General features: G+C 68.0%; 91 protein-coding genes, 1 tRNA gene and 3 pseudogenes (2 of these 95 cut by a window edge). 45 read left to right on the top strand and 50 right to left on the bottom strand.

The features are described from left to right. The 9 genes from MEU52_RS02140 to coxB all read right to left on the bottom strand — a co-directional run. Positions 1-92, bottom strand: the beginning of a protein-coding gene (locus MEU52_RS02140; RefSeq protein WP_238121602.1) for an NAD(P)/FAD-dependent oxidoreductase. The gene continues 1,153 nt to the left of window position 1, outside the view; the window shows 92 of its 1,245 coding nt (coding positions 1-92); its start codon is at positions 90-92; its stop codon lies beyond the left edge, outside the window. Between the two features lie 85 nt (positions 93-177). Next, positions 178-1,014, bottom strand: a complete 837-nt coding sequence (locus MEU52_RS02145) for an SURF1 family protein (protein ID WP_238121601.1) — start codon at positions 1,012-1,014, stop codon at positions 178-180. Further along, on the bottom strand, positions 1,011-1,397 hold the full coding sequence (locus MEU52_RS02150) for a DUF983 domain-containing protein (RefSeq protein ID WP_238121600.1): 387 nt from the start codon (positions 1,395-1,397) through the stop codon (positions 1,011-1,013). The genes MEU52_RS02145 and MEU52_RS02150 overlap by 4 nt, the downstream gene beginning before the upstream one ends. Before the next feature lie 45 nt (positions 1,398-1,442). Continuing rightward, a complete protein-coding gene (locus tag MEU52_RS02155) occupies positions 1,443-2,276 on the bottom strand; it encodes a cytochrome c oxidase subunit 3 (RefSeq protein WP_238121599.1) in 834 nt (277 codons plus the stop codon). A 110-nt stretch (positions 2,277-2,386) separates the two neighbouring features. Further along, entirely contained in the window at positions 2,387-2,983 is a 597-nt protein-coding gene (locus tag MEU52_RS02160) for a cytochrome c oxidase assembly protein (RefSeq protein ID WP_238121598.1), read from the bottom strand. 10 nt (positions 2,984-2,993) lie between these two features. After that, complete coding sequence (locus tag MEU52_RS02165; RefSeq protein WP_238122043.1) at positions 2,994-3,272, bottom strand: hypothetical protein; 279 nt, start codon at positions 3,270-3,272, stop codon at positions 2,994-2,996. Continuing rightward, entirely contained in the window at positions 3,269-4,174 is a 906-nt protein-coding gene (locus MEU52_RS02170) for a heme o synthase (protein WP_238122017.1), read from the bottom strand. The genes MEU52_RS02165 and MEU52_RS02170 overlap by 4 nt, the downstream gene beginning before the upstream one ends. Positions 4,175-4,306: 132 nt before the next feature. Then, the gene (gene ctaD, locus MEU52_RS02175; protein ID WP_238121597.1) at positions 4,307-5,911 is read right to left on the bottom strand and encodes a cytochrome c oxidase subunit I; all 1,605 of its coding nucleotides are present in this window, start codon (positions 5,909-5,911) and stop codon (positions 4,307-4,309) included. A 152-nt stretch (positions 5,912-6,063) separates the two neighbouring features. Beyond that, complete coding sequence (gene coxB / locus MEU52_RS02180) at positions 6,064-6,900, bottom strand: cytochrome c oxidase subunit II (protein WP_273546224.1); 837 nt, start codon at positions 6,898-6,900, stop codon at positions 6,064-6,066. Between the two features lie 537 nt (positions 6,901-7,437). Between coxB and MEU52_RS02185 the strand changes: the two genes are divergently transcribed. From MEU52_RS02185 to MEU52_RS02195, 3 genes are all read left to right on the top strand, one after another. After that, positions 7,438-8,025, top strand: a complete 588-nt coding sequence (locus MEU52_RS02185) for an invasion associated locus B family protein (protein ID WP_238121595.1) — start codon at positions 7,438-7,440, stop codon at positions 8,023-8,025. A gap of 165 nt (positions 8,026-8,190) precedes the next feature. After that, a complete protein-coding gene (locus MEU52_RS02190) occupies positions 8,191-10,032 on the top strand; it encodes a monovalent cation:proton antiporter-2 (CPA2) family protein (protein ID WP_238121593.1) in 1,842 nt (613 codons plus the stop codon). Positions 10,033-10,299: 267 nt separating this feature from the next. Beyond that, complete coding sequence (locus MEU52_RS02195) at positions 10,300-11,412, top strand: DUF937 domain-containing protein (RefSeq protein WP_238121591.1); 1,113 nt, start codon at positions 10,300-10,302, stop codon at positions 11,410-11,412. A 111-nt stretch (positions 11,413-11,523) separates the two neighbouring features. Here the strand turns inward: MEU52_RS02195 and MEU52_RS02200 are convergent, their stop codons facing one another. After that, on the bottom strand, positions 11,524-11,850 hold the full coding sequence (locus tag MEU52_RS02200) for a DUF1127 domain-containing protein (RefSeq protein ID WP_238121590.1): 327 nt from the start codon (positions 11,848-11,850) through the stop codon (positions 11,524-11,526). A gap of 223 nt (positions 11,851-12,073) precedes the next feature. On the opposite strand from MEU52_RS02200, the gene MEU52_RS02205 reads away from it, so the two are divergent. The 4 genes from MEU52_RS02205 to sseA all read left to right on the top strand — a co-directional run bounded on the left by MEU52_RS02205 (position 12,074) and on the right by sseA (position 16,635). After that, the gene (locus tag MEU52_RS02205) at positions 12,074-12,955 is read left to right on the top strand and encodes a LysR substrate-binding domain-containing protein (RefSeq protein ID WP_238121589.1); all 882 of its coding nucleotides are present in this window, start codon (positions 12,074-12,076) and stop codon (positions 12,953-12,955) included. Positions 12,956-13,136: 181 nt separating this feature from the next. Further along, a complete protein-coding gene (locus MEU52_RS02210; protein ID WP_238121588.1) occupies positions 13,137-14,603 on the top strand; it encodes a cryptochrome/photolyase family protein in 1,467 nt (488 codons plus the stop codon). 72 nt (positions 14,604-14,675) lie between these two features. After that, positions 14,676-15,707 carry a cysteine synthase A gene (locus tag MEU52_RS02215; RefSeq protein WP_238122015.1) on the top strand — a complete coding sequence of 344 codons (1,032 nt, stop codon included), beginning with the start codon at positions 14,676-14,678 and terminating at the stop codon, positions 15,705-15,707. A gap of 88 nt (positions 15,708-15,795) precedes the next feature. After that, positions 15,796-16,635, top strand: coding sequence for a 3-mercaptopyruvate sulfurtransferase (gene sseA, locus MEU52_RS02220; RefSeq protein ID WP_238121587.1), 840 nt, complete (start codon positions 15,796-15,798; stop codon positions 16,633-16,635). A gap of 12 nt (positions 16,636-16,647) precedes the next feature. On the opposite strand, the gene MEU52_RS02225 is transcribed toward sseA, so the two are convergent. After that, positions 16,648-18,507 (bottom strand): capsular polysaccharide export protein, LipB/KpsS family, encoded by a 1,860-nt coding sequence (locus tag MEU52_RS02225; RefSeq protein WP_238121586.1) that lies wholly within the window; start codon positions 18,505-18,507, stop codon positions 16,648-16,650. Positions 18,508-18,742: 235 nt separating this feature from the next. On the opposite strand from MEU52_RS02225, the gene MEU52_RS02230 reads away from it, so the two are divergent. From MEU52_RS02230 to MEU52_RS21915, 5 genes are all read left to right on the top strand, one after another. Further along, positions 18,743-19,897, top strand: a complete 1,155-nt coding sequence (locus tag MEU52_RS02230) for a polysaccharide pyruvyl transferase family protein (protein ID WP_238121585.1) — start codon at positions 18,743-18,745, stop codon at positions 19,895-19,897. After that, positions 19,894-21,219 carry a glycosyltransferase family 4 protein gene (locus MEU52_RS02235; RefSeq protein WP_238121584.1) on the top strand — a complete coding sequence of 442 codons (1,326 nt, stop codon included), beginning with the start codon at positions 19,894-19,896 and terminating at the stop codon, positions 21,217-21,219. Before MEU52_RS02230 ends, MEU52_RS02235 begins: the two co-directional genes overlap by 4 nt. 594 nt (positions 21,220-21,813) lie before the next feature. Next, positions 21,814-29,280 (top strand): type I polyketide synthase, encoded by a 7,467-nt coding sequence (locus MEU52_RS02240; RefSeq protein WP_238121583.1) that lies wholly within the window; start codon positions 21,814-21,816, stop codon positions 29,278-29,280. Positions 29,281-29,303: 23 nt separating this feature from the next. After that, on the top strand, positions 29,304-30,659 hold the full coding sequence (locus MEU52_RS02245) for an aminotransferase class I/II-fold pyridoxal phosphate-dependent enzyme (protein ID WP_273546223.1): 1,356 nt from the start codon (positions 29,304-29,306) through the stop codon (positions 30,657-30,659). A 138-nt stretch (positions 30,660-30,797) separates the two neighbouring features. Continuing rightward, positions 30,798-32,243: a glycosyltransferase gene (locus MEU52_RS21915; protein ID WP_238121581.1), complete on the top strand. Its 1,446-nt coding sequence runs from the start codon at positions 30,798-30,800 to the stop codon at positions 32,241-32,243. A gap of 26 nt (positions 32,244-32,269) precedes the next feature. Here the strand turns inward: MEU52_RS21915 and MEU52_RS02255 are convergent. Next, positions 32,270-33,637, bottom strand: a pseudogene (locus tag MEU52_RS02255) (LTA synthase family protein); the annotation flags it as partial. A gap of 337 nt (positions 33,638-33,974) precedes the next feature. Between MEU52_RS02255 and MEU52_RS02260 the strand changes: the two are divergent. From MEU52_RS02260 to MEU52_RS02295, 8 genes are all read left to right on the top strand, one after another. Next, on the top strand, positions 33,975-35,294 hold the full coding sequence (locus MEU52_RS02260) for a cytochrome P450 (RefSeq protein ID WP_238122014.1): 1,320 nt from the start codon (positions 33,975-33,977) through the stop codon (positions 35,292-35,294). 90 nt (positions 35,295-35,384) lie between these two features. Then, the gene (locus MEU52_RS02265) at positions 35,385-36,566 is read left to right on the top strand and encodes a glycosyltransferase (RefSeq protein WP_238121580.1); all 1,182 of its coding nucleotides are present in this window, start codon (positions 35,385-35,387) and stop codon (positions 36,564-36,566) included. Continuing rightward, entirely contained in the window at positions 36,563-37,942 is a 1,380-nt protein-coding gene (locus MEU52_RS02270; RefSeq protein ID WP_238121579.1) for a cytochrome P450, read from the top strand. Before MEU52_RS02265 ends, MEU52_RS02270 begins: the two co-directional genes overlap by 4 nt. A gap of 7 nt (positions 37,943-37,949) precedes the next feature. Then, a complete protein-coding gene (locus tag MEU52_RS02275; RefSeq protein WP_238121578.1) occupies positions 37,950-38,915 on the top strand; it encodes a class I SAM-dependent methyltransferase in 966 nt (321 codons plus the stop codon). A 72-nt stretch (positions 38,916-38,987) separates the two neighbouring features. Further along, entirely contained in the window at positions 38,988-40,049 is a 1,062-nt protein-coding gene (gene rfbB, locus MEU52_RS02280) for a dTDP-glucose 4,6-dehydratase (RefSeq protein WP_238121577.1), read from the top strand. Next, complete coding sequence (gene rfbD, locus MEU52_RS02285) at positions 40,049-40,939, top strand: dTDP-4-dehydrorhamnose reductase (RefSeq protein WP_337927119.1); 891 nt, start codon at positions 40,049-40,051, stop codon at positions 40,937-40,939. The genes rfbB and rfbD overlap by 1 nt, the downstream gene beginning before the upstream one ends. A gap of 178 nt (positions 40,940-41,117) precedes the next feature. Next, positions 41,118-41,894, top strand: coding sequence for a ferredoxin--NADP reductase (locus MEU52_RS02290; RefSeq protein WP_238121576.1), 777 nt, complete (start codon positions 41,118-41,120; stop codon positions 41,892-41,894). Between the two features lie 151 nt (positions 41,895-42,045). After that, positions 42,046-42,954 carry an NAD(P)/FAD-dependent oxidoreductase gene (locus MEU52_RS02295; RefSeq protein ID WP_238121575.1) on the top strand — a complete coding sequence of 303 codons (909 nt, stop codon included), beginning with the start codon at positions 42,046-42,048 and terminating at the stop codon, positions 42,952-42,954. A gap of 18 nt (positions 42,955-42,972) precedes the next feature. Here MEU52_RS02295 and MEU52_RS02300 read toward each other — a convergent pair whose 3' ends face one another. From MEU52_RS02300 to MEU52_RS02310, 3 genes are read right to left on the bottom strand one after another with little or no spacing between them, the layout of a single operon-like run. Then, positions 42,973-43,758, bottom strand: a complete 786-nt coding sequence (locus MEU52_RS02300; protein WP_238121573.1) for an ABC transporter ATP-binding protein — start codon at positions 43,756-43,758, stop codon at positions 42,973-42,975. A 2-nt stretch (positions 43,759-43,760) separates the two neighbouring features. Next, a complete protein-coding gene (locus MEU52_RS02305; protein WP_238121572.1) occupies positions 43,761-44,552 on the bottom strand; it encodes an ABC transporter permease in 792 nt (263 codons plus the stop codon). Between the two features lie 10 nt (positions 44,553-44,562). Beyond that, positions 44,563-45,561 (bottom strand): ABC transporter substrate-binding protein, encoded by a 999-nt coding sequence (locus MEU52_RS02310; RefSeq protein WP_238121571.1) that lies wholly within the window; start codon positions 45,559-45,561, stop codon positions 44,563-44,565. 215 nt (positions 45,562-45,776) lie between these two features. On the opposite strand from MEU52_RS02310, the gene MEU52_RS02315 reads away from it, so the two are divergent. Both MEU52_RS02315 and MEU52_RS02320 read left to right on the top strand, forming a co-directional pair. Beyond that, complete coding sequence (locus tag MEU52_RS02315) at positions 45,777-46,640, top strand: amino acid ABC transporter substrate-binding protein (protein WP_238121570.1); 864 nt, start codon at positions 45,777-45,779, stop codon at positions 46,638-46,640. Positions 46,641-46,731: 91 nt separating this feature from the next. Beyond that, positions 46,732-47,715 (top strand): zinc transporter ZntB, encoded by a 984-nt coding sequence (locus tag MEU52_RS02320; RefSeq protein ID WP_238121569.1) that lies wholly within the window; start codon positions 46,732-46,734, stop codon positions 47,713-47,715. 30 nt (positions 47,716-47,745) lie between these two features. Here MEU52_RS02320 and MEU52_RS02325 read toward each other — a convergent pair whose 3' ends face one another. Both MEU52_RS02325 and MEU52_RS02330 read right to left on the bottom strand, forming a co-directional pair. Next, a complete protein-coding gene (locus MEU52_RS02325) occupies positions 47,746-49,416 on the bottom strand; it encodes an ArnT family glycosyltransferase (RefSeq protein WP_238121568.1) in 1,671 nt (556 codons plus the stop codon). 380 nt (positions 49,417-49,796) lie between these two features. Then, positions 49,797-50,393 carry a superoxide dismutase gene (locus tag MEU52_RS02330; RefSeq protein WP_238121567.1) on the bottom strand — a complete coding sequence of 199 codons (597 nt, stop codon included), beginning with the start codon at positions 50,391-50,393 and terminating at the stop codon, positions 49,797-49,799. A gap of 244 nt (positions 50,394-50,637) precedes the next feature. Here MEU52_RS02330 and MEU52_RS02335 point away from each other — a divergent pair, with 244 nt between their 5' ends. After that, a complete protein-coding gene (locus MEU52_RS02335) occupies positions 50,638-51,441 on the top strand; it encodes a hypothetical protein (protein WP_238121566.1) in 804 nt (267 codons plus the stop codon). 178 nt (positions 51,442-51,619) lie between these two features. On the opposite strand, the gene MEU52_RS02340 is transcribed toward MEU52_RS02335, so the two are convergent. Both MEU52_RS02340 and MEU52_RS02345 read right to left on the bottom strand, forming a co-directional pair. Then, positions 51,620-51,704, bottom strand: a tRNA-Leu gene (locus MEU52_RS02340). Between the two features lie 78 nt (positions 51,705-51,782). After that, the gene (locus MEU52_RS02345) at positions 51,783-52,184 is read right to left on the bottom strand and encodes a HesB/IscA family protein (protein ID WP_238121565.1); all 402 of its coding nucleotides are present in this window, start codon (positions 52,182-52,184) and stop codon (positions 51,783-51,785) included. 235 nt (positions 52,185-52,419) lie between these two features. On the opposite strand from MEU52_RS02345, the gene MEU52_RS02350 reads away from it, so the two are divergent. Continuing rightward, complete coding sequence (locus tag MEU52_RS02350) at positions 52,420-56,082, top strand: sensor domain-containing protein (protein WP_238121563.1); 3,663 nt, start codon at positions 52,420-52,422, stop codon at positions 56,080-56,082. A 65-nt stretch (positions 56,083-56,147) separates the two neighbouring features. Here the strand turns inward: MEU52_RS02350 and MEU52_RS02355 are convergent, their stop codons facing one another. The 6 genes from MEU52_RS02355 to MEU52_RS02380 form a co-directional block, all read right to left on the bottom strand. Then, positions 56,148-56,564: a VOC family protein gene (locus MEU52_RS02355; RefSeq protein WP_238121561.1), complete on the bottom strand. Its 417-nt coding sequence runs from the start codon at positions 56,562-56,564 to the stop codon at positions 56,148-56,150. A gap of 4 nt (positions 56,565-56,568) precedes the next feature. Beyond that, positions 56,569-56,946 carry an SUF system Fe-S cluster assembly protein gene (locus tag MEU52_RS02360; protein WP_238121559.1) on the bottom strand — a complete coding sequence of 126 codons (378 nt, stop codon included), beginning with the start codon at positions 56,944-56,946 and terminating at the stop codon, positions 56,569-56,571. A 327-nt stretch (positions 56,947-57,273) separates the two neighbouring features. Next, positions 57,274-58,578, bottom strand: a complete 1,305-nt coding sequence (gene sufD / locus MEU52_RS02365; RefSeq protein ID WP_238121558.1) for a Fe-S cluster assembly protein SufD — start codon at positions 58,576-58,578, stop codon at positions 57,274-57,276. Between the two features lie 10 nt (positions 58,579-58,588). Then, on the bottom strand, positions 58,589-59,338 hold the full coding sequence (sufC, locus tag MEU52_RS02370; RefSeq protein ID WP_238121557.1) for a Fe-S cluster assembly ATPase SufC: 750 nt from the start codon (positions 59,336-59,338) through the stop codon (positions 58,589-58,591). 84 nt (positions 59,339-59,422) lie between these two features. Beyond that, entirely contained in the window at positions 59,423-60,895 is a 1,473-nt protein-coding gene (sufB, locus tag MEU52_RS02375; RefSeq protein ID WP_238121556.1) for a Fe-S cluster assembly protein SufB, read from the bottom strand. Positions 60,896-60,943: 48 nt separating this feature from the next. After that, on the bottom strand, positions 60,944-62,122 hold the full coding sequence (locus MEU52_RS02380; protein WP_238121555.1) for a cysteine desulfurase family protein: 1,179 nt from the start codon (positions 62,120-62,122) through the stop codon (positions 60,944-60,946). Between the two features lie 386 nt (positions 62,123-62,508). Between MEU52_RS02380 and MEU52_RS02385 the strand changes: the two genes are divergently transcribed. Further along, positions 62,509-63,171 carry an alpha/beta hydrolase gene (locus MEU52_RS02385; RefSeq protein ID WP_238121554.1) on the top strand — a complete coding sequence of 221 codons (663 nt, stop codon included), beginning with the start codon at positions 62,509-62,511 and terminating at the stop codon, positions 63,169-63,171. A gap of 65 nt (positions 63,172-63,236) precedes the next feature. Here MEU52_RS02385 and MEU52_RS02390 read toward each other — a convergent pair whose 3' ends face one another. Further along, complete coding sequence (locus MEU52_RS02390; RefSeq protein WP_238121553.1) at positions 63,237-64,835, bottom strand: APC family permease; 1,599 nt, start codon at positions 64,833-64,835, stop codon at positions 63,237-63,239. A 97-nt stretch (positions 64,836-64,932) separates the two neighbouring features. Beyond that, on the bottom strand, positions 64,933-66,066 hold the full coding sequence (locus MEU52_RS02395) for an anhydro-N-acetylmuramic acid kinase (RefSeq protein WP_238121552.1): 1,134 nt from the start codon (positions 66,064-66,066) through the stop codon (positions 64,933-64,935). A 151-nt stretch (positions 66,067-66,217) separates the two neighbouring features. Between MEU52_RS02395 and tyrS the strand changes: the two genes are divergently transcribed. After that, positions 66,218-67,465: a tyrosine--tRNA ligase gene (gene tyrS, locus MEU52_RS02400; RefSeq protein WP_238121551.1), complete on the top strand. Its 1,248-nt coding sequence runs from the start codon at positions 66,218-66,220 to the stop codon at positions 67,463-67,465. 36 nt (positions 67,466-67,501) lie between these two features. On the opposite strand, the gene MEU52_RS02405 is transcribed toward tyrS, so the two are convergent. Continuing rightward, on the bottom strand, positions 67,502-71,068 hold the full coding sequence (locus tag MEU52_RS02405; protein ID WP_238121549.1) for a DUF3971 domain-containing protein: 3,567 nt from the start codon (positions 71,066-71,068) through the stop codon (positions 67,502-67,504). 261 nt (positions 71,069-71,329) lie between these two features. Here MEU52_RS02405 and MEU52_RS02410 point away from each other — a divergent pair. Then, positions 71,330-71,782: pseudogene (locus MEU52_RS02410) on the top strand (peroxiredoxin); the annotation flags it as partial. A 23-nt stretch (positions 71,783-71,805) separates the two neighbouring features. Here the strand turns inward: MEU52_RS02410 and MEU52_RS02415 are convergent. The 3 genes from MEU52_RS02415 to MEU52_RS02425 are packed head-to-tail and all read right to left on the bottom strand — an operon-like array spanning position 71,806 to position 74,595. Further along, positions 71,806-72,594, bottom strand: coding sequence for a heme ABC transporter ATP-binding protein (locus tag MEU52_RS02415; protein WP_238121548.1), 789 nt, complete (start codon positions 72,592-72,594; stop codon positions 71,806-71,808). A 4-nt stretch (positions 72,595-72,598) separates the two neighbouring features. Next, a complete protein-coding gene (locus MEU52_RS02420; protein WP_238121547.1) occupies positions 72,599-73,687 on the bottom strand; it encodes a FecCD family ABC transporter permease in 1,089 nt (362 codons plus the stop codon). After that, positions 73,684-74,595, bottom strand: a complete 912-nt coding sequence (locus MEU52_RS02425) for a heme/hemin ABC transporter substrate-binding protein (RefSeq protein ID WP_238121546.1) — start codon at positions 74,593-74,595, stop codon at positions 73,684-73,686. The genes MEU52_RS02420 and MEU52_RS02425 overlap by 4 nt, the downstream gene beginning before the upstream one ends. 359 nt (positions 74,596-74,954) lie before the next feature. Between MEU52_RS02425 and MEU52_RS02430 the strand changes: the two genes are divergently transcribed. The 3 genes from MEU52_RS02430 (at position 74,955) to MEU52_RS02440 (ending at position 79,109) form a co-directional block, all read left to right on the top strand. Continuing rightward, complete coding sequence (locus tag MEU52_RS02430) at positions 74,955-77,078, top strand: TonB-dependent hemoglobin/transferrin/lactoferrin family receptor (RefSeq protein WP_238121545.1); 2,124 nt, start codon at positions 74,955-74,957, stop codon at positions 77,076-77,078. Positions 77,079-77,122: 44 nt separating this feature from the next. Next, complete coding sequence (locus MEU52_RS02435; RefSeq protein ID WP_238121544.1) at positions 77,123-77,458, top strand: antibiotic biosynthesis monooxygenase family protein; 336 nt, start codon at positions 77,123-77,125, stop codon at positions 77,456-77,458. A 157-nt stretch (positions 77,459-77,615) separates the two neighbouring features. Next, positions 77,616-79,109 carry a carboxypeptidase M32 gene (locus tag MEU52_RS02440; protein ID WP_238121543.1) on the top strand — a complete coding sequence of 498 codons (1,494 nt, stop codon included), beginning with the start codon at positions 77,616-77,618 and terminating at the stop codon, positions 79,107-79,109. Between the two features lie 35 nt (positions 79,110-79,144). On the opposite strand, the gene MEU52_RS02445 is transcribed toward MEU52_RS02440, so the two are convergent. The 4 genes from MEU52_RS02445 to ccmI form a co-directional block, all read right to left on the bottom strand. Continuing rightward, complete coding sequence (locus MEU52_RS02445; RefSeq protein ID WP_238124997.1) at positions 79,145-79,645, bottom strand: cytochrome c-type biogenesis protein; 501 nt, start codon at positions 79,643-79,645, stop codon at positions 79,145-79,147. 5 nt (positions 79,646-79,650) lie between these two features. Beyond that, on the bottom strand, positions 79,651-81,633 hold the full coding sequence (locus MEU52_RS02450; RefSeq protein ID WP_238121541.1) for a heme lyase CcmF/NrfE family subunit: 1,983 nt from the start codon (positions 81,631-81,633) through the stop codon (positions 79,651-79,653). A 5-nt stretch (positions 81,634-81,638) separates the two neighbouring features. Next, on the bottom strand, positions 81,639-82,115 hold the full coding sequence (ccmE, locus tag MEU52_RS02455; RefSeq protein WP_238121540.1) for a cytochrome c maturation protein CcmE: 477 nt from the start codon (positions 82,113-82,115) through the stop codon (positions 81,639-81,641). 125 nt (positions 82,116-82,240) lie between these two features. Next, on the bottom strand, positions 82,241-83,398 hold the full coding sequence (gene ccmI / locus MEU52_RS02460; RefSeq protein ID WP_238121538.1) for a c-type cytochrome biogenesis protein CcmI: 1,158 nt from the start codon (positions 83,396-83,398) through the stop codon (positions 82,241-82,243). Between the two features lie 168 nt (positions 83,399-83,566). On the opposite strand from ccmI, the pseudogene MEU52_RS02465 reads away from it, so the two are divergent. After that, positions 83,567-84,025, top strand: a pseudogene (locus tag MEU52_RS02465) (YidB family protein); the annotation flags it as partial. Positions 84,026-84,277: 252 nt separating this feature from the next. After that, complete coding sequence (locus MEU52_RS02470; protein ID WP_238121535.1) at positions 84,278-86,491, top strand: transglycosylase domain-containing protein; 2,214 nt, start codon at positions 84,278-84,280, stop codon at positions 86,489-86,491. Between the two features lie 28 nt (positions 86,492-86,519). On the opposite strand, the gene MEU52_RS02475 is transcribed toward MEU52_RS02470, so the two are convergent. The 5 genes from MEU52_RS02475 to MEU52_RS02495 form a co-directional block, all read right to left on the bottom strand. Continuing rightward, positions 86,520-87,386: an efflux RND transporter periplasmic adaptor subunit gene (locus MEU52_RS02475; protein ID WP_238121533.1), complete on the bottom strand. Its 867-nt coding sequence runs from the start codon at positions 87,384-87,386 to the stop codon at positions 86,520-86,522. 2 nt (positions 87,387-87,388) lie between these two features. Then, on the bottom strand, positions 87,389-87,592 hold the full coding sequence (locus MEU52_RS02480; RefSeq protein WP_238121532.1) for a DUF1656 domain-containing protein: 204 nt from the start codon (positions 87,590-87,592) through the stop codon (positions 87,389-87,391). Then, positions 87,589-89,667 (bottom strand): FUSC family protein, encoded by a 2,079-nt coding sequence (locus MEU52_RS02485; protein ID WP_238121530.1) that lies wholly within the window; start codon positions 89,665-89,667, stop codon positions 87,589-87,591. The genes MEU52_RS02480 and MEU52_RS02485 overlap by 4 nt, the downstream gene beginning before the upstream one ends. After that, positions 89,664-90,110: a MarR family winged helix-turn-helix transcriptional regulator gene (locus MEU52_RS02490; protein ID WP_238121529.1), complete on the bottom strand. Its 447-nt coding sequence runs from the start codon at positions 90,108-90,110 to the stop codon at positions 89,664-89,666. The genes MEU52_RS02485 and MEU52_RS02490 overlap by 4 nt, the downstream gene beginning before the upstream one ends. A 104-nt stretch (positions 90,111-90,214) precedes the next feature. Next, the gene (locus MEU52_RS02495) at positions 90,215-91,267 is read right to left on the bottom strand and encodes a helix-turn-helix transcriptional regulator (protein ID WP_238121528.1); all 1,053 of its coding nucleotides are present in this window, start codon (positions 91,265-91,267) and stop codon (positions 90,215-90,217) included. 302 nt (positions 91,268-91,569) lie between these two features. Between MEU52_RS02495 and MEU52_RS02500 the strand changes: the two genes are divergently transcribed. The 3 genes from MEU52_RS02500 (at position 91,570) to MEU52_RS02510 (ending at position 95,679) form a co-directional block, all read left to right on the top strand. Then, the gene (locus MEU52_RS02500; protein WP_238121527.1) at positions 91,570-93,858 is read left to right on the top strand and encodes a TonB-dependent siderophore receptor; all 2,289 of its coding nucleotides are present in this window, start codon (positions 91,570-91,572) and stop codon (positions 93,856-93,858) included. Between the two features lie 130 nt (positions 93,859-93,988). Beyond that, the gene (locus MEU52_RS02505; RefSeq protein ID WP_238121526.1) at positions 93,989-94,819 is read left to right on the top strand and encodes an alpha/beta hydrolase; all 831 of its coding nucleotides are present in this window, start codon (positions 93,989-93,991) and stop codon (positions 94,817-94,819) included. Then, positions 94,816-95,679, top strand: coding sequence for a siderophore-interacting protein (locus tag MEU52_RS02510; protein ID WP_238121525.1), 864 nt, complete (start codon positions 94,816-94,818; stop codon positions 95,677-95,679). Before MEU52_RS02505 ends, MEU52_RS02510 begins: the two co-directional genes overlap by 4 nt. A 24-nt stretch (positions 95,680-95,703) precedes the next feature. Here the strand turns inward: MEU52_RS02510 and MEU52_RS02515 are convergent, their stop codons facing one another. Beyond that, positions 95,704-97,032, bottom strand: a complete 1,329-nt coding sequence (locus MEU52_RS02515; protein WP_238121523.1) for a hypothetical protein — start codon at positions 97,030-97,032, stop codon at positions 95,704-95,706. Positions 97,033-97,196: 164 nt separating this feature from the next. On the opposite strand from MEU52_RS02515, the gene MEU52_RS02520 reads away from it, so the two are divergent. Both MEU52_RS02520 and MEU52_RS02525 read left to right on the top strand, forming a co-directional pair. Further along, entirely contained in the window at positions 97,197-98,039 is an 843-nt protein-coding gene (locus MEU52_RS02520; protein WP_238121521.1) for an alpha/beta fold hydrolase, read from the top strand. Positions 98,040-98,208: 169 nt separating this feature from the next. Further along, complete coding sequence (locus MEU52_RS02525; RefSeq protein ID WP_238121519.1) at positions 98,209-98,838, top strand: L,D-transpeptidase; 630 nt, start codon at positions 98,209-98,211, stop codon at positions 98,836-98,838. Positions 98,839-98,912: 74 nt separating this feature from the next. Here the strand turns inward: MEU52_RS02525 and MEU52_RS02530 are convergent, their stop codons facing one another. From MEU52_RS02530 to MEU52_RS02560, 7 genes are all read right to left on the bottom strand, one after another. Beyond that, positions 98,913-99,119 carry a cold-shock protein gene (locus tag MEU52_RS02530; protein WP_238121517.1) on the bottom strand — a complete coding sequence of 69 codons (207 nt, stop codon included), beginning with the start codon at positions 99,117-99,119 and terminating at the stop codon, positions 98,913-98,915. A gap of 390 nt (positions 99,120-99,509) precedes the next feature. Further along, a complete protein-coding gene (locus MEU52_RS02535; RefSeq protein ID WP_238121514.1) occupies positions 99,510-100,532 on the bottom strand; it encodes an ABC transporter substrate-binding protein in 1,023 nt (340 codons plus the stop codon). 14 nt (positions 100,533-100,546) lie between these two features. Then, complete coding sequence (locus tag MEU52_RS02540) at positions 100,547-101,359, bottom strand: ABC transporter permease (RefSeq protein ID WP_238121513.1); 813 nt, start codon at positions 101,357-101,359, stop codon at positions 100,547-100,549. Further along, positions 101,356-102,138: an ABC transporter ATP-binding protein gene (locus MEU52_RS02545; protein WP_443266049.1), complete on the bottom strand. Its 783-nt coding sequence runs from the start codon at positions 102,136-102,138 to the stop codon at positions 101,356-101,358. The genes MEU52_RS02540 and MEU52_RS02545 overlap by 4 nt, the downstream gene beginning before the upstream one ends. A gap of 273 nt (positions 102,139-102,411) precedes the next feature. Beyond that, complete coding sequence (locus MEU52_RS02550; protein WP_238121509.1) at positions 102,412-102,906, bottom strand: DUF2165 family protein; 495 nt, start codon at positions 102,904-102,906, stop codon at positions 102,412-102,414. A 140-nt stretch (positions 102,907-103,046) separates the two neighbouring features. Further along, entirely contained in the window at positions 103,047-103,322 is a 276-nt protein-coding gene (infA, locus tag MEU52_RS02555) for a translation initiation factor IF-1 (RefSeq protein ID WP_238121507.1), read from the bottom strand. 123 nt (positions 103,323-103,445) lie between these two features. Continuing rightward, positions 103,446-105,110 (bottom strand): DEAD/DEAH box helicase, encoded by a 1,665-nt coding sequence (locus tag MEU52_RS02560; RefSeq protein ID WP_443265847.1) that lies wholly within the window; start codon positions 105,108-105,110, stop codon positions 103,446-103,448. A gap of 401 nt (positions 105,111-105,511) precedes the next feature. Between MEU52_RS02560 and MEU52_RS02565 the strand changes: the two genes are divergently transcribed. The 4 genes from MEU52_RS02565 to modC all read left to right on the top strand — a co-directional run bounded on the left by MEU52_RS02565 (position 105,512) and on the right by modC (position 109,124). Then, complete coding sequence (locus MEU52_RS02565) at positions 105,512-106,039, top strand: DedA family protein (RefSeq protein WP_238121504.1); 528 nt, start codon at positions 105,512-105,514, stop codon at positions 106,037-106,039. Positions 106,040-106,275: 236 nt separating this feature from the next. Beyond that, complete coding sequence (gene modA, locus MEU52_RS02570; RefSeq protein WP_238121503.1) at positions 106,276-107,085, top strand: molybdate ABC transporter substrate-binding protein; 810 nt, start codon at positions 106,276-106,278, stop codon at positions 107,083-107,085. Positions 107,086-107,250: 165 nt separating this feature from the next. Then, positions 107,251-107,943, top strand: coding sequence for a molybdate ABC transporter permease subunit (gene modB / locus MEU52_RS02575; RefSeq protein WP_443265849.1), 693 nt, complete (start codon positions 107,251-107,253; stop codon positions 107,941-107,943). Then, positions 107,940-109,124, top strand: a complete 1,185-nt coding sequence (modC, locus tag MEU52_RS02580; RefSeq protein ID WP_238121502.1) for a molybdenum ABC transporter ATP-binding protein — start codon at positions 107,940-107,942, stop codon at positions 109,122-109,124. The genes modB and modC overlap by 4 nt, the downstream gene beginning before the upstream one ends. Here the strand turns inward: modC and MEU52_RS02585 are convergent. Together MEU52_RS02585 and MEU52_RS02590 are read right to left on the bottom strand one after the other, a co-directional pair. Next, positions 109,048-109,452: a winged helix-turn-helix domain-containing protein gene (locus tag MEU52_RS02585; RefSeq protein WP_238121501.1), complete on the bottom strand. Its 405-nt coding sequence runs from the start codon at positions 109,450-109,452 to the stop codon at positions 109,048-109,050. The two genes, modC and MEU52_RS02585, sit on opposite strands and share 77 nt — an antisense overlap. Before the next feature lie 239 nt (positions 109,453-109,691). Beyond that, on the bottom strand, positions 109,692-110,534 hold the full coding sequence (locus tag MEU52_RS02590; RefSeq protein ID WP_238121499.1) for an FTR1 family iron permease: 843 nt from the start codon (positions 110,532-110,534) through the stop codon (positions 109,692-109,694). A gap of 546 nt (positions 110,535-111,080) precedes the next feature. Between MEU52_RS02590 and MEU52_RS02595 the strand changes: the two genes are divergently transcribed. The 4 genes in view from MEU52_RS02595 to MEU52_RS02610 are tightly spaced (at most 36 nt apart) and all read left to right on the top strand, a layout consistent with a single transcriptional unit that may run on beyond the window. Continuing rightward, positions 111,081-112,355, top strand: a complete 1,275-nt coding sequence (locus tag MEU52_RS02595; protein ID WP_238121497.1) for an imelysin family protein — start codon at positions 111,081-111,083, stop codon at positions 112,353-112,355. A 36-nt stretch (positions 112,356-112,391) separates the two neighbouring features. Beyond that, entirely contained in the window at positions 112,392-113,888 is a 1,497-nt protein-coding gene (locus MEU52_RS02600; RefSeq protein WP_238121496.1) for a multicopper oxidase family protein, read from the top strand. Further along, positions 113,888-115,150 (top strand): di-heme oxidoredictase family protein, encoded by a 1,263-nt coding sequence (locus MEU52_RS02605; RefSeq protein ID WP_238121494.1) that lies wholly within the window; start codon positions 113,888-113,890, stop codon positions 115,148-115,150. Before MEU52_RS02600 ends, MEU52_RS02605 begins: the two co-directional genes overlap by 1 nt. A 20-nt stretch (positions 115,151-115,170) precedes the next feature. Beyond that, positions 115,171-115,343, top strand: partial view of an imelysin family protein gene (locus tag MEU52_RS02610; RefSeq protein WP_238121492.1) — the 5' end (the start) only. 943 nt of this gene lie beyond the right edge of the window; only the first 173 of its 1,116 coding nucleotides appear in the window; it begins with the start codon at positions 115,171-115,173; its stop codon lies off the right edge, out of view.

Here is a 115,343-nt window from a genome sequence, read left to right on the forward strand (position 1 = left end):
AGCACCGCCGACAATCCCCGCGCCTGCAGATGCAGGGCGACGCTGACCCCGATGATTCCCGCGCCCAGGACGACCACATCGCAACGCGCCATGTTCGGTGGCTCCTCTCGCCGACACCACCGATCTTACATCATTCCCCCCAATCTTCGACCGCGCGCGCCGCCAGCGCGGCGCCCCTCACCGGCGCCCGCGGCGTCGCGACCACGCCACGGCCAGGCTGACCGCCACCAGCGTCGTCGCCAACCCATACCAAGTAAGGGCATATTCCAGATGGCGGTTGGGAAAGACGAGGCGCGTCGCGCCCCCGCGCGGCCACCCCCCGGGCGCAACTGGGGCGTCCTGATCAATGATGAAGGGGGCGGCATCGATGAGCCCGCGGGCAGCGGCGATGGAACCGGGATCGCGCCGATAGAAGGCATTGCCGGCCTCGTCATTGGCCGGCACGAACCAGCTGGCGGCCTCGGGCATGCGCAGCAGCCCGACCACTTCCGCCTCACCCGCGATCTGGCCATCGGCGCGCGCATGCGGATCACGCAGAGCCAAAGGAACGAAGCCGCGATTGATGAGAAGCGGAGGACCATCGGCGCGCATCAGGGGAGTGATCACCAGATACCCGGCGCCGCGCGGCTCCGGCTCGTCCGAGCCGCGCACGGTATAGACGAGGGCTTCGCGGGCGTGATCGAACACGCCGCGCGCCCGAACGTGGCGATATTCATCCCGCTCCCGGGTCAATTGCGGCCATTCCCGTGGCGCCGGAACGGGAGCGGGTTCGGCATGGGCGCGGGCCTCCACCTGCGCCAGCAGGTCCTCCTTCCAGGCCCGCCGCTGCAATTGCCAGGTGCCGAGACCGATCAGCACGGCGAGCGCCACCCCCACCGCCAGCAGCGCCACCAGTGCGCGCCCTGTGGCCCACGGGGCGGACAGCGTGGCGAGGCGCAACGGCAGCCCCCCCGGGTGGCCCGTCCCCTCGCCCCGATCCAGCCGATCCAGCGGTAGCGACGACCGACGGCTCATGGCACGCGACGGTCGAGCTGCCCCTCGGCCGCCTTGTTGCGATACTGCAGCGCCACCATGAGCCCCTTCAGCGGGCGCAACAGGCCGAGGGTGAGCACGAGGATGGCGGGTATCCAAAGTGCCGCGTGCACCCAAAGGGGCGGCTCGAACGCCGCCTCCACCCAGAAGGCCAGCGCCACCACCACGAAACCGCCGATGAGGATGACGAACACCGCCGGCCCGTCGCCGGCATCGGCGAAACCATAGTCGAGCCCGCACACGTCGCATCGGGGCGCCAGATCCAGGAAGCCGCGGAAGAGGTGGCCCCGACCACAACGCGGGCAATGACCCATGAGCCCCGCGCCGAGCGGGGAGATGACGTCATGGGGAGAATGGCGCGCCATGGTCTAGCCTCCGCTTCGTGCCCGCGCTTCCTGCCTCCGGCTCCGTCAGTGGGCGGACGCGCCCACCGACCCCCACACATAGATGAACACGAACAGGAACAGCCACACCACGTCGACGAAGTGCCAGTACCAAGCCGCCGCCTCCAGGCCGAAATGCCGCTCCGGCCGAAAATCTCCCAGATAGGCGCGCAGCAGGCACACCGCCAGGAACACGGTGCCGACGATCACATGGAAACCATGGAAGCCGGTGGCCATGAAGAAGGTGGAACCATAGATGTTTCCGGCGAAGGCGAAGTGTGCGTGCCAATATTCGTAGACCTGGCAAAAAGTGAACAGCACACCCAGCCCCACCGTGGACCACAGGCCCAGCCGCAACCCGTCACGGTCGCCTTCGATCAGCGCATGGTGCGCCCAGGTGAGGGTGGTGGCGGAGGTCAGCAGGATCAGTGTGTTGAGCAGCGGCAGGTGCCAGGGGTCCAGCGTCTCGATGCCCTGCGGCGGCCAGACCCCGCCGGTGACCTCCGCGCGCTGGAAATTGATCGCCTCCCCGGCGAACAGGGAGGCATCGAAGAAGGCCCAGAACCAGGCGACGAAGAACATCACCTCCGAGGCGATGAAGAGAATGGTGCCATAGCGCAGGCCCAGATCCACCACCTGAGTGTGGAAGCCCCGGTAGCCTTCCAGGATCACGTCCCGCCACCAGCCGAACATGGTGTAGAGCACGCCCAGCAACCCGGCCAGCATGACAAGGCTGGTGCCCCCGTGCAGCCACACCACCGCGCCGCCGGTGAGCAGCAGGGCCGAGACCGAGCCGATGATCGGCCACGGGCTCGGAGGAACCATATGGTAATCGTGCGTCTTGACGTGTGCCTCGGCCATGGTGGCGGCCTCCTTCTTGTGCCGTCAACGGCATCGATCTTGGCGTTCTCTCTCCCGTCCCATCCAAGAACGGCGCCGACCCGGGACGGGGATCGGCGCCCTGCGGGCGGCTAAAGCTGCGCCGCTCCCGCCGTCCGGCCCGCCGCCCGCTGGGCCTGCGGCTTGGCCGGGAAAAAGGTGTAGGACAAGGTGATGGCGGGCAGCGCCTTCAGGTCAGGATCGTCCAGAATGGACGGGTCCACATAGAAGACCACCGGCATGTCGGCGCGCTCGCCAGCTCCCAGATGCTGCTCCTCGAAACAGAAGCACTGCAGCTTCACGAAATAGGCCCCCGCCTGGGGTGGGGAGACGTTGTAGGTGGCATTGGCGGCGGTCGCGGCCGTAGAGGTGTTGCGGGTGGTGTAATGGGCCAGGCTGGTGGCGCCGATCTTCACCGACATCTCCCGCTGATCCGGGGTGAACGACCAGGGCAGGCCCGCTGCCACGTTGGCATCGAAGCGGATGACGATCTGCCGCTCGCTCACGGCCGCCGGCGCCGCGACCCCGACCCGGGTGCTGCCGCCGAAACCGGTCAGGGAGCAGAACGCCGCGTAAAGCGGGACCGAGGCATAGGTGACCCCGACCATGGCACCGATGAATGCCAGGCAGCACAGCGCCACGAGCCGCCGCCGGCCCCGATCCCCCGATATTGGCGCCTGCCGAGCCATCGCTCTCTCCTTACAAGGGGCGGACCAGCACGCCGGGGCCGAGCTTCACCAGGGTGACCACGTAGAACAGCACCGCCAGCAGCCCCAGGGTGAGAGCGATGGCCAGACTGCGCGCGCGGCGGCTGCGCAATTGCTCCGGCGTCAGCACCACCCCCGGCTCGGCACCGGTGGGGCGCAGCGGCACCACCGGTGCGACCGTCCGGGCGGCGGGGAGGCCCCGCGCGCGGCTGCGATCGACCGCCGGCGGCGGCATGGCACGGTTGCCCTTGGTGTGTCCGCGTCGCGTCACCACAAACCTCCCGTCGAGACCGGCCCCATGAGCGCCTCCGCCAGCAAGGTGGCGAACAGCGCGAAGAGGTAGAGAATGGAAAAGCCGAACAGGCCCTTGGCCGCCTTCACCGCTGCCTCGCCCTCGCGCAGGCGGAACACCCGCAGCGCCCGCGTCACCATCAGCCCGCCGCACAGCAGTGCCACCGCGCCATAAAGGGGGCCGGCAAAGCCCAGCACCGCGGGGCTGGCCGCCAGCGGCACCAGGAACAGGGTGTAAAGCAGGATCTGCAGCCGGGTCTGGTCCGGCCCGGCCACCACGGGCAGCATGGGAACGCCGGCCCGGGCGTAGTCATCGGCGCGAAACAGCGCCAGCGACCAGAAATGCGGCGGTGTCCAGAAGAAGATGATGGCCACCAGCAACACCGGCTCCAGGGAGACGCTGTCCGCCGCAGCCGCCCAGGCCACCAGTGGCGGCAACGCCCCCGCCGCGCCGCCAATGACGATGTTCTGCGGCGTGGTCCGCTTCAGCCACATGCTGTAGATGACCACATAGAAGAAGATGGTGAAGGCCAGAAGGCCGGCGGCAAGGGCATTGACCACCAGCCCCAGCACCCCCACCGAAAAGGCGGAGAGGGTGAGGCCGAACGCCAGAGCCTCGCGCGGTGCGATCCGGCCGGCGGGAATGGGGCGGCCAGCGGTGCGCGCCATCACCGCATCGATATCCGCATCCCACCACATGTTGAGCGCGCCGGCCGCGCCCGCCCCCACCGCGATGCACAGCAGCGCCGTGAAACCGAGCACCGGATGTAAGTCACCCGGCGCCCGCAGCAGCCCCACCAGGGCGGTGAACACCACCAGCGACATGACCCGTGGCTTGAGCAGAGCGATGAAGTCGCGCGGCGTCGCCACGCCCTGCCCCATCTCCCCGGTGAATCCGGAGCGGGTCACATGTCCCAGGCTCGCATCCACGTCGCTCATGATGGCGCCCTTTCGCGTTCGACACCCTTAAGCCGGAGGCAACCCGAAGGCGGCGCTCGCCGCCCTCGGCCGCCCTCACTTGATCCGCGGCAGCACCTCGAACTGGTGGAATGGCGGCGGTGACGACAAGGTCCATTCCAGGGTGGTCGCGCCCACGCCCCAGGGGTTGTTGCCCGCCTTCTCCTTGCGCAGGAAAGCCAGTGTGGTGCCGGTGAGGAAGATCAGCACCGCGCATCCCGAGATGTAGGAGCCGATGGACGAGACGAAGTTCCAGGGCGCGAAGGCGTCGGGATAATCCGCATAGCGGCGCGGCATGCCGGCGAGCCCGAGGAAATGTTGCGGAAAGAAGACCAGGTTGACGCCGACGAACGTCACCCAGAAATGCAGCTTGCCCCAGAATTCCGGGATCATGTAGCCAAACATCTTCGGGAACCAATAGTACCAGCCGGCGAAGATGGCGAACACCGCCCCCAGCGACAGCACATAATGGAAGTGGGCCACCACATAATAGGTGTCGTGCAGCGACCGGTCGATGCCCGCATTGGACAGAACGACACCGGTCACGCCCCCTACGGTGAACAGGAAGATGAAGCCGATCGCCCACAGCATGGGGGTGCGGAACTGGATGGATCCGCCCCACATGGTGGCGATCCACGAGAAGATCTTCACGCCAGTAGGCACCGCGATGATCATGGTCGCGGCCACGAAATACGATTGGGTTCCGGCGGACAGGCCCACCGTATACATGTGGTGCGCCCACACCACGAACCCGACCACGCCGATGGCCACCATGGCGTAGGCCATGCCCAGATAGCCGAACACCGGCTTGCGGGCGAAAGTCGCCACGATATGGGAGACGATGCCGAAGCCCGGCAGGATGAGGATGTAGACTTCCGGATGGCCGAAGAACCAGAACAGATGCTGGAACAGGATGGGATCACCCCCGCCCGCCGGATCGAAGAAGGTGGTGCCGAAGTTGCGGTCGGTGAGCAGCATGGTGATGGCGCCCGCCAGCACCGGCAGCGACAGCAGCAGCAGGAAGCCGGTGACCAGCTGCGACCACACGAACAGCGGCATCTTGTGCAGCGTCATGCCGGGTGCGCGCATGTTGAAGATGGTGGTGATGAGGTTGATGGCGCCGAGCAACGACGACACGCCGGCCAGATGCAGGGCGAAGATCAGCAGATCCATGGCCGGCCCGGGGTGTCCGACCTTGGATGACAAAGGCGGATAGATGGTCCAGCCGCCGCCGAAGCCGTTGGAGCCCGGGGCCCCCTCCACGAACAGGGAGGAAATGGCCAGGATGAAGGCCGGCGGCAGCAGCCAGAAGGCGATGTTGTTGATGCGCGGAAAGGCGGTATCCGGCGCGCCGATCATCAGCGGAACGAAATAATTGCCATAGCCGCCAATCAGCGCCGGCATCACCATGAAAAAGATCATGATGAGGCCATGGGCCGTGGTGAAGACATTGAAAATCTGCGGATCGGCAAAGATCTGCATGCCCGGCTGCTGCAGTTCCATGCGGATGGCGATGGAAAGCGCGCCGCCCATGACCCCCGCCACGATGGCGAAGATCAGGTACATGAGGCCGATGTCCTTGTGATTGGTCGAGAACAGCCAACGCCGCCATCCGGTGGGGATGGGCGCGTGATCGACGGCGGAAACGGCCTCGCTAACCATGCCCGTGGTCCTTTTCTTGGATCCGTCTCTCTCACCGGCTTCAACGCCGGTGGTGGCAAGGGCTGTCGGAGTTCTGCCGCCCCGATCAAGCCCCTGCTCCCTCTGGTCCGGGCCGCCGGCGGCCGCCCGGGAAACGTGTCGAACCGGCGAGCCTAGCGCGCGTCGGCGAGCTGCCCGACGGCATCCTCGGCGGAGGCGAAGCGCCCCTTGGCGCTGGCCAGCCACGCCTCGTAATCCTGCGCGTTGAGGGCGCGGACGGCGATCGGCATGAAGGCGTGATCCCGCCCGCACAATTCCGAACACTGGCCGTAATAGACGCCCTCTTTGGTGACCTTGAACCAGGTCTCGTTCAGCCGCCCGGGCAGGGCATCGATCTTGATGCCGAACGATGGCACGGCGAACGAATGGATCACGTCGGCGGCGGTCACCTGAACGCGGATCACCTTGTCGACGGGAACCACCAGCTCATTGTCGACGGTCAGCAGCCGGGGCTGCCCGGGCTTCAGGTCCTTGTCGGCCACCAGCATGGAGTCGAAGCCGAAGCCGCCATCATCCGGATATTCGTAGGACCAATACCATTGGTGCCCCACCGCCTTCACAGTGAGATCCGCCGTCGGCACCTTGAGTTCCAGATGCAGCAGGCGGAACGAGGGGATGGCGATGGCCACCAGGATCATCACCGGCACCACGGTCCAGGCCACCTCGATCAAGGTATTGTGGCTGGTGCGCGAGGGCGTGGGATTGGCCTTCTCGTTGAAGCGCAGCACCACGATGGCGAGCAGCACCAGAACGAACAGCACGATGGATGTGATGATCACCAGCAAGAAGCTGTTGAACGACCGGATACTCTCCATGACGGGCGTGGCTGCGCCCTGCAGATTCATCTGCCACGGAGAGGGTTGACCCGTCCCGGCGAAAGCCGCCGGAGCGGCGAACAGCACCGCGGAAAAACTCGACGCGGCGCAGACGGCTGTGCCGATGCGCGACATCATCTCGAACGCCTCTTCCCTGGCTCGGCTCGTCAGTGCCGATGTCCGTTCCGGCTTTCACCGCAATTCGTCGGCTTTTGCCGATCTGAGGTCAGGCTGCCACGTTCCCCGGCGATCATCAAACACAATCACCTCCACGCGGCCCAGAACTGGAGCGTCGCTGCAATGCGACACTCTGCCCCTCTCTCCCGCGGCCCTCCGTCGCCATTTCCGCTGGCAGGCGCAGCCTCGTAAAAATTGTTCCAGATCAATTCTATGCCGCCGCCGCGCCCCCGCGCCGGTTCGCCGACCACGGTCCGGGGGCCGCGGCCACATGAGACAATTCACCGCAGGTTAGGCGGATATCCGCCCGTATCGCCATGGCGGCGTCCATGGGCGATCCCGGAGACGCCGGCGGGGGCGAAGGGCGGAACGGCACCGGAATCGCCCCATTGTTGACAGGAACGCCTGAGCATTAAGGCAATCGTTGCGAAATCCCGCTATTCGAGAGGAGCCCGGCCCCCGGGCGCGCTGCTCGTCGCTTCCGGAGTCGTGTTGATGGTCGTGTCGTCCCGTGGTGTCCTCCTTTTTCCGGCCCTCATTGGCGGCGCCGGACGGCCGGGGACGCCGGCGCGTCTCCAGCGCCTGCTCGGACTGGCCCTTCTGGCCATCGCCGCGCTCGGCGCCACATGCCTCGCGCCCCGCTCGGCTGCGGCGCAGGGCGTGGTGAAGTCCGTGCACGGCGAGTGGCAGATCCGCTGCGATACGCCGCCCGGCGCCCAGAGCGAGCAATGCGTGCTGCTGCAGTCGGTGCAGGCCGAGGATCGGCCGAATGTCGGCCTCACGGTGATCGTGCTGAAGACCGCTGACCAGAAGAACCGGCTGCTCCGCGTGCTGGCGCCGCTCGGCGTGCTGCTGCCGGCGGGGCTCGGCCTCAAGGTCGACGACCAGGACGTGGGCCGCACCCCGTTCGTGCGCTGCCTGCCCAATGGCTGCGTGGCCGAGGTGGTGATGGATGACACCCTCATCTCGCGCCTCAAGAGCGGCAAACAGGCCACCTTCATCATCTTCCAGACCCCGGAAGAAGGCATCGGCGTGCCGCTGAGCCTCGACGGCTTCGGCCCGGGCTTCGACACGCTGAAGTGATCTGCAGCGTGGCCGTTGTGCCGCACTGCTCCGCGGATTGCTCCCTGCCCTGCACATGCCGCACCGTCGGCACGGTTTGAACACGCTTTGATGGACAAAACGCCCCTCATAGAGCGGGGCGTTTCGTGAAGGCGTCGCTGGACGGGTGACGCAGGAGATCTGGGGATGCACGGCGAAGATCATGCGCTGTTCATGGCAGCGCTCGCGTTTCTCACCGCCGCCGTGATCTCGGTTCCCCTCGCCAAGCGCCTCGGCTTCTCCCCGGTGGTCGGCTATCTCCTGGTGGGCATCGCCATCGGCCCGGTCGGGCTCAATGTGGCCGACCCCACGGTGGTCTCCACCGTCGCCGAACTCGGCGTGGTGATGCTGCTGTTTCTGATCGGCCTGGAATTGAAGCCCTCACGGCTCTTGTCCATGGGCCGCTATATTTTCGGCCTCGGCACCGCGCAATTGCTGCTGAGCGCGCTCGGCTTCTCGCTCCTCGCCTATTTCGAATTCGGATTCGGACTGGCCGCAGCGGTGGTCAGCGGCCTCGCCCTATCGGTGTCCGGGACCGCCATCGCCCTCCAACTCCTCAATGAGCGCGGCGATTTCAACACGCCCTACGGACAGCGTACCTTCTCCATCCTGCTGTTCCAGGACATCGCGGTGGTGCCGCTGCTCGCCCTTGTGCCGCTGCTCGCGCCGGGGGAAAGCAAGCTCGCCCAGGACCCGCTGATCGCGCTCATGCGCGCCGGCACCGCCATCGCCGCCATCGCCGTCATCGTGGTGGCGGGGCGCTATCTGCTCAATCCTCTGTTCCGGGTGCTGGCCCGCTCCGGCGCCCGGGAGGCGATGACGGCGGCGGCGCTGCTGGTGGTGCTGGGGGCGGCGGGCCTGATGCAGGCGGCCGGCATGTCCATGGCGCTGGGCGCGTTCCTCGCCGGGCTGCTGCTGTCGGAAAGCACCTTCCGTCATGAGCTCGAAGCCAATGTGGATGCCTTCCGCGGCCTGCTGCTGGCCATGTTCTTCATGAGCGTCGGCATGTCGCTCAACGTGGCGGTGGTGGTGCAGAACGTGGGGCTGCTGCTGTTCGGCACCGCGCTGGTGGCGGTGGTGAAGTGCGTCGTGGTGTTCAGCGTGTTCCGCGCCGATGCCATCGGCGGCCAGCAATCGCTGCTGGCCTCAGTGGCGCTGCTGCCGGCCGGCGAGTTCGCCTTCGTGCTGTTTCCTCTCAGCCTGTCCAACGGCATATTGACGCCGGCCCAAGCCGATCTGCTGATCGCCCTGGCCGCCTTGTCCATGATCCTTGGTCCGCTGCTGTTCGCCGGCATCAGCCTGATGTTGCCCCGCTTCGGCACCCCGGCCCCCGAGCCGGAACCCGACGACTTTTCCGATGCCGACGGCTCGGTGCTGGTAATCGGCTTCGGCCGGTTCGGCCAGATCGTGTCCCAATGTCTGCTGGCGGAAGGGATCGGCGTGACCATCATCGACAACGACGTGGAGATGATCCAGAGCGCCGGCCGCTTCGGCGTGCACATCTATTATGGCGACGGCACCCGGCCCGAAGTGCTGCGCGCCGCCGGCGCCGACACCTGCAAGGTGATCTGCGTGTGCGTGGACGACAAGGGAGACGCCAACCGAATCGTCGAGGTGGTGAAGGCCACCATGCCCGGCGCCAAGCTGTTCGTGCGCAGCTTCGATCGCATCCATTCCATGGAGCTGCTGCGGATGGGGGTGGCGTTCGAGATCCGCGAGACGCTCGAATCGGCCCTCACCTTCGGCAATCGCACCTTGCGCGCGCTGGGCGTCGCCGCCGAGGCAGCGAGCGCCCGCATCGATGATGTGCGCACCCGCGATCGCGCCCGGCTGGAGCGGCAGATGCAGGAAGGCATTTTTGCCGCACCGGAGCTGGTGCGGGGCCACAAGGTGGAGCCCGAGCCGCTGACCACCCCCGGCAAGCCGGCCCGGCCGCTCAATGCCGAGGCGCAGGACATCCTCACCCACGAGACCGAATTCTCCGGCTGACGGCCCCCTTTCCGATCCTGTCGTGATTTCGGTGACATGATGGCTTAAGCTCCCTCACAAGCGCCTAACGGGTAAGTGACGCACGCCGCACCTTGTGGTCCTCTGCACGGGTCGCATGAGCGGTGGCGAACCGGCGGCAGCGCGCGACAAGAGCCCGCGGCAGACGGGCCGAACGGAGCCCATGGCTCCGCGCATCTGAGGAAACGGACGACTGGCGGGTCCAGGAGGGTGGCGCAGCCGACCCACCGAACCCGGGCGGAGGTGGCGATGGATCATTTTGTGGAGCTGCTGCGCGCCGCTCAGGGGGGACACGGGATGGAGAACCTGGCACGGGTCTACGGGCTGTCCACACAGCAGGCGCAGGCCATCGCGGACGCGATGATGCCGGCCTTCGCGGACGGCTTCCGCCACATCACCCAGTCGCCCGAGGCCATGGCATCGCTGATGGCGCTGATGCTCAGCGGCCCCTACGGCACCTATTACAACCAGGGGGCGCCGACGCCTTCGGCGCCGTTTCCCGGCACCAGCTACACGCCGCCGCCGACACCGGATCTCAACCAGGCCGGCACCGATGCGCTCAACACGGTGTTCGGCTCATCCGAGGTGAGCCGCGCCGTGGCCAGCCATGTGGCGGCCACCACCGGCCTCGGCATCGCCATGGTGCGGCAGATCATGCCGGCCTACGCCAGCCTCGTGGTGGGTGGACTGGCCAAGTCCCTCGCCGCCTCCGGCGCGCTGCAATCCATGACCGCCGCCATGCTGAGCCGGCTGCCCATCGGCGAGCCGGCCACGCGGCCGGCGCCCATCTCCTCGGGCAACCCCTGGATCGACGCCTTCATGGCATTCTCCACCACCAGCGCCAACACCCGGCCGCAGAGCAGCGGCAACCCGTGGGCCGACGCCTTCGCGCAGATGATGTTCCAGCAGGCGCAGCCCCCCGCCGCGGCGCGGCCCGCGTCATCGGGCAACGCCTGGCAGGATGTGGTGAATGCCATGGCCAACACCATGGCCCAGGCCGGTGGGCAGGCCGCCAACGCCATGAGCCAGCAGTTCGGGCAGCAGCTTGGACAGCAGATGAACCCGCAGCCGGCACCGGCCATGGCACAACCGGCCCATGCCGGTGGGACCCCGCGCATGGGCACCGCGCCGGACCTGATGAACAATCCGCTGCAGCCCTTCCAGGAATTCTTCGCCCGCATGTTCGCCCAGGGCTTTCCCCCGGCGTTTCCCGGCCTGACGGCGGGCGAGCGCCCGCCCTACTCCTTCCCCGAATTCTGGCTCGACCTCATCAACCGGACCCCCTCCGCCCGCGCCCCAGAAGCGGAAATCCTGCCGCCCGAGAAGCCGCGCCTCGTGAAAGGCAAGGATGGTGGGCAGTAGCCGCCGGGCGAGCATCAGCAGAGCCCACATAAAAGGACCCGCGCCGGTTGCGGTCGGCGCGGGTCCAGGAGCGGCGGGTTCGAGGGGTCTACCCGCCGAAGAGGATCGGGTTCAGCGGCCCGCGCGGGCCCACTGGCTCAGGCGCTGGGCCACGCGGCGCTCGGTGCTGCGCAGCACCAGAACCCGGGTGGGGTCTGCACCGAGGGGCTCCGCCGCAGCGTCGCGCAGGTCGGCGCGGGTGATGCCGATGTCGCGCAGCATATGATCGTCCAGCCCCGCGAGTTGCGAGATCACGCGGCGATGCTCGAGCGTCCGGCGCAGATTGACCACAGCTTTGGCCCCCTGACGCACGCCGGCCACCGCCAGCATGACGAGGGTGGCCAGCGCCCCTCCCACGGGGGCGGTCATGATCCTGCGGGTTTCGCCATAAACGCTCATGTTCATCTCCGTTGCCGGGACTGCGGATGGGCCTCCTTTCCTGGGCCTGCAGGTGGCGTTTCAACCACCCGATTTCGCATCGCATCACGTCGGCGCGCTCTTTGTGGCGCGCCCCGATAAATCACGCTAGCGAATGTTATTCATTCCTCATATCATTCTGCGTGATGAATGAGCGCCCCGAAGAGACGCCATAACAGCCGTTGAAACGCCCGGTGAAATCGCCATGACCGTCCTGCTCGATCCCGACCAGTTGCGCACCTTCGTCGCCATCGCCGAAACCGGCAGCTTCACCCGCGCGGCAGAGGTGGTGCACAAGACCCAGTCGGCGGTGTCCATGCAGATGAAGCGGCTGGAAGACCGGGTGGGCCGGCCCATCTTCACCCGCGACGGCCGCGCCTCGCGCCTCACGGAAGATGGCGAGCGCCTGCTCGATTATGCGCGGCGGATCGTGAAGCTGAATCTCGAAGCCATCGGCTCGTTCACTGATACCGCCCTCTCCGGCCGCGTGTGCCTGGGCGTGCCGGACGATTACGCCGACCGCTACCTGCCGGACATCATGGCCCGCTTCTGGCGCACCCATCCTTCGGTGGAGCTCACCGTGCTGTGCGAGCCCTCCAGCGATCTGGTGCAGCGCATCGCCACCGGCGCCGTCGACATCGCCATCATCACCGCCACCGAGATCACCGCGCGCAATGCCCATGTGATCCGCCGCGAGCGGCTGCTGTGGGTGTCCTCGGCGCGCCATGCCATCCACCTGGAAACGCCGGTGCCCCTGGCGCTGGGCCGGCCCACCTGCCAGTGGCGCGACATTGCGGTGGCCCGCCTCGCCGCCGCCGGGCGGCCCCATCGCATTCTCTATACCAGCCCCAATTCCGGCGCCGTGGCGGCGGCGGTGCTGGCGGGGCTGGCGGTCTCGGTGTTCCCCGAATCGGCGCTGCGGCCAGGCATGCGGGTGCTGGGCACCGCCGATGGCTACCCGCCCCTGCCGCCCTGCGACATCGGCCTGCTCCGCAACCGCCACGAGCCCTCGCCCCTGGCCGATGCGCTGGCCCAGCACGTCATTCAGGGCCTCGACAATCTGAATGAGGCGGAAGCCGCCCAATAGAGCATTTTCGAGCGAAGTGGATACCGGTTCGCGTGAAGAAAATGCGAGAGGTCAATGGGAGAGAGCATGTCATCGTTTCCATGAAGCGATGACATGCTCTCGCGGCGAGCCGCGACCCCGCTTGCGCGCCGCGACAAACGGCGGGAGTGTCGCTCCCCGCCCTGACGTGCGCGAGACAACGATGACGAACGCTCCGGCCCTGATCTGGTTTCGCGACGATCTGCGCCTGTCGGACAATCCCGCCCTTAACCACGCTTGCGCCGAAGGCCGGCCGGTGGCGGCGCTGTTCGTGCTTGACGAGGACAGCCCGGGCCTGCGCCCGCTCGGTGGCGCGGCCCGCTGGTGGCTGGCCGGCGCCCTGCGCCAGCTGGCCCATGATCTCCACCAGATGGGCCTGCCCCTGATCCTGCGGCGCGGCCCGGCGGCGGAAGTGGTGCCCCAGGTGGCGGGCGCCCTGGACGCCGGGCTCATCACCCTCAACCAGCGACCCGGAGCCGCAGCCGCTGCCGTGGATGCGGAGGTGGCCGCCCGGCTGCGGACCGCCGGGCGCAAGGTGCAGATGTTCAACGGGCGGCTGCTGCATCCGCCCGGCACGGTGCATGGCACCAGCGGCCGGCTGCCCCGCACCTTCGCCGCCTTCCAGCGGGCGGCCCGCCAGCTGCCGGCGCCGGGCCAGCCGCTGCCGGCACCGCCCCATCCCGTCGCTGCCGACCTTTCCGGTGCGGCGGATACGCTGGACACTGATCTCCTCGCCACATTGGACAGCTGGGGCCTCGAGCCGGAGCATCCGGACTGGGCCGGGGGCCTGCGGCGCACCTGGCGGCCCGGCGCCGCGGCGGCGGAGACCCGCCTCGCCGATTTCATCGCCGAAGGGCTGCGCGGCTATGGCGAAGGCCGGGACCGGCCGGCAGCGCCGCACATCTCGCGCCTCTCCCCCTATCTCAGGTTCGGCGAGATCTCGCCACGCCAGATCCTGGCGGCGGTGACCCATGCGCAGGCCGCCGGCGATGTGCCCGGCGCCGACGCGGAGAAATTCATCAGCGAGCTCTATTGGCGCGAGTTCAGCCACCATCTGCTGGAGGCCGAGCCGGACATCACTTTGCGCAACATCCAGCCGGCGCTCGACCATTTCCCCTGGCGCGAGGCCCCCGGCGAGCTGAAGGCCTGGCAGCGCGGCCGCACCGGCTATCCGCTGGTGGATGCCGGCATGCGCGAATTGTGGCAGACCGGCTTCATGCACAATCGGGTGCGCATGGTGGTGGCCTCGTTCCTCGCCAAGCACCTGTTGATCGACTGGCGGGCCGGCGAAGCCTGGTTCTGGGACACGCTGGTGGACGCCTGCCCCGCCAACAATCCGGCGAGCTGGCAATGGGTGGCGGGCACCGGGCTTGATGCTGCGCCGTATTTCCGCATCTTCAATCCGGTGCTGCAGGGCGAGAAATTCGACCCGGACGGCGCCTATGTGCGCCGCTTCGTGCCCGAGCTCGCCGATCTGCCCGCGAGCGTGCTGCACAAGCCCTGGGCCGCCGACGCCGCCACCCTCCGCCGGGCCGGCGTCACCCTCGGCACCACCTATCCCAAGCCCATCGTGGACCACGCGGCAGCACGGGAGCGCGCATTGCGCGCGCTTAAATCCACACAAAATTGATGGATCTTATTTCTTGATATACATCCGATTTGCGGATTATATGAAACCCACGTTTGATTGAAGGATTTATCCATCATGATCCGCAATGGCCTCGTGGAATCCATTGGCAACACCCCGTTGATCCGCTTGAAGCGTGCCTCCGAGGCAACCGGCTGCGACATTCTTGCCAAGGCCGAATTCCTCAATCCCGGCCAGTCGGTGAAGGACCGCGCGGCGCTCGGCATCATCACCGATGCCATCGCCAAGGGCACCCTGCGGCCCGGCGGCGTCATCGTCGAGGGCACCGCCGGCAATACCGGCATCGGCCTTGCCCTGGTGGCGGCGCCGTTCGGCTTTCGCACCGTCATCGTCATTCCCGAGACCCAGTCCCAGGAAAAGAAGGACATGCTGAAGCTCGCCGGCGCCACCTTGGTGGAAGTGCCGGCGGCCCCCTATTCCAGCCCCAACAATTACGTGAAATATTCCGGCCGCCTCGCCGAGGCCCTGGCCAAGACCGAGCCCAATGGCGCCATCTGGGCCAACCAGTTCGACAATGTGGCCAACCGCCAGGCCCATATCGACACCACCGGCCCGGAAATCTTTGCCCAGACCGATGGCAAGGTGGACGGCTTCATCTGCGCGGTGGGCTCCGGCGGCACTCTCGCCGGTATCGCCATCGCCCTGAAGGAGCGCAACACAGCCATCCAGATCGGCCTCGCTGATCCGCCCGGGGCAGCGCTCTATTCCTATTACACCACCGGCACCCTTCACGCCGAAGGCTCGTCCATCACCGAGGGCATCGGCCAGGGCCGCATCACGGCCAATCTGGAGGGCGCGCCCATCGACACCGCTTTCCAGATCCCCGACACGGAATCCGTGCCGATCGTGTTCGACCTTCTGGAACACGAGGGCCTGTGCGTGGGCGGCTCGTCCGGCGTCAACGTGGCCGGGGCCATCCGCCTCGCCCGTGAGATGGGGCCGGGGCACACCATCGTCACCATCCTCGCCGATTACGGCACCCGCTATCAGTCCAAGCTGTTCAACCCGGAGTTCCTGCGCAGCAAGGCGCTGCCGGTGCCGGCCTGGCTGGAGCGCAAGATCGAGGTGCCCGACGTCACACTGTGACGCGCCACCGCCCGCTTGTGGATGACGCGCCCGGCCCCCTCCGCTCCGACGGCGGATGGGGCATAACGGGGCGACAGGAGGATCCGCCATGCCCGATAGCCCGACGTTCGTTTCCACGGAGTGGCTCGCCGCCAACCTGAGCTCGCCGGACCTGGTGGTGGTGGACGCCTCCTGGTTCATGCCGGATGCCGGCCGCAGCGGCGCCAGCGAATTCCTCGAACGGCACATTCCCGGCGCGGTGTTCTTCGACATCGACGCCATCGCTGATCATTCCACCGATCTGCCCCACATGCTGCCGGACCCGCACGCCTTCGCCCAGGCGGTGGGGGCGCTGGGCATCGGCGACGGCCATCGCATCGTCGTCTATGACAGCCTCGGCCTGTTCTCGGCGCCGCGGGTGTGGTGGACCTTCCGGGTGTTCGGCGCCGCCGACGTCGCCATCCTCGACGGCGGCCTTGCCAAATGGCTGGCCGAGGATCGGCCCACCGCGCAGGGCCCCGCCACCCGCCCGCCAGCGACCTTCACCGCCCGCCTCGACCATTCCATGGTGGCCGACATCAACAGCGTCGACCGGGCCCTCACCAGCGGCTCCGCCCAGCTGCTGGACGCCCGCCAGGACACCCGCTTCCGCGGCGAGGTGCCGGAGCCCCGTGCCGGCCTGCGCTCCGGCCACATGCCCGGCGCCTTCAACCTGCCCTGGGGCCAACTGGTGGACAACGGCCGCCTGAAGCCGGCGGACGAGGTGCGCGCCATCGTCGCCGAGACCGGGCTCGACCTGTCGAAGCCGGTGATCACCACCTGCGGCTCGGGCGTCTCGGCGGCCATCCTGTGGGTAGCGCTGGAGCGCATCGGCAAGCGGCCCCAGGCGCTTTACGACGGCTCCTGGACCGAATGGGGCGCCAGCGACAAGCCCGTCGCCGTCGGCTGACGCCGGCCAGATTCAGCGCTCAGGATCCTGTGGCGCTGCGCCGGCGCGGCCGCGGTGCCAGGGGGCGTTCGCACGACGCAGTTGGCCGGTGAGCCATACCTCATCCTCCGCCGACACCGGCTGCGCCCCTTGCGGGCGCAGCAGCAGTACGGTGGCCGGCGCAGGGGTGGATGCAGCCCCGGCTCCAGGGAAGGCCTCGACCCTGAGCCGCCAGGCAGCAGCCAATTCCCGGACCTCAGCAACCGTCAGGCGCTGCATCGCATGGCGATCGGCCCCTGCCGCCGGCAGTACCGCCACCACCGGGCGCCGACGGGCCATCGCCGCCAGACGCCGCAGCGCCACGCGCGGATCGGCCATGGCCTGCAGATTGACCGGACTGACCACCACCCGCAGCCCCAGCCGGCGGCGGAACAGACGCGCCAGCAGAAGCCGCCGCACCAAGCCGTGCTGTGCGACAGCCCACCCTCGCAGATGCCACATGGCCCGTGCACCGAACCGACGTTCCAGCAACCGGCGCTCATCCCGCGACAGCTGGGCCAAGGCCCGCTGCATCCCCAGATTTCGGGCCAAAGCCGCATCCAGGCGGTAGCCCACCGCCAGCAACCTCTGCAAAGGCGCCCCATACCAGGATGCACGGGCCGGCGGGGGCGCAGCGCTGGCCTCAGCGATCCGCGTGGCCATCTCCGCGCCGTCGTCCTGGCGCACCAGGCCACGCTCGAGCACATGGGCCACCAGCCCCCGCACCCGGAGCGGATCGGGAGCCGGCGGCACACCCGCCGCCAGCACCCGCGCCACATCGGCCGCATCGTCGAGGTCGATGGTGAGGCCCTTGCGGCCGTAATAGGGCTCTCCCCAAGCGATCACCGGCAAACCGACCATCAACGCTTCCAGGCCCACATTGGACGAATGCAGCGCCACCGCCTGGCAATGGGGAAAGATATCGTGGATGGACAGGCCGGCCGCGAGAAACACCCGTTCCGAGCCGGACACCTCCGGAATCGGATCCGGATTGCGCGGATGCGGCTTGAAAATCACCCGCCAGGGGGCCGGCAGCCCGGCGAGGACCGCCCGATAGATGGCGCCAAGGTCGTCGTATTCACGCAGGCTCACCGCAATGGTGGCATCGAACGGCACCTGCCCCGGAACGAACACCACCGGTCCCGGCTCCTGCCCCAGCCAGGTGCTGAGGGCGGCCAGCGCCCGCGGATCGGTGGTCTGCGCATATTTGGAGAGGCGTTGGGCGCGCCAGGCGCGCACGAAATCATCGGCCCGCGCAAGCGCGGCCGCATCCGCCGGCACCCCCAGCTCCCGCCAGCTGCGATCAATGCGGCAGGCGCCACGAAAGAAGTGTGGCGCGAAGGCATCCACGAAATGGTAGCCGGGAAAGAAGGGACTTTCCCAATAGACATACGGCAGCTGCAGATGGGCCGCCATGACGGCCAGCAGCCGCGAGACCACTTCGCCCCCATGGGGCACGAACACAACGTCCGGCGCGAGTTCGGCCATCAGCGCGGCGGCGCGGGCAGCGGTGCCGCGCATCTGCTGGTTCCAGGCCGACTCCGTGATGAGGTTATCGATTCGGGCATCGCCAATGGCGAGGTTGTGGGCGGAAAGATCGATGAGATCCGGCGCGAATCCAAAGCGCCGCGCAAAGGCAAAGGCCGACACTCTTGGCGCCCGATCGAAGCCGCCGTCCAACAGCGCCCGCGCTCCTGGGGAGTCCGCCGGTTGCTGGAGATCCGGCCAGAACGGGACCAGCATCGGCTGGAAGCCCGCCCGCTCCACCGTGCGGGCCAGTTGCACCCCATTGGTGTAGGATTCCTCTCCCGCCATCCGGAAGATGAGCGCTCGCCGTGCCCCGTCCTCGACCATCCTCACGCTCTCACCAGCCGCCGCCATCCGCCCATGCGCGGAAGAAGATGCTCAGCATATAGGCGGTTCACGCGCGCATGCCCAATGCCTTGCACGCGCCCCTTGTGCTTTTGCAGTGCGGGATGGGGATGCCGCGACCGCCAAATCAGGCTATCACCGGCAGGATGGACCCACGGGTTCGCCCGCGCGGGAGATGGGGCTGCCGGCAAGGGTGGGAAGGTCGTATAGGGACGTGATGCAGTCATCTCCTCTTCGCGAACGTGCACGGGCGCTCGGCGCCATCCCGCTGGTGTGGGCAGCGGCGACACGCGAGCAGAGCGCAGTGAACCTCGGCGACGCCTTGAGCCCGGTCATGGTGGCGCTGCTCTCCAGCCTGCCGGTGGCGCATACCGGCCATGATGCCAAGGTGCCGCGCATGGCGGCGGTGGGCACCATCGGCCACATGCTGCGCAATGGAGACGTGACCGTGTGGGGCACCGGATGCTCGCCGCACGCCAATCCCCACCGCGCCGCCGGCGAAGCCCACGAAGCCTTCCAGCCCGCTGCCAACACGCGCTACCGGGTGCACGCCACCCGCGGTCCCGTTTCGCGCGCCCTGTTCGGGGAGGCCGCCGCGGTCAGCCCCGCGGTGTTCGGGGATCCGGTGTGGCTGCTGCCGCAATTCTACCGGCCGCCGATCGAGAAAAAATGGGATCTGGGAGTCATCGTCCACCTCTCCGAGCTCAAGGACAAGGGGCTGAACGCCCCGGTGCGGCGCGAACTGACGCGCTACCATCTCCCCGATGAACTGGTGGAGCACGTCCACATCATCCGCACCCGCACGCCGATCTCCGCCGACAGCCTCAAGGCCCGGCTCGACGAGATCCTGGCCTGCCGGCGCATCGTCTCCACCAGCCTGCACGGCATGGTGTTCGCGGAGAGCTACGGTATTCCCTGTCTGTATTTCGCGCCCCGCGGCCGCCAGCAGGGCCTCATCGAACGCCCGCTCGACCCCGAAGACGGCAACGACCTGCGCATCACGGATCTGTATCAGGGCCTCGGCCTCAGCCGCCTGCCGGTCTATGTGCAGGCGCGGAACCGCGCCACCGACTGGAGGGCGCTGATGGCTGCCATCGATCGCGCGTGGACCCCAAAAGCCTTCAACTATGAACCGCTGCTTTCGGCCTTTCCGTTCGACGTGACACCCCTGCACCCCCGGCCGGGCGAGACCATTTTCGAGCACCCGCTGATCCGCGACCTGCCGTTCCGACCGGCCGATGCCGCCGCGAGCGCCCGAACCGGGACGCCACGCCTGCGCCAACTGGCGGCACGGCTGCTCAAGCCCGCCACCCGCGGCCGCACAGCCCGCCCGGCCGGGGCCGACCGTCCTCCCTCCACGGGTGAGCCATGACCATGCAAGAGCGCACCGGGAGCACCGGGCAGAACCGCACCGTGATGCTCGACGGCTATAACCTGGCCATCGAGAAGGGCACCGGCGTCGCCACCTATGCCCGCAACCTCAGCTATGCGTGCGGCACCTCGGGCTACCGCACCGAGATTCTCTACGGCAAACCCATCGCGCCGACGCAGGACCCGTTCTTTCGCGAGGTCGCCTTTTTCGCCAACCAGGGCGAGAAGCCACGGCCGCTCACGGCCCTGCGGCGCGACATCGAAAGCCTCACCACCTTTTTCCTCAATCCGAAGGCGCTTGAGATCCCGATCACCGGCAAAGTGATCATCGACCAGTTCGCCAACCAGATGCCGCACTTCGACACCATCTGGAACGCGCCCAACCTGTTCGATCGCGCCTTCACCCTCTATTACGCCTACCGGATGTTCAGCACCGTGGCCGGCACCACCACGCCGGACATCATGCATTGGACCTATCCCCTACCCATCCGGCTGAAGGGGACGAAGAACATCTACACCTTTCACGATCTGGTTCCGCTGCGCCTGCCGTACACGACGTTGGATAACCGCGCCTACTACTTTAGCCTGATGAAGCGGCTACTGAAGCAGGCGGACCATATCGTCACAGTTTCCGAATCGTCCAAGCGCGATATTGTCGATATATTCGGATACCCGGAAGAGAAGATCACGAACACCTATCAATCTGTCTTCCTACCGAAATCCATTACGGAGAAAACAGACGATGCGGTGCGCCAGGAGGTCGAGGGCATCTTCAACCTCCCCTACAAGGGCTATTTCCTGTTTTTCGGGGCCATCGAGCCGAAGAAGAATGTGGGGCGCCTCATCGAAGGATACCTGTCGAGCCAGGTGCAGGAGCCACTTGTTCTTGTGGGCAAGCCGGCCTGGAAGGCGGAGCGGGAACTGCAGGTGCTCGGCGAAACCTCCCACGGCGATCGGGTAAGACGGTTCGCGTACACGTCGTTCCCGTTTCTCACCAGCCTGATCCGCGGCGCCAAGGCCGTGCTGTTTCCCTCGCTCTACGAGGGCTTCGGCCTGCCGGTTCTCGAATCGATGCTGCTGGGCACCCCGGTGCTGAGCTCCAATTGCGCCTCCATCCCGGAGATCACCGCCGGGGCCGCCCTGCTGGTCGACCCCTATGATACCCGCGCCATCGCGGAAGGCATCCAGACCCTGTCCAGCAACGCGGACCTGCTGCGCGATCTTGGTGTCCGCGGCCGCCAGCAAGCCGGGAACTTCTCGCCGGAGCGCTACCGCGATCGTGTGTCCGCGCTCTACGACCGCTTGCTGGAGCCCACGATGTGAGGTTTCTTGATACCACAAAAGGGTGCAGTGCAGCGGACACTATGTGCCGGAGGGGCTGTTTGTGTTACCAAAGGTCCGCAGACTGATGTGAAATGAGCATTCCTCGGCGTCGGCAGCTGCACGGTTGCATGCCTTGAAACCGGGCTGCGCGGGTTGTACGAGAGGAATCGCTGGGCAAGGTGTTTCGGCAAGGGGGCGACGGATCATAGAGGGGGCCCACGTCATGGAGTGGCCAGCAGACGTCTGGTTGCTGCATTCGAACGCCTTCTCGCGGTCCCCGTACCCCAGAACGCAAGGGAGGGCGGGCGCAGTCAGTCGACCGGAACATTGGGCGATATCCGGTTGCATGTCGCATTCGACGAACGGCGCGCGCCGTGTCGGACGTCGATCTCCTCGCACATCTACGGAGCCGTTCGCTGAATGCGCGCCGTGATGGCCGGCCCTGGAGGGGCCGGGCGTGAAACGGCAGCATGGCGCCACCGCCAGCACCAGGGACAGTTGAAGACCACAGTGTTCGCAGGCCAGACCGGCGGACGGGTGGATCTTGGGACCATGAGCGTCGGGCCTGACGGATCCGGGCCGAAGAGGGAATGAATGACGAACCGCATCAGCCGCGTTCAGACGCCGATGCCTGAGACCGGATTGAACCACGCCGCCGCCATCATGGGCTACGCTTGCCGGTTGCCGGGTGCCCCGACGGTGGACGCTTTCTGGTCCTTGCTGCGTGCACGGCAATGTGCGGTCACCGAGATCGACCCGGATCGCTGGGCCAAAGAGCGGTTCCTTCATCCCCATCCCGGCGAGCCCGGGCGCACCTATACCTTCGCGGCCGGCGTGCTGCCGGATATCTACGCCTTCGATCCCGGCGCCTTCGGCCTGTCGCCGCGCGAGGTGGAGCAGGTGGACCCTCAGCAGCGCATTCTGCTGGAGTTGACGCGCGAGGCGTTCGAGAACGCCAACATGCCGCTGTCGGAGCTCGAGGGCGAACGGGTCGGCGTGTTCGTGGGAGCGTCCTCGCTTGATTATTCCGTGCGGTTCGCGGCGGACGTGAGTTCCGTCGATCCGCATTTCGTGACCGGCAATGCCCTGTCGATCATCTCCAACCGCATCTCGTTCGCCTTCGGCTTCACCGGGCCGAGCCTGACCATCGACACCGCCTGTTCGTCCTCGCTCGTCGCATTCGATCGCGCGGTGCGCGCCATCGAGAGCGGGGAAGTGGACGTCGCGGTGGTCGCCGGCGTCAACATCCTGGCTGCGCCTTACAATTTCGTCGGCTTCGCGCGGGCCGGCATGCTTTCGCCCACCGGTCGCTGTCGCCCCTTCTCCGCCCAGGCGGATGGCTATGTGCGCTCGGAAGGGGCGGTGGTGATGGTGCTGCGGCGCCTCGCCTCGGCCACCCAGGCGCTGCAGGCGCCGCGCGCGGTGGTGATGGGCACGGGCACCAATTCCGACGGGCGGACGGTCGGCATCGCCCTGCCCAATTCCGACGCCCAGCGGGCCCTCATCGAAACCGTCTATGCCGCGCGTGGCATCGATCCGGAGCGCCTCGCCTTCGTGGAGGCGCACGGCACCGGCACGCGGGTGGGCGATCCGGCGGAAGCCAACGCCATCGGCAACGCCATCGGCCTGCGGCGCAGCACGCCGTTACCCATCGGCTCGGTCAAGTCCAACCTCGGCCATCTGGAGCCGGCCTCGGGCCTCGCCGGACTGCTCAAGGCTTTGCTCGCGCTGGAACATCGGCTGTTGCCCGCGTCGCTGCATCTGCACGAGCCCAACGAGACCATCCCCTTCGCCGCCCTGAACCTCGCGCCGGCGCAGGAGGAAGTGCCCCTCACCGTAGACACGGCCGACCTAGCTGCCGTCTCGTCGTTCGGCTTCGGCGGAACCAATGCCCATGCCGTGGTACGCCGTCCCCGCGCCGATGAGCTGCCGCCCGCGGCCGCTGCCGTTGGGGAAGAACCCGGACCGCAGGCGCTGCTGCTGTCCGCATCCAGCCGCCAGTCTCTGGTCGAGCTCGCCAGCGCCTATGCGCAGGCGCTCGCGCAGGGGGCCGATGGCGCCCGCCTCGCCCATGCCACCGCCTATGGCCGCTCCCTGCTGCCGCACCGGCTGGCGGTGCCGCTGAGCGGCGGTGTTCCGGCAGCGGAAGCGTTGCGCCGCTTTGCCGCCGAGCAGCCTGAGCCGGGCATCGCCAGCGGCATCGCCGACCGGCCCCAGAAGATCGCCTTCGTCTTCGCCGGCAACGGCGGCCAGCATGTGGGGATGGGCCGCGCGGCCTATCTCGCCAATGCGTCGTTCCGGGCCTCGATCCAGCGCATCGACGCGCTGTTCGCGCCGCTGGCGGGCTGGTCTCTTGCCGACGCCATCACCGCGCCGGCAAGCCAGGAGCGCCTGAATGCCACCGAGGTGGCGCAGCCGCTGCTGTTCGCCATCGGCGTCGGCATCGCCGAGGTGCTGATGGCGCATGGCTGCCAGCCCTGCGCCATTCTCGGCCACAGCGTGGGCGAGATCCCCGCCGCTTATGTGGCCGGCGCCCTCGACCTCAAGGAGGCCGTGGAGCTGATCTACTGGCGCTCGAAGCTGCAGGAGGCCACCCGCGGCTCCGGCAGCATGGCGGTGTTGATGGCCGCGCCGGATGACGCCGCGCCGCTGCTGACCAAGGATGTGGTCATCGCCGCCATCAACAGCCCAAGCGTGGTCACCATTGCCGGGCCGAGCGCCGAGGTGGACGCCATCCTGCGCCGCGCCCGCAAGGCCGGCATCGCCGGCAAGCGCATGGACCTGGATTATCCCTTCCATTCGCCGCTGATGGCACCGGTGGAAGCGCCCCTGAAGGAGGCCCTTGCGGGGCTTCACCCACGCACCGGCGCCCTGCCCTATTTCTCCACCGTTACCGGCGCCCGCTTCGACACCGCGGGCCTCGACGCCGACTATTGGTGGCACAATGTGCGCGAGCCGGTGCGCTTCGCCGAGGCGGTGACCCAGGCGGCGGAGCAGGAAAAGGCCGACATCTTCCTGGAAATCGGCCCGCGGCCGGTGCTGACCGGGCACATGCGCGAGACCCTGGAGCCCCTGCTGGGCGCGCAGGTGGTGCTGAGCACGCTGCAGGAAAAAGCCCCCGCCCATCGCGACCCGGTGCTGCACACGCTCCTGTCCTGCGCGGTGGAAGGTGCCCCGTTCGACCGCGGCAGCCTGTTCGGAGCGCGTCGCCCGCTCGGCGCCATCCAATTGCCGCTCACCCCATGGCAGCGCCAGACCATCGTTGTCCCACCGACCACCGAGGCGGTGGACACTGGCGGCAGCCGCCCGCTGCATCCGTTGCTCGGCGGTCGCCTGAAGGCAGATTCACGCGAGTGGAGCGGCCTGCTGGATGCCCAGCTTGTGCCCTATCTCGCCGATCACAAGGTCAATGACACCGTTGTCGTCCCCGGCACGGCCCTCGCCGAGATGGCGCTGGCCGCCGGCCGCGAACTGTTCGGCGAGGGTCCATTGGCGCTGGAGGAGTTCGATATCCTCCATGCCCTCACCCTCAATGACGAGGGCGCCCGGGAAACCCTGGTGCGGGTCAGCGCCGGCGGCGAGGTGGAAATCCTGAGCCGGCCGCGCTTCACGGTCGATTGGAGCCTCCACGCGCGCGGCCATATCGGCCCTTCCGCCTCTACGCGGGCGGCGAAAACCCTTGCCGCCCGGGCGGATGACCAGGGCATGCGCTGCCTCGCGGCCGAAGACCTCTACGCCGCCGCGGCGCTCATGGGGCTGAACTACGGCCCCCAGTTCCGCCTGGTCACCAGCGCCGAGGCGCGGCACGGGCGCATCTCCCTCACCCTGGCGCCGGAAGCGGCGGACCAGGGGGCCTACCGGCTGCCCCACGTGCTGCACCCCACGGTACTGGACGCCAGCCTGCACGGCCTGCTGCTGGCGGTGGACGAACAGGCGTTCGCCGAGCACCGGGTGTATCTGCCGGCGCGCTTCGGCGCGCTCCACGTGTTTGGCGGCGGACCGGTGGTGCGGGCGGAGCTCGAAGTGGTGCGCGCCAGCCGCCGCTCCCTGCTGCTCGACATTCAGCTGTTCGATGCCGACGACGTGCTTGTCGCCCGGCTGGATCATGCCCGCCTGCGGGCAGCGGTGTTGTCCAACCAGGCGGCGCTGGAGACCGATTACCGCCAGCATCTGGAGCGCCTGCCCCAGCCGATCGCGCAGGTGGCGGTGGTGGAGGCGGCCGAGGCCGCCTTCGCGGCGCTCGACCAGGATGACGTGGCAAGCAGCGATGATTTCATTCTGCTCTCCGCTTTCGCCACGGCACTCGCCCATGAGGCGGTGACCGCGGTCCAGAGCGCCGCGGGCGCCACGGGCGAGATCGATCCGGAGACGCTGGTCAGCGACGGGTACGTCGCCGACGAGAGCCGCGCGCTGCTGCTGACCCTGCTCCACATACTGGCCGCCGCCGGACTCGCCCAGCGGCAGGGGCAGATCTGGAGCGTCAACGCCGATTCCGGCCTGCCCGCCAGCGCCTCCATTCTCGGTGAGGTGCTTGCAGATTGTCCCGATCGCGCCGCCGAGGTCACCCTTGGCGCCCGTCTGGCCGAGGCCCTGGCCGATACCCTGCGCAGCGGCGCTCCGCTCGCCCTGACCGCCGCGCTGGTGGATCATTGGCAGACCGCATCCCCCGCTGCGCGCGCCCTGGAAACCGTGGCCCGGACGGTGGTGGACGCCATCGGCAACGACGCGGAGCCGCCGCGGGTGCTGGTGGTGGAACGCCACGGCGCCCTCGCGCTGTCGTTGCTGCCGCTCGCCGAACGCGGCCTCATTCGCCTTGCGGTGGACGGCGCCGACACGGCCACCCGCGAAGCCCTGGCCGCGCGCCATCCCGCCCTCGCCCCGCTTCTGGCAGCCTCCGGGGAGGCCGCCCCCGGGCATGACCTGGTGCTGTGCGCCGACCTCTATGGTCTCATTGCCGATAACGAGGCCCTGGCGACGCGGCTGGGGACGCTGGTGACGCCCGGTGGTGTGCTGTGCGCGCTGCAGATCCAGGCCAATCCCCTGGCCACCCTGCTGGCCGCCGCCGACCATGACGGGACCTCGCCCATCGCCCCCATCGCCGAGACCGCCCGGCGACTGGCCTCGCGGGGCTTCCTGGCCATCAAGACCAGCCGTGCCGGCACGCCGCGCGCGCCGGTGGAAGCCCTCATGGCCCGCGCGCCGCTGCCGGACGAGGAGGTTCCCGCCGCCGCGACAGCGCCGCTGGCCCGGAGCATCGAGGAGCTGCTCACCCTGTCCGGCGCAAGCCTGGCGGTGACGCTGCGGGGGCAGGATGCACAACCCCAGGCGCACCTGCTGGACGCGGCCACCGCACCGGCCGATTGGGAGGCGCCCCTGTCGCCGGCGGAAGGCACCCGCACCCTGATCGTGCATCCGCTGATGCCGGCACCGACCCCCGACGCCATGGCCGACGCCTTGCTGCGCGCCACCCAGCTGCTGGAACGGGTGCGGGCGGCCGGCGCCGGAGCCGAGGTCTGGTTCCTCACCCGTGGCGGCGCCCCGGTAGAGGGCAGCCCCGAGGCAAGCGCGGCGTGGGGCTTCGGCCGTGTCGCCATGAATGAGTTCGCCGACATCGACCTGCGCTTGCTCGACCTGGCACCCGCGCTTGACGCGGCCACCGCCGGCGCCAGCCTGGCGGCGCTGATGATCGCGCCGCCGGACGAGCGCGAGCTCAGCGCCGATGACACCGGCCTCCAGGCCGTGCGCACCACCATTGGCCCTGAGGCCGCGGCCACGCGCGCGTCGACGGCGTCCTCCGGCGCCGATCACATGGCGCTGCTGGAGGCGCGCCCTGGCTCCATGGATCGCCTGACCTGGATCGGCGTCCCCCGGCGCACCCTTGCCGCCGGCGAAGTCGAGATCGAGGTGGCGGCCAGCGCCCTCAATTTCCGCGACGTCATGTTCGCCCAAGGGGTGATCGGTGACGAGATGCTGGAGAATGGATTCACCGGCCCCTCCCTCGGCTTCGAGTGCGCCGGCACCATCTCCCGCGTGGGCCCCGAGGTGCACGGTGTGCGCGTCGGCGACCGGGTGATGGCCTTTGCCTCCGCCGCCTTCGCCTCCCATGTGGTCATCCGCGGCGACCTGGTGCTGCCGGTGCCGGAGCGGGTGGACCTGAAGGCCGCCGCCACCATTCCCGTGGCGTTCCTTACCGCTTGGTATGGGCTCGTCACCCAGGCACGCCTGCGCCGGGACGAGTGGGTGCTCATCCATGGCGCGGCTGGCGGTGTCGGCCTCGCGGCGCTGCAGATCGCCAAATGGCTCGGTGCCCGCATCGTGGCCACCGCCGGCACCCCCGAAAAGCGCGCGCTGGCGCGGCTGGCGGGGGCGGACCTGGTGTTTGACTCCCGCTCCCTGAGCTTCGTCGACGACATCCGCGCCAGCATCGGTGGGGTGGATGTGGTGCTCAATTCGCTGGCCGGCGAAGCCATGGCCCGCAGCATCACCGTGCTGAAGCCGTTCGGCCGGTTCGTGGAGCTGGGCAAGCGCGACTACATCGGCAACACCGAGATCGGCCTGCGCCCGTTCGCCCGCAACCTGTCCTATTTCGGCGTCGACACCGACCAGCTCATCGCCGCGCGCCCCGATGCCCTGAACGAGCTTTTCGCCGATCTCATCGGACGGTTTGCCGACGGCACTTTCACACCGCTGCCCTATCGCGAGTTCCCGGCGGTGGAAGCGCCGGAGGCGTTCCGCCTCATGCAGGGCGCGGGGCATGTGGGCAAGATTCTGCTGACGCCGCCACTGGCGCCACCGCCACTGGCGGCCCCGGCGCCCGCCTTCCGGGCGGCGGCGGATGGGGTGCACGTGGTGGTCGGCGGCACCGGCGGGTTTGGCTTCGAGACCGCCCTGTGGCTGGCGGAACATGGGGCCACCGCTCTGGTGGTGGCCTCCCGCTCCGGCGCGCTGGCCCCGGAGGCCGCCGCGCGGGTGGCGGCCCTGTCGGCGCGCGGCATCACCGTGGAGGTGGCCCGGCTCGACGTGCGCGATGCCGCCGCCTGCCAGGCCTTCATCGACGATCTCGTGGCCCGCTTCGGCCGGGTGGCCGGGCTCGTCCACACCGCCATGGTGCTGGACGACGGCCTGTTGCGCGATCTCGACCGCGCCCGCATGCTCAAGGTGCTGGAGCCGAAGATGGACGGCGCCAGCCATCTCGACGCCGCCACGCGCAATCTCGACCTCGATTATTTCGTGATGTTCTCCTCGGCCACCACCCTGGTGGGCAATCCCGGGCAGGGCAATTACGTGGCCGCCAACGCCTTCCTGGAGGGCGTGGCCCGGCGCCGTCGCGCGGCCGGCCGCGCAGGGCTGGCGGTGGCCTGGGGCGCCATCGCCGATGTGGGCGTGCTGGCGCGCGAGACCGCCATCAACGAAAAGCTCAAGCGGCGGATCGGGCGCCATGCCATGACCGCCGCCACCGCCCTCGGCCACCTGGGCCAATTGCTGGCCCTGCCGGCGGCCGAGCAGCCCGCGGTGGTCACCTGCTCCTATATCGACTGGGCCAGCGCCGGTGAGCTCCGCGTGGTGAAGGCGCCGACCTTCTCCGGGCTGATGACCGGTGGCGGCGAGCGCAGCATGGGGCAGACCTCCGACCTGGAGCACCTGATCGCCGGGCAGAGCGATCAGGCCGCCCGGCTCACCATCGCCCGCCTGCTGGCGGAGGAGATCGGCAAAATCCTGCGCCTGCCCCACGAGAGCATCGACCTCACCCGGCCGCTCACGGACATCGGCATGGATTCGCTGATGAGCCTGGAGCTCGACATGGAGGTGCAGCGGCGCTTCGGTGTGGAGCTGCCGGTGCTCGCCCTCGGCGCGGGCTCCACCCTCATGGACGTGGCCGAGAAGGTGCTCCAGCGGGTGCGTGGTGCCGAGGATATGGAGGGCGACGCCGCCGCCCAGGTGATCGCCGAGGCAGGCATCATGGAAAAACACGTCAATCTCGACCTCGACGCCGCCACCCTGGAGCGGTTGAGCGCCAAGGTCGTCAGTGAACGCGAGCACGCGGGAGAAGGCCTGCTGTGACGACGTCCCCTCCCTCCGGCCGGATGGCGGCCGATACCAAGGCGGCCCTGCTCTCGCGCATGCGCCAGACCGGCGCCCCCGCCGCTGCACCGGCCGAACGGCACTACGACACGGCCTTCTCCACCCTGCCGGGCTTCGAGCAATTGAAGCTCATGCGCGCCGCCACCGGTGCTTTCGGCATTCCCAGCCCGTTCTTCCGCAGCCATGACGGGCGCGCGGGCGCCACCAGCATCATCGACGGCAAGGAGGTGATCAACTTCGCCTCCTACGACTATCTCGGCCTCAACGGCGCCCCGGAAGTGCTGGCGGCGGCCCGGGAGGGAGTGGAGGCGTTCGGCTGCTCGGTATCGGCAAGCCGGGTGGTGGCGGGGGAGCGCGGTTTTCATCGGGAGTTCGAACAGGAACTCGCCGCGCTCTATGGCGCCGATGATGCCATTGTCTATGTCAGTGGCCACGCCGCCAACGTGGCCACCATCAGCACCCTGGTGGGCCCGCGCGACGTGGTGTTCCACGATGAGCTGATGCACAACAGCGCCATCGTCGGCGCCCAGCTGTCCCGCGCCCATCGGCGCTGGTTCCCCCACAACGACCTCGATGCACTCGAGACCCTGCTGGCGGCGGAGCGGGGGAACTTCGGCCGCGCGCTGATCGTGGTCGAGGGCAATTACTCCATGGACGGCGACACCGCCGACCTCGCCCGTCTGGTCGAGCTAAAGCGGCGCTTTGGCGCCTGGCTCATGGTGGATGAGGCGCACAGCCTCGGGGTCCTCGGCGCGCGCGGCCACGGCCTGTTCGAGAAGACCGGTGTCGACCCCAAGGCCGTGGACATCTGGATGGGCACCCTGTCCAAAACCCTGGCCAGCTGCGGCGGCTACATCGCCGGCGCCCAGGACTTGGTGGACTATCTCAAGCTGTCGGCCCCCGGCTTCGTCTATTCGGTGGGCCTGTCGGCCCCCGCGACACTGTCGGCGCTGAGCGCGCTGCGCCTGCTGCAGCGGGAGCCGGAACGGGTGGCGCGCCTCCAGGCCAATACCGCCCGCTTCATCGCCGGCGCCCAGGCGGCCGGCCTCGATACGGGACAGGCGGAAGGCTACGCCATCGTTCCGGTGATCGTCGGCGATTCGCTGAAAGCGGCGGTGCTGTCCAATCGGATGCTGGAGCGGGGGGTCAATGTGCTGCCCATCATCCACCCGGCGGTGCCGAACAAGGCGGCGCGCCTGCGCTTCTTCGTGACATCCGAGCACACGCAGGAGCAGATTGACGCCACTATTGCAATCTTGACGCAGGAATTGAACGAGACCGGCGCCTTCATCCAGAGGTTGGCCTCGTCAGGGCTCGGCGACATGCTAGAAAGCGCTGCCGAGCTCGGCAAAGTGTGACCGAATGGAAACAGACGCCAGCATCGTGCCCGAGGCGGTTGCGGAGCATTCGTTTCGCGGCGCAATATGGATCGGACCCACTTTAAGGGTTCGTTCATCAGGACGGGCGCAAGACACACGACCTCGGGGGTCGATGCGATGAAGATTCTGCTGGACATCACCCGCCTGTTGCGGCGCTCGGGTCAGATGACCCCCACGGGCATCGACCGGGTGGAGCTGGCCTATGCGAAGCACCTGATCGCGCATTACCCCGACAGCTCCACCTTTGTCGGGCGGTTTCGCTCGCGGGTGTGGCAGCTCAATCCCTCAGCCGTCCCCTATTTCGTGAACACCCTGGCCGCGCGCTGGGACCTCTCCAATGCCCTGGTGACGCGGAACGAGCTGCGCCGGCTGGAGGAGTTCCTGAACCTGCGCCGCGGCGCCATGGCCCATCCCCCGGGCCCGCACGTGCCGCGCAAGGAGATGCCGGAGATCCTCTCCGCCCTGCCCTCCCTGCTGTCGCCCATCAACATTCTGCCCGGGCTGTTCCGCCGTCCCATCGCCAAAGGCGCGGTCTATCTCAACGTCTCCCATGAAGGGCTGAATTCCCCCGGCCGGATTGAGCGGCTGGTACGGACCTTCGACTGGAAGCCCATCTACCTGGTGCACGACCTCATCCCCGTGACCCACCCCGAATATGTGCGCCCCGGAGACGAAGCCAAGCACACCCAGCGCATGAAGACGGTGCTGAACTCGGCCTCGGCGGTCATCTACAATTCCGCTCACACCGAGCGGATGATGAACAGCTTCGCCATGTCCACCGACATGAAGCCGGCGCGCGGCATCGTCAGCCTGCTGGGGGTGGAGGAGAAGTTCCAGAAGGGGCAGGAGCGCGCCGCCGACCTGCCGCCGGTGGGCGGCGACCCCTATTTCGTGGTGGTGGGCACCATCGAGCCGCGCAAGAACCATCTGCTGCTGCTCAACCTGTGGCGCCATCTGGTGGAGCGGCACGGGGCGAAGGCCCCCAAGCTGGTGATCGTCGGCCGGCGCGGCTGGGAAAACGAGAACATCATCGATGTCATCGACCGCTGCAGCAATCTCAAGCAGCACCTGATCGAATGCAATCGCCTACCCGACTGGCAGCTGACGCGGCTGCTGTCCGGGGCCCGGGCCGTGCTGTTCCCCTCCTTCGCCGAAGGCTATGGCCTGCCCCTGGCTGAGGCGCTGTCCCTGCGCGTACCGGTGATCTGTTCCAATCTCGAGGTGTTCCAGGACATCGCCGGGAACATTCCCTACTATCTCGACCCCATCGACGGCATGAGCTGGCTGAAGGTCATCGAGGACTTCGCCCTGCCGGACTCCTCGCTGCGCCAGGCGCAGATGGCCAAGATCGATCGCTTTGCGGCCCCCACCTGGCAGCAGCACTTCGATGCGGTCGATGAACTGATCGCCGATGTGGCCCAGCCCCGCCCGGCGCCCCATCAGCAGTTGCTGTCGACCATCCGGCGCAAGATCTCGTTGAGGCCGGCGGGCGAACACTCGCTCGAAGCGGCTGGAGCCGAGGATCTCATCGGCGCCCGGCTGCCGCACTCGACCACGATATAATCCGTGCGGGCATCGGCCGCGAGCTGTCCGAAACCAGGCAGCAGCGGCGCGTGGTCTCCGTAAAACACCAGCAGCGAATGCTCCGTGTGGGCGTCGAGCGACGCCGCCATGGACGCCAGCAGGGCATCCGCATTGGCGATGTGCTGGCAGTATTGCTCCACCGGATCATCGGTCGCCGTCAGCCGGCCGGGGCCATAGGGGTCGTGCGCCTCCATGGTCACCGTCATCATGTACAAAGGCTGTTTCCGCCGGCGCGCCTCCAGCAGTTCCGCCTCCATGCGCGCGCCCACCGCCCGATCCGCCACATAGGGACCGAAGCGTTCGGCCCCGGCGAAGTCCGCCTCCGAGAGGAAGCGGCCGTAGCCGAGTGCCGGAATGGCGCGGGCACGGCCGAAGAAGTGCCGATCGTAGGGGTGCATGAACACCGTATCCCACCCGGCCCGGGCCAAGTCCGCCGGCAAGGCATGACCGGCGAAGCGATGCGGTCGCAGATAAGGGTGGAAGCGATCCACCCCCTGGGCGGTGAACGGCAGGCCGGTGGCGAGGGCGAACTCCGGCCGCAGCGTATAGGCCCCGTAGCAGGGCACCAGCAGCCGGCCATGGGCGAGCGCACGGCCCTTCAGGCCATCGAAGGCGGGCAGCAGCACCCGGCCGCCATGGCGGCGCAGGTCATAAAAGGATTCCGACTGGATGACGACCACCGCATCCAGAGGCACCGACGCGGCGGGGCGAGGCGGGGACGCGGGGACGGCTGCGGCCCGAGGTGCGGGCGGCGGCAGGGCACGCAGCGCCACGGCGGACACCAGCAGGGAGGGCATCAGCCCCAGGCGCGCCACGAAATCGTGTGCCGGCTCGTGGGCCACCGCAGCCTGCGCGCGGGTCGCCAGCCCCAGGACCCACCGCGGCCACCCGTAGGCCGCCAGCACCAGCAGGGCGAGGCCTGCCGCCAGCGCCGCCTGCAGCGCTCCGCTTAAGGATCGCGGCTCGAGCTGCATCCAGGTGACGATCAGAGCGACGAGCCCCAACGCCACCGCCGCCACGCCCAACGTCTTGCGCCAGCCGAGGTAGAACAGCTCGGGATGGCGGACCAGATGGGTGATGAAGGCGAGATCTGTGATCACGAGGGGTTCGGTGAGGTGCCGCCGCTTCTCCCCGGAAATCACCAGGAACACCGCGGTGGTGATGGCGGCGGCGGTAGCGGCGAACGCGGCGCGCGCGGACAGCGCCAGCCAGAACAGGAACAGCAGCGAATAGGCGCAGCCGCGCAGCACCAGATGTGCATCGCGCCGGATCGCCACCGCGCCGCGCCCCACCGCCCAGCGATCGAGCCCCTCGCAGACCAACACGGCCATCACCCAGGCAACGCCCGTGATCGCCCCGCTCCCAGCCATCATATCCCCACCATCGTGGCCAGCCCCGGCCACCTTCGCACCAGGCCGGACCGACGACTCACCGAGACCACCATCATGCCGCACCCCTGCGTCTTCTTCACAAGCGCCCGGCGCGTCGGTCTCCACTGTTCACACGCGTGCGACCACGCCATAGCCTTATGCTGCACCGCCAAATGAAATTGAAGCTAGGCGTTTATATGGTATGCCTCGTGCAACCGCTCGGCATTCATGACTCGCTATTCAGTCGACCCGGCACGCTGGAAATGGAGAAAGGGCGTTCATGTCGGTTTTCATCCCGCCATTTCCCCCTCGGCCTGAGAAGGCCCTGTCCATTGTGGAGATGTTGCGCCGCGGATCGACAAACTTCATCAGCATTTTCGAAGAAAGTGCCTTCGTGCATCAGACCATGTCCCTGCAGGTCCTGACGCGCCAAGTGTTCATTTGCAATAGTCCCGAAAGCATCAACGAAGCCTTTGTCGAGAAGGCCGCAAATTTCGAGCGCAAGAGCCCACAGATCCGCTCCGGCCTTACACCGCTGATCGGCGATGCCCTCGCCATCAGCGATGGCCCGGCGTGGGCACAGCGGCGCGCGCTGGTGGAGGGCGTGCTGAGCGCCAGCCGCACACAGGCGCTGCTGCCCGAGGTACTCGCCATCCTCGACGCCGTAACCGCCGACTGGCCGCAGGGCCCGCAGGCGCAGGACATCGACATGCTGGACGCCACGGCGACGCTGTCCGCGCGCATCATCGGCGGGCTGCTGTTCGGCCCGAGCTTCGGCGCTGCCGAGGCGGCGGCCATCCGCGCCGCTATCGCCGACTATCAGAAGCATACCGACCGCAGCGACCTGCCCCTGCTGCTCGGGCTGCCCAGCTGGAAACCCTTCCGCCAGAACACGCCGATCCTCCGCAGCGCCGGCGCGGTCCACGCCCTGTTCGAGCGCCTGCTGGCGGCAAGCCTGGACAGTGGCAGCGGCCTTGCCTGCGTCCTACGCGACAGCGGGCAACTGGATCCCACAGCCCTGCGCAACGAACTGATCTCACTCTATCTCGGAGGCGACGACACCGTCGGTGCGCTGCTCGCCTGGGTGTTCTATCTGGTGTCTCAGGCGCGCGACGTGGAGGCGCGCCTGGAGGAAGAGCTTTACGCCTTCGTCGGCCCGCAGCTGAAGCCGGCGGAGGAGCTGGCCCGCTTGCCCTTCGTACGCGCCATCCTCTGCGAGGCGGCACGGCTTTATCCACCGGTGCCGATGTTCGCCCGCCAGGCACAGGCGGCCGACGAGATCAACAAGCGGAAGATCTCGGCCGGAGCGCTGGTGGTCGTCATCCCCTGGCTGCTGCACCGCCACCGCAACCTGTGGCACGAGCCGGATCTGTTTCAGCCGGAGCGCTTTCTGCCGAATGCCCGCCGGAAGCTGCGAGAGAATGCATTCGTGGCTTTTTCCATCGGCCCTCGGGCCTGCCCCGGTGCCGCCCTTGGCCTGGCCGAAGCCGCCGTCTGCGTTGCCGCGCTCAGCCACCGCTATCAGTTCCGGCTCAAGCCCGGCACCGTGGTCGAGCCGGTGTGCCACCACACCCTGCGACCGAGCCCGGGGCTGCCGATGCGGGTTCAGCGCCGCGTGCTGCCCACCGGAGTGCGCGTGCCGGCGCCGCGCGCCTCGTGAAGAGGCCGGCCACACCGCCCGCAGGTGGCGAAACTGCGCGACGAGAGCGACGCCGGTGCAGGGCGAGGGACAACAGGGGAGTGGGAAGCGATGGTTGGCGTGCTGATCGCGCTCGTCGTGCTGGGGGTGATCGTCAGCGTGCTGTCCGTGTTCACCGCGGCGCGCAAGCTGTTGTGGCTGCACCTGCCCACCGAGCCGGCGAGCGCGCGGGTCTCGGTGATCCTGCCGCTGACCGGGCCGGCGCCCCACCTGCCGCACCTGCTCGCCCGACTGGCAGCGCAGACGCTGCGTCCCCGCCGGCTGATCGTCGTGGTGGAATCACAGGATGACCCGGCCTGCGCCGCTGCTCGCGCCGCCGCGCCGGACGCAGGTTTTCCGGTGGAGATCGTGATTGCGGGACCCGCCGTCGACCAGGCCCAGAAATGCCATAACCAGCAGGCCGCGCTACGCCATATCGACGCGCATGACGAGATCATTGTCTGCATGGATGGCGACATCCGCCCCCATCCCACCTGGCTGTCAGCCCTGGTAGCCCCTATTCGCAACGAGGACTTCGACCTGGTCACCGGGCACCGATGGCAGCAGGTGGCGGCGCCGCGGCTTGGCGCACATCTCATCGCCGCTATCGACCGGGCCGTGACCCTGACCCCGCGCCTCGATCGCGACAGCACGCGGGTGGTGTGGGGCGGCAGCATGGCCATTTCCGTGGCGGCGGCGGCGCGCATGGATTTCGCGGGCAGTCTCGACCATACCTTGTCCGATGACCTGTCCATTGTCACCAGAGCAGCGGAAGCGGAGCTGCGCGTGGTCACCCGTGGCGCCCTGTTCATTGCCTCGCCGTCGGATGCGCGCCTGGGCCCGGCCTGGCGCTTCGCGCGCCGGCAATATCAGATCTGCCACATCTACCGACCCTGGCTCTGGCGGCTGGCCCTGACCCTGATTGGCACGCGCCTTCTGGCGTGGATCGCGGCGACGGCGCTGCTGGGTATGGGGCATCCGTTCGGCGTCGCGATCGTGCTGCTCTGCGGCCTGGGGCTTGCCAAGCAATATCTGGTTGCGCGGGTCGCCGACCGGGTCGGCATTGCCGATCCTGCGGCGGTTCGCCTCGGCCAACTGGCGCTTGGCGTGATACAACCCGTAACCGACGTGTTCCACGCCAGCGTCATCCTGGCGGCGGTATGGACGCGGCACGTGCGCTGGGGCCATGTGCTTTATGAAGTCCAGGCTCCCGACCGTATCCGGGTGAAGGAGAGGCGGCCATTCACACCTTGATCCGCGCCTGCGCCGGCGCCTTCGGGCGGATCCCCTTCGCGGCCAAGATCGCCGGGCGGTTCCTGGGCGATCCCATGCCGCTGCTCGGCAACAAGCCGCTGGAAGGCTGGCAGACGGTGTTCCGCCTGCCCTATCGCCAGCTGGCCGTGGTCAACGACAACGCCACCGCCGAAACGGTAATGCTCGACCGTGCCGGCACGTTCCCAAAGAGCGCCGTCGTCTACACCCTGCTGCGCCCGCTGATCGGCGAAGGGGTGTTCGGGCAGCCGGGCGGCGACACGGTGAAGGAAACGCGGCGGCTTCTGGCACGCGCACTGGCGGCCATTCCGCCCGAGCACATCGCCGAGGTTACCCGCGCCGTGACCCTCGAATATCTGGAGGGCTGGCTGCAGAACCCCGGCGCGCCGGCGCCGGTGGGGGTGGACCTGTCGCGCCTCACCGTGGATGTGGTCTCCATCTGCACCCTGGGCCGGCGCTTCTCGGCAGCGGAATCGCTGCGATTCACCGAGCTCTTCTCGCTCTATCACCAGCGTTCCAAGGCCACCTTGCTGATGCTGGCCCATGACGACCCGAAGGTGCGCGCGCGCATCATCGCCGAGCTGGAACTGGCGGAGATCGGCGCGGACATGCGCGCCCTCATCCGCCAGTGCTTCCTTGCGGCGCCCCTCGCCCATGGGCCGGGCGCCGCCCCGGGCATCTTCGCCAAGGCCCTGGCCGATTCCGGCTTCGCCGCTCCGGGCCAGGACGATCGGGCCCTCGACGAGATCGCGGTGATGCTGCTCGCCGGCCACGAAACCACCGCCTCGACCCTGAGCTGGCTGCTTCACACCCTGGCCCAGGATCCGCAGATGCAGGAGAGCGCCGCCGCCGCGCTCCGAGGCGAAACGGGCCGGCGCAAGCGCTTTTCCGGTCACAGCGGTGCGGAGGTGGGGTTTGCGCTCACCCAGGAGGCGCTGCGCCTTTATCCGCCCATCGGCTTCTTCCTGCGCGAGAACCGCAAGGACGTGGAGCTGGAAACGCGCACCCTGCCGAAGGACAATTTCGTCGTGGTGGCGCCACGCGCCCTGCATCGCCATCGCCGATACTGGAAGCGCCCGGACGATTTCTATCCCGAGCGCTGGCTGGACAAGCCGGAGCCACCGGCCCGTACCGCGTTCATCCCCTTCGGCATGGGGGCGCGGGTGTGTCCCGGGGCGCAGTTCGCCAATATCGAGATGGCGGAAATCACGCGGCTTCTGCTGACCCGCGCCCGCTTCGCCTTGACAGCGGGTCCCGCGCCACGTCCTCTCGGCAACCTGACGTCGCGGCCCGAGCCCGACATCGTGCTGACGGTGACCCCCCGCCCGCCGATTGCCGACCCAGCAGAACGGAGCTGAACGCCTCGTGTCCACCACGCCCGCATCCGATTCCAGCCTCGCCGGCGCCCTGCCCTGCCCGATCACCGGCGCGCCGCCGGTCCGTCGCATTCAGACCATGTCCAAAAGCCTGATGCAGGACATCTGGAAGTATGGCCAGGGCGTGGATGTCAGCGCCCTGTTCAAGGACGTCAAAGGCTTCAGCCTCTACGAATCGCCCACCGGCCTCGTCTATTTCGACCCCATGGTGGTGGGCGACGGCGCCTTCTACAGCAGCTATTACGACAAGTGGGAGGTGCACAAGGCGTTGACCTTCCGCTGGCAGACCCGGGTCGACTTCCTGCGCACCGCGACCTATGTGCCCGAGGGCGCCAAGGTCATCGACATCGGCTGCGGGCCCGGCATCTTCCGCAATCACGTGAAGCATGCCCGCTATACCGGTCTCGACCCCTATGCCAGCCCGGACGTGGACGACGTGGTCATCCGCGAGACGCTGGAGCATCACGCCTCCAGCAATCCCGGCGCCTATGACGTGGCGGTGTGCTTTCACGTGGTGGAGCACGTGCCCGATCCGCTGCGCCATGTGCAGCTGATGGCGCAGCTGGTGCGGCCCGGCGGCCTCGTCATCCTGGCGGCGCCGCTGTTCCCCTCGCCCCTGACCGAGATCCCCAACCTGCCCATCAACATGCCGCCCCACCACGTCACCTGGTGGAACCCGCGGGCCTTCTCGGCGCTGGCGCAGAAGGTGGGGCTTGAGGTGGTGGAGGCGTCCGAGCTGCCGCCCTCGCCGCATCAGATCTTTTTTTTCTGGCTGCACAAGCTGTTGTTCCGGCGCACCTCGGATTCTCCCGATGAGCGGTATTTCGCCCATCGCTGGGCGTGGCATGCCAGCATCGCGCTGGCCTATCTGGGCTCGCAGGCCGTCGGCCGGTTCATGCCCATGCCTTCCACCGCCCGTCCGGTAGACGCCTACCTTGTCGCACGAAAGGTCTAACCCATTGGCGGGAGACGGGACCACGCGCGATAGTGTATAGCAGCAGCGCTCAACGAAGAGGGACGCGGTGCCATGCGGGTTTTGGTGACGGGAGGCGCGGGCTTCATCGGCTCTGCCGTGGTGCGGCACGTGATGGGGCTGGGCCACGAGGTGCTCACCTTCGACAAGCTCACCTATGCCGGCAATCTCGCATCCCTCGCGCCGGTGGCGGACAATCCGCGCCACCGCTTTGTGCAGGCGGACATCTGCGATGCCGATGCGGTGCGCACCGCCCTTGAGAGCTTCAAGCCCGACCTGGTGATGCACCTCGCCGCGGAATCGCACGTGGATCGGTCCATCGATGGCCCCCGGGCGTTCGTCGACACCAACATCGTCGGCACTTTCATCCTCTTGCAGGAGGCCCTGGCCTATTGGCGCGGCCTGCAAGGCTCGGCCAAGGAGGCGTTCCGCTTCCACCACATCTCCACCGACGAGGTGTTCGGCAGCCTCGGGCCGGAGGGGCTGTTCCGGGAAGACACCCCCTATCAGCCCAACTCGCCCTATTCCGCGTCCAAGGCCGCTTCCGACCATCTGGTCCGCGCCTGGCACCACACCTATGGGCTGCCGGCGGTGATGTCCAACTGCTCCAACAATTACGGGCCTTACCACTTCCCGGAGAAGCTGATTCCGCTGGTCGTTCTCAATGCCCTGGATGGCGCGCCGCTGCCCATCTATGGCACTGGCGAGAACGTGCGCGACTGGCTTTACGTGGAGGACCACGCCGAGGCCCTGTTCCTCATCGCCACCCAGGGACGTCCCGGCGAGAGCTACAACGTGGGCGGCGCCAGCGAGCGCCGCAACATCGACGTGGTGCGCACCATCTGCGCCGCGCTGGATGAGCGGGTGCCGGATCCGCGCGGTCCCCGCGAGCGGTTGATCACCTTCGTCGCCGACCGCCCCGGCCATGACGCGCGCTACGCCATCGACTTCTCCAAGCTGAACCGCGAGCTCGGCTGGTCGCCCCGGCACACCTTCGAGAGCGGTATCGCCGACACGGTGCAGTGGTATCTCGACCATCGTCCCTGGTGGGAGCCGCTGCGCCAGCGCTACCAGGGCCAGCGGCTTGGCCTCGCCCCCGTGGAAAAGGCATCCTGATGCACATCCTGCTGCTCGGCGCCGGCGGCCAGCTCGGCCGCGAGATCTCCGACCATGCCGCCAAGCAGGGCCTGTCCCTGACCGGCCTCACCCATGCTGACCTCGACATCAGCGATCCGGTGGCCGTGGCCCGCGCGCTGGAATCCCACCGCCCCGATGTGGTGGTGAATGCCGCCGCCTACACCGCCGTCGACAAGGCGGAGAGCGAGCCGGAACTCGCCGCGCGCATCAACGCATTCGCGCCAGCCCACATCGCCGAGCGCTGCGCGCGCTATCGCACGCCGCTGATCCACGTCTCGACCGATTACGTGTTCGACGGCACCAAGCCCACGCCCTATGTGGAGCAGGACCCGGTGGCGCCCCTCGGCGTCTACGGGCGCACCAAGGCGGCCGGCGAGGCGGCGGTCCGCTCGGCGATGGAGCGGCACATCATCGTGCGCACCTCCTGGGTCTATGGCGCCTACGGCGCCAATTTCCTCAAGACCGTGCTGCGGCTTGCCCGCGAACGGGATCGCCTCACCATCGTCGCCGATCAGATCGGCTGCCCGACGGCCACGCACGATCTGGCCGAAGCGCTGCTCGCCGCCGCCCGGGCGGCGGCCACCGGCGGCGCCCGCTGGGGCACCTATCACTTCGCCGGCGACGGTGCGACCACCTGGCACGGCTTCGCCAGTGAGATCGTCCGCGTGGCGGCGCCGAAGCTCGGCCGCCATCCGGAGGTGGCGCCGATCACTACCGCCGACTATCCCACCCCCGCCCAGCGGCCGGCCAATTCCCAGCTCGCCAGCGACCTCTTCCATCGCAGCTTCGGCCTGCGCGCGGCGCCGTGGCAGCAGCGTGTTCAGGAGGTGGTGGAGCGGCTGCTGGCGGAGACCCCCGTTTCCGCCTGACGGACCTTCGGCTCCCCGCGCTGATCGACATCACCGTGGGCCCAACTGGTCCCGCCGTGCCGGCTGCGGCTGGTCCTTTTGTGCACTGCGCGCATCCTGTAGGGTGCCCCCGTTTCTGTCCGAGCCACGGCTGAGGTCCACCATGGACCCGTGCGGGCTCGCCGCGTCGGATTTCGAGATGAGCAGCAATTTCAACGAAGAGACCATCACCAGCGTCCATCATTGGACCGACAACCTCTTCACCTTCACCTGCACCCGTGATCCGGGCCTGCGCTTTCTGAACGGCCAGTTCACCATGATCGGCCTGATGCTGGACGGCCGCCCGCTGCTGCGCGCCTATTCCATGGCCAGCGCCAATTACGAGGAAGAGCTGCAGTTCTTCTCCATCAAGGTGCAGAACGGCCCCCTCACCTCGCGGCTGCAGCATCTGAAAGTGGGCGACAAGATCCTGGTCGGCCGCAAGCCCACCGGCACGCTCATTCAAGATAACCTGCTGCCCGGCAAGCGCCTTTACCTGCTCTCCACCGGCACCGGCCTCGCGCCGTTCCTCTCGGTGACCAAGGATCCGGACGCCTACGAGCGGTTCGAGAAGATCATTCTCATCCACGGCACCCGTACCGTGGCCGAGCTCGCCTATGAGGACTTCTTCACCAACGAGCTGCCGAACAACGAGTTCATCGGCGAAGAGGTGAAGAAGAAGCTCATCTACTACCCCACGGTTACCCGCGAGCCGTTCCGCAACCAGGGGCGCCTCACCGATCTCATCACCTCCGGCAAGCTCTTCGCCGATATTGGCCTGCCGGTGATGTCGCCGGCCGAGGATCGCCTCATGCTCTGCGGCAGCCCGCAGATGCTGAAGGACATGGTGGCCATTCTGGAAGAGCGCGGCTTTCAGGAAGGCAGCCAGTCGGCGCCGGGTCACTATGTGATCGAGAAGGCGTTCGTGGAGCGCTGAGGCGAGGCCGCGGTCGCCCAAAGGGTCGCGGCTCTATGGCCGCGCCGCCCATCCTCGCTTAGTCTGCATCCGAGGCGTCGATGTTCGGGGCCGCTTTTCCGCGGCCGATGTTCGGCCGGGGTCGCACGCGGGGGCGCGGGACGACACGGGCATGTTCGATGCGGTGATCATCGGAGGCGGACCGGCCGGGGCCTCCTGCGCCCTGTGGCTCAAGATGCTGGGATTCCGCCCCTGCCTCATCGAGCGCCGGTCTGCCCTCGGTGGTTTGCAGAACGACAATCCCTATCCCAACGAGTGGATCGCCTCGGTCATGGGCAAGACCGGATATGAGGTGGCCCATGACCTTGATGCCCACCTCACGAGCCATAGCATCGTCTGCCGCCGGGGCGAAGCGGTGGCCAGCCTCGAGGTGGTGGCGGGCGGCTTCCGCGTCACCACAGAGAACGGCGCCCTGATCCTGGCACGCACCGCGGTGCTGGCGAGCGGCGTGCGACCGGTGAAGGGCGGCCTTTCGGCGTCTGAGCAGGTGCTCATCGGTCCCGGCCGCACCATGTTCAATGCCGCGTTTGAAGGGCAGCACGTGGCCATCCTCGGCGGCGGCGACAATGCCTTCGAGAACTACATCTTCGTGCGCAAGCGCGGCGCCACGACGGTGCACATCTACGCCCGCACCATCCGCGCACGTCGCGAATTCCTGGAGAAGGTGCCGGCCAGCGACGTGCGCCTCGGCCCCTATGCGGTGGAACCGGAAACGCCGGCGGTCGCCGACCGGGCCTATGACCGCCTGGTGGTGCTCTATGGCTGGGAGCCCTACCTGCCCTATGCGCGGGATCTCGAACTCGCCCGCACGCCGCGCGGTTTCGTGGAGACCGATGCCGCGTGTCAGACCTCCATCCCCAACCTCTATGCCATCGGCGAGCTGGCGCAGCGCATGCACCCGTGCTGCGTGACCTCCATGGCCGACGGCATCGTTGCCGCCAAGGCGATTCAACGCACACTGGAGGAGGATGCCGTCGCCCGCTTCGTGGATCGGGTGCGGGGTGCCGTCACCGCACCGTAACCGTGAAGGTCTCTTAAATCACTCTCCCGGCAGGGGTTCCAGGCGGCCCAGCGGTGCGCACCCAAGGCCTCGGGCCGGCGCGGCGGGCGGTGGTGTCGACAGCGCCTGCGCCACCTCCGGCCGGCGCAGCAGCGCCGCGGCGGCGGCATAGATGGCGCTGGGCTCGCTGACCGGCACATGGGCCACATCCGCCACCACCCGCGCCGGGCGCGGTGACAGCACCACGATCCGATCGGCGAGGCGGACCGCCTCGGCGATGTCATGGGTCACGAACAACACCGCTGTTCCCGCCCGCTCCACCTCCTGGCGCACCAGACCCTGCAGGTCCTGGCGCAGCCCCACATCCAGCGCCGAGAACGGCTCGTCCATCAGCACCAGCTGCGGCGCCACGGCCAGCGCCCGGGCGATGGCGACGCGCTGCTGCATGCCACCGGACAGGGCGGACGGCCGCTTGTCGAGATCCGCCGGAGCGAAGCCGAAGCGCGTGAGAATGTCGTTGGCCATGCCCCGCCGCGCGGCACGGGCAACGCCCCGGGCCTTGAGCCCAAAGGCGGCGTTGTCCCGCGCATCCGCCCACGGCAGCAGGCGGGGCTCCTGAAACACCATGGCGATGTCCTCGAAGCCATTGGCCAGACGGCCGGCGCTCGGCCGTTCGGCCTTGGCGGCAAGACGCAGCAACGTGGTCTTGCCGCAGCCAGAACGGCCCAGGATGACCACCAGTTCGCCGGGCCGGACCTCCAGCGAAATGCGATCCAGCACCACCCCATCGGCATAAGCGAGGCGCACCTCATCGAATGCGAGCATGGTCAGCCCCCTGCCGCCGCGAGCACCTGCGGCCGGTCGCTGCGCGCCGCCTGCCAGCCCCGCAGCGGCGCCAGCAGAATCGCATCGGCGCACAGCAGCACCACCACCACGAGCACGATCCAGGCCATGGTCTGGGCGAGGTCGAGATAGGCCCGCGCATTGGCGATACCTCCCCCGACCCCATCAGCACCGCTCAACACCTCGGCCATCACCGCCACCTTGAAGGAGAAGGCCAGCGCGGTCGCCAGCGCCGGCACCAACTGCCCCGCCAGCGCCGGCAGAATGAGATCCGTGGTGCGCTGCCACAGCGGCGCCCGGTACACCCGGGCCATTTCCTCCAGCCGGGGATCGCGGCTGCGCACCCCGTGCATCGCCGCCAGGAACACGATGGGTGCCGCGGTCACCGCCACCGTGAAGGCCGGCGCGGCGCCGCCGGGGCCGAACCACAAGAGCGCCAGAACCACCCAGGCGATGGGGGGCGTGCCCAGAATCATGATCAGAACCGGCGTCGCCATGGCGCCCACCGGCATCACCAGCCCCCCGGCGAGGCCGAGCAGCAGCCCCACCGCGCCGCCCACCGCGAAGCCGCCCAGCGCGTGGCCCGCGGTGGCCAGCAGCGCCGGCAGCGCCGCCCCCTCCACGATCAAGGCCCACAGGGCGCGCCCCGTCTCCTGGAGCGAGGGCAGCACGAAGGGGCCGAGGGCGTGGAAGCCCCACTGCCAGGCGGCCGCCAGCAGCGCCACCCCGAACGCGCCCCAGCCCCACCGTGCCATCTTGCCTGCATGGGCCGGCATGGCGGCCCCCTCACATGCTCAGATAGAAATCGTCCGGCGGCAGCTTGCCGCCGAGCGCTTCCGGCTGCATGGCCAGAATGGTCTCGTAGAACGCCACCAGGCCCGCCTGCAGTTGCTTGGCGCCATCCGCCACCACATTGAAATGGGAAAGGGAGGCGGAGAAAACCGGTGCCTTCATCCCCATCTGGGCCTGCGCCAGCTCACCGGCGGGGCCGGGATTGGCGAGCACCCAGTCGCGGGCCGGACCAAGGCCCGCGCGCAGCGCTGCCATGACCTCCGGATTGTCCTCGATCAGCTTCTCATGCACCGCGACACCGGCCATGGGCAGGCCCAGGCCGTGATGCTGCGCACGCCAGACGTCCTGCAGGTTCACCGCGCGATAGAGCGGGCGGCCCGCCTGCTTCGCCATCATGATGGCGGCCGTGGCCGGCGGCTCCGACAGGACGGCCGTGGTGACCCGCCCGGCGGCCAGCATCTGCGCCGCCTCCATCGAGGTCTGCACATAGGTGAGCTTCACATCCTTGTCGGGATCCATGCCGGCGCCCTTCAGGCAGGCCCGAAACACCAGATCCGGCATATCGTTGCGGAAGAAGCCGAGCACGTCCTTGCCGGCGAGATCCTTGATATCCTTGATATTCGGGTCGGCGCTGACCACCGTCAGATGACCCATGGACAAGATGCACAGCAGCTTGAGCGGCAGGCCGCGATTGGCGAGATTGGCCGGCACATGGGTGGGCGTGGTGAACAGGCGGGTACGACCGGATACGATGGCGGCGCGCAGGTCATCCGTATCGCGCCACAGCCGAAAGGTGGCACCAGGGGCCGCCGCAGCGAGGCCGCCAGAGGCCATCAGCCGCGCCAGCACCACGGTCGAGCCATTCGGGGCACCGAGCACCTCGAGGCCGGTCGCCGGCGCCGCGAAGGCCCGGCCCAGCCCGGACCCGGCGATTCCACAGCTCGCTGCGGCGAGCGTGCCCAGCATCTTCCGGCGCGAAAGCAAAGCTTGCATGAACCAACCTCATGAAATGGCGGGCGGGCCGCGCTCCACCCATGTTATATTCAATGAAATATAGCTGCGCCCATTCCGGTCTTTTCCGCAAGCGCACACAGGCGGCGGCGCCGCGACCAAGCGGCGCATTGGCGGCCTCGCCTTTTGCCGCGCGCAATGGCAGCATGCCGCGCGATTGGCCAGAACATCGGACACGACAGCGCAAGGGGGGCGACATGGCGGCACTGAGGGACCGACTGCGATTTGTGATGGTGCTGCTGGCACTCGCCACGCCGGCCCTGGCGGGCGCGGCATCGGCCCAGACCCTCGACCGCATCGCCGCCGACAAGACCATTCGCATCGGCTATCGCCACTTCGCCCCGCCCTATTCCTATGCCGCCAGCACCGGCAAGCCGGCGGGCTTCATTGTCGATCTGTGCCGGGAGGTGGCGGCCAACGTGCAGCGGGCCCTCAAGCTGCCGAAGCTGAACATCGAATATGTCGAGGTCTCCGCCGAGAATCGGTTCCAGGCGGTGCACGACGGCAAGATAGACGTGCTGTGCGAGCCCAGCTCCATGACCATGTCGCGGCGGGCGCTGGTGGATTTCTCCTTGCCCACGTTTCTCGATGGCGCCGGCGTCGTCACCCGCGGCAAGCCGGTGAAGGGGCTCGAAGAGCTGGAGGGGCGCAAGGTGGGGGTGCTGAAGGGCACCACCACCGAGGAGACGCTGCGCTCCACCCTGGCGCAGATGCGGGTGAAGGCGGACGTGGTGGCGGTTTCCGACCATCCGGAGGGCCTGCGCCAGCTCGCCGATGGCAAGCTCGATGCCTATTTCGGCGACCGCGGCATCCTGCACTACCTCATCACCAACAGCCCCTATGCCGGCAGTCTGGCCCTGTCGGACCAGTATTTCACTTTCGAGACCTATGCCCTGGCCCTGCCCCGGGGTGACCAGGCGTTTCGTCTGCTGGTGGACAGCACCCTGGCCGATCTCTACCGCAGCGAGCAGATCCGCCAGATCTATGCCCGCACCTTCGGCGAATTCCCGCCGGACCAATTCCTCAACGCCCTATTCGTGATCAACGGCGTGCCGAAATAGCAGAGGGTTTCCGCTCTCCCCTGCGGCACCGCCTTTTCCCCTTCATGCAATCGTGCCAAGGGGAGGCGACTGATCCGCACACGGAACGCACATGAACACGCTCGACGCTGAAGGCCTGCTGACCGCCTGGTCCTTCGACGGCAAGGGGGCCGGAACGCGCATCGGCTGGCATGAGATCCTGCGCACGCCCATCGCCGAGGGCGGCTTCCTGTGGCTTCACTTCCGCCACATCGAGCGGGCCGACCAAGTCTGGCTGCGGCAGACCAGCGGCGTGGATCCCTCCGCCGTGGAGGCCCTGGTGGAATCGGAGGCGCGGCCGCGCTGCGCAGTGTTCGCCGATGGCGCCCTGCTCTCCCTGCGCGGCATCAATCTGCAACGCAATGCACTGCCCGAGGAGCTGATCACCGTCCACCTGTGGGTGGATGCGCGCCGCATCATCTCCGTGCAGCACGAACCCCTGTCGGCCATTGCCGATTATGAGGACATGCTCAAGCGCGGCCGTTGCCCGCGCAGCCAGGGCGAGTTCATCGCCGAACTGTCCATGCGGCTGGTGGACCGGCTCGATGCGGTGGTGAACAGCCTGATCGACGAGGCGGATGAGCTCGAGGATGCGGTTCAGTCCGCGGAGAGTTCCGAGCTGCTGCGCCAGGTTGCGGTGCTGCGGCGGGTGGCCATCAAGCTGCGGCGCCACATCGCCCCGCAGCGGGAGGCGCTCAACCATTTCTCGCTGGAAGACGACGACTGGCTGGGCCCCAAGGACCGCAACCGCATCCGCGATGCGGCCGACCGCGTCACCCGCTTCACCGAGGAGCTGGACAGCGTGCGCGAGCGCGCCGCCGTGATCCGCGACCAGATGGTGGACCGGCGCGCCGAGCAGATGAATCAATCCATGCTGGTTCTGGCGGTGGTCACCGTGGTGTTCGCCCCGCTCACCCTCATCTCCGGCATGTTCGGCATGAACGTGGGCGGCATTCCCGGCTCCACGGATGGCGAAGGCTTCTGGATCGTCAGCGTGATCCTGCTGGGGCTCGGCGGCTTCTTCCTGTGGGCATTCCGCCGCCTGCGCTGGATCTGAGCGATCCGCCCAGCGGCCTCGGGCCGCCGGCTACTGACCGGCGGCGAACACGCTGGGGAAGGGCCGGCCGCGCACATCGAACACGCGGGCGTAGGTGACGCCATCGCGCTCGATCTTCACCAGCACCGGCGCCTTGACGTCGGCGCAATAGAACTCGCCCAGCGCCAGATAGAAGTCGGCATGCCGGCTGTCATAGGTGGTCTCGTAGCGCGGGCCCAACTCGGCAGCGGCGGCGAAATAGGGCCCACACACGGCCACCCGCAGCTTGCGCCCCTGCGGCAGGGTCCGCGTGTGCGCATCCACATATTCATCAAGCTCTTCAGTGGCCTGCTTGAACGCCAGGCCCCAATAATCGAGCATGAACATTTTCTGGGCGCCGCGGATACCACCGATGATGTGGTTGTAATAGGTATATTCGTAAGGGTGCAATTTGAAGAAGTTGGCGGCCGGGAACAGCACTCCGACCACGAAGACGCTTGCCAGCGCGCCGCGGCCCACGGCGCTGCGGCTCGGCTGCCACGCCCCCAGATGGACACGCACCAGACCCGGCAGCGCCTCGGCCTTGCGCCACAGCCACGCGGCGGCGAGGCTGGCCAGCACCGCCAGAGCCGGCGACACGAACACGAAATGGCGGATGCCGTTGTAGACCACCGGCCGGGTCGTCACCACCAGAGCGATCGGGAACAGGGCGGCCATCACCACCAGAATGAGCCGCGCGCGGCGCGCCGGCGTGTCGTGGCCGGCGAACACCGCCACCACAGACCCCACCGCTCCGGCCACGGCCAGCCCCAGGAACAGCTCCGGCATCTGCACCGAGAATAGGGTCGGCACATAGCTGCGCGGCATGTCGGGCACGAGGATCGGCCGCCCCTCGAACATCTCACGCCACGGCACTTCCCAGAACTTCGAGTAATATTTCAACGCCAGGAAGGGATTGTCCGGCTGGGCCACGCCCCACGGCCACACCATGCCGAGCACGAAGTAGGCGAGCGGCAGCCCCAGCGCCAGCAGCAGCACAAACCGCCCCATACGCGCGGCGCTGGCCCGCAGACCCTGACTGCGCCACTCGCTCACGAACACGAAGGCCAGGGCCAGGGCGAGATAGATCACCGTCATCCCCCCCACCACCCGCGTGCCCACCGCGAGGCCGGCGAAAATGCCGAACAGAGTCACCGTGCGCGGCGTGGGATTGGGGAACTCATCAAACGCGCGAACCGCCGCATAGATCAGGCCGATGACCGCCACAGCGAAGGGAATGTCCTTCGCGTTCATGAACATATGGCCATAGTAGAGGGGACAGATGGCGAGCAAGGCGATGGCCGCGAAACCCGCCACCGGGCCCGCCAGACGCCGGGCGAGCCGCCACACCACCACGAAGCCCGCCAGCCCCACCGCCGCCCCCAGGAAGCGCCGGATGTCGAACACATCGAACGGCAGGACCTTGGCCAGCATGTCGGCGATCACGTCGAAGCCGCCGCCGTAATAGTAGAGGTTGACGAAGGAGAAGACCTTCCGGTCGGTCAGCCCGGACGCGAAATAGTTGTAGAGTAGGCTGCCGTATTGGGAATGGGTGAAATCATCCCAGCCGAGCCCGTAGTCGGCGAAGGTGAATGCGGCAATGGCCGCGAGCACCAGCAGCAAAGCGATGGAACAGGCATCAGCGCGCGCACCCGGCCGCCGGCTGTTAAGCAGCACCCACATGGACGGAGGACCCCAAAACGAGACACCTGAACTGAGCGCCCATCCGCCGCCGTCCCTATCCCACCACCACCTGCGGCACGCCGCAGGGTCGCGTCTCGGGTCCGTCTCGCGAAGGAGAGCGCACATAAGATCGGCTAACTTGGAACTGCAACAAGATTATGCCGGGGGTGGCCCAAATTGCGGTTTTTTACGTCCGCGAACGCGGCATTTGCTCCAATCTGGAAGGGTATTGCTACTGCTGCTCAATGGCAGGTGAGAAAAAGACGCAACCCAGGCGGTTATTGCATCGCACGCCATGACTCCGGCGGGTCCCGAGGGGATCGAGGCCAAAAAAACGCCCCGGCCGATGGCCGGGGCGTTTCATTCCACGTCGGCCGGGATCAGACGGCCTTTGCGTACAGCTCCGCCACATACTCCCAGTTGACCAGCTGGTCGACGAACGCCTTGAGGTAGTCGGGCCGCCGGTTGCGGTAGTCGATGTAGTAGGAGTGCTCCCACACGTCGACGCCGAGGATCGGGGTCGCGCCGTGCACCAGCGGGTTCTCGCCATTGGCGGTCTTGGAGACCTCGAGCTTGCCGTCCTTCACGGACAGCCAGGCCCAGCCGGAGCCGAACTGGGTGGTGCCGGCGGCGACGAAGTCTTCCTTGAACTTCTCGACCGAGCCGATGTCCTCGATGATCTTCTTCTCGAGCTCACCGGGAATGGCGCCGCCACCGTTGGGCTTCATCCAGTTCCAGAAGTGCAGGTGGTTGTAGTGCTGGCCGGCATTGTTGAAGAGCCCGGCATTCTTGCCGAACGAGCCTTTCACGATCTCCTCAAGGGATTTCCCTTCAAATTCAGTTCCCTTTAAGAGATTATTGCCATTATTCACATAAGCGAGGTGGTGCTTGTCGTGGTGGTACTCGAGGGTCTCCCGCGACATGAAGGGGGCGAGAGAGTCATAGGAGTACGGCAGGTCGGGCAGCGTAAAGGACATGAAACATCTCCGCAAACGATCCGGCGACAGGCTCGACGCAAGGGCCCCATGTCGGTTTGGTCGGCAGGTGCAGAGCGTCCGAGCTGGGACCTAGATAGGGCCGGGCCGGTCTCCAAACAACCTTGATCTCGCCAATTTTGTGGGCGCCACCACGCCTATGCATACGATGCGTCCCCATTGGGGTATGGGGGCGCCTTCCGGGCGCGAGCCGCGCCATGCCGGTTCAGTGAAATGGGGTAGCGGGATGTGGTGGTTTTTAGTCCTTCTCGGTGTGCTGATCACGCTATCCGGCGTCTCGGTGATCGCCCTCGGCGTCTCCATCTTCATCTCCACCTTCGGCAACACGCTGATCACGACGGGTGCGGTTGCGGCATCCGGCGGCTTGGTCATCATCGCCATGGGCCTGGTGCTGCGACAGATGGAGCGCCTGTCCCAGCGCATCGAGACCGCTATCGCCCGCGGCCGCGGCGGCGCGCCCGATATGGATGAGGAGATGGAGGACGAACCTGCCCTCGCGCCCCAGATCCCCATGGACGACGCGATGGAGCCCGCCATCGAGGAGGCGCCGCCGGCCGAGCCGGTGCGCACCGTGAGCCGCGAACCCCAGCGCCGCGCCCCCGCGCTCTCGGTGGAAGACCTGCTGCCGCCCGAAGCCACCTCGGCTCCCCCGCAGGAGCCCCAGCCCCGCCGCGCTCCGCCGGCCCGTCCGGTGGAGGCCCCGGTGGCCGATCCCATGCTCGACGCGCGCCGGGCGCACCTTGCCCGCCGTGGCGAGGCACCGCCGCGGCCGACGCCCGAACCGGCCCTGCCGCCCCTGCCCCGCACCGGCTATGAGCCGCCGCCCCGGACGGGCGAACCAAAGCCCGCCGCACCGGCGGTCGAAGCCGAGCCGGCACCCGAGGAGCCGCGCATCCTCAAATCCGGCATCGTCGGCGGCATGGCCTATACGCTCTATTCGGATGGGTCGATTCAGGCCGAGCTGCCCGATGGCGTGGTGCGCTTCGCCTCGCTGCAGGAACTGCGCGACCACGTGGCGCGCACCCAGTAGGTGCGCGAGACGGCGGGCGCCAGAGGTCGCCCGCCGAGCCTGATTCAACGGGCGTGTCCTGATGAGCCGGGTCGCAGCCGCGCAGCGCCAGCGGCCGCCATGCGAGACGCCGATCGGCCACAGGCTCGTTCGCGGCGGGGAGTCATTCAAACGACCAGAACCGAAGCGACCCGGGCCCTGGTGTGGGCGGCGGGGATCGAACCCGCACGCCTAAAGGCGAGGGATTTTAAGTCCCTTGCGTCTACCAGTTTCGCCACGCCCACAACGCGGCGCGCATCAGCGCGCTGGGCTTCTTAGCGGGTCTGCCGCGCCGCGCCAACTGCGCGATGGGTCGTCCCGCCTCAGGCGTCGCCAACCGCAGACGCATCCGCCGGCACCAGCGAGACGGACTCGCCGCAGCCACAGGCGGAAACCTGATTCGGATTGTTGAACACGAACTGAGCCGCGAGCTTGTCCTCCTTGAAGTCCATCTCGGTGCCCAGCAGAAACAGTAACGCCTTGGAATCAATCACGACGCGCACACCTTTTTCCTCCACGACGGTATCCAAAGGCGCGATCTCGTTCGTATACTCCATCGTGTATGACATGCCGGCGCAGCCACCATTGGCCACACCGAGCCGCACGGCCGCACCCGCCTCCTGCTGCGACAGAATCTCGTGCAGGCGCGCAGCTGCGGCCTCGGTGATGCTCAGAACAGCAGGACGCGCACGCGTCTTCGCAGAAGGAGGGGAAGTGTCACTCATGATGCAACTCCGGCCGGCGCCCAGGCGATGCGAGCGCGGATCTTCACCTAAATGGTGGATGTGGGCGCCACCCACAAGGCGCAGAGTAACGATGCCCGCCAATCCTTGGCCTCTTCGCCTGTGGCATATGGTCAAGTTTTAGCTTTAAAACTAGAACGTTAGGCTCCCGTTCCGGCGGGAGTCTCCGCTTCCGTGCAGTTCCCCTCTCCCGAAGGGACCGACCTCCCGGCGCTCCATGATCGTACACAGCCAAATTCTTCGCCTGACCATCGCCTATGCGATAGGCGCCACCATTTGGCTGCTGCTGTCCGACGTGCTGCTGACCGTGTTCGTCTGCCCCCGCGTTGCCGGAACCGTTGCGCCTTACACCAACGGTGTGTTCATCGCCATCACCTCGGTTCTGCTGTTTTTCACCCTCGAACGCATCGCCAAGGCGGGGCCGGGAGCCAGGAGCTTTCAACTGCGGGTGCTGCCGATCCTCGTGATCACCATTCTGCTCAGCATCGGCGTCCTGCTCACCATTACCTACACTTACCGGGTCACGGCGCAGCGCCTGCTGGTCGACAACCAGCGCTATCTGCAGAGCCTCACCGACATCCAGCTGCGCGCGCTTGAACGCCAGCGGGAGCAGGCCTTCGGCACCACCCACGCCATCGCGATCGCCCCCGAGATCGTCCAGCTTGTGAAGCTTTTACGAGCGTCCGCCAGCACTAACAATGAAAAGTTGCAGGCGCAAGCCCGCGCGATGCTCGCCGATGATGCCAAGAGCTTCGGCTTCACCGCGTTGCAACTGTTCGATCCCCAGGGCCGCCGGCTGAGCGCCAGCGCCGAGGGCTCCACCATTCCACCCGAGCTGCCCACGCTGCTGGCGCAGATGCGGCGCGACCGCCAGCCGACCTTCGTGCCGCTGTGGACCGCCGCCGATCTCGACACCCATCACGGCATTCTGGTCCCGATCCTGGCGCCGCCCGAGCAGGGCGGTGGGCTGGAAGGCGCGCTGCTGAGCGAGAACGCGGCCTCCGACTTCCTCTACCCGACCCTCGCCATCGGCATGCGGGGCTCGCGCTCCACCGATGTGTTCATGATGCGGCCAGTGGAAAACAAGGGGTGGCTGATCACCACGCCGCAACGCCACAGCGGAGCGCAGCCGCTCACCACCCCCATTGATCCGCACATCTACGATTTCGCCAGCGTCACCACGGATCAGGACCCGCCCCATGTGGGCCGCGACCATCTCGGCGATCGGGTGCTGGCCATCCGGCGGGCGGTCCCTGGCACACCGGTGGAAATCGTCGCGAAGATCAGCACCGATGAGGTACTCAGCTCCGCCCGCACCATCGCCGCCCTGTCGGCGGCGGTCTCCGGGCTCGCGGTACTGTTGGCCTTCGCCATCGGCGCGGCGGTCAACGAAACCATCAAGCGGCGCGCCTCGAGCCGCATGATCGCGCAGGCGCGGGCGCTCAGCCAGGCGGAGACGCGGTTTCGCGCCACTTTCGAGCAGGCGGCCGTGGGCATCGCCCATGTGGGCCTCGATGACCGGTTCCTGCGGGTGAACGGCACCTTGTGCACCATGCTCGGCTATTCGCGGACGGAGCTGGAGGGCATGCCCTGCTCCCAGGTGCGCGTTGGTGAGGATGCCGCGGAAGTGGTGGAGGGCCGCGCCCGGCTGCTCGGGGGCGGCGTCACCAATGTGCAGATGGAGAAACGCTACCTGCGCAAGAACGGATCCAGCCTCTGGATGACCTGCACCACCTCCCTGGCCCGCGACGACAATGGCGCACCGGATTACTTCATCATGGTGGGGCAGGACATTTCCGAGCGCCGGGCCCAGGACAGCGCACTGAAGGAGAGCCAGCAGCGGTTCGAGCTGGCGGTCCGCAGCACCGAGGAAGGTGTGTGGGACTGGAGCCGCCACAGCGGACACCTCTACATCTCACCCCGCGGGCGCGTGCTGCTGGGCCTCGGCCCCGACGAACCCATCGATCTCAGGGCTCTCTGGGCGTCCCTCATCCATCATGATGATCGCGATCGCTTCCGCGAGGCCTGGCGCAAGCTCAGCTCCGGTGCATCGCAGCAGTTCGAGATCGATCTGCGCATCCGGCACAAGGACCAGACCTACCATGAATTCACCCTGCGCGGCTTTGCCAGCCACGGTGACGACGGGCATGTGGATCGCTTGGTGGGCATGCTGGCGGACGTGACCGAACGCAAGCAGACCGAACGGCGCCTGAGCTTGGCGGCCGCCGTATTCATGAACTCCCATGAAGGCTTCGTGGTCACCGACCTCGACGGGGTGATCTCCACCGTCAACCCCTCCTTCACCCGCATCACCGGCTACACGGAAGCGGAGGTGGTGGGCCAGAACATGCGCCTCATGCGCTCGGGCCGCCACGACGGCGCCTTCTACCGCGCCATGTGGCACGCCATCCTCGATGAGGGCAGCTGGCAGGGGGAGGTCTGGAACCGGCGCAAGAACGGCGAGGTGTTCCTGCAGCAGCTGATGATCAGCACCGTCATCGACAGCGCCGGCAAGCCGCAGAACTACATCGGCGCCTTCCACGACATCACCGAGATCAAACGCTCCGAATTCGAGCTGGATCACATCGCCCATTACGATCCGCTGACGGATCTGCCCAACCGCACGCTCCTGGCTTCGCTGCTCGATCATGCGGTGAACCGGCCCACCGCCCATTGCGCGGTGCTGTGCGTGGACCTCGACCGCTTCAAGACGGTGAACGAGAGTTTCGGCCACATGGCCGGCGACCAGGTGCTGCGCATGTGCGCGGAACGCCTGCGCCTCGTCATCGGCGCCCGCGCCAGCGTCGGCCGCTATGGAGCCGACGAATTCCTGGTGATCGTCGAGGATCTGAAGTCGCCCGAGGAGGCGGGCACCATCGCCCGCGACATCATCAACACCCTCGCCGAGCCCTACCTGTTCCCCGACGGCACCGAGGTCTATGTGGGCGCCAGCGTCGGCATCAGCCTTTATCCGGAGGACGCGGACAGCGCCCAGCATCTGGTGCAGCATGCCAATTCCGCGCTGTTCGAGGCCAAGGACAACGGCCGGGGCACCTCCAGCTTCTATACCCAGGCGCTGACCCAGGCGGCCAAGAGCCGGATCGAGATGGAGACCGAGCTGCGCCGGGCGCTGGTGCGCGAGGAGTTCGAGCTGCACTACCAGCCCTGCGTCGACCTCGCCAGCCGGCGGATCCTCGGGGTGGAAGCGCTGGTGCGCTGGCGCCACCCCACCCACGGCCTCATCATGCCGGATCGTTTCATTCCGCTGGCGGAAGAGACCGGCCTCATCGTTCAGCTCGGCGACTGGGTGCTGGAGCAGGCGTGCCGGCAGATGGTCGCCTGGCTGGAGAACGGCACGGTCTGTGACTATGTGGCGGTCAATCTCTCGCCGCGCCAGTTCAGCCGCGACACCTTGTGTGGACGCATCGAGGAAGTGCTCGCGCGCACCGGGCTCGACGCCGAGCACCTAGAAGTTGAAATCACCGAAAGCATGCTGTTCGAGGCCCGCGCCGCCGCCGAGCAGAAGTGTCAGCAATTGGCCGACATGGGGGTGCGCATCGCCCTCGACGACTTCGGAACCGGTTATTCGTCGCTCGGCTATCTGAAGCGCTTCCCCATCGCCAAGCTGAAGATCGACCGCAGCTTCGTGCGCGACCTGCCGCAATCGGCGGCCGACGGCGAGATCACAGTGGCCATCATCGCCGTCGCCAAGGCCCTGGGGCTGGAGGTGGTGGCCGAAGGCATCGAGACCCCGGAACAATTCGACTTCCTGCGGGATCGCAATTGCGACCTCGGCCAGGGCTACCTGTTCAGCCGCCCCCGGCCGGCGGAGGAGTTGGAGCGTCTGTTTGCCCGCAAGGTCGTGCCGTCGGCGCTCTGATCCCGAAGCGGCCGCGAACCGCGAGCGGGGCGCGCTTGGTGGTTCGTTGCCCGGTTGTTCGGTGCTCAGTAGTTCGGCCACAGACCGGGGCTGGCGACTTCCACCAGATGTCCGTCCGGATCCCGGAAATAGAGGCTCTCCCCGCCCCCGGGCCAGACCACTTCACCCTCAATGGGCACCTGGTGGCAGGCGAGATGCCGGCGCCAGGGGGCGACATGTGCCACCGCGAAGGCGAAATGGACCCGCCCAGAGCCGTCATGGGGCGGGATGACGCCCCCGAACGGCAGGCCGATGGGGCTGTCGCTCTGGCCGCGACGAAACAGCAGCAGCACCGTTCCGCCCACGGGATAGGCGATGAAGCGGGCATCCGCCCGCATCGGCACGAGGCCGATCACATGTTCGTAAAAATGCGCCGCGCGCGCGAGATCGTCCACGTAGAGACCGGTCTCCAGCACCCGTCCGGGCGGTGGCGGCCGGTCCATGGCATCACCACAGATTGAGCGTGGCGCGAGCCTCATCCGACATGCGGCTCTGCTCCCACGGCGGATCGAAGGTGATGTCCACCTTCACGCCGGAGATCCCCGGCACCGCGCAGATGGCATTTTCCACCATGCCCGGCAGCTCGGCGGCGGCGGGGCAATTGGGGGTGGTGAGGGTCATTTCCACGGCGACCGACCGGTCGTCGGCAATGTCGACCTTGTAGATGAGGCCAAGCTCGTAGATGTCCACCGGGATCTCGGGGTCGAACACCGTCTTCAGGGCGGCAACGATGCCATCGGTCAGCTGCGTCAGCTCCGCCTCGGGAATGGCCGAGTGGATCAGCGGCTGGTTGTTGGTGGCCTCGGTGGCGTTGGTCTGGGTCATGCGAACACGTCCTGTGCCGTGGGCCCGGCGCCGGTATGGCGGGCTGCGGTCAAACGGGTAACGGTGTAACGGCCTTGGGCCCGACGGCCTTGGGAGCTAGGCACCAGGGTCCGCCGGCCCCCTCCGGCCCACCAGAGGCGGGGCACGCACGGGACATCGACGGATCGACGCGGTTCATATCGGGCGAAAGGGCGCGCCATGCAATGGTGTCGTGCCCTCTGCCCTTGCGTTTTCGCGCCGCAGCGTGAACGGCGCCGCCGGTTCCAGGCCCCACCACCGCTCAATCGGCCAATGGACGGTGCTACGGAAACCGCCATGGCGCCACACTCACCCGGCTCGCAGCGCGAGCCATGCGGTGAGGCGCGCCGTGATCGCCTCCCGCATCTCGGCATCCGCCACGAACTCCACCGCCTCGCCGGCAAAGGCCTGGATCAGCAGCATCTCGGCCTCTTTCTCCGGCAGCCCGCGCGACATCAGATAGAACAGCGTGGTGTCGTCCAGCGCGCCGGCGGTGGCGCCGTGGCCGCACTGCACGTCGTCGGCGAAAATCTCCAGCTCCGGCTTGTTGTCCATCTCCGCATCGTCGGAGAGCAGCAGCGCCTGGCTCATCATACGCCCGTCGGTCTTCTGCGCATCGGGCCGCACGATGATCTTGCCCTGGAACACGCCCCGGGCACGGTCCGCCAGCACCGTCTTGAACAGCTCGCGGCTCTCGCAGCGCGCCACCGCATGGTCGACGAACAAGGTCACATCCGCGTGCCGCGCCCCCGCCAGGAGGCTGGCGCCGCGCACGCCCATGTGGCTGTCATGGCCGGCGAAGCGGCCATAAACCGTAAGCCGCGACAGAGCCGCGCCCAGAGTGAGCACGAACAGGTCGTAATGGGTCTCGCGCCCCAGGGTGGTGGCGAGGGTGCCCAGGTGGGTGGCCGCCTCGCCTTCCGCCTGCACCCGCACATGATCCACCCGCGCGCCGTCGCCCAGCCGCAGCTCGATCACCGCATTGTCGAGATAGGCGCGCTCGGCGGGGCCCTCGAAACGCTCGATCAGCCGGAGCGCGGCCCCATCCTCCACCACCACCAGGATCCGCGTGAAGATGCAGCCCGGCTCGGCGCCGGAAAACAGCTGGGCGATCTCCACCGCCTGCGGAATCTGCGCGCCGGCGGCCACGTGCAGGATGATGCCCTCACCCAGAAAGCCGGTGTTGAGCGCCAGTGCCGCATCATATTGCGCCGGCCCGTCGCTGGCGATCAGCTCCAGCAGCGGGTGATCAGCCGCGATGGCGTCGGCCAGCGACAGCAGCGTCAGCCCCGGCGGCAGATCGGACGGCAGCGTCTGCGGACGACCATTGACAAGGGTGACGCGCAGCGCCTCCACAAAAGCCGATGGCGCCGCCGGCTCTGCCGCATCACCGGCCAGCGGCGACACGCCGCGCAGCGCCGCGCGCAGATCCGTATAATGCCAGTCCTCCACCCGCCGGGTCGGCAGTCCATTGTCGGCAAAGGCGGCCCGGGCCTCCTGGCGCAGATCGTTCAGGCGCGCGGAGCCAAGGGGGGGTGCAGCGAGACGGGCGTCGAGCATGTCGATCAGGCTCTGCTCAGCCGCGGTCCGCACCGGACGAAGATTGGCGTTCATCGGCGCCCCCTCACGCTGCGTCCTGGCTGTAGGCGGCATAGCCGGTCTCTTCCAGCTCCAGCGCCAGCTCCTTGCCGCCGGTGCGGACGATGCGGCCCGCGGCGAACACATGCACCACATCGGGCACAATGTAATCGAGCAGGCGCTGATAATGGGTGATGACCAGGAAGGCGCGGTCCGCCGCGCGCAGGCCATTCACCCCATCCGCCACCACCTTGAGGGCGTCGATGTCGAGGCCGGAATCCGCTTCATCGAGAACGCACAGCTTCGGCTCCAGAAGCGCCATCTGCAGGATCTCGTTGCGCTTCTTCTCGCCGCCGGAGAAGCCGACATTCACGCCCCGGCGCAGCATCTCCTGGGAAATGCCCAGAAGCGGCGCCTTTTCCTTCACCAGGCGGAGGAAGTCGGGGGTGGAGATCTCCTCCTCACCGCGGGTGCGGCGCTGGGCGTTGAGGGCGGAGCGCAGGAACGTCATGTTGGCGACGCCGGGCACTTCCACCGGATACTGGAAGGCGAGGAAGATGCCGGCGGCCGCCCGCTGGTCTGCGGACAGGGCCAACAGGTCCTCGCCCAGGAAGGTCACCGACCCCTGCGTCACCTCATAGCCGGGCTTGCCAGACAGCACGTAGGACAGGGTGGACTTGCCGGAGCCGTTGGGCCCCATGATGGCATGCACCTCGCCAGCCGGGATGGTGAGGTCGAGCCCCTTGATGATCTCCTTGTCGCCGATGCGGGCGTGCAGGTTCTTGATCTCGAGCATTGCTGTGTCCGTTGGTGCGCACCGGCCGGGCCGGGCGAAAAATCGAGACGCGCAGGGCATGGCCCGCGCGCGGGTCCGGGCGTGTCAGCCCACCGAGCCTTCCAGGCTCACCGCAATGAGCTTCTGGGCTTCCACCGCAAACTCCATGGGCAGTTGCTGGAGCACATCGCGCACGAAGCCGTTGACGATGAGCGCCACCGCCTCCTCCTGCGAGAGGCCCCGCTGCAGGCAGTAGAACAGCTGGTCGTCGGAGATCTTGGAGGTGGTGGCCTCGTGCTCGAACACGGCGGAGGCGTTCTTCGCCTCCATATAGGGCACCGTATGGGCGCCGCAGGTGTCGCCGATCAGCAGCGAATCGCAATTGGTGAAGTTGCGCGCGCCGGTGGCCTTGCGATGGGCGGAAACGAGGCCGCGATAGGTGTTGTTGGAACGACCCGCCGAGATGCCCTTGGAGATGATGCGGCTCGACGTGTTCTTGCCCAGATGCACCATCTTGGTGCCCGAATCCACCTGCTGGTGCCCGTTGGAAATGGCAATGGAATAGAACTCGCCGCGGGAATTGTCGCCGCGCAGGATGCAGCTCGGATATTTCCAGGTGATGGCCGATCCGGTCTCCACCTGGGTCCAGGAGATCTTGGAATTGTCGCCGCGGCAGTCGCCCCGCTTGGTGACGAAATTGTAGATGCCGCCCTTGCCGTCCTTGTCGCCGGGATACCAGTTCTGGACGGTGGAATATTTGATCTCCGCATCCTTGAGCGCCACCAGTTCCACCACGGCGGCGTGCAGCTGGTTTTCATCGCGCTGGGGCGCGGTGCAGCCTTCAAGATAGCTCACATAGGCGCCCTCGTCGGCGATGATGAGGGTGCGCTCGAACTGGCCGGTATTGCGCTCGTTGATACGGAAGTAGGTGGACAGTTCCATGGGGCAGCGCACCCCCTTCGGCACATAGACGAAGGAGCCGTCGGAGAAGACCGCCGCATTGAGCGTCGCATAGAAATTGTCGGAGGCCGGCACCACCGAGCCCAGATACTGACGCACCAGGTCCGGATGCTCGCGCAGGGCTTCCGAGATTGAGCAGAAGATCACTCCCGCCTTGGCCAGCTCCGCCTTGAAGGTGGTGGCCACCGAGACGCTGTCGAACACCGCGTCCACCGCCACCCGCGAGCCGGAAGCGCCCTCGATGCCCAGCAGAGCGTCGCGCTCGCGCAGCGGAATGCCCAGCTTCTCATAGGTCTTGAGAATCTCGGGGTCGATCTCGTCCACCGATTGCGGCGCCCGCTTGGGCTGCGCGAAATAGTAATAGTCCTGGAAATCGATCTGCGGATAGCTCACCCGCGCCCAGGTGGGCTCTTGCAGGCCCAGCCAGCGGCGATAGGCGTCGAGCCGCCACGCCAGCATCCATTCCGGCTCGCCCTTCTTGGCGGAGATATAGCGCACCGTGTCCTCGGACAGGCCCTTGGGCGCCTTCTCGCTCTCGATATCGGTGACGAACCCGTACTTGTACTGATCGACGTCTATCGCGCGGACCTGCGCGACGGTCTCCTGAACGGCAGACATGCCTTCGTCTCCTCTCCCACGCGGGGTCAAGGCCCGCGGGTCAAGTCCTCAAGCCGCTTGTGTGGTGCGGCCTCTCACCTGCGGCACGACCTTTTGCAAGGCCTCAACCGCTCTATCCACATCCTCCTCACGGCTCGACCAGCCGAATGACAGGCGGATGGCACCGGCGGCGCGCTCCGCATCCACCCCCATCGCCTGCAGCACGTGAGACGGCCCCACCTTCCCCGAAGAGCAGGCCGAGCCGGCACTGACGCTTATGTGGGCGAGATCGAGCGCAATCACCAGTGTTTCCGCGCGAACACCCGAAAAAGCCAGCATTGAGGTATTTGGCAACCTCTCCACCGCTGCTCCCACCACCGAGGCACCGGGGATCGCCGCCAGCACCGCCTCTTCCAGCCGATTGCGGGCAGCCGCCAGCCGGGCCACATCCGCCCGGGTCGCCGCGATTTCCGCAGCGGCGCCGAAACCGAGGATGGCCGCCACATTCTCCGTGCCGCCGCGGCGATTGCGCTCCTGGCCGCCCCCGGCCACCAGCGGGTGCACGCGGAAATCCGCATCAGCCGCCACCAGCGCGCCGGCTCCTTGCGGACCGCCGATCTTGTGGGCGGACAGCGCCAGCAGGTCCACATCGAGCGCCGCCATGTCCAGCGGCAGCCGGCCGGCGGCCTGAACGGCGTCACAGAACATCACCCCATCATAGGCATGCGCCAGGCGGCCCGCCTGGGCCACCGGCTGCAGCACGCCGGTCTCGTTGTTCGCCGCCATCAGCGCCACCAGCGCCCGCCGGCCGGCGTCGCGGTGATGGCGCAGCCGCGCCTCCAACGCATCGAGGTCGAGGCGGCCGGCCACGTCCACCGGCACCTGCTCCATCAGGCCGAAGCGATGGCCCCTGAGCACCGCGGGATGTTCCACCGCGCTGGCCAGCAGCACGTCGCACGGGCGGGCGCGGCCGGCGAATTCCAGCTCCGGGTGCAGGGCAAGGGCGATGGCCTCGGTGGCGCCGGAGGTGAACACCACCCCGCGGCTCGCCCCACCCACCAGCCGCGCCACCGCGCCCCGGGCACGTTCCAGCAACGCCCGCGCCTGCCGCCCCTCGCCATGCACGGACGAGGGGTTGCCCGGCGCGTCCAGTACCGAGAGCACCGCCTGCCGCGCCTGCGGCAGCAGCGGGCTGGTGGCGTTGTGATCCAGATAGACCCGCGCGCTGGCGGCCTGCGCCTCACCCATTTCCGTCTCGATCCACCCTCAGCAGCTCCGCCCCACGCCTGGGGCGGGAGACTTGCAATTGCCAGCAATCTCAGCCATAGGTCAAATTCCAACTGTTCCTGCCCGTTGCCCCGTTGGCGCAAAATCCACACCCGCGACGCTGGATCCGGAACATATTAGAATGATTACAAAATGATGGGTTGAGCCCGTCATGAAGTCAAGACGCTCAGCGTACGGCACCGTCCGCAGCGGGAGCGTCGACCCGATAGCTTTCTGAACGCCATGGCGTTTTCCGGAAGCGGCTCCGGTGGCCGGGCGCCCGCAGCGCCCCCAGCGGATCCCCCGGGGACGGCCCGCCGTCGGCGGACAGACTCCATGAGATCGCCACCCAGAGGTTGCGGACGTCCATGCCAGAAGTCATCTTCCCCGGCGAAAAGGGGCGCCTTGAAGGCCGCTACCAGCCCGCCAAGACCCGCAATGCCCCCATCGCCATCATTCTTCATCCCCATCCGCAATTCGGCGGAACGATGAACAATCCGGTGGTGTACAACCTGTACTACCAGTTCGTGAACCGGGGCTTCTCGGTCCTGCGCTTCAATTTCCGCGGTGTCGGCCGCTCCCAGGGCTCGTTCGACCACGGCCAGGGCGAGCTGTCGGACGCCGCCGCGGCCCTCGACTGGGCGCAGTCGGTGAACCCGGATGCCCGCGCCTGCTGGATCGCCGGCTTCTCCTTCGGCGCCTGGATCGGCATGCAGCTTTTGATGCGCCGGCCCGAGGTGGAGGGCTTCATCTCCATCGCCGCGCCGGCCAATCTTTACGACTTCTCCTTCCTTGCCCCCTGCCCCTCGTCCGGCCTGTTCGTGCATGGCGACAAGGATGCGGTGGTGCCCACCTCGGCGGTGGCCACCCTGGTGGAGAAGCTCAAGACGCAGAAGGGCATCGTCATCGAGCAGCAGGTGGTGCCCGGCGCCAACCACTTCTTCGATGGCAAGACCGAGGAGCTGATGGGCGTGGTCGGGACCTATCTCGACAAGCGCCTGCCCGGCACCCGCAGCACCAGCGCCGCCTGACGGCGCCTCCATCGCCTTTCAAAAAGCCCGCGCCTTCCCCTCGAAGGCGCGGGCTTTTTGCTGCCTCAGCCGGCGTCCACATCCTGCCCCCGCGCCACATGCGCGAGCTCAGGCTCATCCTTCATGTAGCGATCGAAGGTCTGCTGATCGAGGCGCCCGCGCACCGCCAGCGCGAACATGGCGCCGCCGAACACCACCAGCAGCGCCATGTCGACGCCGAAGGGGATCACCCCAAGCCCGCCGAAGCCCCCTAGGGCCGAAAACAGCCCCATGCCCCCGAGATAGGGCACGAGCCAGCGGGCCTCCTTGAGATCGAGGCCGGAAAGGCCGTGATGGCCGGCGCGGGCGAGGAACACCAGCAGCCCCACCAGCAGGCAGACCCCGAGCCGCCAGACGATGGGCCAGCCGCTCCAATAGATGATGAGCGTGGCGATGATGAAGGCGAGCGCGGCCACCGGCACCACCGCCGGCACCCGCATGGGACGCCGCGCCGTGGGGAGCAGGTGGCGCAGGGCCACCACCGCCACCGGCCCCACCAGGAACGACAGGATGATCGCCGAGGAATTGAGCTGCACCACCTCGCGGAAGGGCAGAAGCACGAACACCAAAGCAGAGACCACGAAGTTCAGCAGCAGCGCCGGCAGGGGCACGCCGCGCTCCGAAACGCCGGTGAAGGCCTTGGCGAAGAAGCCGTTCTCCGCCAGAGCGAAAGCGAGGCGCGCGTTGGAGCCCACCGCCACCAGGCCGCCGGCGAACGGCCCCAGCACCGCCCCGGCATTGAGCAGGCTCACCAGCCATACGAGGCCCAGCGCCGCGGCGAGCGCCCCCAGCGGCCCGAAATCGCCCGGCAGCGCCAGTTGCGCCCAGCCATTGGCCAGATCGCTCGGGAACAGGGCGCCGGTGAAGGCCACCTGGATGCCGCCATAGACCACGAAGGCGATCACCAGGGAGAGGATCAGCGCCGTCGGAATGGTGAAGCCGGGGTTCTTCACCTCCCCCGCCATGTCGATGGCGTGGCGAAAGCCGATGTAGGAAAAGGCGATGCCGCCCGATGAGACCGCCGCCAACACGCCGGCCACGCCAAACGGGAAAAACCCGCCCTGGGCCGTGAAATTGGCGGTCTCGAAGCGCGAGCCCATCAGGGCGGCCATGATGATGAAGGGAATGGCGAGCTTGAGCCAGGTGATGGCGGTGTTGACCCGGGCAAAGACCTGCACGCCGAAGGCGTTGATGAGCGTGAACAAGGCCATGAGCCCCATGGCCACCGCCACCCCGCCCCAGGAGAGCTTGCCGCTGCCGGGTGCCGAATAGAGCCAGCTCAGGTGGGGCGCGAGATAATGCAGCATCGCCTCCACCTCGATGGGGGCGGTGGTGTTGTAGCCCACCCAGGCGCTCCACCCCATGGCCATGGCCACCACGTTGCCGTGGCTGAACTGCGGCACCCGGGCGATGCCGCCGGCCACTGGCAGCATGGCCGAGATTTCAGCGAAGGTGAGGGCCAGCAGCAGCATGGCGATGCCACCCACCAGCCAGGCGATGAGCGCCGCCGGGCCCGCGTGCTGCGCCGCCAGCAGCGGCGCGAACAGCCAGCCCGACCCGATGATGCCGCTGACCGCGACGAAGGTCAGGCCGATGAGGCCGATCTCCCGCTTGAGCTTGCCCATGACCTTCCACGCCCCTGATGCGACCGCTTCCGCCCTGGCTAAGCTTAGGCCGCAAACACCGCGCTCGCATCTGCCGCGAAGCGCCTGGCGCAGGAAATCAATCGCCAGCCGCCGACGCGGAAGGCGCGAAGCGCACGCCACCGGTGAGCGGACGGGGCACGCCGGTGGTGCCGGGGAAGGTCAGCGGCAGGCCCCGCGCGGCGCGGGCCGCCAGATAGCCGAAGGCGTGGGCCTCCAGCGCATCGCCGTCCCACCCCACCGCCGCCGCCGTGTGCACCGGCACGCCGAGCCGAGCCGCCAGCAGCGCGCACAGGGTGGGATTGCGGGCGCCGCCGCCGGCGACGATCCATTGGCGCGGCGGCACCGCCACATGCTCCAGCACCTTGGCGACGCTGGCCGCCGTCAGCGCCGTGAGGGTCGCGGCCCCATCCTCCACCGAGAGGCTCTCCAGCCCGCCGCGAGCGGCCACATAGGCGCGAAAGGCATTGCGATCGAGGGACTTGGGTGGCGGCAGGCGGAAGAAGGGATGCTCCAGCACCGCCGCCACCGCCGCCTCATCCACCCGCCCCCGCGCGGCGCAGGCGCCATCGGCATCGAAAGGCGCGCCGGTGCGGGCCGACATGAAGTCATCCAGAAGGGCATTGCCCGGCCCAGTGTCGCAGGCCATCTGCGGCAGCCCGTCCTCTCCCACGATCGTGACGTTGGCGACGCCACCCACATTAAGGATGGCCAGCGGCCGGGGCCCACCGAGCCGGGCCGCCAAGGCGGCGTGGAACACCGGCACCAGCGGCGCCCCCTCCCCGCCGGCGGCCACGTCGGCGGCGCGGAAATCGGCCATCACCGGCACCCCGAGGGCATTGGCGAGCCGCTGGCCCTCGCCGATCTGCACGGTGAGCCCGGCATCGGGGCGGTGAATCACCGTCTGGCCGTGGAAGCCGACGAGGTCGAGGTCCGACGGCGACAGGCGCAGGGGCGTCAGCAACGCCCGCACCGCCTCGGCGTGCAGATCGGTGATGCGCTGCTCGGCCGCCCGCAGCACGCCGGGGCGGTCGGTGCGGGCGTTCACCCCGTGGGCATCTTCCAGCGCCTGGCGCAGCTGCGCCCGGGTCGACGCGTCATAGGGCAGCGTCTGGGCGGCGCCCAGCCAGAAGATCGCCTCCCCGTCAGTCTCGATCAGTGCCGCGTCGACGCCGTCCAAGGAGGTGCCGCTCATCAAGCCGACCACACGCATCTGCCTGTTCCGTTCCCTGTCGCGGTCCGTTCCGGGACCGCCGGCCTGTTGCCCGATGCAAACCGGCGCCGGACCTGATACACCAGCGCACCTTTCCACCTTGCCAACACACCGGGCCCTTCAGACCCGCAGAACGAAAACCAGATCCCTGATGACCGCTCCCGCCTTCCGCTCCGACTTCCTGCGCACGCTCTCCGAGCGCGGCTACATCCACCAGTGCTCGGACCTCGAGCGCCTCGATGCCAAGGCGGCGGAAGGGCCCATCACCGCATATATCGGCTTCGATGCCACCGCATCGAGCCTGCATGCGGGGCATCTGCTCTCCATCATGATGTTGCGCACCCTGCAGCGCACCGGGCACAACCCCATCGCCCTCATGGGCGGCGGCACCACCAAGATCGGCGATCCGTCCGGCAAGGACACCCAACGCCAGATGCTCACCGATGCGCAGATCAACGGCAATATCGCCTCGATCCGCAAGGTGTTCGCCCGCTTCCTCGATTTCGAGGGCGGCGCCATCATGGCCAACAATGCCGATTGGCTGGACGAGCTGAAATACATCCCGCTGCTGCGGGAAGTCGGGCCCCACTTCACCATCAACCGCATGCTCACGTTCGATTCCGTGAAGCTGCGCCTGGATCGTGAGCAGCCGCTCACCTTCCTCGAATTCAACTACATGATCCTGCAGGCCTATGACTTCGTGGAGCTCGCCAAGCGCCACGGCTGCATCCTGCAGATGGGCGGCTCCGACCAGTGGGGCAATATCGTCAACGGCATGGAGCTCGGCCGCCGCATGCACGGCGCCGACCTGTTCGCCCTCACCACCCCGCTGCTCACCACCTCGTCCGGCGCCAAGATGGGCAAGACCGCCGGCGGTGCCGTGTGGCTCGATGCGGAGCTGCTGAGCCCCTACGAATACTGGCAGTACTGGCGCAATGCCGGTGACGCGGACGTGGAGCGCTTCCTGAAGCTGTTCACCGAGCTGCCGCTGGACGAGATCGCCCGCCTTGCCGCTTTGAAGGACCAGGAAATCAACCTCGCCAAGGAAGTGCTGGCCACCGAGGCGACCGCCCTCCTGCATGGCCGCGCGGCCGCCGAGCAGGCCCGCGACACCGCCCGCACCACCTTCGAGCAGGGCGCGCTGGATGTGAACCTGCCGACGGTGGAGGTGCCGGCGGCGGAGCTGGATGGCCTTGCGGTGGCCAATGCCTTCGTGCGCGCCGGCCTGGTGGCTTCCACCAGCGAGGCGCGGCGGCAGATCAAGGGCGGCGGCCTGAAAGTGAACGATGCGGCCATCAGCGACGAAAAGGCAGTGCTCGCCCAGGGCGATCTCACCGCCGAAGGGGTAATCAAGCTGTCGCTCGGCAAGAAGAAGCACGTGCTCCTGAAGCCGGTCTGATCCGGCTGCCGCAGCGCCTCCCGCGCCCCGCCCGCCTCACCGGCTCGGCGGGGTGTCGTTTGTGCCGCGGAATTCGAAGATCTTGCGCAGGAAGCCCGGGGCCACGGCCGAGATGGGATTGATGCGCAAGGTCGGCGCGCTCATGGAGCCCACCACCTCGAAGGTCACGCCCAGCAGTCCCTCGTTGGGGCCACCGCCCAGGAACATGCCGATCACCGGCAGCTTGGAGAACATGTTGTTGAGGGCATAGGCCGGCACGAAGGTGCCGCGCATGGAAATGCGGTTGGCGGCGAAATCCAGCAGCCCGTCGAACGTCACGCCCGCCGAGGTGCCCCAGATGGCGCCATCCTTGAACGACACCTTGCCCGGCGAGCGAACGAACTGGGCCTCGGCCTTCTCGAAGGCGGCGGAGCCGTCGACGATCTTGCCGGAGGAATCCCGCGCCGCGCTGGACAGCTGGCTGAGCCCGGGCTCGCCCTTCACGAAGAAGTTCCGCACATGCAGCACGCCTTCCTGCGGGGCGCTGTCGCTGCGGGGCGGATCCACCACCAGCCAGGCATCGCCGCCCTGGAGCTTGGCGTAGACATCCAGGAAGCGCAGCAGCGCCCCGGCATCGGTGGTGGCCACCTGGAGCGCCTTGGGCTTGCCCTGCCAGGGCCGCATCTGCCCGCCCACGGTGCCCTCGCGCCCCACCTTGGCGCTGAGGCTGAAATTGTCGATCTGCACGCCCCGGCGGGCCACGAAAAGATCGAGCTGACGCAGCACCTCACCATTGTTCCCGGTCAGCGCGCCAATCTTGGCATCCACATCCACGTCGGGAATCTTCGGCGAGCGACGGCCGTTGGCGGCGGCCGCCCCATTGCCGGTGGCCGGTGTCGGCGGGCTCATGATGCTTTTCATGATGCCACGCGCATCCATCACCTCCCCGGTGATGTGGATCTTCAGCACGTCGCCGGACTTGTCCGCCTTCAGCGCCGCCTTGTCACCGTCGGAAAGCTGAAAGATGGGGAACTGAGCCGCCAGCAGATCCCCTTCGTCGGACAGCTCAAGGGAACCCTTCAACAGCGTTCCCGACCCCTCCATCACCAGGTCGGCGAGGCGCACGGTGGTGCCCTTGTCGTTGACCACGAAGCGGGCCTTGAGCGGCTTGCCGGCGGGCTTCGACAGGCCGGGGATCAGGTCGGCGATGCGGACGTTGGTGAGATCCAGCTCGATGGAGGCCTGGGTATCCTTGTTGTTGGTGGTGCCCACCAGCCGCACGCCCACGGTGCCGAAAATGCCGGGAATATCCACCCCGAGGCGGGTGCGGGCGGCATTGTCCAGATTGGCGCTGACCCGGATGTCGGCGTCGGCCACGTCCTTCTTCTTCTCATATTCAAAGGCGATGGGGGCGCCACCCAGCTTGCCGTCGCCGCGCAGCAAAATGCCCGCCGGTGAAGCGAATACCTGCACCGTGGCGCCTTCCAGCCGCTGCGCCTTGAACACCTTGTCGACCCCGAAGTCCGTCAGGGTCGCCTCCAGCGAATAGTCCAGGTCCTCCGGCAGCGGCACCTTGCGGAAGGTCATGTGGAGCTGCAGCAGGGCGGAGAACTTGCCGCGGGTGGTCGAGGGATCGAAGGCCGTGCCGGTGGGGCCCTTGAGGGGCTCCATGCCCAGCACCTCGATGGCGGCGTCGGCAGGCCCGGCGAAGCGCACGGAGATCTGCGCCGAAGGCTCCCGGGGGAAATAGTCCGGCATGAACATCACGCCGTCGCTGACGGCGATCTTGCGGTCCCGCGGGGTCACCATGGTGCCGTCCGGCATATCGATCCGGACCGTGCGGCCGGTCACCAGAATGGCGAGGCTGGCGTCGCTCACCGCCGGCAGCCCTTTCACCGGCCGCAGCGACACGCCCTTGCCGTTGATGGTGAAGCGCACGCTGTCCTCGGGCAGCGGCACTTGTTTCTGGCCGATGAGGTCGAGCGGCATATCGACCGCCAGGGTGATACCGTCGGCCATGCCGCCGGAGACATTCTCGATGGCGAACTGGCGGGCCGGCGGGGCAATGGACACCGGCCAGAACCGCTTCACCGTGGCCACCGGCATGGGCGAGGCGACCCCGTTGAACTTGAGGCTCGGAACGGCGATGCCGAAATCGAGCGCGGCAGTGAAGGAGAAGGAGCCGGCCTTGCTGCCCAGAAGGCCCCGATCCACGTTCAGCCGGTGCGCCACCGTATCGTAGGCGCCCGCCACCATCACCTGCTCGATGACGAGGGCGGGCTCGCTCATCTCCGGCCCCTTGAGCACCACCTCGGCGGCGCCGAGCTCGAACGGCCAGGGCTCGCGGGCGTGGGCGGGAACGGTGATCTCCCCCTTGAGCGCCACCTTGTTCTCGTTCTTCACCGCGACGATGGGATCGACCACGATGATGCGCCGCTGAGGATCGAGATGGGCCACAAGCCGCGCCGAATCGATCATGAAGCGCTCGGTGGGCTCCTCGCCATTCCCGATGGCGCCGGCACCGAGGTCGATCTCGGCCGATGCCGCCAGAAGATCGCCATTCAACCCGAGCCGGGCGGAGAACGTCGCGTCCAGCGGCGTGTCCATATAGAAGCGCCGATGATCCTGGCTGAAGGCCTGGACCAGGTCGCGGGTCGACACGTCGTTGATGGTGAGAGTCACCGACCGCTCGCCATCCTTGGCCGGAGCGATGCGCGCCACCGCGGTGGAGATGCCCTGCGGGCCCTGGGAGGTGAAGGTGAGCACCGCCCCGCCGGCCGGCGGCCGCGCCAGCCGGATGGAAATGTGCTGGAAGGTGATCCGCCGGCCCGAGCTCTCGTTCTCGACGATGAGCGAACCGTCCTTGAGCCCCACATCGGCAAGGGCGCCGCCGTCGAACCCCACCGCGTCGAGATCCTGCAGCCAGCGGGCGAGGAAGGCGAGGCGCAGCGGATCCACGTCCGCCATAGGATCGGCCGCAGGGTCCGCGACGGTCGGGCCCGCCGGCGGTGCGGCGGCGGGCGCGGCAGACGAGCCGCTCGGCCCGGCCTGCCCCGCCTGCCCGCCAGCGGGCGCGGTGGCAGTCGCCGCGGCACGGGCGCGCGCCGTCGACAGCGGCTTGGCGCCGCGCCCGGTGGCGACCGCCAGATCACCCGAGGCGCCGATGCGCACGGTCATTTCGGCACCGATCAGATCCACCCGGCGGGCCCGCGGCATCAGCGACAGCAGGGAACCTTCGAGCTCGACCTCAGCGCTGGGGGCACTGGCCACCAGATCTCCATCGGCGCCATAGACCTTGATGTCGTGCACCACCAACGTGGTGGCGCCGCCGGTGGCGGTCTCCACGGTGGTCGCGCCGATGGAGACCTTGTGCCCGCCACCGATGCGGTCTTCGAGTGCCTGCTCGATATAGGGTGTCGCCACATTGGCGGTGACGGTGCCGGTGGCAATGAGGGCATAGAGCACGAGCGCGGCGACACCGGCCAGGGCGATGGCGATGAGAACGATGCTGGCGCACACCCGCGCGACGCGCCCGCGCGGCACCAGCGCGCCCATCAGGCTGCGGATGCGCGCATGCCGGGGCTTGCGCCGCGGCGGTACGGGCGTCGATCCCGTCTCGTCCATCCCCCTGAGGTCCTCCCGCAACTCTGAACGCCCGATCCACGGCCTGTTCGAGGCGAACCGCGCCTGCGCCCCCGCGCCGATTCGCCCCCGTCCGCCAGATGGAGCCTAATCTCCCCATCGGCCGTAAAGATGAGGTGGATCAAACTGCACTCAGCATACCGCCACGCGCAACAAGAGGCTTATCATTTCCCGGTTCTGCCCCCTGGCTGTATGGCGGGGAAGACGTCGAAAGGAAGGCGGATGAGCAAGATTCCAGAAGTTGGCACGAAAGCACCGGCATTCCGCCTCAAACGGGACGGTGGCGGCGAGGTCTCGCTGTCCGATTTCGCCGGTCGCAAGCTGGTGCTGTATTTCTATCCGAAGGCGAATACGTCCGGCTGCACCAAGGAGGCCATTGCCTTCAATGGCCTCAAGGCCGCCTTCGCCGCCACCGACACCGACATCCTGGGCGTCTCGGCCGATCCGGTGAAGGCCCAGGACAGCTTCAAGGCGAAGCATGACCTCGCCTTCCCCCTCGGCTCGGACGAAACCCATGCCATGCTGGAAGCCTATGGCGTGTGGGGCGAGAAGAGCCTCTACGGCCGCAAGTTCATGGGCATCACCCGGGCCACCCTGCTGATCGGCCGCGACGGCACCATCGCCCAGGTGTGGCCGAAGGTGAAGGTGGACGGCCACGCCGAGGCGGTGCTCAAGGCGGCGCAGGCTCTCGCCTGACATGATCCGCGCGCGGTGGCCGCTCAGGCCACCGCGATGTTCTGCGGCAGGATGAACGGGCCCGGCGGCGCCACCCCCACCCGCACCGTCACCCCGAATGCACGATGCAGCACCGCGTCGGTGAGCACCTCGGCCACCGTGCCTTCCGCCACCACGCCCCCATGGGCGAGCACCACCATGCGGTCGGCCACCATGGCGGCGAGGTTGAGGTCGTGCAGCACCGCCAGCACCCCGCCGCCGGCATCCGCATGGGCCCGGGCGATGCGCAGCACCACCAATTGGTGGGCGAGATCCAGGCTGGCGGTGGGCTCGTCCAGGAACAGATAGGACGGCCCGGCCCCGGTGCCGCATTCGAGCTGGGCCAGCACGCGGGCCAATTGCACCCGCTGGCGCTCGCCGCCGGACAGGCTGTCATAGCGCCGCTCGGCGAAGCCCGGCAGGTCCACCTGCTGCAGCAGGTGGGCGATACGAGCGGCACCACCGGCGCCCCCCATCAGCCCCACCGAGATCACCTCGCCGACGCTGAAGGCGAATGCCACCTCCGCCGCCTGGGGCAGCACCGCGCGGCGGCGCGCCAGATCCAGCGGCGCCATGTGATGGATGTCGGTGCCGTCCAGCGTCACCTGCCCGCCGGCCAGCCGCTGCTCGCCGGACAGCGCCTTGAGCAAAGTGGACTTGCCGGCGCCGTTGGGCCCCACCAGCACGGTGACCGCGCCGGGCTGAATGGCGAGGTCGACGCCGTCGAGCAGCAGCCGCCCGCCAGCCGTCACCTTCACCCCCTGGCCGCGATAAATGCCCTGAACACTTGGCATGGCTTCACCCCACGAATGCGCGGCGGCGCAGCAGCAGCCACAGGAAGAACGGCGCGCCCACCAGAGCGGTGACCACGCCGAGCGGCAGCTCGGCCGGCGCCGCCAGCATGCGGGCGAGAATGTCGGCCCCCAGCAGCACCGCCACCCCCAGCAGCGCCGAGGCGGGCAGCAGCACCCGGTGGGCCGGCCCCAGGGCGAGCCGTGCCAGATGGGGGACCACGAGGCCGATGAAACCGACCACGCCGGCGGCCGCCACCGAGGCGCCGACGCCGGCGGCGACCCCGATGATGGCATAGCGCTTCAGCCGCTCGACGCCGATGCCCACATGGAACGCCTCCGCCTCGCCCAGCGCCAGGGCATCGAGCCCGCGCGCCAGCAGCGGCGCCGCGGCAATGAGGGCGATGACGAACGGCGCGGCCAACCCCACCTTGATCCAGGTGGCGCCGCCGAGGCTCCCCATGGTCCAGAACAGGAATTCGCGGGTCTGCTGCTCGGAGGCCATGAACACCATGACGCCGGTGCCGGCGCTGGCCAGCGCGCCGAGCGCCAGGCCGGCAAACAGCAGGGTGGCCACCGAGGTGCGCCCGTCGCGGGTGGCCAGCCGGCCGATCACCAGCGTGGTCACCAGCCCGCCCAGAAAGGCCGCCAACGGCAGGCCCAGGAGCTGGAGCGACGCAGGCAAAAGCGCGCCCAGGGCGCCACCGAACACCACCCAGGCCACCGCAGCCAGCGCCGCGCCGGGGGCGACGCCAATCAGACCCGGATCCGCCAGGGCATTGCGGAACACCCCCTGCATCACCGCCCCGGCCACCGCCGTGCCGGCGCCCACCAGCGCCCCGAGCACCGCCCGCGGCAGCCGCACATCCATGATGACGATGCGCTCGCGCACCAGCCCGCCGGCGGGCGCCCCGGTGAGGGCATCCCACAAGACGGTGATGGCCCGCCCCGGCGGGATGGCGAACGGCCCGATGGCGAGCGCTCCCAGGAAGGCGAGGGCTGCCAGCACCGCAAATAGAATGAGCCCGGCCACCACCGGGCGGGACGCGGCCCGCGGCGCCAGAGCGAGGGCCGGGTTTGCCGGTTCCGCGCTCATTCGTCCGGCTCCGCCGCCCAGGGCCGCGCCGGAAGAGCAGGAATGGCTGCATCGCGATGCAGCACCACGGCGAGATCCCGCACCGCCTGGGGCGCCCGCGGGCCGAAGCCGAGCAGATAGGAGCCGGGCAGAACCACCAGCCGGTTATCGCGGGCAGCCGGCGTGGTCTTGAAGGCCGGCAGCGCGAACACACTCTCGGCATCGAACACCTGGCCGCCACCGCGCATCACCACCACCGCGTCGGGATCGGCGGCCATGGCGGCCTCATCCACCGCCGGCTTGTAGCCCTTGATGCCGGCCATGGCGTTGGTGACGCCGGCAAGCTTGAACATGGCATCGGCGCTGGTGTCGTGCCCGCCCACCACGGCCGTGCCGTTGCCGACGGAGAGGACGAACACCGCGCGCGGATGATCCTTCAGCGCCGCGACCGCAGTGCCGACAGCCGCGAAATCGGCGCGCACCGCATCGGCCAGGGCCTTGCCCTTCTCCGGCTCGCCGACGGCGGCCGCCACCGCCTCAATCTTGCGCACCACCCCCTCGGCATCATGGGCATCGGGGATGATCACCACCGGAACCGAGGCATTCTCCAGCACGTCCAGCGTGGAGCGCGGACCCGCGCCCTCCATGGCGAGGATGACACTGGGCGCCACGGAGAGCACCCCCTCCGGCGCCAGGGTGCGCGAATAGCCCACATTGGGCAGCGCGCGGGCGGCGGCGGGGTAGCGGCTGGTCTGGTCCACCGCGACTACCCGGTCCCCCAGCCCCAGAGCGAACAGGATCTCGGTGACGGCACCGCCGATGGACAGGATGCGGGAGGCGTCCTTCACCTCCACCGTCCGGCCCTGCCCATCCACCACGGTGGCCGCCCATGCGGAACCGGAGAGGGAAACGGCGCCAGCCACAAACATCGCGCCCACCAAAGACAGCAGACGCCGCACAGACTTCGAATTAGAATACTTAAAATCTATCATTCGCCTGTCATTCGATTCGGCATGACTCCATTTTATAGAGTCATTCAAATTTTAACCATGCCTCATTGCGATGCAAATCGCACACACATCCATGGAATTGTTCCCGTCGATTGGCAACAAAAATGAAAATTACTTGACCACAATGTGGCGGCGCGATAGCCGAAAGAAGCGGGCAGAAGGTGCCTGCGTACGCCAGCATCGCCCTGCGCGAGCCAGCCCCGACATCATGAGTGGAGAGCGACATGGCGCGCGGGGCGTTCCGGCGACACCCTTCTTTTGGTTTTCAGGCGTCCCTGATGGGTGGCGTCGCGGCTGCGGCGCTGATGTTGGCGACGGGCAGCAGCGCCCTGGCGCAAACCGCCCCTGCCGCCGACGGCAGCGACGGCATCATCAGCCTCGATGCCATCACGGTCGCCCCGACCCTGACGGAGGAGCGGGCGGTGGACGCCCTCGCCGGCGTTAGCGTGGTGACCCTCGAAGACCTGAACCTGCTGCTGCCGTCCACCACCCAGCAGGTGTTCACCGGCATGCCGGGCACCACCGTGCTGCAGAACGGCAACTCCACCCAGGCCTCCATCAACATCCGCGGCCTGCAGGATTTCGGCCGCGTCGCGGTGATCCTCGACGGCGCCCGCCAGAACTTCACCCAGCTCGGCGATAACGACGGCGCCGGCTCCTTCTTCCTGGAGCCCGCTTTGCTCTCGACGGTGGACGTGGTGCGCGGCCCGGTGGCCAACATCTACGGGTCCGGCGCCATCGGCGGCGTGGTGAGCTTCCAGACCAAGGACGTGGCGGACGTGGTGAAGCCCGGCCAGACCTGGGGCATGGAGACCACCGGCGAGTTCGGCTCCAACGGCCCCATGGGCTTTGGCTCGGCCTTCGTCGGCACCCATATCGGCCAGAATGTGGACCTGTTCTTCGGCGGCACCGTGCGCGCCCAGTCGGAATATTCCGATGGTGACGGCGACGTGGTGCCCGGCACCGCCTACAACACCTGGACCGGCCTTGCGAAACTGACCGTGCGCCCGGCCGATTTCCACGAGGTGAAGCTCACCGCTCTCAACCTCGACACCTCCTACACCACCTCCAACACCTGGCCGGCGGCGTCGACCACTACCCAGTATGGCACCGACGTCACCAACCGCACGGTCACCGCGAGCTACAATTACTCAAACCCTGACAACAACATCATCGATTGGCGCTCGACCGCCTATTGGAACCAGGTGAAGCAGGACCAGACCAAGGTGGCGGGCACCTGCTCCAACACCACCGGCTGCGTGGGCGATCCGCGCTCCTTCACCATCGACACCCTCGGCTTCGACGTGAACAACACGTCTCGCGCCACCTTCGGCTCGGTGAAGAACGCCTTCACCATCGGCGGCGACTATTTCCACGACGAGGTGTCCAACGAGGACAATTACGGCTTCGGCGCCGGCTACAATCCGTCGGGCGAGCGCTCCGTGGGCGGCGCCTTCGTGCAGTGGAAGGCCGACTGGACCTCCTGGCTGCAGACCATCGCCGCCGTCCGCTACGACGCCTACGACCTGTCCAGCGACACCGCCGAGGGCACCAGCGGCGATCGCTTCTCGCCGAAGATCACGGTGGGTGTCTCGCCGTTCGAGTGGATCACCTTCTACGCCACCTATGCGGAAGGCTACCGCGCCCCCTCCGTCACCGAGGCGCTGGTGAACGGCGAGCATCCGTCCGTGAGCCCGTATTTCTCCTTCGGCTTCCTGCCCAATGCGAACCTCAAGGCCGAGGTGGGCAAGAACAAGGAAATCGGCGTCAACGTGAAGTATGACGACCTGTTCATGAAGGGCGACAAGGTCCGCGCCAAGGCGAACCTGTATCGCAACGATGTCGATGACTATATCGAGATCGATTACATGACCTCGGCCGCCGCAAGCTGCGCCGCTGCGGGCTGGACCCTGTGCTACCAGTATCAGAACGTGGCCCAGGCCCAGCTCGAAGGCTTCGAGTTCGAGAGCATGTATGACACGGGCCTGTGGTTCGTCGGCTTCAATGCCACCGTCTCATCCGGCGACAACAAGACCACCGGCGAGCCTCTGACCTCGGTGATGCCGAACAACGTGGCCACCACCGTGGGCACCCGGCTGTTCGACAAGCGGCTCACCATGTCGGTGCGCTGGCAGTGGGTGGCGGCCAAGAACCTGGAGGACCTGCCCTCCAGCAGCGCCCTGGAGCCCACCCCGAGCTTCAACCTGGTCAATGCCTATATGAGCTACCAGGCCAATGAATGGGTGACCGCCCAGTTCGCCCTGGAGAACCTCCTGAACGAGCAATACACCCAGTATCAGCAGTTCGTGCCCTCCGCCGGCATCACCTTCAAGGCCGGGTTGAAGGTCACGCTGGGTGGCGACACAATTGCGGCGGCAACACCTGCGAAAATCGTCAAGTAGCCCCGCGGCGCGGTCGGCCCCATTTTTCAGCACGGAGTGACATCATGTTCATTGCCACCAACCGGTTCAAAGTGAAGCACGGTTCGGAAGCCGCTTTTGAGAAGATCTGGCGCGAGCGCGACACCTACATCGCCTCCGTCCCCGGCTTCGTCGCCTTTGATCTGTGCCGCGGCCCGGAGCGGGAGGATCACACCCTCTACATCTCCCACACCGTGTGGGCCGCCAAGGCCGATTTCGAGGCCTGGACCAAGTCGGATGCCTTCCGCCTCGCCCACCGGAACGCCGGCGCCAGCAGCAACAGCGTGAACTACATCGGTGGTCCCGAGTTCGAGGGCTTCGAGTCCGTCGTCTCCCTGCCCCCCGGCGAAAAGGCGGCCTGAGCCAGCCTGCGCTGACGTTTTCATCGTGCCTCCGCCCGGTACGCTTGTCGTACCGGGCTTTTTTTCGTCCCGGCTCCCGCCTTTCCCCCGGGCCGCGCCCGCACTACCCTCACCCCATTGCCCGTGCCCCGTTGCCGCTCCCTCAGGATTGGACGCCATGACCGCCTATGCCGACCTCGCCGCCCATTTCGGCCGCGCTTCCGCCCTGTCCAACGCCATCGGCATCCTGCACTGGGACAGCGATACGCTGATGCCCAAGGGCGCGGCCGGCACCCGCGCCGACAGCCTCGCCCTGCTGCGGGTGCTGCACCACGGCATGGTGACCGATCCGCGCATCGGCGACTGGCTGCCGGCGGCGGAAGCGGACAATGCCCTCGGTGCTTGGGAGCGCGCCAATCTGCGCGAGATCCACCGCCTGTGGACGGTGGAGACCGCGTTGCCGGCGGATCTGGTGGAAGCCTCCAGCCAGGCGGTGTCCCGCTGCGAGATGGCCTGGCGCACTGCCCGCGCCGAAGCCGATTTCGGCAGCCTCCTGCCGCTGCTGGAAGAGGTGCTGCGGCTGCAGCGGGAGATCGGCACCGCCAAGGGCGAGAAGCTCGGCCTCTCCCCCTATGACGCTCTGCTCAACGATTATGAGCCCGGCGGCCACTCCGCCCGCATCGACGCCCTGTTCGACGACCTCGCCGCCTTCCTGCCCGGCTTCACCGAACAGGTGCTGGAGATCCAGGCGCGCCGGCCGGCGCTGATGGAGCCGGAAGGGCCGTTCCCGGTGGAGGCCCAGCGGGCGCTGGGCCTGGAGATGATGAAGGTGGTGGGCTTCGATTTCGACCGCGGCCGGCTCGATGTCTCCACCCATCCCTTCTGCGGTGGCGCCGACAACGACGTGCGCATCACCACCCGCTATGACGAGGCGGATTTCTCCAGCGCCCTCATGGGGGTGCTGCACGAGACCGGACACGCCCTCTACGAGCAGGGGCGGCCCGCCGCCTATCTCAACCAGCCGGTGGGCCAGGCCCGCTCCATGAGCGTGCATGAAAGCCAATCGCTGCTGATGGAAATGCAGGCCTGCCGCAGCCGCGAATTCATCACCTTCGCCGCCCCGCGCATGCAGGCGGCATTCGGTGGCACCGGCCCGGCCTGGGGGGCGGACAATCTGTGGCGGCTCTACACCAAGGTCTCCCGCGGCTTCATCCGGGTGGATGCGGACGAGGTGACCTACCCGGCCCATGTCATCCTGCGCTATCGGCTGGAAAAGGCGCTGATCGGCGGCGACATGGCCCTCAAGGACCTGCCCGGCGCCTGGGCCGAGGGCATGCGCGATCTGCTCGGCGTGGTGCCGCCCGATGATCGGCTGGGGTGCCTGCAGGATATCCATTGGCCGAGCGGCGGCTGGGGCTATTTCCCCACCTATACGCTGGGGGCCATGACCGCCGCACAGTTGTTCGATGCCGCCTGCCGGGCCGATGCGGACATCCTCCCCGGGCTGGCGACAGGCCAGTTCTCCCCGCTGCTCGCCTGGCTGCGGACCCATGTCCACAGCCAGGGCTCGCTTCTGGAGACCGACGATCTGCTGACCCGCGCCACCGGACGGCCGCTGGACGCGAGTGTGTTCAAGGCGCACCTGACGCGCCGCTACGCCACGGCGCCATAGGCGGCGGGGAGCCGAGCGGCAGAGCGCGCCGCGCCTTATTGCGGCGAGGGCGGGGTCTCGCGCAGCAGGCGCTTGAAGCGCGCTTCTTCCTCGGGTGTCAGTGCCGCCTGGGCGGCGACCGCCGCCTGCCGGCGCCGGCGGAAGGCGAGGATGGACGCCACCGCACCGATGATCAGCACCGCGAAAGGAGCAACCCACAGCAAGGCATTGCTCCAGGATAAACGCGGCCGCAGCAGCACGAACTCGCCGTAGCGCGACACCAGATAGTCGAGCACCTGCTGGTCGCTGTCACCGGCCACCAGGCGCTCGCGCACCAGCACGCGCAGATCATGGGCCAGGGGCGCGTCGGAATCGTCGATGGACTGGTTCTGGCACACCAGGCAGCGCAGTTCGGACGAGAGGGTACGGGCCCGCCCTTCCAGCGCCGGATCCTTCAGCATCTCGTCGGGCTGCACCGCGCCGGCCGGCAGCCCGCTGCCCAGCATGACGAGGGCGCAGGCGAGGACCAGCAGCAGGCGGTGGAGGGCGCGCGGCATCATCATCACTCCGCGGGAACCGGGGTGGCGCGGCGCCGCGCCGGCTTGGGCGCGCCGACGCGCAGCCGGCGATCGGCGAGCGAGAGGGCGCCGCCCAGGGCCATCACCACCGCCCCCAGCCAGATCAGCGTCACATTGGGCTTGTAGGTAGCGCGCACCGACATGCCACCATCGGGCATCTCCTCGCCCATGCTCACATAGAGCTGGCTGAAGCCGAAGGTGCGGATGCCCGCCTCGGTGGTGGCCATCTGCCGGGCGGAGAACATGCGCCGCGACGCCTCGATGACCCCTTCGGGCGCGCCATTGTTGCGGATGGAGAATACCGCCGTGCGCGCGCTGAAATTGGGACCGGTGCGATTTTCCAGACGCTCGAACGTGAGGTCGCGGGTACCGATGGTGATGTGGTCGCCCGGCTTCACCGAAACGATCTTCTCATAGCTCCAGGCGGTGCCGCAGACGATGCCCAGGAGGCAGACGCCGACACCGAAATGGGCCACCGCAGTGCCATAGGCGGAGCGGGGCACGCCGGCGAGCCGCGCCAGCGCCACCTTGGCTCGCACCCGGCCGAGGCCGGCGCGCTCCATGATGTCGGTGAGGGCGCCCAGCATGATGAACACCGCAAGCCCCACCCCCAGCGGCGCCGCCACCGGCCCGCCGTCGCTGGCCGCCGCGGTCACCACCGCCGCCACCACGGCAAGGCCCGCCGCCAGCATCAGGCGCTGGGCCACGCCCAAGAGGTCGCCGCGCTTCCAGGCCAGCAACGGGCCGAACGGAATGGCGAACACCAGGGGCAGCATCAGACCACCGAAGGTGAGATTGAAATAGGGCGGCCCCACCGTGATCTTGGCGCCGGTCACCGCCTCCAGCGCCAGCGGATAGAGGGTGCCCACCAGCACCGCCGCCGTGGCCGCGGTGAGGAACAGATTGTTCATCACCAGGGCGCCTTCGCGCGAGACCGGCGCGAACAGGCCGCCCTGCTTCAGCTCCGATGCGCGCAGCGCGAACAGGGTGAAGCCGCCGGCGATGAAGAAGGTGAGGATGGCGAGGATGAATACGCCCCGCGCCGGATCGGTGGCGAAGGCGTGCACCGAGGTGAGCACGCCGGACCGCACCAGGAAGGTCCCCATTAGCGACAGCGAGAAGGCGAGGATGGCAAGCAGGATCGTCCAGACCTTCAGGGCGTCGCGCTTTTCCATCACCACCGCGGAATGCAGCAGCGCGGTTGCGGCCAGCCACGGCATCAGCGAGGCATTTTCCACCGGATCCCAGAACCACCAGCCGCCCCAGCCCAGTTCGTAATAGGCCCAGTAAGAGCCCATGGCGATGCCGAGGGTGAGGAACACCCAGGCGGCGAGCGTCCATGGCCGCACCCAGCGTGCCCAGGCCGCATCGATGCGGCCTTCGATCAAGGCGGCGATGGCGAAGGCGAAGGAGATGGAGAGCCCCACATAGCCGAGGTAGAGCAGCGGCGGATGAATGGCGAGGCCGGGATCCTGCAGGATGGGGTTGAGGTCGCGCCCCTCGGCGGGCGGCGGCATCATCCGCAGGAACGGATTGGAGGTGAACAGGATGAAGGAGAGGAAGGCGGCGCCGATCAGCCCCTGCACCGCCAGCACATGAGCTTTGAGCCGATCCGGCAGATTGCCGCCGAACACCGCCACGCAGGCGCCGAAGGCTGCCAGCACGAACACCCACAAGAGCATGGAGCCCTCGTGATTGCCCCATGTGGACGTGATCTTGTAGATCAGCGGCATGCGCGAGTGCGAGTTCTCCACCACGTTGATCACGGTGAAGTCGGAGGTCACGTAGAGCTGCACCAGGGCGCCGAAGGCGAAGGTGATGAAGCCCAGGAAACCCACCGCGATGTAGGAACCGGTGCCCATCAGCACCGGATCGCCGCGCCGCGCCCCCCAGGCGGGCAGGATCACCTGCAGCAGCGCCAGCACGAAGGCGAGGGCGAGGGCATATTGGCCAAGTTCTGCGATCACGGCGGTCAGCTCCCCGGGTTGGCGGCGCGGGCGGGCACCACGGTGCCGTTCTCGCCTTCCTTCCACACCCCCTGCTTCTTCAGGGCGTCGGCCACCTCGCGTGGCATGTAGCGCTCGTCATGCTTGGCGAGCACGCTGTCGGCGCGGAAGCTGCCATCCGCCTGCAAGGCGCCCTCGGCCACCACGCCCTGCCCTTCGCGGAACAGGTCTGGCAGGATGCCGGAATAGGCCACCTTCACCCCCGCATTGCCATCGGTGACGATGAACGTGGTCAGCGTGCCGCTCTTATTGACGCTGCCGGTCTCCACCAGCCCCCCCAGGCGCAGGCGAGCACCCGGAGGCACCTGCTGCTGCGCCACCTCGGTGGGGGTGCGGAAGAACACGATGGTGTCATTGAGCGCCGACAGGATGAGCCCGGCGGCGAGCGCCAGCACGCCCAGTCCGGCGGCGATGAGCACGAGGCGACGGCCCTTGCGCGTCATGGTCTCTCCTTCCGAGAGCGCCGCGCCTTATCACCGGCAGCGGATCCGCTCCACCTGATCCTCATCGCAGGCCCTGCGGCCGACCGCCTCCGGTGGCCCCGCGCGCCTGCGCCAACCCGTCGCCCTCAATCGCCGAGGGCGAGATCCTTGCTGGCCGCATCGATGCGGGCCACCGCCTCGGCATTGCCGCCGAACTGCGCCCGCGCCGACTGCAGCGCGCCCTTGGCCTTGTCCGGCTCGCCGAGCACCTTGAAGGCCCGCGCCAGGCGCAGCCAGCCCTCGAGATCGTCGGGGCTCTCCTTCAGGCGATCCTCCAGACGCTGCACCATACCGCGAATCATGGCGCTTCTGTCGCCGGTCGACATGGAGGCGGCGTTGGCCACGTCCTCGGCGCTGGGCCCGGGCGCCGGACCGGCGGCCGAGCCCGAAGCCGGCGCCACGCCGGCGCCCTGCACCCGGGCCAGCGCCTTGCGCAGCTGCGGCAGATAGGGAGCATCGGCCGGCGCGCGCGCCACCATCTCGCTCCAGATCCGCGCCGCATCGGCACCGCGGCCATCCTGCTCGGCGGCCAGGCCCAGGAAATAATTGGCCCGCGGGTCGGTGGGCTCGCGACGCACCGCATCCTGGAACGCTGCGGCCGCGTCGGCGGTGACGATGCCGTTGGCGGCGAGCACCAGCGCTTCCCCCAACGCCGACTGCAGCTCGGCGGACGGGCCCTGGATGCGGATCAGCTGTCCATAGGCGCGGGCTGCGTCATCGGGCTGACCGAGCCGCAGATAGATGGGCGCCAGCACCTCGTAGCCCTGGCTGTCATCGGGGTGCGCGGCCAGATGCTCCTCCACCCGGCGCACCAGGATCGCCACGTCGCCGCGATCCGGCGAGGCGGCCATGCGCTCGGCGAGGGGGGCGCCCGGCAGGCCGGGGGAGCCGATGTAGAGATAAAGACCGGCGCCGAGCAGCGGCACCAGCACCAGCGCCAGCACCGCCGCCGCCCGCCGGCGTCCATCGGTGGGCGAGGCGGCGGGCTCCGGGTCGGCGGCGCGGGCGGTATCGGCGGCGAGCATGCGGCGGGCCACCTCGGCGCGGGCCGCCTCGGCCTGCTCGGTGGCCAGCCGGCCGCTGTCGCGATCGCGGTCGATTTCCGCCAACTGGTCACGATAGACGGCGAGATCCGCCTCGCGCTCGCCCTTGAGGGGGCGGGCACGGCTGAGCGGCCACAGCACCGCCAGGGCAGCGAGCGCCGTCATGAGCGCGAACACGGCGAACAGGGACGTGGACATCATGGATGTAGCCGTTAGCCGGCCTGTGCGCGAAAGCAAAGGCCACATCGGGTCCCAGCGGCGCCGAGCCGCAGGGGCGCCGCGAGTTGTGATCGACTTTGCACCGTCGTTCCGGTAGATGGCCGTCGAGAGGCCCGGGGTGCCCGGCGGCATCCCGCTCCGGCTTCGGCCTCATGCTCCGCACAGAAGGGACCGGCGATGGGACTGTTCGATAATATGGTGGGCGGCGTGCTCAACAACATGCTGTCGCAGGCCGGTAATTCCGAAGGCCTCGGCAACCTGCTGAAGTCGGCCATGAACGGCCCCATGGCCGGCGCCATCACCCAGGCGCTGCCCGGCCTCCTGGATCAGGCCCTCGCCAAGACCCCCTATGGCAATCTCGAAGGCCTGCTGGCGCAGCTCAATGCCTCCGGCCTCGGCGAGCAGGTGGCGAGCTGGCTGTCGAGCGGCCCCAATGCGCCGGTGAGCGCCGAGCAGATCGTCACCGCACTGGGCGACACCCAGCTCGGCCAGATGGCCGCCGGCCTCGGCCTGTCGGCGGACAGCCTGCCGAATCTCCTCTCTCAATACCTCCCCACCCTCATCGACAAGCTGAGCCCCGACGGCGTGCTCAAGGATCCGGCGGCCTGAGGCCGGGACGGTGCGAACCGCCAGGCGCGACCGGGCGAGCTGTCGCGCGGCTCGCGCCCGGCGGGGCTTCAGGCTATCGTAGCCGCCAGCGGCGGGGCTCATCGCCCGGCGACGCCCGTCACGGGGGGCGGCACGGGCGCGGGGATCGCGAAATCGCCACCTTCGAGGCGCGGCAGATGATGGGACGATCTTTTCCGGCACGGACACGGCCACACCCGGCCGCGCGCGGCCGTAAATGCTGAGCCAGATGCCGTGACCGAGCCCCGGCGCCCCTCCTTTCTCGCCCGGCTGCGCCATGCGCTGCTGGATTTCGACGCGCTGCTCGATTCGTCGCTGTTCACCCTGGGCAGCCGCACCCGGCGCGCATTGTCGGCCTATGCGGCGTTCACCGAACGCTTCAACCTCACCGGCGCCAGCCGCTTCTTCGCTGGCCTCGCCTCCGAGGCGTTCACCCTGGGCACGGTGGGCGCCGTGGTCCTGCTCGCCCTCGCCATTCCCGCTTTCCACGAGACCTCCGACGACTGGCTGAAGCGCACCGAGCTCGCCGTCACCTTCCTCGATCGCTATGGCAACGTCATCGGCGAGCGCGGGGTGAAGCAGAATGATACCGTGCCGCTGGACGAAATCCCCGACAATCTCATCAAGGCGACGCTGGCCACCGAGGACCGCCGCTTCTACGAGCATTGGGGCATCGACCTCTCCGGCACCCTGCGCGCATTGGTCACCAACGCGCGGGCCGGCGGCGTGCGGCAGGGCGGCTCCTCGCTCTCCCAGCAGCTCGCCAAGAACCTGTTCCTGAACAACGAGCGCACCCTGGAGCGCAAGATCAAGGAGGCGTTCCTGGCCATCTGGCTGGAAGCGCGGCTCACCAAGAGCCAGATCCTGAAGCTCTATCTCGACCGCGCCTATCTCGGCGGCGGCGCCTATGGAGTGGATGCGGCGGCCCGCTATTATTTCGGCAAATCGGTGCGGGAGGTGAATCTGGCCGAGGCGGCCATGCTCGCCGGCCTGTTCAAGGCGCCCTCCAAATATGCCCCGCACGTGAACCTGCCGGCGGCCCGCGCCCGCGCCTCCACCGTGCTCGACAATCTGGTGGAAGCCGGCTTCATGACCGAGGGCCAGGTGTTCGGCGCCCGGCGCAATCCCGCCACCCCGGTGGATCGCCGCGACGAAGCGGTGCCCGAATATTATCTCGATTACGCCTTCGGCGAGGTGAAGAAGCTGGTGGACCAGCTGCCCGCCTCGGTCACCGAGCGCAACTTCGTCGTGCGCACTGGCCTCGATCCCAATATCCAGAAGGTGTCGGAAGCCGCCATCGACCAGTCGCTGCGGGAATTCGGGCGCGACTACAAGGTCACCCAGGGCGGCATCGTGGTGATGGAGCCCAACGGCACCGTGCGCGCCATGGTGGGCGGGCGGGACTATGGCGAGAGCCAGTTCAACCGGGCAACCGATGCCCTGCGCCAGCCCGGCTCCTCGTTCAAGCCGTTCGTCTACACCGTCGCCCTGATGAACGGCTTCAAGCCGTCCACCATCGTCCAGGATGCCCCCATCTGTCTCGGCAACTGGTGCCCGCAGAACTACGGTCGCTCCTACATGGGCTCCATCACCCTGCAGACGGCGCTGCAGCATTCGCTGAACACGGTGGCGGTGCGGCTGGCGGAGAAGTTCGGACGCAAGAAGATCGTCGATCTCGCCCATAAGATGGGCCTGCGCACGCCGCTGCCCATCTCCGCTCCGCTGCCGCTCGGTGCCGCCGAGGTGACGCTGGTGGACATGGTGACCGCCTATTCGGTGTTCGCCAATGGCGGGCACTCCGTCTACCCCCATGCGGTGGTGGAGATGCGCATCGGCAATGGCGACGTGGTCTGGCGCTTCGACCACGATGCACCGGCACCGGTGCAGATCATTCCCCGGCCGCAGCTGGTCGACATCAACTCCATGCTGAACAACGTGGTGGAAAATGGCACCGGCCGCCGTGCCCGGCTGGTGAACGCCAAGGTGGCGGGCAAGACCGGCACCACCAATGCCTATCGCGACGCCTGGTTCATGGGCTTCACCGGCAATTACGTGGCCGGCGTCTGGTTCGGCAATGACGACTACGCATCCATGAACAAGATGACCGGCGGCGCCCTGCCGGCCATGACCTGGCAGAAGGTGATGGCCTATGCCCACCAGGGCATCGAGATCAAGCCGATCCCCGGGGTCTCCTCGCCGATCCCCAAGCTCGATCCGGCGCCGGCGCCCATCGAGGTGCCGGGATTGGCCAGCGCGATGCGCCCGCTCACCCTCTCGCCCAAGGCGGCGAGCCAGCTGGCCCAGCTGGAGCGCCTGATGAAGGATGCGGAGGCGGCGAAAGCGACGCCGGCGCCAGCGCCCGGAAGCCGGTTGCCCCCGGCGGGCGCGCCTTTGCCGCCAGCCAAGCCGGTGCGGACCGGCGCCGCGACGGACACGTCGCGCAGCTGAGCCCTGCGTCGTCCACGGCCAGATGGCGTCAGTTGACGATGCTGACGGACACGGTGCGGCCCGCCACCACCTTCACGTCGTCGGGCACCGCATCGATGCTCACCCGCACCGGCACCCGCTGGGCGAGGCGCACCCAGCTGAAGGTGGGGTTCACATTGGCCAGCAGATTGGCGGAATCGGTGCGGTCACGATCCTCAATGGCGGCGGCGATGCTCACCACGTGCCCCTCGATGGGGGTCGACGCACCCATGAGCCGCATCACAGCCCGATCCCCCACATGGATGCGATCGAGCTTGGTTTCCTCGAAATAGCCTTGCACGTGGTAGCTGTCATCATCCACCAGGGCCGTCACCGCCTGCCCCGCCGCCACATAGTTGCCGGGCTGCAGCGTGAAATTGGTGATGACGCCATTGACCGGGGCGCGCACCTGCGAGCGGTCCAGGTTCAGCCGCGCCAGATCGCGATCGGCCCGGGCTTTCTGGGCAGCCGCCTCGGCCTGGGCGGCAGCGGTGGTCACCTCCTCCATCTTCTGGCGGCTCACGGCGGTCTCGGTGAGCTGGCGATAGCGGTCGAGATCGCGCTGCGCCTGCCGCTGCACCGCCTCGGCGCTGGCCACTGCGGCCTCGGCCTGCTCCAGCGCCAGCTTGAAGCGCGTGCCGTCGATGGCGAACAGGAGGTCACCTTTCTTCACATGGGCATTGTCGGTGACGCTCACCCGCTCCACCAGGCCCGAGACGTCCGGCGCCACCCGCACCACATCGGCGCGGATGCGGCCATCCCGGGTCCAGGGGGCGTCCATGTAATAGAGCCACAGGCCGTGGGCGACGACGCCGGCCGCGCACACGAGGGCAAGGGTGGGTAGGAACCGGCCGAGGCGGGACAGAAACGGGTTCATCGTCAGATCCGATGCATCAGGAAGGTGAGGCCGCCGAGGCAGATGACGAACAGCGCCACATCCGCCAGCGGCGGATGCCACAGCAGGCGATAGAGACCGGCCCGGGACAGCAGCCGGCGCAGCAGCCCCTGGACCGCCAGCGCCAGCACCGCGGCGACCAGCAGTTCGGGCACGAACAGGCCGTAGAGATCGAGATCGCCGCTCATGTGGCAAGGCTCCAGGTGACGGCGGGCGCGAGTTGCGGATCCGGCGCGGCAAGGCCGGGCAGCAGGCCGTGCCGCAGCCCCACCAGGGCCCGCAGCGCGGTGACCACGGGCGGCGACGCCTGCGACCCCTGCGCCAGCAGGCGAATGGTGGTGTCGAGCGCAGCGGCGAGGCCCGGGTCCGCGACCCGCGCCGTCTCGCGCTGGCGGAAGTGGCGCCGAAGGGCCTCGAGCAGAGCCTCCACCTGCTGCCGCGGCGCCGCAGGAAGCTGCCCGCGCACCCGTTGCAGATCAGCCATGTTGAGCCCCATCCGCAGGTCCACCAGCGCCTGCTCGGGATGCGGCGCCTCCCCCGTGGGCAGGGCCACCAGCCGCTGCACCATGAGGCCGAAGCGATCCACCAGCCGCCGCACCAGGGCCGCGGTGTCGCGACCGCCCTGCCCCCCGGCCATGCCGGCGAGATCGCGGCTGTTGGCACGACGCAGCCGGGCGACGCTCTGCTCGACGCCCATGGCGGTGAGGACGGCCGCGGTGAGGGTGGCGATGACCATGCCCACCAGGGACGCGGCACTGGCATTGATCAGCGCCGCCAGGTCCAGGTGAAGGCGCGTGTCGAGCATGGTCACCAGGGGCATGTTCACGCACATGAGAAAGCCCAGGGGCCCATGCCGGGGGGTCGCCATCAACGCGCCGAACACCAGCAGGAACGGCGCCATGAGCAGCACCAGCTCGGTGAAACTGTCGGCGAGCGGCAGCAGCGTGAAGGCGAACAGGCCCACGGCGATGGTCGCCAGGAGGGTATAGCGGGCAAACAGCCGCATCACCGGCACCGGATTGTCCATGACGGCGAACAGGGAGAAGAAGATGGCGGCCATCTGGGCGGCGCCGCTGCCCTCGCTCCAGCCGGTGGCGATCCACAGGGCGCAGCACATCAGAATGCTGATGCCCACGGCCAGCCCGGCGAGGGCGGCCAGCGGCACGTCCACATGCAGCTGCGGATCGCCGGCATAACGGGCGATGACGGCACGGAACCGGGGGGCACGAGCGCGGCCGTCGCGCAGATCGGCCCGCAGCATCCGGGCATTGGCCCACACCTCCACCAGCTCGCGCAGGCGATCCAGCACCGTGGCAACCAGAAGTCCGCGCCAGGCGCCGGCAGCAGCCTCCGGCCGCAGCGCCTCGGCCAGGACCTCCAGGCGCGCGCGCAGCGCGTCGGCCGGCGGAAGCGGCGCGGCGCAATCGCTGGCGATCCACTCGGCGATGTCGCCCATGAGCGCGTCGAGGCGTGGATCGAGCGGGCCGCCCGCGCGCAAAGCGGCAAGGCGGTCCTCGAGCCCGGACAGGATGGGCAGCAGCGCCGTCATGTGCTGCTGCAATTCCCGCACCTGGCCAGCCAGATGCCGCAGCTCAGAGGTGTCGTAAGGCAGATGGGTGGTGAGAGCGAGCATCTCCACCGTATCGGTGGCGAGCCGTCGGCGATCGCGGGCGGAAGCCTGCGGCTCGGGCCGCGGCGCGAGCACGTCGCCGGCCCAGCGGCCGGCATCGGCCAGCCAGCCGTCGAGCCGCGCCGTAAGCAACGGGCCGAGATGGCGCGGCGCCACCACCCGGCTCACCAGGGCCCCGCAGACGATGCCCACGATGATCTCCTGGGTGCGCGACAGGGCGACATCGAACACCGTCTCCGGAGCGGTCACCGCCATGAAGGCGATAATGGCGGCGCTGTAGCCGGCCAGCATGGCCACATAGCTGCGCGGCGTGCGATCCAGCAGGGAGATGAACAGGCACCCCCCCACCCACGCGGCGAGCGCGAGGCACAGGAGCTCCGGCACCGCCACCAGGTTCGGCACCATCACCACCGCGGCGCCGGCACCGAGCACCGTGCCCATCACCCGGTACACCGCCTTGGCGGTGACCGCGGCCGCCAGCGGCTGCATGACGATGTAGGCGGTGGCCATGGCCCAATAGGGCTTCGACAGATCGAGGCTGAGGGCCACCCACAAGGCCAGAACCGCGGCCAGGAACGCCTTCAGCGAGAACATGAGCTCGTGGCGGCCGATGCCGAAGGGCGCGGCGCTCACGTGCCGCGCTCCGGGCTCAAGGCGCGCTCCAGCTTGCTGAGGCCCTGGACCGTGGCGGACACTTCCGCGTCGGTGAGCTCGCTGAACAGCCGCGTGCGCAGCGCGGCGATCGTGGCTTCGATCCGCTCCACCTGGGCCCGCCCCTGCGGGGTCAGCCGCAGCAGCTTGGCGCGGCGGTCGGTGGGATCCTCGCGGCGGGTCACCAGGCCCTCCGCCACCAGCATCTCGACGATCCGCACCAGAGAAGGCCCCTCCAGGCCCAGCTCGTCGGCAATGGTACCCTGGCGCAGGTCGTCGCCGAGGCGCGAGAGCACCAGCAGCGGCAAAGCGGTGGCCTGGGAGAGGCCGTTCTCGGCCAGCGCCTGGTCGATCGCGCGCCGCCAATAGCGCGCCACGCGGGTGACGAGCTGGCCGAAGATGAGGCGATCGGGTCGGGGAGCCATATGTGGAGACATGAGTTTCGATAACATCACAATAGATAATATGCAACCTATTAGGATGTAACTCACCGCCCGGGAGCCGCCGGCACGCGCTCCCCCATGATGGATCAGTTGCCGCGCCCGCCCCGGTCCCGCCAGGCCTTGGGCGAGACGCCGAAGGCGCGCTTGAAGGCGGTGGCGAAATTGGCGGCGGAGCCATAGCCGGCCACATAGGCCGCCTGAGCCACCGTCAGCCCTTCGGCGGTAAGGCCGTCGCGGGCGCGCTCCAGCTTGCGCCGGCGCACATAGTCGAACACCGTCGTGCCGAACGCGGCGCGGAAGGCCCGCTGCAGCGAATTCACGCTCATCCCCGCCTCGCGCGCGATCTCGTCGAGGCTGAGGTCCAGATGCAGCTGCGCCTCGATGAAATCATGCACCGCCCACATGCGTTGCCGCTCACGCGGGCGAGCGGCCGCCGCGCTCTCCAGCAGCGGCGCCCCCAGGGCGGCGAGGCTCTCGCCCACCAGCTCCATGGCGCGGCTCTCCACATAGAGCCCCGCCAGCAGCGGACCATACTGGGGCGGCGCCAGGATCTGCTCGGCCAGGGCCAGCATGTGCGCGCTGGGCCGCCACTGGGCGCAGGCGCGATGGTCCTGCGCGAACGCCAGCACGGCACGGTGGGCGACATCATCGCGCTGCACCTGCTCCAGCCAGCCCGCCGGAATGAAGAGATTCACTTTGCGCACCCGGGTGCCCCGCCGGCCGTGGCGCACGAACAGATCGGGCTCGGCCCGCGCCATCAGCGAGCCGGCCATCCCGTCCGCCACCCCCAGATGGAGGCCACGGCCGCCGATCTGAATGTCGGCCTCCCCCTCCAGGAACAGGCTGACGGTGAGGCCGGCGCCATGCACCACCCGGGTCGTGGTGTCATGCAGGTCGCGGGCATCGGTGGCGTGCAGCACCAGGCCGGAGCGCAGCGGGCCGAGCACATAGCGGCCGCGCAGCAACGCCCCGTCGGCGCCCAGCTTCGGCGTGACCACGCGGAAATCGCGCCCGGTCAGGCGCGAGAGAGCCGCGATGTCCGACTGACGCACCAGGGCCGTGCGCGCGGCACCGGTCGCGGGCGCGATCGGCGCCGGCGCCGATGGGCGCGAGGACGAGGGCGCGTCGGGATCACTCATGATCCGACAAGAGGCAGTCCGCAGGCCCCTGTCAAGGCCGCACCATTCCATTGAATTTAGTATTATTCCAAAATTAGAACTGAAGACTACGCCATTGGCCAACACGAATTTTGTCATTGACCACTCGAATTCAAAGGGGATGATGATTTCGCAAACACATTCTCCGCTCCGGCAAAGCCCTTCCGTCTGGAGGTGGCGGGAAGCTCTCCGGTAAAAGAACCCCACGAGCCGCGGCAGGCCGAGAGACACCGGCGCCACGCCCGGCGCATTTCAGGCGGCACTTGCGCGAAGTGGGGATTTTCATGATGGCATTTGAGCGAACCTCAGCGATGCGGCTGGCCCACCTCATGTCCGGCACGGTTCTGTCGGGCGCGCTGTTCTCGGGCCCGCTGTTCTCGGGCACACTCTTGTCGCGCTGCGTGCTCTCCGGCGTCGCCCTGGGCCTGCTGACCGCCCTGCCGGCACAGGCGCAGGAGGCCGGCGCCAACGCCATCGCCCTCGACACCGTGCAAGTGCAGGAGGAGAAGAAGCTGCAGCAGGAGGTGTTCACCGAAGGGCTGGACACCTACACCGCCAACGTCACCACCATCGGCGTCGGCAGCCCCACCCCGGTGCGCGAGATTCCGCAATCCATCTCGACCGTGACGCGCCAGCGCATGGACGATCAAAACTTCACCCAGCTCGAAGATGCCATGCGCCACACCACCGGCATGGTGGTGCTCTCCAACGACCCGGGGCGCTCCTCCATCTTCTCGCGCGGGTTCGAGATCGACACGCTGCTGGTGAACAACCTGCCGGCACCGCTCTCCTCCATCCTCGGCACCCAGCCGGACCTCTTCATCTTCGATCGGGTGGACGTGCTGAAGGGGCCGGCGGGCCTGTTCTACGGGGGCTCGGCGGGCAACAACGCCGGGCCCGGCGGCATCATCAACGGCACGCTGAAGCCGGCGCTGGCCAAGCCCTTCATCACCTCCACCCTCGATTACGGCTCATGGGACTTCGTGCGCGCCGAGGTGGACGCCGGCGGCAAGCTGAACGAGGCCGGCACCGTGCGCGCCCGCATCGGCGGCGCCTTCCAGAACCGCAACAGCTTTGTGGACGTGAACGAGAACCAGGTCTGGGTCGGCTATGGCGCCCTTGACTTCGACCTGACGGAAGACACCACCCTCTCGCTCTATGCCTGGCACCAGGAACGGGACATCCTGCCCTTCAACGGCCTGCCGGCCATCAACCTCGGCAATGGCACCGGGCAGCTCCTGAACGTGCCCCGCTCCACCTTCATCGGCGCCGGCTGGAACCGCTTCAACAACGAGACCACCGACTATCTGATGGAGCTGAAGCACGACCTCGACAATGGCGGCGAGGCCAAGGCCTCGCTGCGCTATTCCGATCGCGACATCGACTACAAATACGCCTATAGCGGCTCGGCGCTGCGCACCACACCGGGCGCCCTCGGCGATTTCACCATGCGCTACACGGCGGCGCAGGTGTCTGAAACCTCCTTCTCCGGCGATGCCCACGTGGCCACCCCGTTCGAACTGTTCGGCCAGAGCCACAGCCTGACCGTCGGCGCCGATTTCCGCCTGGTGGACCAGACCCAGCTGTCGCCCACCTCCACCAGCATTGCCGGCACCTACAACCTCTATAATTTCAATCCCTGGGCAGTGGCCGAGCCGACCACGGTGTACAATCAGCAGAGCGTCACCGATCCGACCCAGTACGGCCTCTACGCCCAGACCAAGATCAACCCGTTCGACCGGCTGCACGTGCTGCTGGGTGGCCGCTTCTCCTGGTACGACTCCACGTCCACGGTCACCGTCGCCAATGCCGGCGCCATCACACAGACCCGCTCCTCGGTGGATGTGGACGGCAATTTCCTGCCCTATGTCGGCCTCGTCCTGGACGTCACCAAGGACGTGTCGTTCTACGGCAGCTACACCAAGACCTTCGTGCCACAGACCGAGCTCGATGCCGCCGGCACCGCGCTGCAGCCGCGCGAGGGCTTCCAGTATGAAGGCGGCGTGAAGGGCTCCTTCTTCAACGGCGCCCTCAACGCCTCCGCCGCCGCCTTCCTGATCCGCGACAACAATCGGGCGCTCTCCACCGACACCGCCAATGTGTATGTCGCGTCCGGCGAGGTCGAGGTGAAGGGCTATGAGCTGGAGGTGAGCGGCAAGCCGGCGCCGGGCTGGGAGATCTATGCCGGCTACACCTACACCGACACCCAATATCTCACCGCCACCGCGGCCCAGCTGCTCGCCGGGTTCAGCACCTACACGCCGCGCAACAACTATAATCTGTGGGCCAAATATGAAGTCCAGGACGGGCCGCTGCAGGGCCTGCATCTGGCTGGCGGGTTGAAGATCCTCTCCAGCTTCTATACGAAGTCGGCCGGCGTGAAGCTTACGGCTGATGGCTATACGGTGGTCGATGGACAGATCGGCTACAAATTCAACGACAATTGGCTCGCGACCTTCACGGTCACGAACATCTTCGACGAAGTCTATTACCAGCGTGTCGGCTCGGTCTCCGTGTTCAATTTCTACGGCGAGCCACGCGGCTACTGGCTGAAGGTGAAGGCAAGCTATTGACCATTCCCCTGCTCTCGCGTCTGGCGCGCAGCGCCGCCGTGGCCACCGGCATCCTCACCAGCGCGCTCGCCAGCCTCACCGGCACCGGGCCCGCCACAGCGGGGCCGGTGGTGCTGCCCATTCCCAGGAATTGCAGCTCACCTCCAAGGCCGGCCTGCCCTATCGCATCTTCATCGCCCTGCCCACCGAGCCGCCGCCACGCGGCGGCTATCCCGTGCTCTATGTGCTCGATGGCAATGCGGTGGCCGGCACCCTGTCCGATCTCTCGCGGACCCAGGGTGGGGCCATGGGCGGCCTGCTGGAGCCGGCCATTCTGGTGGCCATCGGCTATCCCGGCGATCTCGCCATCAACATGCGGCGCCGGGCCCGCGACCTCACGCCGGTGCCGGCGACGGCCGGCAGCGGCACCTATCTCAAGGCGGAGGACACCGGCGCGGCGGATGCCTTCCTCGCCTTCATCGAGGATGAGCTGAAGCCCGCGCTCACCGCCTCCTTTCCCATCGACACCGCCCGCCAGGGCCTGATGGGGCATTCGTTCGGCGGCCTGTTCACCCTGCATGTGCTGTTCACGCGGCCCCAGGCCTTCTCCACCTACATCGCCGCCAGCCCCTCCATCTGGTGGGCCGACGGCGCCATCCTGAAGGAGGCGGCGGCCTTCTGCGCGCATCCCCCGCAGAACCATCCGCGACTGCTGCTGACGGTGGGCGCCTATGAGCAGGAGCTGCACCCCGCCCTGCGCGCCGCGCCCGATGCCCCCGCCAGGGCTCGTCGCATGGCCGCGCGCCGCATGGTGGACGCCGCCCGTGAACTGGAGGCGCGCATCGCCGCCATTCCCGGCCGGCCAGTCGAGGTGCAGTTGGAGGTCCTCCCGGGCCAGACCCATGGCTCGGCCGCCCCTTATGCGCTGCTGCGAGGCCTGCAGTTCTTTCTTGGTCCCGAAAGCAGGGAGAAGCCGCTGTGAGCGGAACGCCAACCGGTCGCTATCGCGGCATGCGCGAACTCGAGGTGCGGCGGGCGGAGCAGGTGACGCCGCATATGCGGCGCGTGGTGCTGGGCGGCGCGGAGCTGGCCGGCTTCGGCAGCGGCCCCAACATCAAGCTGCTGATTCCGCCGCCGGGGCTGGCCACACCGCAATGGCCCATGCCAGACAAGGACGGCGGCGCCATCTGGCCGCCCGCCCCTTTCCGTCCCGTGCCGCGCACCTATTCCGTGCGCCGCTTCGACGCCGCGCGCGGCGAGCTCTGGGTGGATTTCGCGCTGCATGAGGCGGGCGGGCCCGGTGCCGATTTCGCGCGCCGCGCCCGTCGTGGCGATCTGGTGGGGGTCGGTGGTCCCGGTGGACGAACCCTGCCGCCGGCGGATCACGTTCTGCTGGCCGGAGACCAGACCGGACTGCCGTCCATCGCCGCCATCCTGGAAGAGCTGCCGGCCCATGTGCGCGGCCATGCGTTTCTGGAGGTGGCCGAAGCAGCCGATGCGCAGCCGCTGGAGGGACCGGCCGGGGTGCAGATCACCTATCTGTATCGCGATGGCGCGGCCCCCGGCACCACCGATCTGCTGGAAGCGGCGGTGCGGGGCACGCATGGCATCGGCGGCCCGGGCTGGGCCGCCTGGGTGGCCACCGAATCCACCGCCGCCCGCGCCCTGCGGGGGCACCTGCGGGCCGATCGCAACATGGCCGCGGCCATGCTCGCGGTCGCCGGCTATTGGAAGCGCGGCATGAGCGAGCCCGCCTATCACGCCGCTCATGATCATGAGCATGATCATGAGCACGACGACCACAAGACCGGTGACGCACGCGCCACGGCCGCCGGCGCCTGAGGCCAGGCGCCGGCGGCGGCGCGATCAGTTGTCGTCGGGATGGGGCACGTCGTCCAGCACCTGGTTGGTGCAGCTGTAGGCCCCATCCGGCTCATCGAAGGCCGAACGGGTGAGGAATGCGCAGCGCGAGCCCTCCGCCGCCGCCAGCCACGACACCAGCCGGTGGGCGATCGCCGCCGCATAGGCGCTGTCGTCGACCACCTTGAAGGCGGCATCGGCCGGCAGCTGCGGGCCGCTCTTCTTCGCCGTCTTCAGGTCGGTGACGGTGGGAATGAGGGACATGGTGTCGCCCGCATCGGTGGCGGTCACGAGGGGCAGGATGGACAGGTTGAACTGATCCCACCCCCCCTTCTCCACCCGGCTCGCCTCGGTGTCCGCCGTCACCGTGGCGTTGAACACCGGCATGCCGTTGGCACCCTTGGTGACACTGACCCCGGTGAGCTTGAACTTGCGTCCGCCGATGCCCGCGCCATCGGCGGCAAGGCCGGAATAGAGCCGGTTCAGGGCGCCTTCCAGATAGGTCTTCAGCTTGGCATCGGACACCGCGGCGCCATCGGCCAGCCGGGTGCGCGGTACCACCGCGAGCGCGGTCTCGGAGCAGCCGTTGGGCAGGGCCACCGCCGCCACGGCGGCGTCGCCGCGCAGGGTCTTGGCGAGCTCGGCCTCGGCGCCGACCGGCACCACGACATCCACCGTGAGGTCGTCGTCATCACCCTTGGCGGCCAGCCGCAGGCGACTCCACAGATCCTTGAGCTTCATGGTGCCGGTGCCGTGGGTCATGCTCGACACCGGCACGTTGAGGTCGCCCAGCGCGGCCGGGGCCACCGGGGTGGCGTGCAGGGCGCTGGCGCGCAGCACCACCGACAGCCCGCCATAGATCTGGCCGCACCAACTCTCGTCCAGATGCTGCAGGGCCAGGGCCGGCGCGGAAAAATCACCGGCCGGGCGGAACAGGTTCACCGGATCGACCCCACCGAGGTTGATGGTCTCGTCCCAGATCTGATGCAGGCCGCGCTCGTCCTCGGTGAAGGCGAGGTCATAGGCCTCGTTGCCGCTGCCCACGGTGAGCTTCAGCACGCCGTCGGTGAGGGTGCCGGACACCGGCACCGGCGCGCGCGGATCACCGGCGGGCGGCGCCAGGGTGCCACTCACTTTGCCGGCATTGATATCGAGGGTGGCGATGCCCACCCGATAGGGCTCGAAGAAGGGCAGCCCGAGCGCCATGTAATGCTCGGCGGCCGCCGCCGGGGCGCTGAACGTCGCGCCGGCCAGCAGGCCGGCCAGGGCCGCCGCGACGATGCGGGGTGCGGACGATCGCGGCACCGGCATCTGTGGCATGAGGCGTCTCGACATGATGGGCTCCCTCTGGTGCGCCGTTTCCAGCATGACGCGGCGGGCCTTGCCCGCACTGCGCGTCGTGGTGTCTGTTCCTGCCGGAAACCGGTTGCAGATGCTTTAACGCACCCTCCCGCATAAGAGCCGAGCCACCGCCTTCCCCCTCCTGCCGCGAGGCCCCGATGACCCTGCTCCCCACCGCCCCCCGCACCCTCGCCGTCCGCACCCCCGATGAACTCGACATCCGGGTGCAGGAATGGGGAGCGGGCAGCGGGCCCGAGCTGCTGTTCATCCACGGCTTCTCCCAATGCGGCCTGTGCTGGGCGCAGCAGACCGGCGCCGAGGTCCTGGCTCCATTCCGCAGGGTCACCTATGATTTTCGGGGCCATGGCGGCTCCGACAAGCCGCTCGACCCTGCCGCCTACAGGGATGGCCGCCTGTGGGCGGACGAGCTGGCAGCGGTGATCCGCGCCGCGGGCCTCAGCCGCCCGGTGCTGGTGGGCTGGTCCTACGCCGGGCGCATCATCGGCGACTATCTCCTGCATCACGGCACCGCCGACATCGCCGGCATCGTGTTCGTGGATGCCGCCACCCACAATGCGCGGGAGTTCTACGGCACCTGCAACCGGCTGATGCGGCAGATGTGCTCGGCCGACCTCGCGGATAACATCGCCGCCACCCGCACCTTTCTCCGTCGCTGCTTCGCCGCCGAGCAGCCCCGGGAGCTGATGGAAACCCTGCTGGCCTTCAATATGGTGGTGCCCGCCCAGGTGCGCGCCAACCTGTTCGATCGCACCGCCGATTACGACGCGGTGCTGCGGGCGCTGGATGTGCCGGTGCTGGTGACCCAGGGCACCCATGACGAGGTGGTGGCGCCGGCCATGGCCCACTTCCTCGCCGAGATCATCCCCGGCGCGCGCCTCGCCCTGTTCGAGGGCGTGGGCCACGCCCCGTTCCTGGAGGCGCCGGAGGCCTTCAATGGCGCGCTGCTGCACTTCCTGAACACGGATGTGGCCGGCGATTGAGGGCGCCAGGCGCCATCACACTCGCGTGCACCGGGGAACGCCGATGCCACAAAGAAGTTGCAGGCATGCCCCATTTGTGGCGACAACGTGAAGTCGCACACGCGGGGGCGGTGCGTGTCGCTGAGACCGGCCAGCTTTCCGGCTGGCCCTTGAGACGAGACCGAACGCCATGATGCATGTGACGAAGCTGCTGCGGAACGTCTTGCGGCGCCCCTCTCTGATCGCCGCCGCAACGGCCTCCGCTTTCCTGCTGGCCGCTCCGGCCCAGGCCGACGACCGCTTTCCCTTCGATCCGTTCAACCTCAACAAGCTGTTCAACACCAACTCCGCCGACGTGGGGATGGTGAGCGGCTCCTCGCCCATCCCGCGCCAGTCGGTGGCATTCGATTCCAAGTATCGCCCCGGCACCATCGTCATCCGCACCTCGGAGCGGCGGCTCTATTATGTGACGGCGCCGGGCCAGGCCATCCGCTATGGCGTGGGGGTTGGTCGCGACGGCTTCCGTTGGTCCGGGGTGAAGACTGTGAGCGCCAAGCGCGAATGGCCGGGCTGGACCCCGCCGCCGCAGATGCTCAAGCGCCGCCCGGACCTGCCGCGCTACATGCCCGGCGGTATCGACAACCCGCTCGGCGCCCGCGCCATGTATCTGGGCTCCAGCCTCTACCGCATCCACGGCTCCAACGAGCCGGAGACCATCGGCCAGGCGGTGTCCTCCGGCTGCATCCGCATGACCAATGACGATGTGGTGGACCTCTACAATCGGGTGCGGGTGGGCGCCACCGTCTACGTCCAGCGCTGAACGCGCGCCCTCCGGAACGCAAAAAGCCCGGGCCTGAGGCCCGGGCTTTCGTCTGCAGTGCAGAGGATACGAGATCAGAGCGCGGCGAGATTGGCCGCTTTGCTCTTGCCCCGGTTGTCGGGGACGACGTCGAAAGACACCTTCTGCCCGTCGTTCAGGCCGTACATGCCGGAACGCTCCACATCGGAGATGTGGACGAACACGTCCGGACCGCCCTCATCCTGCTGGATGAAGCCGAAGCCCTTCTGGGCATTAAAGAATTTCACAGTTCCCGTGGCCATGACAGGCCTCCTTGCTCAGGCTCGGCGTGCGAGCCCGGCGTTGGCGCGGGGCCATGAACGGCCCGGCGCTGCCAACGCCCGGTGCAGGACAATCCGAAGAAGGAAGGCTTTTGTGTCGTGGCCCGAAGGAAACGAGAGAAAGCAGGCCGAACGACGAACTGTCCCAGTCGGTCCGCTCCTCCGCGCATATCGAAAAATGCAAGCGGAGGAACGAACACCCTTGCCACAGCGAGATCGGAGTACATCCGTCCGTCTCCCGCACGCGCTGAAAACGCGCGTTGCGACTGGGTTGAGTGGGATATAGGGACCAACTGCGGCGTTTCAAGGGCAAGAGTGAAAGATCTTGCACAAAGATCACCGGCGGGGGCCCCGCCGGTGAATCCGTGTCGTTCAGTGCTGTCCCGCCTTGGCGACGAAGGAGCCGTCGAAGGTCTTGGACAGGTCCACATTGGCCGCCTTGAGCTCGGGATCGAACTCCACCAGCATGCCCAGGGCATTCTTCATGCCGTCCTCGGGAATGACGCCGGTGAGCGAATACATGGGCATGGAGTTCTTCACCGCCGCCATATAGAGCGCCTTGTCGCCCAGCAGATATTCCTGCGGCACCACCTCGGCCACCTGCTCCGGGGTCGCGGTCTTCAGCCATTCCAGCGCCTTGTGGAAGGCATTGACCAGCTTCTGGGTGGTGACGGGATTCTGGGTGGCGAAATCGCGCTTCAGATACAGCACCGCCGCCGGGTTGGCGCCGCCGAAGATCGCGGTGCTGCCCTCCTCGGTGCGGCTGTCGGCCAGCACCACCACGTCGCCGTCGGTCTCCAGCTTGGTGATGACTGGGTCAAGATTGGCCATGGCGTCGATGCCGCCGTGCTTCATCTGCGCCACCGCGGAGGCGCCGCCGCCGACACCCACGAACGACACGTCCTCGGGCTTCAGGCCGTCCTTGGCGAGCAGGAAGTTGACGAAGAAGTTGGTGGAGGAGCCGGGCGCGGTCACGCCCACCTTCTTGCCCTTCAGGTCCTTCACGCTCTTGATGCCACTGTCCTTGCCGGCCACCAGCACGATGCCGGGGAAGCGGCCGAGCTCGATCACCGCGGCGATGTCCTGGCCCTTGGCCTGCATGCGGATGGTGTGCTCATAGGCCCCCGTCACCGCATCCACCGAGCCGCCCACCAGCGCCTGCAGCGACTTGGAACCGCCGCCGAAATCGTTGATGGAGACGTCGAGTCCCTCGTCCTTGAAGAAGCCCTTCCGCTCGGCGACGGTCAGCGGCAGGTAATAGAGCAGCGGCTTGCCGCCGACGCCGATGGTCACCTGCGGCTTCTCCGCCTGCTGCGCCGCCGCCGGCGCCGCAAAGGTGGCCGCCAATCCCGCCAGCGCCAGCACGCCGGCCGTCATCGTCTTGAACACACCCATGGGTTTCCTCCCCCTCATTGGGCCGTGGCGGGCGCGGGACGCCACACCAACAGCCGTTTTTCAATGGCGCTCACCAGCGTATCAATCAGGATCACGAAGATGGACAGAACCAGCATGCCCGAGAACACGCCGGTGACGTCGAACACCCCTTCCGCCTGGTGGATGCGATAGCCGAGCCCCGCCGCCGAGCCGAGATATTCGCCCACCACCGCGCCCACCAGCGCAAAGCCGACGGCGGTGTGGAGCGAGGAGAACATCCAGGTGAGCGCGGAGGGCCAGAACACGTGCCGCATGAGCTGGCGCTCGCTCATGCCCAGCATGCGGGCATTGGCCAGCAGGGTCGGGCTCACTTCCTTCACGCCCTGATAGACGTTGAAGAAGACGATGAAGAACACCAGCGTCACCCCCAGCGCCACCTTGGACCAGATGCCAAGGCCGAGCCACAAGGCGAAGATGGGGGCCAGCACCACCCGTGGCAGCGCATTGGCCATCTTCACATAAGGATCGAACACCGCCGCCAGCACTGCTTTGCGGGCAAACCAGAAGCCGATGAGCACGCCGCCGGCCGCGCCGATGAAGAAGGCCAGCAGGGTTTCGAGCAAAGTGATGCCCAGGTGATACCAGATGGCCCCCGAATAGAAATCCGCCCAGGTGCGGGCGAACACCGCCCCCGGCGTGGAGAAGAAGAACGGGTCCAGCACATAGAACGGCTTGGCGGAGAGGGACGGCAGGTTCCACTTCACCGTGGCGCCCACATGCCACAGGCCGATGAGCACCACCGCGACCAGGAGCTGCAGGGCCAGGAGAGACCACCGATTGCGCGTCATGCCCCCTGCTCCGCCGATTCGGATTGCTTGTAGCCCTTCACCACTTCTTCCTTCAGCGCCGCCCAGATCTCCCGGTGCAGCTGGTGGAACACCGGATCGAGCCGCACGTCGATGTCGCGGGGACGGGGAATGGGCACCCGCCATTCGCCGATGATGCGGGCCGCCGGCCCGGCGCCCATGATGACCACACGGTCGGCCAGCGCGATGGCCTCCTCCAGGTCATGGGTCACGAACAGCACCGCCTTACGGTCGGCGCTCCACAGGTCCAGCAGCAAATTGCCCATGATCTGCCGGGTCTGGGCGTCGAGCGGGCCGAACGGCTCGTCCATGAGCAGGATCTTGGGGTGGCGGATCAGCACCTGGGCGAGGCCCACGCGCTTCCTCTGGCCGCCCGAGAGCATGTGCGGATAGCGATCGGCAAAGGCGGAAAGGCCCACCCGCGCCAGCCATTTGCGGGCCTCGGCCCGCGCCTCGTCCTTGGGGGTGCCGACAATGTCGAGGCCGATGGCCACGTTCTCCACCGCCGTCTTCCAGGGAAACAGCGCTTCCGCCTGGAACAGGTAGCCGGCCTTGCGATTGAGCCCCGAGAGCGGCTCACCGAAGATGGAGACGCGGCCGAACGCCGGCGTCAGCAGCCCGGCGGTGGCGTTGAGCAGAGTGGACTTGCCGCAGCCGGTGGGGCCGACGATGGCCACGAACTCGCCATCGGCGATGTCGAGGCTGGCCTGATCCACGGCAATGAAAGGCGCACCGCCGGGCTTGGCATTGGGAAAAGCAATGCGCACCCCCTCCAGGGACACGGCGCATGGCGCCGCATCCGCCTGCGTGCGGATCGCGTTGACGACTGGCGACACCCTTTCCTCCCTCGCCCTTCCGGCGGTTATCCGTCCGGTCCAGTGGGGCCGCGCCCCTGTAGCGCGCTGTTACGGCGACACCTTTGGGGCAGCATGATTGGCCCATTCGGACCGGGGCGCGCAACCTAGCGGGGGCCGGGCAGGAGAAGCAAGCATCTCAGCTGTGGAGGACGCTCAAAGGGGCCCGGCAGGGTGCTCTCAGGCCGGGTCGCGATCTGGCAGCGCCACCAGGAGCAGCACGCCGAGCACCGCCATGTAGATGCGGAACGCGCTCTCCTGGCCGTTCCAGTCATGGGATTGCCACATGGCGAAATACTCGCCCGCCACCACCATGAAGCCGAAGAACCAGAGCAGGAAGGCGAGGCTGGCGCCCAGATAGACGAAGCGCTTGGCGCGCTCGAAGGCCGGCGCGGGCGCCTTGAGGGTGCGCAGCAGCTGCACGGCGCCCAGCGCCAACAGCAGGCCGGACAGCGCCTCGGCGGCGATGATGGCGGCATAGGCCGCCTGCCACAGGCGCGGATCGGTGATGGCCCGGCCCATCAGCGCGTTGCCGGGAAAGGTGGTGTCCATGCTCAGCACATGGGACACGAAGGCATAGTTCGAGGCGTAATCGGTCAGGTTGCCGTAGGCCACCAGCAGCGCATAGGCCGCCAGCGCCGCCACCAGCACCACCTTGGTCAAGCGTAGTTCCATCCCCGCCTCCCCCGTCTTCCACTGCCGCGCGCCCGCAAGATAACGCAAAGCAAGACAACGCGAGCAAGACAACGCAAGCAGGGGTGCGCGGACGCCGTGGTCCGCGACACCCTAACCGGACGGGCCGGGAACAGGCTCGCTCAGCGCCGCCGGAAATTCTGCTGACGACGGGCGCCGGGAGGCGGACCAGACCCTTCGGCCTTGTGACGGAAGTTGATGCGACCGCGATCGAGATCGTACGGCGACATCTCCACGACCACCCGATCACCTTCGATGGTGCGGATGCGGTTCTTCTTCATCTTGCCGGCCGCGTAGGCCAGGATCTGATGGTCGTTGTCCAGACGCACGCGGAAGTTGCCATCGGGCAGCACTTCCGTCACGGTTCCCTCGAACTCCAGCAGTTCTTCCTTCGCCATATAGACTCGTCTCCAATGGCCCCGTTGGGGCAAACGTGGCGGGCTTATGTCACGAATCCGCGCATCGGCCCATAGGTGAGATGTCCGGGCGGCAGCTTTTTCCGCCGGCCCGGACCCCAGCAATCACCGTGCCGGGCGCTTGGCGCCGCCGCCCTGCGGCGGGTTGCGCTGGCCCGATCGGTTCGACACGGCCTTCATGAAGCCGATGCCGCCCATCTCTCCACCGGAGGAACGGGCGTCGTCGCCACGGCCGGCGCTCCGCCCTTCCGAGCGGGGCTGCTGCGGGCGGGCGCCGTGGGGCCGCGCCTCACGGGCGGGGCCCGCCTTGCGGGCATCACGGCCGGCGCCGGCCGCATCGGCGCGGGCATCCTTGCCGCGACCACCGGCGGGCGCCCCCTCGCGGCGGGTCGCCCCGTCGCGCTCGGCGCGCTGGCCGTTGCCGCGGTTGTCGTCGCTGCGGCGGCCCTCGCCGGCGGGGCGCTGCCCCGTCCCGCGCGCGCCACCGGAGCGCTGACCGCCCGGACGCTGACCATTGGGACGCCCGGCGCCCCGCGGCCCGCGACGCTGCTCGCGCGGCTCATCCACCAGAGCGGTGGTGATCGGCTCGCCCTCCGGCACCGCGAAGGTGGCCGCCGACCCGCGCCGATCCTCGGACGGGATCTGCATCTTGATCAGCCGCTCGATGGACCGCAGATACGCGCGCTCTTCCTGGTCACAGAACGAGATGGCGATGCCTTCCCGTCCCGCCCGGGCGGTGCGGCCGATACGGTGCACATAGCTTTCCGGCACGTTCGGCAGGTCAAAATTGATGACGTGGCTGACGCCGGTAACGTCGATGCCGCGGGCGGCGATGTCGGTGGCCACCAGGGTGCGCACGGTGCCTTCACGGAAGGCGGCCAGCACGCGGTCACGCTGGTTCTGCGACTTGTTGCCGTGGATCGCCTCAGCGGCGAGGCCCACCTTGGCGAGCACGCGCACCACCTTGTCGGCGCCGTGCTTGGTGCGAGCGAACACCAGGGCGCGGTCGATCTGCTCCTTGGAGAGCACCTCGGCCAGCAGCTGCGCCTTGTTGGACTTGTCCACCAGGATCACCCGCTGATCGACGCGATCGGCGGTCTTGGCCACCGGCGTCACCGCCACGCGCACGGGCTCGTGCAGCATGGAGCCTGCGAGATCGGAGATGGCCGGCGGCATGGTGGCCGAGAAGAACAGCGAGTGGCGCTTCTGCGGCAGCCGCTTGACGATGGCACGGATGGCATGGACGAAGCCCATGTCCAGCATCTGGTCCGCCTCGTCGAGCACGAACACTTCCACCTGGTCGAGCCGCACGGCGTTGTTCTCGACCAGATCCTGCAGCCGCCCGGGGGTGGCCACCAGCACGTCGACCCCACGCGCCAGGGCGCGGATCTGCCGGCCCATGGGCACGCCGCCGATGGCGAGCGCCACCGAGATGCGGCTGTGGCGACCGAACTTCTCGAAATTGTCGACGATCTGGCCCGACAGCTCACGGGTGGGCGAGAGCACCAGGGCCCGCGCGCTGCGCGGCTCCGGGCGGCGCCCATGGCGCACCAGGCGATCGAGGATGGGCAGGGCGAAGGCGGCGGTCTTTCCGGTGCCCGTCTGGGCAATGCCGATGAGGTCGCGGCCGGCGAGAATCTGGGGAATGGCTTCGGCCTGAATAGGCGTCGGCGTCACGTGCTGTTCTTCAGTGAGGGCACGGACGATGGGCTCGGCGAGGCCGAGAGCAGAAAAAGAGGTCAAGCTCTGTCTTTCATGGGCGAACGGCATCGCGCGCGGCCGAAAGCGGCCGCGAACACGCGGTTCGCGGGATCTTCGACATCCCGCGTGGCCAGGGGTGTCCAATCGAAAACATTGAATTCGGGCAAAGCCGCCTGCGACACTTCGAGGAGAAGCTCCGAGCGGTCTCCGCTACGCGGCCCGAAAGCGCCGGCATCACAGTGTGGGGCGAAAACGTCGCCACCCGATGCCGGGCTACGGCAGCGCATATGACGCATTCCCATGACGATTTCAAGGCAGCCGCAGCCAGCCCCCGCGCTTTTTTAGACCAAACGGTGCCACCGCACGTTTTTTCGCCGCAGTGGGCGCGCAGACACCGCCCTGCCGGCGCCGCCGCCGGATGTCTCCTTGACCCCGCGCGCGCGCCGCCCCACATGGCGGGCGGAGGCCCCATGTTCGACCCGCAGACCCTGATCGACCTGACCGTCAGCTTCGTGAAGGAGCATCAGCACCTGGCGCCGGCTGTGGTGTTCGGGCTCGCCTTTGGCGAGTCCCTGGCGCTCATCTCCTTCTTCATCCCGGCGACGGTGCTGCTGCTGGCCATCGGCGCCTTGATCGAAGCCTCGGGCCTGCACTTCTTCCCCATCTGGCTGGCCGCCGCCGCCGGCGCCTCGCTGGGCGATGCCGTCTCCTATTGGTTCGGCTTCCACTATAAGGAACGGGCGAAGACCTTCTGGCCACTCTCGCGTCGGCCCGACCTGGTGGTGCGGGCGGAGGATTTCTTCCACCGCTTCGGAGTCTGGGGCGTGGCCGTGGGCCGCTTCTTCGGCCCCGTGCGCGCGGTGGTGCCGCTGGTCGCCGGGGTGCTGGCCATGCGCCAGAGCCATTTCCAGATCGCCAACGTCGCGAGTGCGGGGCTCTGGGCCTTCGCCATGCTGGCGCCCGGCGCCCTGGCCCTGAAATGGATGGGGCTCGCCTGAGGCCCAACCCCAGCCCTTCAATCCCCTCACCGACACCCACGCCCGCGACACCCCTGTCGCGGGCGTTTTGCCGCGCCAGCCACCGATGCGCGAGGCGCCAGAAACAGGCGCTAGCCTCGCCCCCAGCAGCGCGACCCGCGGGGGTCTGAAACGCCTACCGCAGTGCGGCATCAGCAACCTTGTCTCACTAGCCTATCCTATATATGAAAGAACATACCAAAAGGGGGATCATTGCCATGATGAATTTTGCCTTCCCGCGGCGCGGCCTGGTTTTGGGCCTGCTGGTTGCGTCCGCTTTCGTCGGCACCGCCCGGGCGGAACAGCCCGTCGCGGCCACCACCGCCGCCAGCGCCACCGTCACCACCTTCGCCGCCGCCAGCCTCACCAATGCCTTCCAGGACATCGGCAAGGCCTACGAGGCCATGGGCAAGCCGAATGTGAGATTTTCGTTTGCCGCCTCCTCCGCCCTGGCCAAGCAGATGGAAGCGGGTGCGCCGGCCTCCATCTTCGCCTCCGCTGACATCAAGTGGATGGACTATGTGGAGAAGAAGGACCTCATCATTCCCTCCTCGCGGGTGGTGCCCATCGGCAACGCGCTGGTGCTGATCGCCCCCGCCGACAAGGCCAAGCCGGTGACCATCACCAAGGGCATGGACATCGAGGCGCTGCTGGGTCCCAACGGCCGCATCGCCACCGGCCTCGTCGACAGCGTGCCGGCGGGCATCTACACCAAGACCGCCTTCACCAACCTCGGTGTCTGGGACAAGGTGGCGCCCCGCATCGTCGGCGCCGAGAGCGTGCGCGCCGCCCTCGCCCTGGTGGAGCGTGGCGAGGTGCCCTATGGCGTCGTCTACGCCACCGATGCCGCCATCGCCAAGAATGTAAAGGTGGTTGCCGTGTTCCCGGCCGACAGCCACCCGCCGGTGGAATATCCGTTCGCCCTGGTGAAGGGTCAGGACACCCCCGAGGCCAAGGCCTTCTTCGCCTTCCTGACCAGCCCCGAGGCCAAGGACATCTACAAGAAGTACGGCTTCGTCGTGAAATGAGTGATGCCATCGGGTCCGGCCGCTTGGCCGGACCCGAGCGCGGCGCCGCCCGCCGCTTGGCCGACGGACGTGAGCTGCCGCATTTGCCGGAGCGGGGCATTACGCATCGCCTCGACGCTCCGTTCGGTTTAGAATTTTTGTGACATTGCTGGCCGGATTTTTCTCATGCTGCTGACACCGGATGAATGGACAGCGGTGGTTCTGAGCCTGAGGGTGGCGTTCTGGGCCACCGTCTGGAGCATGCCGCCGGCCATCTTCGTGGGCTGGATTCTCTCGCGCGTCGAGTTTCCCGGCAAAGGCCTGTTCGACGGCATCGTCCACCTGCCCCTGGTGCTGCCCAAGGTCGTGGTCGGCTATATCCTGCTCATCACTCTGGGGACCCGCGGCTATCTCGGCCAATATCTGTACGACTGGTTCGGCATCAGCCTCATGTTCACCACCGCCGGCGCCACCGTGGCCGCCGCCGTGGTGAGCTTTCCGCTCTCCGTCAATGCCATCCGCCTCGCCATAGACGGGGTTGATAAGGGCATTGAGACGGCGGCCCGCACCCTGGGCGCCAGCAAGCTCGACGCCTTCTTCACCGTGACGCTGCCGCTGATGCTGCCGGGTATCCTGTCCGGCGCGCTGATCTCCCTGGCCTCCGCCTTGGGCGAGTTCGGCGCCACCATCACCTTCGTGTCGAACGTGGAAGGCCAGACCCGCACCATACCGCTCGCCATCTACAGCGCCACCCATATGCCCGACGGTGACGCCATGGCCCTGCGGCTCACGGCGGTGTCCGTGGTCCTGGCCCTCGGCGCCCTGATCCTGGCGGAAATGGCCGATCGGCGCATCAAGATTGCATTGGGGCGGATATGATCGAGATCGACGTCAGCCTCACCCGCAGCACCGGCTTCAGCCTGGAAGCCCACTTCAGCGCCCCCGGCATGGGCGTCACCGCCCTGTTCGGCCGCTCCGGCTCGGGCAAGACCACCATCATCCAGGTGGTGGCCGGCTCGGTGAAGCCGGACAAGGGGCGAATCCAGGTGGGTGACGAGGTCTTCTTCGATTCCGCCAAGGGCATCGACCTGCCCATCGAGAAGCGCCGCGTGGGCTATGTGTTCCAGGATGCGCGCCTGTTCCCCCACCTCAGTGTGGAGAACAACCTGCGCTACGGCCAGCGGCGCGCCCGGCACGACCAGTCGATCGGTTTCGATGCGGTGGTGGACATGCTGGGCATCAAGCCGCTGCTGAAGCGGCGGCCGCACACCCTTTCCGGCGGCGAGCGCCAGCGCGTGGCCATCGGCCGGGCGCTGCTGGCCCAGCCGCGCCTGCTGCTGATGGACGAGCCCCTCGCCTCCCTCGACGAGATGCGCAAGGCGGAGATCCTGCCCTATCTGGAGCGGCTGCGCGACGACCTGCGCCTGCCCATCCTTTATGTCAGCCACTCCATCGACGAGGTGCTGCGCCTGTCCGACGTGGTGGCGGCGGTGCAGAACGGCACGGTGATCGCCGCCGGCCCCCTGTCCGAGGTGCTATCACGGCGCGAATTGCTGCCGGTGCTGGGGCGGTTCGATCTCGGCACCATCTTCGAGTGCAAGGTGAAGAGCCACGACATCAGCCTCGCCCTGTCCACCATCACCTTCGCCGACGGCGAATTGCGGGTGCCACTGGTGGATCGCCCGCCGGGTGCGCCGGTGCGGGCCCGCATCCGCTCGCGCGACGTGGCGCTCTCCCTGTCCCGGCCCATCGACGTTTCGGTGACCAACCGCCTGTCCGGCGTCATCCGCGACATCCGCCGCGAGGAGGGGCCTTATGCCGATGTGGCGGTGGAATTACCGCACAAAGGTCTGCTGCATGCCCTCGTCACTGTCGAAAGCGTGGAACGGCTCGCCCTCGAGCCCGGCATGCCGGTCTGGGCGATGATCAAGGCGGTCGCCGTGGACAGCCGCTCGCCCCATTTCGAGGCGCGCGACGAGCCTTTCACCCCGCCTTCGCATTCAGCGGCGCCGGGTCTGCGTCTCGTGTCTGCCCGCTCTCTGCCGCAAGAGAGCTCGTGAGCTCATCCAGCGAGCTGCGCACCGCCTTGGCGGCCTGCCGCTCCATGGCCCGATAGAGGGCGATGACGCGCTCGCCGAAGGCGGTGACCTCGGTGCCGGCGCCCCGCCGGCCGGGATAGGTGAGGATCACCTTCTGCTCGAACATGTGGTCGAGTTCATCCACCAGCAGCCAGGCCCGGCGATAGCTCATGCCGATGGCCTTCGCCGCGGCGAGGATGGAGCGATGCTCGCGGATGGCCTCCAAGAGCCGGATCTTGCCGGGGCCCAGCCGGCGGCCATCCGGAAAATCCACGCGCAGAAACAGGCGCGATGAAGAGTCCTGGGTCACGGTGTCTCCTCTGCGTGCGGGCGGCGCCGGCGATCGGGCCGCGCCATCTGCGGAGCGCCGGCCGACGGCCCAGGCGCTGCTCCCACATAGCGCGAATCCACCATTCACGCCACCAAAGGCCGACTTCCGAAGTGGGAGGCTCGCCAGAGGATGCCCACCACGCGTTGCCCGCGCCATCGAGACGAGGCGAACATGTCGCGGCGCGGGTTGCCGGGGGCACTCCCGCGCCGGCGGGCAGCTCAGGCCCGCGCGGGGCGGCCCAGCTGCTTGGCCCGGGCAATCCGCGTGTTGACGATGCTCGACAGCGCGACGATCACCGCAACCGTCGCCAGATAGGCGATCACCTGCATGCCGGTCGGCTCAGCGCGGTAGCCCACCAGGGTGCGCAGAACCCGTCCCACCGCGCCGTCATCGGCGAGCAGCCAGCTGGTATTCCAGACCGGATCCGCCAGCGACTGGATGAAGCCGGCATCCTGCAGGATGCCCACCACCTGGGCCGACAGGCCCGCGGCCAGCAGGGTGATGACCGCGGCGGTCACCTTGAAGAGGTATTTCAGCGGCACCGCCACCAGGCCGCGATACAGCACGAACGCCACCACGGCGCCGGCCGCCAGCCCGAGCAAGCCGCCGATCAGCACGTTGGGGACGGTTTCCATGCCGGTGGACATGATGCCATAGACGAACAGCACGATCTCCGCGCCCTCGCGCAGCACCGCCATGCCCACCACCACCGCCAAAGCGGTGAGCGGCTTGCGGCCTTCCTGCACATCCTTGCCGATGGCCTGCATCTGAATGACCATCTCGCGGCCGTGGCTCGCCATCCACACCACGGTCCACACCAGCATCACCACCGCCACCGCGAGGATGCCGGCGTTGAGCACCTCCTGGCCGGACCCGTCGAACAGATTGGAGATGCGCTCGGCGAAGATGGCGAGCAGGGCCGAGCCGAGCACGCCGCCCAGAACGCCGGCGCTGATCCACAGGCCGCGGCCGTGGATGCCTTCGGAGGCGGCCAGCACCACGCCGATGACGATGCCCGCTTCCAGCACTTCACGAAACACGACGAGGAGGGCCGCCAACATCACAGATCTCCCATTCACGCCGCGCCGCGATGAAGCAACTGGGCCTCGGCATCTGCTCACCGCAGGCCCGACACCGGAACCCGCGGCTGGAAATTTCAGTTTAGAAATACTCAAAAAAGGTCGGAGCCCAAGGATTGGCGACGCCTTTGGCGCCTCAAGCCGTGGTTCCAGCAGACAAGTCCCTACACCCACCCCTGCCGACTGTCATCCGCGGCCCCATTTATTAGAATCTATCCAGACTTGTGCGCCGCTGCCGCCCGGCGCGCGGCAGCGGCGGACGCGGGCCTGCCCGCAAGCGCTTGCGGCGCATTTGCGCCCCCCGCAGCGGAGCAATGGCGCCATCCGCAGCAGCAGCCAGCATGCAGTTTTGCTTGGCCACGCGACTCTTTTGCTACAAATGACCCAGCGAGAGCTTTCCGTAGAACGATTCCATTATTTGGACAGCGCCTTGCGCCCGGCGCGCCCGCCTGCCTAATCTGCCGCCGGGTTCACGGGTTGTCGTTCGCCCTATCGTTTATGCCATGTTCCAATGAGGAGAAGAGGTTGATGCGCGCGCACTGGATTGCCGGCGCGGTCGCCGCCGTGGTGAGCTTTGCGCCCCCGGCGTTTGCCGACGCGCCGAAGGCCCGCGATGTGATCACCCATTATGCCGATCTCGCTCACGTGATGTACGATGCCTCGTACGCCACGGCGAAGGAGATGCAGCAGGCCATCGACGCCTTCGTCGCGGCGCCCAGCGCCGAGACCCAGCAGAAGGCCAAGGACGCCTGGAAGAGCGCGCGCACCTTCTACCAGCAGACCGAGGCGTTCCGCTTCGGCAACAAGATCGTCGACGACTGGGAAGGCAACGTGAACGCCTGGCCGCTCGATGAAGGTCTCATCGATTACGTGGACAAGGCCAAGTATGGCGACACCTCCGATGAGAATCCGCTCTACACCGCCAATGTGATCGCCTCCAAGTCCATCCGCATCGGCAAGAAGACGGTGGACGTCACCAAGATCACGCCGAAGCTGCTGCATGATCTCAACACCGCCGGCGGCGTCGAGGCCAATGTGGGCTCCGGCTGGCACGCCATCGAGTTCCTGCTGTGGGGCCAGGACCTGAACGGCACCGGCCCGGGCGCCGGCGTCCGCTCCTGGACCGACTATGACCTCAAGGCCTGCACCAACGGCAATTGCGATCGTCGCGGCCAGTATCTCAAGGTCGCCACCCAGACCCTGGTGGACGATCTCAAGGAGATGTCCGACTCGTGGGCGCCCAAGGGCGCGGCCCGCAAGGCGCTCCTGAAGAAGAAGGACAACGCGGGCCTTGCCACCATCTTCACCGGCCTCGGCTCGCTCTCCTATGGCGAGCTCGCCGGCGAGCGGATGAAGCTCGGCCTCATCCTGCACGATCCCGAGGAAGAGCACGACTGCTTCTCGGACAACACCCACAACTCCCATTATTACGACGAAGTGGGCATCCGCGACGTCTATTACGGCCGCTTCACCAAGCCCGATGGCAGCGCTGTCACCGGCCCCTCGGTGGCCGACCTGATCCGCGCCGCCGACCCCAAGGTCGCCGACGAGATCGACCAGAAGTCCGACGCGGCGCTGGCGGCCCTCAAGGCCATCAAGGACACGGCGGATTCCGGCGAGATGGCCTACGACCAGATGCTCGGCGAGGGCAATGAGAAGGGCGCCAAGCTCATCCAGGCCGGCGTCGATGCCCTGGTGGCCCAGGCCCACGCCATCGAGCGCGGGGTGGCTGTGCTGAAGCTCCAGATCAAGATGGAGGGCTCCGCCAGCCTCGACGACCCCTCCTCGGTCGGTCAGAAGTGAGGCGGGCGCGCCCGTCGCGAAAGTGAGGCTGAAGCCATGATCTCGCGTCGTGCGTTGATCTCACGTCGTGCGTTGATCTTGGGAGGGGCTGCGGCGGGCGCCGCGGCCCTGGCCGCCCCCTCCGCCCTTGGCGAGGGTCTCCCCGAGGCCGTGGACACCCTGCCCCCGGACGCGCCCCAGCGGCACCTGTCGCTGGTGGCGGCGGAAACCGAGGTGCCCCTGCTGGGGGCGGGCAAGCCCGCCACGTCCCGCTTCTGTGCCTACAACACCACCCCGTTCCTCACCCTGCGCGCGCCCCAGGGCACGCGGCTGATGGTGGATTTCGAGAACCGGCTGCCGGACCCCACCACCGTGCATTGGCACGGCATCCGCGGCCCCTATATTTTCGATGGGGTCGCCCCCATCACCCAGCCCACGGTGCCGCCCGGCGGCCGCTTCGCCTATAACGTGCCGCTACCGGACCCCGGCTTTTATTTCTTCCATCCCCATTGCGACGAAACCGGCCAGGTGGGCCGCGGCCTCGTCGGCCTCCTGTTCGTGGAGGACCCAGCCGACCGCAAGCTCGGCTTCGACCTGGAGCACATCATCGCGGTGAAGGACTGGCGCCTCGACGAGGCCGGTCGCTTCCTCACCATGTTCACCGATGAAGGCGCCTCCACCGCCGGCAGCTTCGGCACCGTGCGCGCGGTTAATGGCTCGCCCATCCCGCCCCGGGTGGAAGCCCCCGCCTATGGCGACGTGCGGGTGCGCACCATCGTCGCCGATGCCACCCGCGTCATCGATTTCGGCTGTGACGTGGACGAGGCGGCGGTGATCGCCTGCGATGGCCAGGCCACCAGGCCCTTCCTGCTCAACGACGCGCCCGACAATGTGTGGCGCATGGGCCCGGCCATGCGGGTTGACGTGCATGTGCGCATGCCCGGACCAGGCCAGGAAGTGAAGATCTACGATTACCGCACCGCCGAGCCCTATCTGCTCACCACCCTGGTGGCGGTGGACAAGGGCCGGAAGAAGACCGCCTTCAAGCCCAAGGCCCTGCCGGTGCCGAAGGAGTTGCCGCTGCCGGACATCGCCGGGGCGAGCCATCTCGACTTTCTGGTGCAGACCTCGGCGGGCGCCACCGCCATCGCCCCGCCGCTGCCGCCGGACGATCCCCTCGCCAAGGCGCTCATCGAGTCCCGGTGCGTGGGCGACAAGACCTTCTGGGCCATCAACCGCACCTCCTGGGGGGCCGGCGCCGACCTGCGGCTGCCGCCGCCGCTGAACGTGCTGAAGGCCGGGCAGAGCTATGTCCTGTCCATCACCAACGTCACCAAGCACGTGCACCCCATGCATCTGCACGGGCATGTGTTCAAGGTGCTGTCATCATCGAAGAAGAAGACCCTGCCGCAGTTTCTCGCCGACACGGTGATCGTCGAGCCCAACGAGACCGTGGACATCGCCTTCAAGGCGGCCAGCGGCAATTGGGTGTTCCACTGCCACATTCTGGAACACATGGATTCCGGCCTCATGGGCTGGTTCCGGGTGGCATGATGGGTGGGCGCCTTCGGCCCCGCGGCGCCGCGGCGCTGGTGCTGACGCTGCTGCTGGGGATGACCCCGGCGCTGGCGCTGGATTCCCTCGACGTGCATATCGGCAAGGCGCTGTTCAAACGTCCCTGGGTGCCGGCGCCCTCCTCCACCACGGCGGATGACGGCCTCGGCCCGCTGTTCGATGCCCGCTCCTGCGCCTCCTGCCATCCCGCCAGCGGGCGGGCCCGCGCGGTGTTCGATGCCCGGGGGCAGCTGGACGGGCGCGGCGTCATCGTCATGATCGGCCAGGCGGACGGGTCCGCCGATCCGGTCTATGGCCGCCGGCTGCAGATCGATGCGGTGCCCGGGCTCCCCCCCGAAGGCATCATTGCCACAACCGACACCCCCCTGCCCGACGGGCGGCGCCAACGGGCGCCACGGCTCGACGCGCTGGCCTACGGCCCGCTCGATGCCAAGAGCGGCCTGTCGCTGCGGGTGGCGCCGGACATGCACGGGCGCGGCGCCATGGCGGCGGTGTCCGATGCCACCCTCATGGCACTGGAGGCGGAGCAGGCCCAAGGCCGCGATGGCGTGCGCGGGCTAGCCCGCCGCATTCCCCAGCCCGACGGCAGCGTCCGTATCGGCCGGTTCGGCTGGAAGGCGGGCCAGCCCGATCTCGCCAGCCAGAGCGCCGAGGCGTTCTTCCTCGACATGGGCATGTCCAATTCGCACCACCCCTCGCCCGCCGGCGACTGCACGCCGGCGCAGGCCGCGTGCCTGGCGGCGCCGCACGGCGCCCGCGCGCCGGGCACCGACGGCAGCCCGGGCCTGGAGATCGGCGACGCGGTGCTGAACCGCGTGGTGGCCTATGTGGCGTCGCTGCCGGTGCCCGCCCCCCGCCCTCTGTCGGACGCGAGCCTGGAACATGGCGCAGCGCTGTTCGCCAGCAGCGGCTGCGCCGCCTGCCATCGCCCGGAACTGCCCACCGCCGATGGCGGTCGGGCCCGCCTGTTCTCCGACCTGCTGCTGCACGACATGGGGCCCGACCTCGGCGACACCATGCCGGAGCCGGGGGTCGGCGCGTCCCAGTGGCGCACCGCGCCGCTGGCGGGTGTGTCGCAGGCCCTCGCCCATGATACGGGTCTGCTGCACGACGGCCGCGCCCGCACGGTGGCCGAGGCGGTGCGCTGGCATGGGGGCGAGGCTGCCGCCGCCGCGGCCCGCTTCCAGTCCCTGCCCGCGCGCCAGCAAGCTATATTGTTGAAGTACGTTTCATCCCTCTAGATGTCGGAAGACGGTGTCGCATGCTTGAGATGATTGCCCGCCCAGCCTTCGCCACGGCGCGCAAGGTGCTCACCCGGCTCGGTGCAGCCACCACCCTGCTGGCGCTCGCCGGCCTGCCGCTCCCCGCATCGGCCGCCGATGCCAAGCTCAATGCGGTGCCCATCCTCGAAACCTGGCTGCTGCCGCGCTATGA

The sequence above is a fragment of the Xanthobacter sp. NM-25 genome, assembly GCF_022138605.1.
Lineage (GTDB): Bacteria > Pseudomonadota > Alphaproteobacteria > Rhizobiales > Xanthobacteraceae > Xanthobacter.

Excerpts from the sequence above, each read along its gene's own strand:
- MEU52_RS02305 (WP_238121572.1), bottom strand. The coding sequence starts at position 44,552 with ATGCCGGCCCATGCAGGCAAGATGGCACGGTGGGGCTGGGGCGCGTTC.
- MEU52_RS02330 (WP_238121567.1), bottom strand. The coding sequence starts at position 50,393 with ATGTCCTTTACGCTGCCCGACCTGCCGTACTCCTATGACTCTCTCGCC.
- MEU52_RS02260 (WP_238122014.1), top strand. The coding sequence starts at position 33,975 with ATGTTGCGCCGCGGATCGACAAACTTCATCAGCATTTTCGAAGAAAGT.
- MEU52_RS02390 (WP_238121553.1), bottom strand. The coding sequence starts at position 64,835 with ATGGGCAAGCTCAAGCGGGAGATCGGCCTCATCGGCCTGACCTTCGTC.
- MEU52_RS02190 (WP_238121593.1), top strand. The coding sequence starts at position 8,191 with ATGCACGGCGAAGATCATGCGCTGTTCATGGCAGCGCTCGCGTTTCTC.
- MEU52_RS02360 (WP_238121559.1), bottom strand. The coding sequence starts at position 56,946 with ATGACCCAGACCAACGCCACCGAGGCCACCAACAACCAGCCGCTGATC.
- MEU52_RS02300 (WP_238121573.1), bottom strand. The coding sequence starts at position 43,758 with ATGCTCGCATTCGATGAGGTGCGCCTCGCTTATGCCGATGGGGTGGTG.
- MEU52_RS02490 (WP_238121529.1), bottom strand. The coding sequence starts at position 90,110 with ATGGCTCCCCGACCCGATCGCCTCATCTTCGGCCAGCTCGTCACCCGC.
- MEU52_RS02290 (WP_238121576.1), top strand. The coding sequence starts at position 41,118 with ATGAGCAGCAATTTCAACGAAGAGACCATCACCAGCGTCCATCATTGG.
- MEU52_RS02225 (WP_238121586.1), bottom strand. The coding sequence starts at position 18,507 with ATGGTCGAGGACGGGGCACGGCGAGCGCTCATCTTCCGGATGGCGGGA.
- MEU52_RS02530 (WP_238121517.1), bottom strand. The coding sequence starts at position 99,119 with ATGGCCACGGGAACTGTGAAATTCTTTAATGCCCAGAAGGGCTTCGGC.
- infA (WP_238121507.1), bottom strand. The coding sequence starts at position 103,322 with ATGGCGAAGGAAGAACTGCTGGAGTTCGAGGGAACCGTGACGGAAGTG.
- MEU52_RS02540 (WP_238121513.1), bottom strand. The coding sequence starts at position 101,359 with ATGACGCGCAATCGGTGGTCTCTCCTGGCCCTGCAGCTCCTGGTCGCG.
- MEU52_RS02600 (WP_238121496.1), top strand. The coding sequence starts at position 112,392 with ATGATCTCGCGTCGTGCGTTGATCTCACGTCGTGCGTTGATCTTGGGA.
- MEU52_RS02605 (WP_238121494.1), top strand. The coding sequence starts at position 113,888 with ATGGGTGGGCGCCTTCGGCCCCGCGGCGCCGCGGCGCTGGTGCTGACG.
- MEU52_RS02525 (WP_238121519.1), top strand. The coding sequence starts at position 98,209 with ATGATGCATGTGACGAAGCTGCTGCGGAACGTCTTGCGGCGCCCCTCT.
- MEU52_RS02440 (WP_238121543.1), top strand. The coding sequence starts at position 77,616 with ATGACCGCCTATGCCGACCTCGCCGCCCATTTCGGCCGCGCTTCCGCC.
- MEU52_RS02515 (WP_238121523.1), bottom strand. The coding sequence starts at position 97,032 with ATGTCGAGACGCCTCATGCCACAGATGCCGGTGCCGCGATCGTCCGCA.
- MEU52_RS02385 (WP_238121554.1), top strand. The coding sequence starts at position 62,509 with ATGCCAGAAGTCATCTTCCCCGGCGAAAAGGGGCGCCTTGAAGGCCGC.
- MEU52_RS02160 (WP_238121598.1), bottom strand. The coding sequence starts at position 2,983 with ATGGCTCGGCAGGCGCCAATATCGGGGGATCGGGGCCGGCGGCGGCTC.
- ctaD (WP_238121597.1), bottom strand. The coding sequence starts at position 5,911 with ATGGTTAGCGAGGCCGTTTCCGCCGTCGATCACGCGCCCATCCCCACC.
- MEU52_RS02345 (WP_238121565.1), bottom strand. The coding sequence starts at position 52,184 with ATGAGTGACACTTCCCCTCCTTCTGCGAAGACGCGTGCGCGTCCTGCT.
- MEU52_RS02295 (WP_238121575.1), top strand. The coding sequence starts at position 42,046 with ATGTTCGATGCGGTGATCATCGGAGGCGGACCGGCCGGGGCCTCCTGC.
- MEU52_RS02550 (WP_238121509.1), bottom strand. The coding sequence starts at position 102,906 with ATGGAACTACGCTTGACCAAGGTGGTGCTGGTGGCGGCGCTGGCGGCC.
- modC (WP_238121502.1), top strand. The coding sequence starts at position 107,940 with ATGATCGAGATCGACGTCAGCCTCACCCGCAGCACCGGCTTCAGCCTG.
- rfbD (WP_337927119.1), top strand. The coding sequence starts at position 40,049 with ATGCACATCCTGCTGCTCGGCGCCGGCGGCCAGCTCGGCCGCGAGATC.
- MEU52_RS02590 (WP_238121499.1), bottom strand. The coding sequence starts at position 110,534 with ATGTTGGCGGCCCTCCTCGTCGTGTTTCGTGAAGTGCTGGAAGCGGGC.
- MEU52_RS02320 (WP_238121569.1), top strand. The coding sequence starts at position 46,732 with ATGAACACGCTCGACGCTGAAGGCCTGCTGACCGCCTGGTCCTTCGAC.
- MEU52_RS02445 (WP_238124997.1), bottom strand. The coding sequence starts at position 79,645 with ATGCCGCGCGCCCTCCACCGCCTGCTGCTGGTCCTCGCCTGCGCCCTC.
- MEU52_RS02565 (WP_238121504.1), top strand. The coding sequence starts at position 105,512 with ATGTTCGACCCGCAGACCCTGATCGACCTGACCGTCAGCTTCGTGAAG.
- modA (WP_238121503.1), top strand. The coding sequence starts at position 106,276 with ATGATGAATTTTGCCTTCCCGCGGCGCGGCCTGGTTTTGGGCCTGCTG.
- MEU52_RS02415 (WP_238121548.1), bottom strand. The coding sequence starts at position 72,594 with ATGCCAAGTGTTCAGGGCATTTATCGCGGCCAGGGGGTGAAGGTGACG.
- MEU52_RS02495 (WP_238121528.1), bottom strand. The coding sequence starts at position 91,267 with ATGAGTGATCCCGACGCGCCCTCGTCCTCGCGCCCATCGGCGCCGGCG.
- modB (WP_443265849.1), top strand. The coding sequence starts at position 107,251 with ATGCTGCTGACACCGGATGAATGGACAGCGGTGGTTCTGAGCCTGAGG.
- sufC (WP_238121557.1), bottom strand. The coding sequence starts at position 59,338 with ATGCTCGAGATCAAGAACCTGCACGCCCGCATCGGCGACAAGGAGATC.
- MEU52_RS02475 (WP_238121533.1), bottom strand. The coding sequence starts at position 87,386 with ATGAACCCGTTTCTGTCCCGCCTCGGCCGGTTCCTACCCACCCTTGCC.
- MEU52_RS02560 (WP_443265847.1), bottom strand. The coding sequence starts at position 105,110 with ATGCCGTTCGCCCATGAAAGACAGAGCTTGACCTCTTTTTCTGCTCTC.
- MEU52_RS02435 (WP_238121544.1), top strand. The coding sequence starts at position 77,123 with ATGTTCATTGCCACCAACCGGTTCAAAGTGAAGCACGGTTCGGAAGCC.
- MEU52_RS02200 (WP_238121590.1), bottom strand. The coding sequence starts at position 11,850 with ATGAGCGTTTATGGCGAAACCCGCAGGATCATGACCGCCCCCGTGGGA.
- MEU52_RS02425 (WP_238121546.1), bottom strand. The coding sequence starts at position 74,595 with ATGTTTGTGGCTGGCGCCGTTTCCCTCTCCGGTTCCGCATGGGCGGCC.
- MEU52_RS02380 (WP_238121555.1), bottom strand. The coding sequence starts at position 62,122 with ATGGGTGAGGCGCAGGCCGCCAGCGCGCGGGTCTATCTGGATCACAAC.
- MEU52_RS02265 (WP_238121580.1), top strand. The coding sequence starts at position 35,385 with ATGGTTGGCGTGCTGATCGCGCTCGTCGTGCTGGGGGTGATCGTCAGC.
- MEU52_RS02310 (WP_238121571.1), bottom strand. The coding sequence starts at position 45,561 with ATGCAAGCTTTGCTTTCGCGCCGGAAGATGCTGGGCACGCTCGCCGCA.
- MEU52_RS02150 (WP_238121600.1), bottom strand. The coding sequence starts at position 1,397 with ATGGCGCGCCATTCTCCCCATGACGTCATCTCCCCGCTCGGCGCGGGG.
- MEU52_RS02500 (WP_238121527.1), top strand. The coding sequence starts at position 91,570 with ATGATGGCATTTGAGCGAACCTCAGCGATGCGGCTGGCCCACCTCATG.
- MEU52_RS02185 (WP_238121595.1), top strand. The coding sequence starts at position 7,438 with ATGGTCGTGTCGTCCCGTGGTGTCCTCCTTTTTCCGGCCCTCATTGGC.
- MEU52_RS02520 (WP_238121521.1), top strand. The coding sequence starts at position 97,197 with ATGACCCTGCTCCCCACCGCCCCCCGCACCCTCGCCGTCCGCACCCCC.
- MEU52_RS21915 (WP_238121581.1), top strand. The coding sequence starts at position 30,798 with ATGAAGATTCTGCTGGACATCACCCGCCTGTTGCGGCGCTCGGGTCAG.
- MEU52_RS02245 (WP_273546223.1), top strand. The coding sequence starts at position 29,304 with ATGGCGGCCGATACCAAGGCGGCCCTGCTCTCGCGCATGCGCCAGACC.
- MEU52_RS02480 (WP_238121532.1), bottom strand. The coding sequence starts at position 87,592 with ATGAGCGGCGATCTCGATCTCTACGGCCTGTTCGTGCCCGAACTGCTG.
- MEU52_RS02235 (WP_238121584.1), top strand. The coding sequence starts at position 19,894 with ATGACCATGCAAGAGCGCACCGGGAGCACCGGGCAGAACCGCACCGTG.
- sseA (WP_238121587.1), top strand. The coding sequence starts at position 15,796 with ATGCCCGATAGCCCGACGTTCGTTTCCACGGAGTGGCTCGCCGCCAAC.
- MEU52_RS02315 (WP_238121570.1), top strand. The coding sequence starts at position 45,777 with ATGGCGGCACTGAGGGACCGACTGCGATTTGTGATGGTGCTGCTGGCA.
- MEU52_RS02355 (WP_238121561.1), bottom strand. The coding sequence starts at position 56,564 with ATGGACCGGCCGCCACCGCCCGGACGGGTGCTGGAGACCGGTCTCTAC.
- MEU52_RS02430 (WP_238121545.1), top strand. The coding sequence starts at position 74,955 with ATGGGTGGCGTCGCGGCTGCGGCGCTGATGTTGGCGACGGGCAGCAGC.
- MEU52_RS02240 (WP_238121583.1), top strand. The coding sequence starts at position 21,814 with ATGACGAACCGCATCAGCCGCGTTCAGACGCCGATGCCTGAGACCGGA.
- MEU52_RS02205 (WP_238121589.1), top strand. The coding sequence starts at position 12,074 with ATGACCGTCCTGCTCGATCCCGACCAGTTGCGCACCTTCGTCGCCATC.
- MEU52_RS02325 (WP_238121568.1), bottom strand. The coding sequence starts at position 49,416 with ATGTGGGTGCTGCTTAACAGCCGGCGGCCGGGTGCGCGCGCTGATGCC.
- MEU52_RS02335 (WP_238121566.1), top strand. The coding sequence starts at position 50,638 with ATGTGGTGGTTTTTAGTCCTTCTCGGTGTGCTGATCACGCTATCCGGC.
- MEU52_RS02145 (WP_238121601.1), bottom strand. The coding sequence starts at position 1,014 with ATGAGCCGTCGGTCGTCGCTACCGCTGGATCGGCTGGATCGGGGCGAG.
- MEU52_RS02350 (WP_238121563.1), top strand. The coding sequence starts at position 52,420 with ATGATCGTACACAGCCAAATTCTTCGCCTGACCATCGCCTATGCGATA.
- MEU52_RS02535 (WP_238121514.1), bottom strand. The coding sequence starts at position 100,532 with ATGGGTGTGTTCAAGACGATGACGGCCGGCGTGCTGGCGCTGGCGGGA.
- ccmI (WP_238121538.1), bottom strand. The coding sequence starts at position 83,398 with ATGATGTCCACGTCCCTGTTCGCCGTGTTCGCGCTCATGACGGCGCTC.
- tyrS (WP_238121551.1), top strand. The coding sequence starts at position 66,218 with ATGACCGCTCCCGCCTTCCGCTCCGACTTCCTGCGCACGCTCTCCGAG.
- MEU52_RS02170 (WP_238122017.1), bottom strand. The coding sequence starts at position 4,174 with ATGGGGCAGGGCGTGGCGACGCCGCGCGACTTCATCGCTCTGCTCAAG.
- MEU52_RS02405 (WP_238121549.1), bottom strand. The coding sequence starts at position 71,068 with ATGGACGAGACGGGATCGACGCCCGTACCGCCGCGGCGCAAGCCCCGG.
- MEU52_RS02395 (WP_238121552.1), bottom strand. The coding sequence starts at position 66,066 with ATGCGTGTGGTCGGCTTGATGAGCGGCACCTCCTTGGACGGCGTCGAC.
- ccmE (WP_238121540.1), bottom strand. The coding sequence starts at position 82,115 with ATGACGCGCAAGGGCCGTCGCCTCGTGCTCATCGCCGCCGGACTGGGC.
- MEU52_RS02155 (WP_238121599.1), bottom strand. The coding sequence starts at position 2,276 with ATGGCCGAGGCACACGTCAAGACGCACGATTACCATATGGTTCCTCCG.
- MEU52_RS02595 (WP_238121497.1), top strand. The coding sequence starts at position 111,081 with ATGCGCGCGCACTGGATTGCCGGCGCGGTCGCCGCCGTGGTGAGCTTT.
- MEU52_RS02210 (WP_238121588.1), top strand. The coding sequence starts at position 13,137 with ATGACGAACGCTCCGGCCCTGATCTGGTTTCGCGACGATCTGCGCCTG.
- rfbB (WP_238121577.1), top strand. The coding sequence starts at position 38,988 with ATGCGGGTTTTGGTGACGGGAGGCGCGGGCTTCATCGGCTCTGCCGTG.
- sufB (WP_238121556.1), bottom strand. The coding sequence starts at position 60,895 with ATGTCTGCCGTTCAGGAGACCGTCGCGCAGGTCCGCGCGATAGACGTC.
- MEU52_RS02195 (WP_238121591.1), top strand. The coding sequence starts at position 10,300 with ATGGATCATTTTGTGGAGCTGCTGCGCGCCGCTCAGGGGGGACACGGG.
- MEU52_RS02420 (WP_238121547.1), bottom strand. The coding sequence starts at position 73,687 with ATGAGCGCGGAACCGGCAAACCCGGCCCTCGCTCTGGCGCCGCGGGCC.
- MEU52_RS02230 (WP_238121585.1), top strand. The coding sequence starts at position 18,743 with ATGCAGTCATCTCCTCTTCGCGAACGTGCACGGGCGCTCGGCGCCATC.
- sufD (WP_238121558.1), bottom strand. The coding sequence starts at position 58,578 with ATGAACGCCAATCTTCGTCCGGTGCGGACCGCGGCTGAGCAGAGCCTG.
- coxB (WP_273546224.1), bottom strand. The coding sequence starts at position 6,900 with ATGTCGCGCATCGGCACAGCCGTCTGCGCCGCGTCGAGTTTTTCCGCG.